General features: G+C 44.1%; 79 protein-coding genes, 5 tRNA genes and 1 pseudogene. 66 read left to right on the top strand and 19 right to left on the bottom strand.

Going from position 1 to position 90,741, the window contains the following annotated elements; all coding sequences use genetic code 11:
• Positions 1-610 precede the first annotated feature (610 nt).
• The 7 genes from EJL04_RS16445 to EJL04_RS14500 form a co-directional block, all read right to left on the bottom strand.
• A complete protein-coding gene (locus EJL04_RS16445) occupies positions 611-784 on the bottom strand; it encodes a hypothetical protein (RefSeq protein WP_156316891.1) in 174 nt (57 codons plus the stop codon).
• 40 nt (positions 785-824) lie between these two features.
• Positions 825-2,954 (bottom strand): autotransporter outer membrane beta-barrel domain-containing protein, encoded by a 2,130-nt coding sequence (locus EJL04_RS14525; RefSeq protein ID WP_125105488.1) that lies wholly within the window; start codon positions 2,952-2,954, stop codon positions 825-827.
• Positions 2,955-3,490: 536 nt separating this feature from the next.
• Positions 3,491-4,420 carry a metallophosphoesterase family protein gene (locus EJL04_RS14520; protein ID WP_125105487.1) on the bottom strand — a complete coding sequence of 310 codons (930 nt, stop codon included), beginning with the start codon at positions 4,418-4,420 and terminating at the stop codon, positions 3,491-3,493.
• Between the two features lie 23 nt (positions 4,421-4,443).
• Positions 4,444-5,610, bottom strand: a complete 1,167-nt coding sequence (locus tag EJL04_RS14515) for an Lcl C-terminal domain-containing protein (protein WP_125105486.1) — start codon at positions 5,608-5,610, stop codon at positions 4,444-4,446.
• Between the two features lie 4 nt (positions 5,611-5,614).
• The gene (locus tag EJL04_RS14510) at positions 5,615-6,040 is read right to left on the bottom strand and encodes a DUF6515 family protein (RefSeq protein WP_125105485.1); all 426 of its coding nucleotides are present in this window, start codon (positions 6,038-6,040) and stop codon (positions 5,615-5,617) included.
• A gap of 40 nt (positions 6,041-6,080) precedes the next feature.
• Complete coding sequence (locus EJL04_RS14505; RefSeq protein ID WP_164511792.1) at positions 6,081-6,791, bottom strand: LytR/AlgR family response regulator transcription factor; 711 nt, start codon at positions 6,789-6,791, stop codon at positions 6,081-6,083.
• Positions 6,791-7,849, bottom strand: coding sequence for a sensor histidine kinase (locus EJL04_RS14500; protein ID WP_125105483.1), 1,059 nt, complete (start codon positions 7,847-7,849; stop codon positions 6,791-6,793). Before EJL04_RS14500 ends, EJL04_RS14505 begins: the two co-directional genes overlap by 1 nt.
• Positions 7,850-8,267: 418 nt before the next feature.
• Between EJL04_RS14500 and EJL04_RS14495 the strand changes: the two genes are divergently transcribed.
• Positions 8,268-11,168 carry a M16 family metallopeptidase gene (locus EJL04_RS14495; RefSeq protein WP_164511791.1) on the top strand — a complete coding sequence of 967 codons (2,901 nt, stop codon included), beginning with the start codon at positions 8,268-8,270 and terminating at the stop codon, positions 11,166-11,168.
• A 164-nt stretch (positions 11,169-11,332) separates the two neighbouring features.
• Here the strand turns inward: EJL04_RS14495 and EJL04_RS14490 are convergent, their stop codons facing one another.
• Positions 11,333-12,325, bottom strand: coding sequence for a malate dehydrogenase (locus EJL04_RS14490; RefSeq protein ID WP_021853564.1), 993 nt, complete (start codon positions 12,323-12,325; stop codon positions 11,333-11,335).
• Positions 12,326-12,802: 477 nt separating this feature from the next.
• On the opposite strand from EJL04_RS14490, the gene EJL04_RS14485 reads away from it, so the two are divergent.
• The 23 genes from EJL04_RS14485 (at position 12,803) to EJL04_RS14375 (ending at position 42,600) form a co-directional block, all read left to right on the top strand.
• Positions 12,803-14,425: a transcriptional regulator gene (locus EJL04_RS14485; protein WP_125105481.1), complete on the top strand. Its 1,623-nt coding sequence runs from the start codon at positions 12,803-12,805 to the stop codon at positions 14,423-14,425.
• A gap of 133 nt (positions 14,426-14,558) precedes the next feature.
• Entirely contained in the window at positions 14,559-18,224 is a 3,666-nt protein-coding gene (locus tag EJL04_RS14480) for a hypothetical protein (protein ID WP_125105480.1), read from the top strand.
• Positions 18,225-18,449: 225 nt separating this feature from the next.
• On the top strand, positions 18,450-20,237 hold the full coding sequence (locus tag EJL04_RS14475; RefSeq protein ID WP_125105479.1) for an aminopeptidase P family protein: 1,788 nt from the start codon (positions 18,450-18,452) through the stop codon (positions 20,235-20,237).
• A gap of 944 nt (positions 20,238-21,181) precedes the next feature.
• Positions 21,182-21,955 (top strand): porin family protein, encoded by a 774-nt coding sequence (locus EJL04_RS14470; protein WP_164511790.1) that lies wholly within the window; start codon positions 21,182-21,184, stop codon positions 21,953-21,955.
• 261 nt (positions 21,956-22,216) lie between these two features.
• Positions 22,217-22,408, top strand: coding sequence for a 30S ribosomal protein S21 (rpsU, locus tag EJL04_RS14465; RefSeq protein WP_021853559.1), 192 nt, complete (start codon positions 22,217-22,219; stop codon positions 22,406-22,408).
• Positions 22,409-23,353: 945 nt separating this feature from the next.
• Positions 23,354-25,675 carry a TonB-dependent receptor gene (locus EJL04_RS14460; RefSeq protein WP_125105477.1) on the top strand — a complete coding sequence of 774 codons (2,322 nt, stop codon included), beginning with the start codon at positions 23,354-23,356 and terminating at the stop codon, positions 25,673-25,675.
• A gap of 201 nt (positions 25,676-25,876) precedes the next feature.
• Positions 25,877-26,761 carry a tyrosine-type recombinase/integrase gene (locus EJL04_RS14455; protein ID WP_125105476.1) on the top strand — a complete coding sequence of 295 codons (885 nt, stop codon included), beginning with the start codon at positions 25,877-25,879 and terminating at the stop codon, positions 26,759-26,761.
• A gap of 25 nt (positions 26,762-26,786) precedes the next feature.
• Positions 26,787-27,086, top strand: coding sequence for a ribosome hibernation-promoting factor, HPF/YfiA family (hpf, locus tag EJL04_RS14450; RefSeq protein ID WP_021853555.1), 300 nt, complete (start codon positions 26,787-26,789; stop codon positions 27,084-27,086).
• A 101-nt stretch (positions 27,087-27,187) separates the two neighbouring features.
• Positions 27,188-27,261: transfer RNA gene (locus EJL04_RS14445), tRNA-Thr, on the top strand.
• 28 nt (positions 27,262-27,289) lie between these two features.
• A tRNA-Tyr gene (locus EJL04_RS14440) sits at positions 27,290-27,372 on the top strand.
• Positions 27,373-27,387: 15 nt separating this feature from the next.
• Positions 27,388-27,460 (top strand) — tRNA-Gly (locus tag EJL04_RS14435).
• Positions 27,461-27,466: 6 nt separating this feature from the next.
• Positions 27,467-27,538 (top strand) — tRNA-Thr (locus tag EJL04_RS14430).
• A 74-nt stretch (positions 27,539-27,612) separates the two neighbouring features.
• The gene (tuf, locus tag EJL04_RS14425) at positions 27,613-28,797 is read left to right on the top strand and encodes an elongation factor Tu (protein ID WP_053398703.1); all 1,185 of its coding nucleotides are present in this window, start codon (positions 27,613-27,615) and stop codon (positions 28,795-28,797) included.
• Between the two features lie 54 nt (positions 28,798-28,851).
• Positions 28,852-28,927: transfer RNA gene (locus tag EJL04_RS14420), tRNA-Trp, on the top strand.
• 13 nt (positions 28,928-28,940) lie between these two features.
• Positions 28,941-29,132 carry a preprotein translocase subunit SecE gene (secE, locus tag EJL04_RS16840; protein WP_082335246.1) on the top strand — a complete coding sequence of 64 codons (192 nt, stop codon included), beginning with the start codon at positions 28,941-28,943 and terminating at the stop codon, positions 29,130-29,132.
• Between the two features lie 14 nt (positions 29,133-29,146).
• On the top strand, positions 29,147-29,689 hold the full coding sequence (nusG, locus tag EJL04_RS14410; RefSeq protein ID WP_021855148.1) for a transcription termination/antitermination protein NusG: 543 nt from the start codon (positions 29,147-29,149) through the stop codon (positions 29,687-29,689).
• Positions 29,690-29,752: 63 nt separating this feature from the next.
• Complete coding sequence (gene rplK / locus EJL04_RS14405) at positions 29,753-30,193, top strand: 50S ribosomal protein L11 (protein ID WP_021855149.1); 441 nt, start codon at positions 29,753-29,755, stop codon at positions 30,191-30,193.
• 17 nt (positions 30,194-30,210) lie between these two features.
• Entirely contained in the window at positions 30,211-30,903 is a 693-nt protein-coding gene (rplA, locus tag EJL04_RS14400) for a 50S ribosomal protein L1 (protein ID WP_021855150.1), read from the top strand.
• Between the two features lie 18 nt (positions 30,904-30,921).
• Positions 30,922-31,440 (top strand): 50S ribosomal protein L10, encoded by a 519-nt coding sequence (rplJ, locus tag EJL04_RS14395; protein ID WP_021855151.1) that lies wholly within the window; start codon positions 30,922-30,924, stop codon positions 31,438-31,440.
• 49 nt (positions 31,441-31,489) lie between these two features.
• Positions 31,490-31,870, top strand: coding sequence for a 50S ribosomal protein L7/L12 (rplL, locus tag EJL04_RS14390; RefSeq protein ID WP_021855152.1), 381 nt, complete (start codon positions 31,490-31,492; stop codon positions 31,868-31,870).
• Positions 31,871-32,053: 183 nt separating this feature from the next.
• Positions 32,054-35,866: a DNA-directed RNA polymerase subunit beta gene (gene rpoB / locus EJL04_RS14385; protein ID WP_125105475.1), complete on the top strand. Its 3,813-nt coding sequence runs from the start codon at positions 32,054-32,056 to the stop codon at positions 35,864-35,866.
• A gap of 38 nt (positions 35,867-35,904) precedes the next feature.
• Positions 35,905-40,239, top strand: a complete 4,335-nt coding sequence (gene rpoC, locus EJL04_RS14380; protein ID WP_021855154.1) for a DNA-directed RNA polymerase subunit beta' — start codon at positions 35,905-35,907, stop codon at positions 40,237-40,239.
• 414 nt (positions 40,240-40,653) lie between these two features.
• Positions 40,654-42,600 carry a hypothetical protein gene (locus tag EJL04_RS14375; RefSeq protein WP_125105474.1) on the top strand — a complete coding sequence of 649 codons (1,947 nt, stop codon included), beginning with the start codon at positions 40,654-40,656 and terminating at the stop codon, positions 42,598-42,600.
• A gap of 607 nt (positions 42,601-43,207) precedes the next feature.
• Here EJL04_RS14375 and EJL04_RS14370 read toward each other — a convergent pair.
• Positions 43,208-44,176, bottom strand: a complete 969-nt coding sequence (locus EJL04_RS14370) for a transporter (protein ID WP_053398850.1) — start codon at positions 44,174-44,176, stop codon at positions 43,208-43,210.
• A gap of 196 nt (positions 44,177-44,372) precedes the next feature.
• On the opposite strand from EJL04_RS14370, the gene EJL04_RS14365 reads away from it, so the two are divergent.
• Positions 44,373-45,572, top strand: coding sequence for a mechanosensitive ion channel family protein (locus EJL04_RS14365; RefSeq protein ID WP_021855159.1), 1,200 nt, complete (start codon positions 44,373-44,375; stop codon positions 45,570-45,572).
• A 655-nt stretch (positions 45,573-46,227) separates the two neighbouring features.
• Positions 46,228-47,319 carry a tryptophan--tRNA ligase gene (gene trpS / locus EJL04_RS14360; RefSeq protein ID WP_053398848.1) on the top strand — a complete coding sequence of 364 codons (1,092 nt, stop codon included), beginning with the start codon at positions 46,228-46,230 and terminating at the stop codon, positions 47,317-47,319.
• 109 nt (positions 47,320-47,428) lie between these two features.
• On the opposite strand, the gene EJL04_RS14355 is transcribed toward trpS, so the two are convergent.
• Both EJL04_RS14355 and EJL04_RS14350 read right to left on the bottom strand, forming a co-directional pair.
• The gene (locus tag EJL04_RS14355) at positions 47,429-49,129 is read right to left on the bottom strand and encodes a leucine-rich repeat domain-containing protein (protein WP_125105473.1); all 1,701 of its coding nucleotides are present in this window, start codon (positions 49,127-49,129) and stop codon (positions 47,429-47,431) included.
• A 45-nt stretch (positions 49,130-49,174) separates the two neighbouring features.
• On the bottom strand, positions 49,175-50,740 hold the full coding sequence (locus EJL04_RS14350; RefSeq protein ID WP_125105472.1) for a hypothetical protein: 1,566 nt from the start codon (positions 50,738-50,740) through the stop codon (positions 49,175-49,177).
• A 246-nt stretch (positions 50,741-50,986) separates the two neighbouring features.
• Here EJL04_RS14350 and EJL04_RS14345 point away from each other — a divergent pair, with 246 nt between their 5' ends.
• The 36 genes from EJL04_RS14345 to EJL04_RS14170 all read left to right on the top strand — a co-directional run bounded on the left by EJL04_RS14345 (position 50,987) and on the right by EJL04_RS14170 (position 73,705).
• Positions 50,987-52,486: a helix-turn-helix domain-containing protein gene (locus EJL04_RS14345; protein WP_125105471.1), complete on the top strand. Its 1,500-nt coding sequence runs from the start codon at positions 50,987-50,989 to the stop codon at positions 52,484-52,486.
• Between the two features lie 623 nt (positions 52,487-53,109).
• Entirely contained in the window at positions 53,110-53,427 is a 318-nt protein-coding gene (locus EJL04_RS14340) for a DUF3467 domain-containing protein (RefSeq protein ID WP_021855164.1), read from the top strand.
• Between the two features lie 245 nt (positions 53,428-53,672).
• Entirely contained in the window at positions 53,673-54,053 is a 381-nt protein-coding gene (gene rpsL / locus EJL04_RS14335) for a 30S ribosomal protein S12 (protein ID WP_021851960.1), read from the top strand.
• A gap of 146 nt (positions 54,054-54,199) precedes the next feature.
• Positions 54,200-54,676, top strand: coding sequence for a 30S ribosomal protein S7 (gene rpsG, locus EJL04_RS14330; RefSeq protein ID WP_021855165.1), 477 nt, complete (start codon positions 54,200-54,202; stop codon positions 54,674-54,676).
• Positions 54,677-54,700: 24 nt separating this feature from the next.
• Positions 54,701-56,818 carry an elongation factor G gene (gene fusA, locus EJL04_RS14325; protein ID WP_021855166.1) on the top strand — a complete coding sequence of 706 codons (2,118 nt, stop codon included), beginning with the start codon at positions 54,701-54,703 and terminating at the stop codon, positions 56,816-56,818.
• A 116-nt stretch (positions 56,819-56,934) separates the two neighbouring features.
• Entirely contained in the window at positions 56,935-57,240 is a 306-nt protein-coding gene (gene rpsJ / locus EJL04_RS14320; protein WP_009228666.1) for a 30S ribosomal protein S10, read from the top strand.
• 23 nt (positions 57,241-57,263) lie between these two features.
• Complete coding sequence (gene rplC, locus EJL04_RS14315) at positions 57,264-57,878, top strand: 50S ribosomal protein L3 (RefSeq protein ID WP_053398844.1); 615 nt, start codon at positions 57,264-57,266, stop codon at positions 57,876-57,878.
• Positions 57,878-58,507: a 50S ribosomal protein L4 gene (rplD, locus tag EJL04_RS14310; RefSeq protein WP_021855168.1), complete on the top strand. Its 630-nt coding sequence runs from the start codon at positions 57,878-57,880 to the stop codon at positions 58,505-58,507. Before rplC ends, rplD begins: the two co-directional genes overlap by 1 nt.
• A 14-nt stretch (positions 58,508-58,521) precedes the next feature.
• Complete coding sequence (rplW, locus tag EJL04_RS14305; RefSeq protein ID WP_021855169.1) at positions 58,522-58,815, top strand: 50S ribosomal protein L23; 294 nt, start codon at positions 58,522-58,524, stop codon at positions 58,813-58,815.
• Positions 58,816-58,822: 7 nt separating this feature from the next.
• On the top strand, positions 58,823-59,647 hold the full coding sequence (gene rplB / locus EJL04_RS14300) for a 50S ribosomal protein L2 (RefSeq protein WP_021855170.1): 825 nt from the start codon (positions 58,823-58,825) through the stop codon (positions 59,645-59,647).
• 21 nt (positions 59,648-59,668) lie between these two features.
• On the top strand, positions 59,669-59,935 hold the full coding sequence (rpsS, locus tag EJL04_RS14295; RefSeq protein ID WP_021855171.1) for a 30S ribosomal protein S19: 267 nt from the start codon (positions 59,669-59,671) through the stop codon (positions 59,933-59,935).
• Between the two features lie 34 nt (positions 59,936-59,969).
• Positions 59,970-60,374: a 50S ribosomal protein L22 gene (gene rplV, locus EJL04_RS14290; RefSeq protein ID WP_021855172.1), complete on the top strand. Its 405-nt coding sequence runs from the start codon at positions 59,970-59,972 to the stop codon at positions 60,372-60,374.
• A gap of 8 nt (positions 60,375-60,382) precedes the next feature.
• Positions 60,383-61,102, top strand: a complete 720-nt coding sequence (gene rpsC / locus EJL04_RS14285; RefSeq protein ID WP_021855173.1) for a 30S ribosomal protein S3 — start codon at positions 60,383-60,385, stop codon at positions 61,100-61,102.
• Between the two features lie 14 nt (positions 61,103-61,116).
• A complete protein-coding gene (gene rplP / locus EJL04_RS14280; protein WP_021855174.1) occupies positions 61,117-61,545 on the top strand; it encodes a 50S ribosomal protein L16 in 429 nt (142 codons plus the stop codon).
• A gap of 2 nt (positions 61,546-61,547) precedes the next feature.
• Positions 61,548-61,742: a 50S ribosomal protein L29 gene (rpmC, locus tag EJL04_RS14275; protein WP_021855175.1), complete on the top strand. Its 195-nt coding sequence runs from the start codon at positions 61,548-61,550 to the stop codon at positions 61,740-61,742.
• A gap of 2 nt (positions 61,743-61,744) precedes the next feature.
• Positions 61,745-62,011, top strand: a complete 267-nt coding sequence (gene rpsQ, locus EJL04_RS14270; RefSeq protein WP_082335262.1) for a 30S ribosomal protein S17 — start codon at positions 61,745-61,747, stop codon at positions 62,009-62,011.
• 2 nt (positions 62,012-62,013) lie between these two features.
• Positions 62,014-62,379, top strand: a complete 366-nt coding sequence (gene rplN / locus EJL04_RS14265; RefSeq protein ID WP_021855177.1) for a 50S ribosomal protein L14 — start codon at positions 62,014-62,016, stop codon at positions 62,377-62,379.
• Between the two features lie 18 nt (positions 62,380-62,397).
• Positions 62,398-62,718 carry a 50S ribosomal protein L24 gene (gene rplX / locus EJL04_RS14260; RefSeq protein WP_021855178.1) on the top strand — a complete coding sequence of 107 codons (321 nt, stop codon included), beginning with the start codon at positions 62,398-62,400 and terminating at the stop codon, positions 62,716-62,718.
• The gene (gene rplE, locus EJL04_RS14255; RefSeq protein ID WP_021855179.1) at positions 62,718-63,272 is read left to right on the top strand and encodes a 50S ribosomal protein L5; all 555 of its coding nucleotides are present in this window, start codon (positions 62,718-62,720) and stop codon (positions 63,270-63,272) included. The genes rplX and rplE overlap by 1 nt, the downstream gene beginning before the upstream one ends.
• A 5-nt stretch (positions 63,273-63,277) precedes the next feature.
• Positions 63,278-63,580: a 30S ribosomal protein S14 gene (rpsN, locus tag EJL04_RS14250; RefSeq protein ID WP_125105470.1), complete on the top strand. Its 303-nt coding sequence runs from the start codon at positions 63,278-63,280 to the stop codon at positions 63,578-63,580.
• A 66-nt stretch (positions 63,581-63,646) separates the two neighbouring features.
• A complete protein-coding gene (gene rpsH / locus EJL04_RS14245) occupies positions 63,647-64,042 on the top strand; it encodes a 30S ribosomal protein S8 (RefSeq protein WP_021855181.1) in 396 nt (131 codons plus the stop codon).
• Between the two features lie 16 nt (positions 64,043-64,058).
• A complete protein-coding gene (gene rplF / locus EJL04_RS14240; RefSeq protein ID WP_021855182.1) occupies positions 64,059-64,625 on the top strand; it encodes a 50S ribosomal protein L6 in 567 nt (188 codons plus the stop codon).
• 18 nt (positions 64,626-64,643) lie between these two features.
• Positions 64,644-64,988 carry a 50S ribosomal protein L18 gene (gene rplR / locus EJL04_RS14235; RefSeq protein ID WP_021855183.1) on the top strand — a complete coding sequence of 115 codons (345 nt, stop codon included), beginning with the start codon at positions 64,644-64,646 and terminating at the stop codon, positions 64,986-64,988.
• A 6-nt stretch (positions 64,989-64,994) separates the two neighbouring features.
• Entirely contained in the window at positions 64,995-65,507 is a 513-nt protein-coding gene (gene rpsE / locus EJL04_RS14230) for a 30S ribosomal protein S5 (RefSeq protein WP_053398841.1), read from the top strand.
• An 11-nt stretch (positions 65,508-65,518) separates the two neighbouring features.
• Positions 65,519-65,695, top strand: a complete 177-nt coding sequence (gene rpmD, locus EJL04_RS14225) for a 50S ribosomal protein L30 (protein WP_021855185.1) — start codon at positions 65,519-65,521, stop codon at positions 65,693-65,695.
• Between the two features lie 26 nt (positions 65,696-65,721).
• Positions 65,722-66,168 (top strand): 50S ribosomal protein L15, encoded by a 447-nt coding sequence (gene rplO, locus EJL04_RS14220; protein ID WP_021855186.1) that lies wholly within the window; start codon positions 65,722-65,724, stop codon positions 66,166-66,168.
• 4 nt (positions 66,169-66,172) lie between these two features.
• A complete protein-coding gene (gene secY / locus EJL04_RS14215) occupies positions 66,173-67,516 on the top strand; it encodes a preprotein translocase subunit SecY (RefSeq protein WP_021855187.1) in 1,344 nt (447 codons plus the stop codon).
• A 15-nt stretch (positions 67,517-67,531) separates the two neighbouring features.
• The gene (map, locus tag EJL04_RS14210; protein WP_125105469.1) at positions 67,532-68,326 is read left to right on the top strand and encodes a type I methionyl aminopeptidase; all 795 of its coding nucleotides are present in this window, start codon (positions 67,532-67,534) and stop codon (positions 68,324-68,326) included.
• 8 nt (positions 68,327-68,334) lie between these two features.
• On the top strand, positions 68,335-68,553 hold the full coding sequence (gene infA / locus EJL04_RS14205) for a translation initiation factor IF-1 (RefSeq protein WP_021855189.1): 219 nt from the start codon (positions 68,335-68,337) through the stop codon (positions 68,551-68,553).
• A 14-nt stretch (positions 68,554-68,567) separates the two neighbouring features.
• Positions 68,568-68,684: a type B 50S ribosomal protein L36 gene (gene ykgO / locus EJL04_RS14200; protein WP_021855190.1), complete on the top strand. Its 117-nt coding sequence runs from the start codon at positions 68,568-68,570 to the stop codon at positions 68,682-68,684.
• Positions 68,685-68,714: 30 nt separating this feature from the next.
• Positions 68,715-69,095, top strand: coding sequence for a 30S ribosomal protein S13 (rpsM, locus tag EJL04_RS14195; protein WP_021855191.1), 381 nt, complete (start codon positions 68,715-68,717; stop codon positions 69,093-69,095).
• A gap of 9 nt (positions 69,096-69,104) precedes the next feature.
• Positions 69,105-69,494, top strand: a complete 390-nt coding sequence (gene rpsK / locus EJL04_RS14190; RefSeq protein WP_021855192.1) for a 30S ribosomal protein S11 — start codon at positions 69,105-69,107, stop codon at positions 69,492-69,494.
• Positions 69,495-69,563: 69 nt separating this feature from the next.
• The gene (rpsD, locus tag EJL04_RS14185; protein ID WP_021855193.1) at positions 69,564-70,169 is read left to right on the top strand and encodes a 30S ribosomal protein S4; all 606 of its coding nucleotides are present in this window, start codon (positions 69,564-69,566) and stop codon (positions 70,167-70,169) included.
• Between the two features lie 12 nt (positions 70,170-70,181).
• Entirely contained in the window at positions 70,182-71,174 is a 993-nt protein-coding gene (locus EJL04_RS14180) for a DNA-directed RNA polymerase subunit alpha (RefSeq protein WP_021855194.1), read from the top strand.
• Between the two features lie 70 nt (positions 71,175-71,244).
• Complete coding sequence (gene rplQ, locus EJL04_RS14175; RefSeq protein WP_053398839.1) at positions 71,245-71,739, top strand: 50S ribosomal protein L17; 495 nt, start codon at positions 71,245-71,247, stop codon at positions 71,737-71,739.
• A 1,342-nt stretch (positions 71,740-73,081) separates the two neighbouring features.
• Positions 73,082-73,705 (top strand): porin family protein, encoded by a 624-nt coding sequence (locus EJL04_RS14170; RefSeq protein WP_053398838.1) that lies wholly within the window; start codon positions 73,082-73,084, stop codon positions 73,703-73,705.
• Positions 73,706-73,882: 177 nt separating this feature from the next.
• Here EJL04_RS14170 and EJL04_RS14165 read toward each other — a convergent pair whose 3' ends face one another.
• Entirely contained in the window at positions 73,883-74,764 is an 882-nt protein-coding gene (locus EJL04_RS14165) for a helix-turn-helix domain-containing protein (protein ID WP_125105468.1), read from the bottom strand.
• 268 nt (positions 74,765-75,032) lie between these two features.
• Between EJL04_RS14165 and EJL04_RS14160 the strand changes: the two genes are divergently transcribed.
• From EJL04_RS14160 to EJL04_RS14145, 4 genes are all read left to right on the top strand, one after another.
• A complete protein-coding gene (locus EJL04_RS14160) occupies positions 75,033-76,145 on the top strand; it encodes an efflux RND transporter periplasmic adaptor subunit (RefSeq protein ID WP_021855200.1) in 1,113 nt (370 codons plus the stop codon).
• 3 nt (positions 76,146-76,148) lie between these two features.
• Positions 76,149-79,289 carry an efflux RND transporter permease subunit gene (locus EJL04_RS14155; RefSeq protein ID WP_053398835.1) on the top strand — a complete coding sequence of 1,047 codons (3,141 nt, stop codon included), beginning with the start codon at positions 76,149-76,151 and terminating at the stop codon, positions 79,287-79,289.
• A complete protein-coding gene (locus EJL04_RS14150; RefSeq protein WP_125105467.1) occupies positions 79,286-80,668 on the top strand; it encodes an efflux transporter outer membrane subunit in 1,383 nt (460 codons plus the stop codon). The genes EJL04_RS14155 and EJL04_RS14150 overlap by 4 nt, the downstream gene beginning before the upstream one ends.
• Positions 80,669-81,333: 665 nt before the next feature.
• Positions 81,334-83,073 carry a hypothetical protein gene (locus tag EJL04_RS14145; protein ID WP_125105466.1) on the top strand — a complete coding sequence of 580 codons (1,740 nt, stop codon included), beginning with the start codon at positions 81,334-81,336 and terminating at the stop codon, positions 83,071-83,073.
• 105 nt (positions 83,074-83,178) lie between these two features.
• Here the strand turns inward: EJL04_RS14145 and EJL04_RS14140 are convergent, their stop codons facing one another.
• The 7 genes and pseudogenes from EJL04_RS14140 to EJL04_RS14110 form a co-directional block, all read right to left on the bottom strand.
• Positions 83,179-83,922, bottom strand: a complete 744-nt coding sequence (locus tag EJL04_RS14140; protein ID WP_125105465.1) for a LytR/AlgR family response regulator transcription factor — start codon at positions 83,920-83,922, stop codon at positions 83,179-83,181.
• A gap of 6 nt (positions 83,923-83,928) precedes the next feature.
• Positions 83,929-84,951 (bottom strand): sensor histidine kinase, encoded by a 1,023-nt coding sequence (locus EJL04_RS14135; protein WP_162207771.1) that lies wholly within the window; start codon positions 84,949-84,951, stop codon positions 83,929-83,931.
• A 109-nt stretch (positions 84,952-85,060) separates the two neighbouring features.
• The gene (locus tag EJL04_RS14130; RefSeq protein ID WP_125105464.1) at positions 85,061-86,416 is read right to left on the bottom strand and encodes a dipeptidase; all 1,356 of its coding nucleotides are present in this window, start codon (positions 86,414-86,416) and stop codon (positions 85,061-85,063) included.
• 182 nt (positions 86,417-86,598) lie between these two features.
• Positions 86,599-89,184 (bottom strand): SEL1-like repeat protein, encoded by a 2,586-nt coding sequence (locus tag EJL04_RS14125; protein ID WP_125105463.1) that lies wholly within the window; start codon positions 89,182-89,184, stop codon positions 86,599-86,601.
• 27 nt (positions 89,185-89,211) lie between these two features.
• A complete protein-coding gene (locus EJL04_RS14120) occupies positions 89,212-89,862 on the bottom strand; it encodes a hypothetical protein (RefSeq protein WP_164511789.1) in 651 nt (216 codons plus the stop codon).
• A gap of 151 nt (positions 89,863-90,013) precedes the next feature.
• A complete protein-coding gene (locus tag EJL04_RS14115; RefSeq protein WP_125105461.1) occupies positions 90,014-90,559 on the bottom strand; it encodes a hypothetical protein in 546 nt (181 codons plus the stop codon).
• 82 nt (positions 90,560-90,641) lie between these two features.
• Positions 90,642-90,741: pseudogene (locus EJL04_RS14110) on the bottom strand (IS1595 family transposase); the annotation flags it as partial.

Below are 90,741 nucleotides of genomic sequence, written 5' to 3'. Positions count from 1 at the left end.
ATTCCCAAAAAACTTACACCTGAAGAGCGAAGATCTATCACTTTTTGAAGATATTGACCCTTTTGTGATTTATTTTTCCTCATAATTATTTTATTTATGAGTCAACTTTTTTCAGGGTAAGACAATGCGTGATGAGTTGAAACGGCAACTCGTCACGCTGCAATACGTTGATTATCAGAAGGTTAAACCATTATGTGACGAGTGATGAGTCTTTAGAAAAAATATTTTTTCGTACAGATTTGTTATATTTACTGATTTAGGTTGACCGGCTCTCCGCCTGCTCCTGACAGAGGTTGACTCAGCCCATGCAGGCAAAAGCTATCCTTTTGTGTCGTAAAAGACCACATTCTGCAGTCTGAAAGCATACCTTTCGCAAGACAAAAGACCGCATATTGCCAGGCAAGGTTTTCGTCAGATTTTTCTTGACATAGCCCGTTATGCCTGCGAAAAATCTGACTAAAATCCGCTAAGCAAAAATACAGAGCAAACCCTTATGGCTGATTTGGGATAAAAACACCGGAGGGACATGCGTCATGGCGCATGCCCCTCCGTCAAACTGAATCATAAAAAACATGTATTAAGCCGTATGCGGCCGATGCCGCATTGGGGGTTAATCTTCACCCCAGATGCTCTTGTGCTCAGGCGCGAGCATAGGGTTGTCGCTGACTTCGTCGTTCCATCCGAGATCTGTATCCGATGTCGGGGGAATATTAGAGGCCTGCATCAGGTTGCCTTCAAACTTTACTTCTACTATTTTACATTCCGGTTTTATATACTTTTCCATAATATGTTTCTCCTTTATCTGTCTTATTTAATGTTGTTGTTTATTTCACTGCTACTTTCTTACCGCCTACGATGTATATGCCTTTGGGCAGCTTGTCGAGGCTCTTGCCTGCGTAGACGCCGGTTACGGTGTAAATCTTCTGGCTGTCGTCGTTGCCGTTCATAACGCCGTTTATGCCAGTTGTGCCGCCGTCGCCGTCGAGCGAGAAGCCTTCAGGAGCCTGCGATGCGTCTGTTATGTCGATGGCAAGGAATGCGCGGTTGGCTGTGTATTCGAATGCTGCGCCGTCGGCTGCGCCCCAGTAGAATCCGCATTTGCCGTCGTTGCCAAGTGCAAGCTTGTAGTATTTAACGTTGGTTCCCTCAACAAATGTCATTCCGTCTGCGTCAACGTTGTCTGCGCCATAGAGCATGTTGCCTGCAGGAGCCGTTTCTTCAGATGTAGTGTAGTTCACAGTGTAGTCGCCTTTCTCGCCTTTAAGCACGATAGGAGTCTTAGCAGGAACAACAGTGCCCGGCTGATAGTTGTAGCTTACGGTGAGCTGGCTTGTCTCATTGTTGGCTTTAGTTACAATTCCGCCCTGCACATTCTCCGGCATTACAAACGCCTTGTTGGTGTAGTATGTGGCGAATCCGGCGTCGGTGATTGAGAATGAACCGGTGGTAGGCTCTGACACTTTTTCCCATACAAAGGTTATGTCTTTGATGTATAATGCTCCGTCGTTGCTTCTTATTCCAACATAAGGATAGTTGCCTTCGATGGTCAGTGTTGTTTCACCTTTTGCTAAGCTGCCGATAAGTTCACCTTGGTTTGTATTACCACTTGTTTCATAAAGTTCTGCTGCGCTTGTATATGGATTTGTATTTCCGTAGACATCAATTTGTCTGGCGTTTGCAGTTGAATTATCCCATATTATAATTATCTGAGATATTCTTCCACCTGATGTTGTAGCAACAATTCCAGAATTGCTGTTGCTTGATCTTAGTTGGATTGAGCCAGTGTTATTCTTTGCAGAATTACCTGCATAAACGGCATCTGAAGTCTTTGTTACGCCAGAGAAATCTATATATTGTGTAGTTGTCGCAGCCAAATCTTCAGCTGTGATAACGTCGCTATAAACCTGCTGGTTCGGGTCAACGATATTCACTGTGCATGTTGCAGTTGCGCCGGTGTATTTGTCGCTTTCTGCCAGTGTTGCAGTAATGGTTACGCTTCCGGCTGTAGTGCCAGCCAAGAATTCGCCCGATGTTTCATCTATATACCAGTCGCCTTCAGTTGCAGAATAGGTTATCTGTGCATCCGGATTGTTTGATACGGCTTTCAGAGTAATTATCTCATCAAAGTTCACTGTATATGATGGCTGTTCAAATTCGAGTGTTGCGGCTGTCTTGTTTACCGTAAGCTCATACGAAGCAGTAGCATTTTCACTCTTAAGTTCTGCTGTAATTGTAGTTGTTCCACAACTTTTTATAGTTATTTCTCCTGTTGTGTTATTTATTTCTGCAACATTCTGTTCTGAGCTTGAATATGTAACGTTCTTGTCTGTAAAATTATTTGTCAATGTAGGTAACTTTTCTGCAAAGTTTTCATCTGTGATTTCTATTACTGCATAGTCTTTTGAAAAATGAAAGTTTTCTGAAATTGAACTCCTTGCAAAAATCTTAACATTGTCAATAAAAGCACGTTTTGAAGTAGTTGCAATCGTGATTGTTGAATTTGATGTTCCACCTGACATTTCAACTGTTTTAGTCTCAAAAGCATCGTTTATGGTTGCAGAATATTCAACTGTTTCATTTTTCGTTCCGTCAAGTGAAATTGTAATTTTACCTTCAACGTTTGTCCAACCTTTAACATCAAAAGTAACGTAGAAAATGCCATTGTTAGAAGATAAATCTAACGTCTTGGTTGTTATGGATCCAGTTTTGCTACTCGTTCCCAATTTTACAGTTCCACCAGCTTGATAGGTATTTGTCGTTATAGGAAATTTATCATTTTTCCATGATTTATTTGAAGGACCACTAGTATTATTGTTTGTTCCTTCATTTGCACTTGAAAAGTCTTCTTCAAGATAAACCGTCTCTTGTCCCCATACATTTACCGAGGCCAAGCACATAAGGGTCAGCAGCCAGAGCGCCAATCCTCTTCTTTGTGTGTGTAAAAGTTTTTTCATAAAATTAGTGTTATAAATTAGTCGATTTTTTAATAGTTAATATCTTGTATTATATCTTATGCAGGTGAGATTTTGTGTGCCTCAAGAGATAATTCAGAATCGTAATATATCCAAGGTGCAAATATATGGATATAATTCCAATAAATATAAAAAATGTAAATAAATTATTGCTTTGAAACTAATTTATAATGAAAACGTAAAACTATATATACTTTTTACGATTTTGTCGATTTTTTTGTTGGTTATATGTATTGTATAAAATTATCTGTATAGTCTGCTTTATTGTATTTATGTTGGGTAAACAATATGATATGTGAATTCATTTTATATTGCCTATGAGAGTTTTGTTTATGATGAAATATCTATTGCTTTGCCTTGTTGGGATTAAAATTCTCTTTCCTTATTTAAATCTGAGAATTATCATATTTTTGTATTATGCATTATTCTTAATTAGGATTGCAATCAGAGTAAAAAAATGCGTAAAGACAAAAGTTAATTATAAACAAAGTCAATACGCATTAATATCTGAATCTTTATCAATAAGTAGGCCTATGTAATGGCGGTTGTTGTTTTCTCCTCAGTTTTTTTCTTTGATGATTTTGAGAATGTTTCTTTACATTTTGATCATATATTTTTATCCATTGGGTTTTTATTTCATTATTGGTAACTTGTACTAATACATATCCGGTTTCGATTTTCAGATCAATAGGCTTTACTTCATAATTGTCTGTGTTTTTTATACCTCCACGTTTTATTTGAAGGGAACCGCCTCCACCCCCACTTATTACCTGTTGTATAGTATGTCCATTATGACTAATCTGGCTTAAATTATATTGATGAGTATGCCCGCAGAAATAATATTTTACATCGTATTCTTCAAGCAGATTCCAAAATTTATTTCTGTTTTCCGTGTTTTCATCAAGGCAGACAGGATGAAAGGTGTTACAACTGAATGCAGGTTCATGTCCAAATGGAATTATAATATTGCCTTTATCAATTCTATTAAGGGCTTTTTTCAACCATTCTATATCTACAGTCCTTTCTCCGTTTAAGTAGTTGTCCAAGCCTACGAATGTAATATTCTTATAGGTGTATACAACATTCAGTTCAGGAGATATTATTCTTTTCCATGCCTCAATATTATTTCCTTTCACATCGGCTTCATGATTTCCACGTACTGCAAGTATTTTAATGCCAGCATCAGTAAGTGGTTTTGTCAGTTTTTTCCATTCTGTAAGCTCTTTAGTCATGCCTTCGGCACTTTGTCCTTTGCCTCCCTGTATCAGGTCGCCAACAAACAACACAACTTCAACTTTATCTTCAAGAAGTTTTGGAACAATCTTTTTTATCGTATAAGCATTGGGAACATGCGTATCTCCAACAACGGCAAATTTCCATGGATTATTTCCAAATGCCATAACCAATGACATGCAAAAGAATATGGCTGTAAACATTAACTTTTTCATTGTTTATAAATTTAATAATTTCATCATTTAATCTTACGGACACATCTTACAGCATTGTAAACACATTGCATATCTTTTTGAGGACCAAAAAAATATGGTACATTAGATGGATTGTCTGATTTAGGATCGCTACGCTGTGCTCCTGCTCCGTGCACATCGCATAATTCATCTGTGTGAGGCTCTCTTCCCCAGGCATGCCCGAAGCAGACATACACCGCTCTTTCGTATGGATTACGACCGTCAAGATGAGTGGTAGAACTCCAATAATACGCATAATCTTTCACTCCGTCATATAGATTATGCAATGTACATTCCAACAATGGAGATATGGCAGGTGAGTTTGTGTACGATGGTGAACGGTCATAATCAACGATAGATACCAGTTCTTTAGCATTAGGTAGATACCAGTCTGTATATCCGGCAAGACTGAGAGTGTCTGCATAAGCTAGAGCACCTTTCCAATCATATATCTTTCCGTTGTCAGCTTTTTGCCACATAAGCCCAGTTGCATAATCGGTTACTGTTCCATCTCCATTGTCTACAAGTTGGTTCTTGCCATATTCGGTGTTTCCTCTTACCATGCGAAAATACATTTTATTTTCTTTACCTCTCATTCTCAATGGATACCCTTTTATCCTACCGTCTACAAAATTAACACCAAAAATTGTAGTCTGCCCATTCATGGTCGTTCCCTTATATATGGTTGAAGTCCAAGTCTGTACATCAATTTCGCGTTCTCCTTTATTAAGATCGCCTATAGGCTGGTCAAAATATTTTGTGTCAATAAATGGCCGGATGGTCCGTTCACCCATAGCTTGTCCTGTAAACAGAATCAATGAATACAGTTCTTTTACAGTAGGAATGCGCCAGTCATTATACCCTCCTGTGCGTAATGATTCTGCTTTTTTCTTGGCTTCTTCGAATGTGAGCTTCTCTCCCATATTCTTTTCCCACATGAGTCCAGTGATAAGATCTGTGACGGTACCGTCACCATTGTCTTTATACTTTGGCTGGTAGCCATGAATGCATGCGTCTTGTCCGTAAAAATCCTCTCCCGGCATTGGCATTTCAATCTTACTATTATTGCTATAATAATCCTTCTGCCCGGTGTCAACTATCGGATACTTTATTTGTGAGTATACCATCTGTAGGCTAACTAAAGTAGCGGACAATAAAAACAATCTTTTCATACTTTTATTGGTTTACAAATCCTTGAACTTTAAATCTTACTCCTTTTGAGGTGATAATTTTCTTGTACAACACATTATTGTAGGAATATAGCATTTCGTCCTTCATTCTTATTTTCTTTAAACCAACTTTAGGTAAAGTAGGAACTGTCATGCCGATTTGTGGCTTTATTACTTCATATTCATGATTGACAAATTTATAGTATACACCATTAGCGTACAAATAGGGTACACTGTTGTAGTAAATAACGATACTCCTTACCGGCCTTTTCTTTATTCTTGAACCCACAAGTATAATAGCTCTTTTCGGGACTTTATGATGGCGATGTTCAATTACAACAATTTTATCCTTTTTTGTAGTAATAGCCTTTACTGTTGTACTGCATCCAGTCATCAGAAATTGGGCACACATAAAATAAACAAATACTTTCATAATATTTTATTTCTAAAAAGTGAAACAATCAATGGAATATTTATATAAAACCTTTTTCCATGTATTTCAGAAACTTTTCACCATAATTCTCGCTGATAGGAATGTATACCTTGTTGTCGAAAACAATTCTGTTGCGTTCTACTATAGTTATCTTGTCAAGGTTGACGATAAAAGAACGGTGGACGCGCATGAATATATTTTCAGGTAGAGTCTCTTCCATTTTTTTCATACTCATCAGGGACTTTATCGGCTCGTTTCCTTCAAGATATATCTTTACATACTCACGTTTGCTTTCTATGTATTTTATATCCTTGAAATTTATGCGTATAATACGGTATTCTGATTTTATGAAAAGATAATCTCTGCTCTGATGGATTTCAGGCAAACTGCTGTTCTGTCGGAAATATCTTTCGTTCACTTTATTTACAGATCTAAAAAAATCTGTAAAGCTAATTGGTTTGAGCAGATAGTCAGCAGCATCTATCTGAAAGCCTTCGTATGCAAATTCACTATGAGCGGTAATGAATATTATTTTTATTTGTTTTGATAATGATTTGGCAAAATCTATTCCATTAAGATCCGGCATGCTTATATCGACAAATACCAGGTCTACAGTGTTCTCTTTTAAAAAGATACAAGCTTCGATTGCACTTTCAAACGCTTTTTCAAGAGATAAAAAAGGAACAACTTCTATATATTCTGATAATTGTCTTAGGGCATGAGGCTCATCGTCTATAGCTATACATTTAATCATATCGGTATATTTAAAATTACTATGAATTCTTTTTCTGTTTTATTTATATTTAGTCGGTAAGCAGACGGAAACTCTATATCAAGCCGCTTTTTTGTATTCTCTAATCCTATACCTTTATGGCCTTCTTTATATGTGGTATGGTGATTGCTGTTTATGATGCGACACTCCATTTGATTCTTATCAGGGAATGATAAATCAATTTTAATATAGCTTCTTTCTTTGAGACTAACTCCGTGCTTGAAAGCATTCTCTATCAATGATGTGAATATAAGCGGAGGTATCGTTTTTTCTGGAATATATTCTGGTATAGAGAATGATATGGGAACCTTTTCTGATATTTTGAGTCTCATCAGTTCAATATAATTTTTTATGAAATCTATTTCTTTTTTTATTGAAATTCTTTTTGATTGTGATTCATATAGAATGTGTCTCATTAACCGTGAGAGTGATATGACAGTTTCTTTTGCTATATTCGGATCATAGTCTATCAATGCATGAATATTATTTAATGTGTTCATGAAGAAATGAGGGCTTATCTGATTTTTCAAAAAGTTCAGTTCGGTCTGAAGCATTTCTTTATTCTTTGTTTCCTCTTCCCTTATTTTTCTTTGTTGAATGAAAAAGTATTTTAATAGTAGGTTAAGTGCCAAGAGTAAAACCATAAAGATTATATTGTCAGATAACTTTTTTATTTTAAATAAGCCGGATGTATTATTGGCTATGTTTATCTGCATATGATACGGAGGTTCTGCGGGAAGTATTAGCATCTGTATTTCCCTGCATACGGGAAACAGCATTACAGAGAAGATGATGCATATTATTGTTATCAATCCGTAAGTTATATATTTCTTTTTAAGGAATAAGGTGGGTAGTAGAAATTTATTGTGTACGACAAATAATAGAAGAAATGGTAAAAATCTGATCCATTCAAGTATTATTCTTTCCAATCTAACGTCTCTTGAACTGCCTAAGATTATTATTGGAAAAAGAAACAATACAATCCATAATATTATATAAATCGTATTTTCAAAAGTATTTTCTTTTATCTTGAACATTAATAATATTTAATTTTAGTTGTTATTATAAATTAATATTACTCTAAATTTCGAATGACTTTCATAGAATGTCTTTTAGCTTTATTTTGTTTATTATTCATTCATGATGCAAATTTATTTATATACCAAACAGCAACAAAATATTTTCAATATAAAGCCATAATATTTCAATAAAGTGTTATTTCTTATCAATATTATTTTTTTTGAGCTTCTGTAATGTTTTATAACTGTTTTGATGTATATGTAGAGGTTTAGGCTCAAACTGCATGATATATTTTCTTAATGTAATTTAAGTATGTATTAATCTTTTGATGTTATTAATAAAATTGATAATGCTTTTATTATTTTTGTGGAAACATTAAACACTGGTGCTGTACGGGCTGTATTCGCTGCGACACGCCAAATTCAATATGAGGATATGATGAAACATACTGTTTTACTGACATTCTTTATGGCGCTGACCGGTCTTTCGGCACACGCCGCCGGCTATGACGACAAGGCCATGCAGGTGAAGGAGATAAGGCTGAGTAACGGACTGACCGTGTGGATAAACGAAGACCACTCGCTGCCTAAGGTGTTCGGCGCAGTGGTGGTGAAGGCAGGAGCTGCCGACTGCCCAAATACGGGCATTGCACACTATTTTGAGCATATGATGTTCAAGGGCACAGACAAGATTGGTACGGTGGACTATGAGAAGGAACGGCCATGGCTCGACTCGATATCAGCCAAATACGACCTGCTGGCGCAGACCGCTGATGAGGCAACGCGCCGGCAGATACAGGCCGACATAAACCGGCTTGGGGCAAAGGCTGCCGAGTATGCCATACCCAACGAGTTCAGCAATCTTGTGTCGCGCTACGGAGGTTCGGGGCTTAACGCCGCAACGAGCCTCGACTATACCGTATATTACAACACGTTTCTGCCGCAGTATGTAGACCAGTGGGCGTCGCTCAACAGCGAACGCCTTGTCAGTCCCGTGTTCCGCCTGTTTCAGAGCGAACTAGAAACAGTGTACGAAGAGAAAAACATGTATTCCGACAATGTGCTGATGAGCGCATACGAACGCGTGATGGAAAACTTCTTCGGCGGCACGCCTTATGCCTATCCGATAATAGGCAGCACCGAAAGCCTGAAAAATCCGCGGCTGAGCGAGATGCAAAGCTTCTACGACCGTTATTATGTGGCAGGAAACATGGCGCTGATACTTGCCGGCGATGTGTGTGCCGACTCCATAATGCCGCTGCTTGAGCGCACTTTCGGGCGTATAAGGGTAGGCGAGGCTCCGGCGCGCAGCGAGTTTATGCCCGTGTCGCTCGCGTCGCAGCCCGAAGTAAGGCTGCGCATACCTTATCCTATAGTTAAGGGCGAGCTTATGGCATTCCGCACACCGCCGCACGGACATGCCGACGAGGCCGCGCTCGACATAGCCGTAAGACTGCTGACAAACAACTTTGGTTCGGGCAAGCTCGACTCTATAAGCAACAACGGCGACGCGCTTATGGCCACGGCCATGACTGCCGCGCTGAAGGATGCCGGCATAACGTTTGTGGCAGGAGTGCCGAGTCTGCCGTTCGGCTCGCGCAAGAAACTTATGCGCAGGTGCATGGAGCAGGTGGACAAGGTGAAGAACGGCGACTTCGGCGACAGCGACCTGCAGGCGCTGAAGATGGAAGCCGGACGAGAGCTGAAGCGCAAGCTGGAAGATGCCGACAAACGTGGATGGATGATGGTTGAGGCTTACGGCAACGGCGAAGACTCATGGGCGGAGTATCTTGCACGTGAGCAGGCAGTAGAGAATGTGAGCCGTGACGACGTGATGCGCGTGGCGCGCAAATATTTCAACAACGAATATATGGACTTCGTGAAGAAATACGGCAGCTATCCTTCCGACAAGGTGTCGCAGCCGGGATATAAGCCCATGTCTGCAAAGAACATAACGGCGCAGTCGGCTTATGCCGCCATGCTCGACTCTATGGGGCACAAGGATGTTGAGCCGCGCATAATCGACTTCGACCGTGATGCCTCTCGCATAAGTCTCGGCCGCATGGCGGAGCTTTATGCCGTAAAGAATAACATTAATGACGTGTTCACCTTGCAACTTATCTATCACAAGGGAAAGGAGGCCGACCCGCGTCTTGGTGTGCTCGAATCGTATATCGACGCTCTCGGCACCGACTCGCTTACAAGTCAGCAGCTGCGCCGTGCCCTGCAGAACGTCGGTTCTACGCTCAGTTTCAGTGCCGGCAACAATTCGTTCACCATATCCATGCAGGGCTTTGAGCGCAACCTTGAGCCCTCGTTGAGGCTGTTGGCCCATTTCCTCTCGTCGGTTAAGCCTGACAAGAAGCAGATGTCTGAACTGAAACGTGCGTGGCGTCTTAACGACATGGCGTTTGTGAAAGACAATTCGAGCATTGCAAAAGCTGCGCTGTCGAAGATAGTCTACGGTGACAAGTCGGCTTATCTCAACCGTGTGTCTGTCGGTGATGTCAAAAAGATGAAGCCCGAAGAACTTGTCAGCCTGTTTGACAGTCTGCAGAACGTGCAGTTGTCTGTCGTTTATTGCGGCAGCCGCGACGCGGCATCGGTGGGGCAGGAGGTCAGCAGACTGTTGCCTGTAAGTAAAGCCTGTGAACCATATACCGACACTTACAAGCCACTGATGCAGTATGACGCCCCGACAGTATATATATTAGACAACCCAAAGGCACGCCAGACCGTAGTGGCCACATACACGCCGCTTGCCCCACTGCCAGACCAGGACGGGCGCACTTGTCTGCAGCTGTGGAGCCGCTATTTCGGAGGTGACATGTCGTCTGTGATGTTTCAGGATTTGCGCGAGCTGCGCTCGTTTGCCTATTACGCTTACGGCACGGCAGAGTTGCCGTCGCCAGTGCTTCATGCTGACGCTCCCGTAGGCTTCACTACAATGATGGGCACTCAAGCCGACAAGACAATGGATGCAGTGGCAACGCTCGACAGTCTGTTTGCCTGCATGCCCGTGCGCGACAAGAACATGAGCGACGCCCGCCGCTCGATGCTCAACGGCATAAACAACAGTTATCCTTCGTTCCGCAACATAGGTCAGACCATAGCCCTGTATCGTGCGCAAGGCTATAAGGCCGATCCTGACGCCGCCCTGGCGGAGTCGTTGAAGACCGTTACAGACGAGGATGTCTACGACTATTATAATAAAAATGTGAAAGGCCGTCCCTACATCCTGATTATTGTAGGCGACAAGTCGAAACTTGACATGCAGAAACTTTCAAAATACGGAAAGATAACAGAATTGAAGTTGGAGGAAATATACAGAATGTAATTTTTTAATTCATAATTCACAATTCACAATTCATAATTGGAACTGATGATTTAAACTCATTCCTAATTATAAAGTGTAATCATAATTATCCATTCTCAATTCTCCATTCTCAATTATACAAAAAAAGTCCCGGCTTTTGGCCGGGACTTTTTTGTATAAATTAATTACAGGTTCGGGTTAATCTTGTTCCACTCAGAGATTTCAGGAACGATGTTCAGAGTAACCAGCTCGTCGCGCATCTTGCAGAGGTGCTCGTAGCTAGCATCGAGTTTAGCGTTCTCCTCAGCAGTTCCCTGCGGCATCTCATAGTGAGCGCCGGTTGTGTCGAGAGTAGTCTTCATAGCCATCATGATGTGGTTGTATTTCTCGTTAGAAACATAAGTTCCAACAGGGAAACGGAAAGGCTCGCCACCCATCACGGCACGGATCATCTCAACAGAGAGATAAGCCGGGCTCTGGAATGAAGAACGTCCGCGGAGCTCGATAATCTTGGCACCACCCTTAGTAACGTCAACCTTCATCTGCTCCCACTCCTCGTTTGTGAACTCAGGTGTGCCGATGATTTCTGTCAGAGGTTTGCCGTCGATAGTTACGTGTGAGCCGAATACTGCCATCTGCTCTCCGTGACCACCATATGTAGCGCAACCTTCGATCTCGCTCTGCATAACGTTGAACTTCTTAGCCAGTGCGCTCTGCAGACGTGTAGAGTCAAGAGCAGCAAGAGTTGTAACCTGTGAAGGTTTCAGGCCAGAGTACAGCAGAGTTACAAGACCTGTAAGGTCAGCCGGGTTGAAGATGATAACAACGTGCTTAACGTCAGGGCAATATTCCTTGATGTTCTTGCCAAGTCCTTCAGCAATCTCGCAGTTGCCTTTCAGCAGGTCCTCGCGTGTCATGCCGGCCTTACGTGGAGCACCACCAGAAGAGATGATATACTTAGCGTTTGTGAAAGCTTCTTTTACATCAGTTGTAGCTGTTATCTTCACATCGCCGAAACCGCTCTGGCGCATTTCCTCAGCAACGCCTTCCGGTGAGAAAACGTCATAAAGGCAGATGTCGTTAGTCAGACCCATTGTGAGGGCTGTTTGAACCATGTTTGAACCAATCATTCCGGCTGCGCCGACGATTGTAAGTTTTTCGTTAGTTAAGAATTTCATAATAACTTGTGTTTTATTATTGTTAAGACATTCAATTGTCCTTGTTTTTTACCGTAATCGCAGGCATGGTGTGTCATACCTCTTTTAAAATAGTCCGATATGCGGCTTTACTTTTGCAAATTTAGTAAAAAGAATGGATATAAAATATTTATTAGTATTTTAGTTTGTTATTAAATTTAAAAAGACATATCTTTGTAATGTCTATTTTGCAAAATCATATAAAATATTATGTGATTTCGTCTAAAATGGGCAAGCCTGCCCTTATATAGGGTACATACTGTGTCTCCTGGCGTCCTTAATCGTCAGGAGATGTCCGGCTGTGCCGGCTTGCAGACCATAAATCGTGCCGGGAGTTTCGGCTCATCCTATTTTAATATATATGGTGGTTCCGGATGTCATGGCTTGCAGCTGCACAGAAGTCAGTATGGCGTGTGTTGTATTCATATTGTATGTTTTGCTTTTCTTGTCAGTAATATTATGAAAAGATTTTGCTTTTTGCTGGTGTTGTTGCTTCATGTTGTCTGCATGCATGCCTTGTATAGGGAGTTTGAAGGCAGGACTCACTATGAGGACTCTCTGCTGGAAACTGCCAAGAGACTGTCGGACAAGCGTAATTATAAAGAGTCTTTTGAGGTGCTGACAAAGCTGCGTGAGATGGCAGAACGCAAGAACGATTACGAGATGGTGTTCCATTGTCATATCAACTGGGCGTTCAATCTTGCCGAGATGCTCAATTATGACGACGCTTTAGACTATCTGTCGAAGGCATATAAGATTTCGGTGGAGAAACTCAGCAAGCGCGAGGAAATGTCAACCCTGAACAACATGGCATATCTTTACCTGAAAAGCAACAAGTATTTGCAGGCAAACGAATATTTCAAGCGCAACTATAATTATGCAAAAGAGATAAAGGATACAACCTTTCTGCGGGGATCTGCGCTCAACGTGGCCATTTCGGCGATAGATATGGGCAATCTTGAGGAGTGTAGGGTATATATGAATATAACCGAGCAGCTGGTTAAGCCCAATACAGAGGAATGGATGTCCCTGCAAGCCCTGAAGACCGACTATTTGTTTGAGACGCATCAGTATAAGGCTCTCATATCTTTTGCAAAACGTGTCATAAAGATGAACCTGTATCCGGATATAAGGCAGGACATAAGAATAAATATGTGTAAGGCCTATATCGAGATGAGAGACTATGACAGTGCAGTGGCAATGGCTAATGAAGGCATCGCTAACGAGACAGACCTTGTCAGAAAGCAGCCTTTCTATGAAATTCTCAGTGAGGCATATCTCTGCATGAAACAGTATAATCTTGCGTTTGCATACAAAGACTCGTTCATAGTAGCCAAAGACTCCATGCAGGTGCGTATCGACAGGGTGGCTTTCGAAAACAGCAGTATTCAGTTTGAACTGCTTAGGAAGGAGAAAGAGATAAGTGAATATCATGCCCGGGAAACCCGCACGCAGATTCTGATTGTCTTTATCGTGGTGCTGGTTGTCGTGCTGATATGGGCCTTGTCTAACCACATGGTTAAGGTGAAGCAGCGTCAGAAGATTGTGGAGCTTCAGCTCGAACAGGAGAAGAAAAATCAGGAACTGCTGGCGAAGAAACTTGAAGAGCAGGAGGCACAGAGCATGCTTGACCAGAAAGATTTTCAGCTTCAGCTTGAGAAGAAGAACCGCGAACTGATGTCTAAGGCTCTGTTCATGGCAAACAGAAACGAGGCCGTGCTGAATATTATAGACTCTTTGTCGAAGGATGTGAACATCGAAAAGAATTCACAGCTCGACTTGAATATCCGTGAACTCAAGTCGCATCTTTCTGAAAATAAAGAATGGAGCTATTTTACAACTTATTTTGAAGAATCTAACAAAGAATTTGTCCTTCGACTTAAAGAAAAGCATCCTAATCTTACCGCAAATGAGATAAGATTTATTTCTTTGGTATATATCGGCCTGAATAATAAGGAAATATCCTCCCTTTTGAACATAACATCAGAATATTGCAAAAAGAAAAAACAGAAAATTGCAAGAAAAATGGGACTTGAAGATACACATTCTATGTATCAATATCTTTTTTCTTTTAATGTGTAACCTCCTGTTTTAGGGCAAAAAAACGATATATCCCCATAAAAACACTACCAGGGTCCCCTTTTTATCCCCCTAATAAGCTTGAAGTTTAATCAGAATGTGCCTATCTTTGGAGCGAATTAAATTTTTAATGCTTATGAAGAATTTGTTTACAAGCAGGGGAACTGATAACAGGTTGTTGTCTACCCTTTTGATGTTGTTGGTGGCGTTGTGGACTGTTCCACATTATAGTAATGCCATGAACGTTCAGGCTCCTGACGGAGAGGACGAGTGCGTGTTGGAATTGAAAACTGCAGGGTCTGCAATTTCATTCTATGTGGGTACATCTGATGCAGAGAGTGGTTCTATCAAGGTTGATTTCGGTGGTGGAACAGTGGAGGATTATGAGATAGGCAAGAAGGATACCATACAAATAGAGGGAAACGCAAGTGAAGGTAGCGTTAAGGTTTATGGCAGCAGGACGCTTATAAGATTCCTTTACTGTCCTATGATTAGCCTGACAGGAATAAATGTGTCAAACTGCGAAAATCTTGAGGTACTTAATTGTAATGGTAATGGTTTGTCTGTATTGGATTTGACAAAGAACAGCAAACTTTATTATCTTGATTGTGGTCATAATGTATTGACTGAATTAGATGTAACACATAATCCTGCACTTTATTATATTGACTGCCAGGATAACCAATTAAAGACTTTGGATATAACGAAAAATGAAGGCCTTATTTGGCTTTATGCTCAGACTAATTTTGAACTTGGCAATATAGATTTCTCTAAAAACAAAGAAATTCGCGAAATAGTTGTATATGGAGCAAGCAATATGACAACTATAGATGTTACAAATAATCCGTATCTGCTTCGTCTTTCAGCAGAGCAGACAGGATTGTCTACTATTGATGTGAGCAAGAACCCAGAATTGTCAATTCTAAGTATTGGATATACGAAAATAACAACGCTTGATTTAAGCAAAAATACAAAATTAAGAGAACTTTATTTTACTCAAAAAGATACTAGTCCATATAAATTTAAGTCAATAGACTTAAGCAACAACCCTGAACTTATATATCTTTTTGGACAGGGTAATAATCTGACAGAACTTGATATTTCAAAGAACAATAAACTCTTCTCAATATATCTGTCTGATAACTATATTAAGAATTTGGATGTGTCTAACTGCAAGAATCTTGCTGAGTTGATTATTCGTGGTAACTGCTTTACATTCAATACGTTGCCACTCCCTCATGATGGCGTAGGCTTTTATGAATATTCAATGCAAAAAAATATAGCTGTTGAGAGAGAGCACTCTGTAGCTGAACCGTTAGATCTATCTAAGGACATTTATAGTCCTGATTACAAAACAACGGTTGATGTGTATCTTTACGATCCAAGTAGATATAACGGAGAAGGAGCACGTCTTGTCGCTGGTGAAGACTATACGTTTGACAAGGGTGTTGTTACTTTCCTGAAGGCACAGGAGGATAGTGTATGCTGTAAATTCAATTGTGACGCCTATCCTTATTTGACCTTATCTACTTCACGTTTTATGGTTCTTAATCCCGAGGATATGGGTAAGTCAACGCTTGCAGCAGAGATGACAACCGGTATGGCTGTTGGTGAGAAGTTTGCAATGAATGTGGCTACATTCGGTAAGGATGAAAAAGTAGAAGTTGACTTTGGTGATGGTGAACTTAAAGAGTTTATTCTGTCTGACACACCGCAAGAGATCAGTGGTGAGGTTAAGGGCTCAAATATAAAGATTTACACTGCTTCGCAAGTACAGCTTAAAGACTTCGATGCTTCAGGAATGAAACTGAGTAGTGTGAATATTAATAAATCAAGAGCTCTTGATAATCTTAATCTTAACAATAATGAACTTACAGAAATTGATTTGTCAAACAATTTTAGTTTCAACTCTATTCAGCTTGACAACAATAAACTTACAACATTGAGCATAAAAGGACTTACGAATATGAAGATGCTTAGTTGTGACAATAATCAACTTGAGAGCATTGTATTTGAGGCTTCAGCTCCAATACTGTCTGATATCAGCTGTTCAGGCAACAAACTTAAGGATTTGTCTTTCTTAAGCAGAGCATCGTCAGTAGAGGTTCTGGACTTCTCACACAACGAGGTTTCAGACTATATGTTTACAACTATGTACAACATTCGTGACCTGAATATGTCATACAATAAGTTTAAGTCAGTAAATTTGGCATATAACACCAAACTTGAGAAACTGAATGTTGAAGGAAACTACTTTACATACAGCACATTGCCTCAGACTACGGCACAGGAGTTTGTTTACGGTAACCAGAATCCTGTAACTATTGCAGAAAAATCATTCATGGTAGATTTGTCTTCTGAAGTGACATTTAAGGGCAAGAATACCAAGTTTACATGGAAGACTGAAAGCGGAAATGTAATGGAAGAAGGTGTAGACTACAGCATTGAAAATGGTATTACTACATTCTTGAAAGTACAGGAAGAGAAAGTATATGCTGAGCTGACAAACGAGGCTTATCCTGATCTGACTCTTACAACAACTCTCGTTGAAACTTCTGAAAAACCGGAATTTGTGTTGGCTAATTTGGTTAGTACCGCAGAAGTGGGCTCTGAAGTAAGGATGATATTGGCTGCCAAGACTCCTAAGACTGTTTATGTAGATTTCGGTGACGGTAAACTGGCTGAATGTATGTTGGGTAGTGGAAATACAACATTGACATCACAGCTTGGTGCCAACAAGAATATAACAATTTACGGCTATGATGAGTCTTATTGTGACCTTACAATTCTGAGTATGTCCAACGTAGCATTGGAAAAGGCTGACATTTCTAAGTTGAAAGATTTGACTACGCTTACATTAGCTAATGCAGGCTTGACAGAGATTGATTTGAGTAACAACACTCTCCTTGGATTCCTGACATTGTCAGATTGTAACCTGGAGCAGATTGACTTGTCTAAACTTACCAATCTTACAAACGTGTCGCTGAATAATAACAAGCTTTCGGCAATAGACCTTAGCAACAATACAAAGTTGGCAACACTGCAACTTAGTGACAATAATTTTGAAACTTTGGTTCTTCCTGAGCTTCCCGCCTTGTATCAGCTGAGCGTTTCACGTAATAAGCTGAAGACTCTTGATGTTACTAATTGCCCGATATTACGCGAACTTTATTGTGACGGCAATAACCTTTCATCGCTCGATATGTCAGGCCAGGCAGATAAATATAGCATGGTATACGCTTACGACAATAACTTTAAGTTCAGCACTCTGCCTGTATTCGACATCTATAACCCGATGAACTATAAGTATACTCCTCAGAAGGACGTTGAGATTACTGTTGACGGTGGTAAGGTTGACCTGAGCAGCGAGTATATGGTGGCTGAGAATCCTACAGTTTACACATGGACAACAGAATCAGGCGCAACTCTCGTTGAGGGCACTGACTATACTATTGACAACGGCGTTACAACATTCATGAAGAACTTCGACGAGAATGTTTACTGCTCTATGACCAATGCGGCTTATCCTGAACTGACGCTGAAGACTATAGGCGTTAAGCCTGAGACAACAGGTATCGGCGGAATAACTTCAGGCGAAGGCATTAAGGTTGAAAACGGAAACATCGTGATCACTGTTGACGGCGAGGCTAAGGTGCTCGTATACAACACAGCCGGCATGATGGTGCGTTCATTCGACGTTGAGGGCGGAACCGTTGTAGTAGATGGCCTGGCAGGCGGCGTTTACATGATAGACGTAAGATGCGGCAGCCAGCGCATAGTTAAGAAAGTTATGCTTAAATAAATTTTTTAGGTTCTTAATGTAGTAAATTTTTCTGTGATGTCAGCGGGCAGGGGTTATCCCTTGTCCGCTGATTCTTTTTGTCTTAATCCTAAAAATGCTAAGTGTAGATGCAAACGGCTTCTAAGGTATCTGCTAAAAAATAATCAGGTTATTTCTGTTTTAGTTTGCTGTTAAGTCTAAAAAGAATTATCTTTGTTCAGACTATTCTGAAAAATCTTATTCATTATGACGAACACTATTATAGAACAAAGACTGGCAGCCCTGCGCGACGTGATGCGCCGCGAGAGCATCGATGCGTTTATATTCCCTTCTACCGACCCTCACAACGGCGAGTATGTGCCCGAACACTGGGAGGGGCGCAAGTGGATATCCGGCTTCAACGGTTCGGCGGGAACTGCCGTGGTTACGATGGACGCTGCCGCGCTGTGGACCGATTCGCGCTATTTCCTTGCCGCTGCCGAGCAGCTCGAAGGCACGGAGTTTAAGCTGATGAAAGAGCGTGTTGAGGGCACGCCGTCGATAATAAAGTGGCTCGGCCAGAAGCTTTCTTTCGTTTCGAGTCCCGTTGTGGGCATCGACGGCATGGTCAACTCCGAGGCTTCGGTGGCAGAGCTCATTGCCGGACTTCGGAATGAGGGCGGCATAACCGTAAGAACCAACTTTGATCCGCTCGGGCAGATATGGACCGACCGTCCGCCGGTGCCGCAGAACAAGATAACCGTTCATCCGCTGGAGTATGCCGGAGAGTCGTGCGCCTCGAAACTGGAGCGCATACGCGCAATGCTGAAGGACATAAACGCCTGCGGAATGCTTGCCGCCGCGCTCGACGACATAGCCTGGACGCTCAATCTGCGAGGCTCTGATGTCCACTGCAATCCTGTGTTTGTGTCTTATCTGCTCATAACGTCACGTCATGCCACGCTGTTCGTTGACGGCGCCAAGCTCGACGACGGCGTGCGTGAGTATCTGAAGGGCGAGGGCGTAGACACCGCAGATTATAATAAGGTGAGAGATGCCCTGGCTGCATATTCTGAATATAACATACTGCTCGATCCGTGCGAGATAAACCATACGCTGTTCAGTGCCGTTAGATGCGAGAAGGTGGCGCAGCCGTCGCCCATACCATATATGAAGGCCGTCAAGAACAGTGCCGAGATAGAAGGCTTCCGCAGCGCTATGCTGCGCGACGGCGTTGCTCTGGTGAAGTTTTTGCGCTGGCTTAAGCCTGCCGTTGAGGCCGGCGGTGAGACCGAGATGAGCGTCGACCGCAAGCTGACATCGCTGCGCGCGGAGCAGAAGCTGTTTAAGGACATATCGTTCGACACCATTGCTGCCTATCAGGAGCACGGAGCCATTGTTCACTATGAGGCAACGCCCGAAACCGACGTGCCGCTGCGTCCCGAAGGGCTTATTCTGATAGATTCGGGCGCGCAGTATCTCGACGGAACCACCGACATAACGCGCACCATAGCCCTGGGCGATGTAACCGAGGAGCAGAAACTCGTCTATACGCTTGTGCTGAAAGGCCACATACAGCTGGAGCTTTGCAAGTTTCCGCGCGGCGCCAGCGGCACACAGCTCGATGCGCTCGCCCGCAAAGACATGTGGCGCTACGGCTTCAACTACATGCACGGCACGGGCCACGGCGTAGGCTCATATCTCAATGTCCACGAAGGTCCTCACCAGATACGCATGGAATACAGGCCTGCACCGCTCGTTGAAGGCATGACCGTTACCGACGAGCCGGGCATATATCTTGCCGGACGCTTTGGCGTGAGGATAGAGAACACGCTGCTCACCGTGCCATATCGCGACACCGAGTTTGGCTCGTTCCTCGGCTTCGAGTCGCTTACGCTCTGTCCGATAGACCTCGCTCCGGTTAAGAAAGAGATGCTGTTGCCTGAAGAAAAAGAGTGGCTCAACGCATACCACCGCACCGTCTACGACCGCCTTTCGCCGCATCTCGAAGGCGAAGACCGCGAGTGGCTGGCATCGGCTTGTGCAGAAATCTGATGCCGTGAATCTTGCTCTTTATTGATTTACAGGCTAAAATATGTAACATAACACCTCATCGGCAGTTGTTTTCCTGTAACTTTATAAGCGGAAGTCGTCCTTTAAGGAATACCTTGGGCTACTTCCGCTTATTTTATTTTTACAAGATGTATGGCATAAGACAGACGTTCATGATTTGAAACATTGTCATCTTATCAGGTATTTTGCCGCTCAAAGTGTCATCACAAAAATGTCATGATTTTCTGCCGAAATAGAAAACGGAAAGCGCTTTTATGGCTTGCATCGGTAAAGTATATTTACATTATCATGCAAAAGGTATGCTTTTGAAAAATTACTCGGCCACTTTTTAGTGGAAAAAGCACCGCTTTTAAGGCGAAAACAGGCCTGTTTTTTTATTGAAATAATAGCTTTTTTGTCCGAAATGGGACAAAAATGTTGCACATATTGCCAGATTCTGCCGTAACGCATTATAACACACAGGATTACGTTTGCACGCGAAAACTGCCCGAATTTTCGTCCAACAGATTTTAAATTTCAAATATCTCAGTATGAGAGCGTCAAAGAAAATCAAAAAGGAAGCTAAGTCCGTTTTTATTCAGCAATGTGATTTGCTTAGGTTTTCTTCCTTCATGAAATATTATCTTCAGGTTGCTGCATGCTGATGCCGGCAAATTAAAAAATAAAGTGTTTAAAGTTTTGATGAGACAAAAAATATTCTTATTTTTGTAAAATATTGCTAAATCTGCAGTCGGAACCTGTCTTAAAAGAATATTTGAACCCGTGAACGATACCAGAATATCGCCCCATAAGAATGTCGAATGAGCAATGCTGAAGGGGAAAGAGTGTGAAGAATGGTCTTTTTAATACATTTATATAAATGTCTGATTCTGTCAGACCATGTGTTCAGACTGCTGGTGTGGAATTTTAATCATTATAAAAATAGTATGAAAAAACTTTTTGCTTTAATTGCTGTTTTTCTTATGCCTCTGACGATGTTTGCGCAGCGTCAGGCAGGCGAATTTTCTTTGCAGCCAAAGATAGGACTAACTTTTTCAGATGTAAGCGGCATTGACAATACTGCGTATAAAGCCGGAATAAAGGTAGGAGTGGAGGCCGAATATATGGCTACAAAATGGCTCGGAGTAACTTTGGGGCTTGATTATTCGGAGCGCGGATGCGGTTTCGACAAGTTTATCTGGGGGTATGCTTATCTTAAAGGGCCTTTGGAGGATCCCGGAACCGGACAAATAGACGATGACATGTATGATAAAGAACTTAAATTCTGGCAAGAAGATGGAGACGGGCATAAAGTGAAGCTTTCTTACCTCAGTGTGCCTGTAATGGCTAACTTTTATATATATAAAGGTCTCGCCGTTAAAGCCGGAGTGCAGGTAGACTTCATGCTGAGCGCAAAATATCCAAGGGGATACAAAGAGATATTTGACGGACAACCGTGGGACGGCAAATATACAGACATAAAAGAACGTTGCCGTAAGGTTGATGTTACCATACCTCTGGGACTCTCGTATGAATACAAACGTTTCGTACTTGATGCAAGATATGAATTTGGACTGCTCGACATAAAAGATGACGAGATTGTTGCGAAGAATCTTTCGACCGACGGAACCAGCTATTTTCTGGAGTATTACCTCCTTAACGGCAAATTGAAGCGTTCTTCGGCTTTCACGCTGACGCTCGGCTACAGACTGGGACTTTAACCCGGAGCTGTAGTCACAATTCATAATTCACAATTCATAATTTATAATTGGCTACGCCGAACTACGTTTCATATGCTCAATAAAACGTTTTGCATGGGCAATTTAACCGCTGAAAGTCAGGCAGATGTGAAAAATAAATACTTTTTGCTTAAAAAGCCTCTGAATATTTGGAAGATAAAAAAATAAGATGTAATTTTGCAGCCGCTAATAATAGCATGAAATTAAAAAATAAGTTTAACATATAAAATTTTAAGACAAAAAATGATCATTGTACCAGTTAAAGATGGCGAGAACATCGAAAGAGCATTGAAGAAATTCAAGAGAAAATTTGAGAAGACAGGTGTCGTAAAGGAACTTCGTGCACGTCAGCAGTTCGATAAGCCGTCTGTCTTGAAAAGGCTCAAGATGGAACGCGCTATTTACGTACAGAAACTGAGAGCTACAGAGGAATAACCAATATTGAATGGGTATACCGCTTAGGCGTTAAAAGTAATGATAAGGTCCTGCGAATATTTGCAGCCGATATGATGGTGCGTTCGCAGGACGATGTAATTTTGCCGATAGGCTATTGGGGGGATGTACACGGAGTGACTGTGCCACATCCTTTTTTTATATATAAAAATGTGTAGCGTCTGTGTGCCGTTGAGGCATTGCTATTTTCTTATGGCGCTTTCGTCGTATTTTTTTGAAAGCGGAAATCAATCACGTTTTTTTTGTTATTATTGTTGTTGTGTGTGTAACAGCTTCGGCTGTCTGCGTCGTGCTTGTAAGCATCAGCATTGGCTTTTCTCCTGTGCATGCATCCGGAGGGTAGGGTTGTTGGCGTATATGGCTGTTGGGCTTGTTTCGGTATTGCCCTTTGACATCCGGCCCTTTATATGGCGTTTAAAAAATGTGTCGGCGATGTCAGATTTTGTTCAGGCAGTCTTGTAGAACGATTTAAAAAATGTGATTTTTGTAAGATTAAGGTTAAAAAAATAAAAGGATGAAGTTTTGAAATATAATTATTATCTTTGCATATATATGCATTTATGTTAAAGAGTGTAGTCAGGCTGGCATGGCTTGCCTTTCTTGGCTATAATCTTTCTTTGCAGAGGCTTAAGCCCGAACCTCTTGCGGCAAACAAATTCTATATACCTTAATATAGTCGGTTTGTAGGGATTGTAAAAACACATTAAACTTTACGCTATGAAAATTAACGGAATTATCAGAGAAATAGGTGATCTGAAAGGAAAACAGCTGGCAAGAACTGACAAGGTTTACACATAACGGATTTGCCGACAAATTGAAAACATTCATAATACATGACCAACTTATAAGTCGAAGTGGCGCAAAGCATGCTGATGCCGCTTGCTTGTGTTTTCCGCGAATATCTGATACAAATAAAAAAATTAAACTATGAAACACTTTTTAGCCTTTATAATAGCACTGTTTGCATACACTGCGAATGCCCAGACTGGCAGCACTGTTACCGGACGCGTGACAGACGATGCCGGCAACGCCATAGAACGCGCCACTGTGACGATGACGCGGCTTGACGACGGAACAAAGCTGGCGCCTGTCATTACCGGCAACGACGGCACGTTCATGATAGACAGCATATCCGAAGGACGCTACACTCTCGGCATAACGTGCGTGGGCTATGACAAATACAATAAAAAACTGCGCGTAAGCGGCCCTCTCGATTTGGGCGCGGTCGTTATGGGCGGTTCTGCAAAAATGCTAGACGAAGTGACGGTCATGGCGGATTACTCGAGCGTGAAGTCAAACGGCACCATAACGGTCAGGGTGAAAGGCAATCCGTTGGCTAAAGGCCTGACTCTGCTGGATTTTATGAAATTTATGCGCGGCGTCAGCGTGAGGGGTGAGGACGTCAGCGTCTACGGACGGCAAAACACTTTGATATATCTTGAGGAGCAAGAAATAACACAGGAACAGATGAAGACCATCGACCCCTCGATGATTTCACACATAGATGTGATAACCAACCCTGATGCCTCTTATGGTTTGGGTATTGGCGGCGTGATAAAAATTTATCTGCGTGACGACGGCGGCGTGCTCGGCACGCTGACATTCAATGGCAGAGCCAGTCAGGATGGTCTTCTGCGTGCCTTGCCGGGGCTGAATCTTCTATATGCGCGAGGCAAGGTGAGAGTAAGCAACCTGCTGACAGGCTGCCTGCACGACAAGTCGGTGCGGTCGCAGGTGCAGAACGACGTGGCGGACAATGTGGAAACACAAACCGAAACAAACAGCGTAACCAGGGGCAATGGCTATCTTATGGATAATCTCGCGCTGAGATATTCGCCTATTGATCTTGACAGAATCTATGTGTACGGAGGCGTGAGAATGAGTAACGGCGAAACGTCGACCAACAGCCATGACGGCACGGATCTCTTGAATATTAACAGTCTGTCGAAACCCCGGTATTATAGTGCCGGACTGCAATACAAACACTTTTTCCGTAAAGACAGTGTCAGCTATTTCTTTTTCAGAGGAAGTTATTCAGGGCAGGATTACAGCGAAGGCTTAAGCTATGTCTTGAACTCCACTGCCGACAATGCCAGACTTGGCTATAATACGAATAACGTATGGATAGACCCGGTGTTGCATGTGGTGCTAAACAAAAAATCGAATTTAAATGCCGGCTTGGTTTACTGTTATATGTACGACAAGCACGACGACACGGGGACAACGCAGCTTGGATACATTCGTGACGGGCGCTATGTAAGCTCCGGCACCGACTATGGCGCATGGGTGGATTATAGCACGAAGATAGGCAAGTTCCTGTATGTGCAGGGAACGCTTAACTATCACGGGACGAAAACCGTATTTCGTGACCGTATTGACAGTAAAAACAATGTAGATTTATGGGAAGACGGAATATATCCGAGTATCTTTGCGCAATGGAATCTCAGCAAGGAGGAAAATCCGTCGCCGGCAAAAGAATTTTATGTTAACTTCAACTACCAGTATTATTACTCTTTGCCGAATTATAATTATACGCTGCCTACCGTTACATGGCAGGGACAAAATCAATACAGCATAGGTAACCCTGATTTGACAAAAGAAAATCGTCACGACTTTTATGTGTGGCTGGCATATCACAGAAAGTGGACCGTGTACTACGACTTCAACTATGGCGACAATTTGGTGAAGGTGATTATGCATGCTGACCCTGACCGTAAGGATACTTATTTTACAAGGCCGGAAAACGCCGGATGGCAGATACAGCACAAACTGTCGGTGGCATATCAGACTAAAGTATTTGACTTCTGGTACACCAACACCGAGATGATAGTCAGAAACAGGCGCGAGAGCATGCCGGGAAAGTCTGTCAGTCAGACTTCTTTATATTTTTCAACCAGTAACAATTTTAAAATAGCCAAAAACTATGGCATAACACTCGACTTTGCAGCTTCGACCAAGACAAAGACGCTGTCGTATGAATATGACGGCTGGTTCAACCTCAATGCCCAGGCATATATGTCGCTGCTGAAAAACAAGCTGAACGTAAACCTCAGCTACAATGGCGTGTTCTATAACAGGCCGAAAATGACTGTATATGGCGACGGATGGATGCTGACGCGCAAGTATCTCAGCCACAACACATCTGTAAGTCTGAACGTGTCGTGGAATTTCAGTATTGGCAAGAAGATAAAAGATAACCGTGATATGCCGTCGATAGGCTCCGCTGGAAGAGCAATTCCTACTTTCTGATTTTAAGCACGAGGGATTTATTCTGGTCCGGCTCTGATGAAATGTTGACATATAAGGTTTCCTCAGTGCCGGATTTTTCTTTTTCCTGCTCATGATAGTTATTCCCTGTAAAGCGGAAAAGAATTTGGCGGAAAAATTTGGCGGTTCGGTTTTATTTTTGTAAATTCGTTGCCGAATAACATGGTTTGAGCAACTGTATTTATGATGATAAGAGAATTTTTGAACTACCTCCAGTTTGAGCGGAACTACTCCGCGAGAACCGTGAAGGAATACGGAGCAGACTTGAAAGAGTTTGAACTGTACTTCAAAAATTTGGATGCTCATCTTTCATGGGAGTCGGTCGACTCTGATGTCATCCGCGACTGGATGGAGAGTATGATGGATAAGGGAAACAGTGCGTCGTCGGTCAACAGGCGATTGAGCGCATTGCGTTCCTTTTTTCGTTTTGCCCTTTCCCGAAATCTTGTTAGCTCAGATCCGGCCCACGGTCTGACAGGCCCGAAGAAAAACAAACCATTGCCACAATTCGTCAAGGAAAGCGAGATGGACGAGCTGCTCAACGGCAGCATGTGGAATCTCTCTGACTATAAAGATGTGTGCGCGCGTACTATTATAATGGCTTTTTATGAGACAGGAATGCGCGCTGCCGAACTTATAGGACTTGACGATGCCATGGTTGACCTCGAAGCCTGCCAGCTGAAGGTTACTGGCAAAAGAAACAAACAGCGCGTCATTCCGTTTGGCCAAGGGCTGCGCGACGCGCTGTCGGCATATATGGAACTAAGAGACAAAGTCGTGACGAGGCTTGAGCCGGCGCTGTTTGTGTCGGCAAAGGGCCGCAGACTCACTTATCCGCAAGTGAGAGTCTGCGTGTCGGACAATCTTGCGCGGGTGAGCTCGCTTAAAAAACGCAGCCCGCACGTGCTGCGCCATACGTTTGCTACAGCCATGCTTAATCATGGCGCCGGACTTGAGAGCGTTAAGAAGCTGTTGGGGCATCAGGAGCTGACAACTACTGAGATATATACTCATACCACGTTTGAACAGCTTAAGAAAGTTTACAAATCCGCCCATCCAAGGGCTTAACCCTTAAAATTACAAGGAGGTAACTATGGAAGTTAAAATTCAGTCAATCCATTTTGACGCTACTGAACAATTGAAGGCATTTATCGAAAAGAAAACTGCCAAGTTGGAAAAATCTTATGAGGATATTCAAACTGTAGAGGTTCAACTTAAAGTTGTTAAGCCTGCCACTGCCATGAATAAGGAAACAAGTATCACTGTAATGGTTCCCGGCTCACGTCTTTTTGTTGAAAAAGTGTGCGATACTTTTGAAGAGGGAATTGACCTCTGTGTGGACTCTTTGAAGGTTCAATTGGCGAAATTTAAAGAAAAATTGCGCAATAGATAAAAAAAATCGCGAAAAGTTTTGGAGATTAAAAAATAATGCCTATCTTTGCAGCCGTTTTAGGACACGTCCTTACAACAAGCGCCTAACGGCTGCTTAACGTTGCCTCTTTAGCTCAGTTGGCCAGAGCACGTGATTTGTAATCTCGGGGTCGTTGGTTCGAATCCGACAAGAGGCTCAAAAGAAAAGACGAGTTCTTAAACAAAGGGTGGTTACCAGAGTGGCCAAATGGGGCAGACTGTAAATCTGCTGTCTTTCGACTTCGGTGGTTCGAATCCATCACCACCCACTCAGTAGAAGTCTTGCGGAAATAGCTCAGTTGATAGAGCACTAGCCTTCCAAGCTGGGGGTCGCGGGTTTGAGTCCCGTTTTCCGCTCTCGCTGCTGTAATAGCTCAGTGGTAGAGCACTTCCTTGGTAAGGAAGAGGTCCCGAGTTCAAATCTCGGTTACAGCTCTACGACTTTCTAATTTTTTAAAAACAGAAAAAAATACACGATTATTCATTAACAATAAATAAAAAGTAAAGCTATGGCTAAAGAGACATTCGTCCGTACCAAACCCCATGTAAACATTGGTACAATTGGTCACGTAGACCACGGTAAGACTACTCTGACTGCTGCTATCACAACAGTATTGGCAAAGAAAGGTCTTTCTGAAGTTAAGTCTTTTGACTCTATCGATAACGCTCCTGAGGAAAAAGAGCGTGGTATTACTATCAATACAGCACACGTAGAGTATGAAACAGAAAACCGTCACTATGCACACGTTGACTGCCCGGGACACGCTGACTATGTAAAGAACATGGTAACAGGTGCTGCTCAGATGGATGGTGCTATCATCGTTGTTGCTGCAACTGATGGTCCTATGCCTCAGACACGTGAGCACGTGCTTCTCGCTCGTCAGGTAAACGTTCCTCGTCTGGTTGTATTCCTGAACAAGTGCGATATGGTTGAGGATGAGGAAATGCTTGAGCTCGTTGAGATGGAAATGCGTGAGCTTCTCGATCAGTACGAGTATGATGGCGACAATACTCCTATTATCCGCGGTTCTGCTCTTGGTGCACTTAACGGTGTTGAGAAGTGGGAAGAGAAGGTAATGGAGCTGATGGCTGCTGTTGACGAGTGGATTCCGCTGCCTCCGCGTGACCTCGACAAACCGTTCCTGATGCCTGTTGAGGACGTATTCTCAATCACAGGTCGTGGTACTGTTGCTACAGGTCGTATCGAGACTGGCCGTGTTAAGGTTGGTGACGAAGTTGAACTCCTCGGTCTTGGTGAAGACAAGAAGTCAGTTGTAACTGGTGTTGAGATGTTCCGTAAGATTCTTGACGAAGGTGAAGCTGGTGATAACGTAGGTCTGCTTCTCCGTGGTATCGACAAGAACGAAATCAAGCGTGGTATGGTACTCTGCCACCCGGGTCAGATCAAACCTTACAAGAAGTTCAAGGCTCAGATTTATGTACTGAAGAAAGAAGAAGGTGGACGTCACACTCCGTTCGGAAACAAGTATCGTCCTCAGTTCTACCTCCGTACAATGGACTGTACAGGTGAAATCTCTCTGCCGGAAGGCGTAGAAATGGTAATGCCTGGTGATAACGTAACAATCACTGTTGAGCTTATCTACGCTGTTGCATTGAACGTAGGTCTGCGCTTCGCTATCCGTGAAGGTGGTCGTACAGTAGGTGCTGGTCAGATTACTGAAATCATCGATTAATCATTATCAATGATATAAGTTTTAGGTTCTCGTCTTCCGGCGAGAACCTATTTTACGGGAATAGCTCAGTTGGTAGAGCACTGGTCTCCAAAACCAGGTGTCGGGAGTTCGAGCCTCTCTTCCCGTGCCAAAATAAAGATAATATGTTTAAAAAATTCGCAAATTACTGCAAAGTTTGTTACGAAGAACTTGTGCATAAAACAACATGGCCGACACGTGCCGAACTTACTCATAGTGCAATGGTTGTATTATCTGCTTCCTTGATCATTGCAGTTGTAGTGTTCATTATGGATTCCGTGTTCCGGTTTGTTATGAGTACGATCTATCCTAATTAATCGTAAAAAGGAAAATGGCTGAATCAGGAAAAAAGTGGTATGTATTGCGTGCTGTCAGTGGTAAGGAGGCTAAGGTAAAAGAATATATCGATGCCGAACTTAAGCACAACACGCTTCTTTCAACTTATGTTTCTCAGGTACTTATACCTATGGAGAAGCATGCTTCTTTGCGTAATGGCAAGCGTGTGGTCAAAGAGAAGATTTCTCTCCCGGGCTATGTCCTCGTAGAGGCAGAACTGAAAGGAGACGTGGCACATACACTGCGCTTCATACCTAACGTACTTGGCTTCTTGGGCGGATTGGATAATCCTACCCCTGTTAAGCAGTCTGATATCAACCGTATCCTTGGAACGGCTGAAGAGTCAGTGCTGACGGAAGAAGTAAATATTCCGTTCTGTGTTGACGAGACAGTGAAGGTTACTGATGGACCGTTCAGCGGCTTTAGCGGTGTCATTGAAGAAGTGAATACCGAGAAGCACAAACTTAAGGTTATGGTTAAGATCTTTGGACGTAAAACTCCATTGGAATTAGGTTTTATGCAAGTTGCAAAAGAATAACGTGTTGTTACGGACACGTGTGTTCTTTTATAAAATCTCAAATTTTTTTAATTAACAAAAGAAATGGCTAAAGAAGTTGCTGGATTAATCAAATTACAGATTAAAGGTGGCGCTGCGAATCCTTCACCACCAGTTGGACCGGCTCTCGGTTCAAAGGGTATTAACATCATGGGATTCTGCAAGGAATTCAACGCCAGAACTCAGGATAAGGCTGGAAAAGTGCTTCCGGTTGTTATCACTTACTACACCGATAAGTCATACAGCTTCGAAATTAAGACTTCTCCTGCTGCTGTTCAGCTGCTGGAGGCAGCCAAGGTTAAGAGTGGTTCTGCCGAGCCTAACCGTAGAAAAGTGGCTTCTGTGACATGGGATCAGATCCGTGCCATTGCAGAAGACAAAATGGCTGATCTTAACTGCTTTACCGTAGAGTCTGCGATGAAGCTTGTTGCTGGTACGGCTAGAAGTATGGGCATCTCAGTTAAAGGGGACTTCCCTGGTAAATAATTTATAACTTCAAGAAAATGAGTAAACTGACAAAAAATCAAAAATCAGTAGCTGATAAGGTTGAAGCAGGGAAAGCATACTCTTTGAAAGAGGCTGCAGAGTTGGTTAAGGATATTACTACTACCAAGTTTGACGCTTCTCTTGATATTGATGTACGCTTGGGCGTTGACCCGCGTAAGGCTAACCAGATGGTAAGAGGCGTTGTGTCTCTGCCTAACGGAACTGGTAAGGTTACACGCGTGCTCTGCCTTTGTACTCCTGATGCTGAAGCTGCTGCAAAAGAAGCAGGTGCTGACTATGTAGGTCTTGACGAGTATATCGAAAAGATCAAAGGTGGATGGACAGATGTTGATGTTATCATCACAATGCCGTCATGCATGGGCAAGATTGGTCCTTTAGGACGTGTTCTTGGTCCGCGTGGCTTGATGCCTAACCCTAAGAGCGGTACTGTAACTATGGACGTTGCAAAGGCTGTCAAGGAGGTTAAGCAGGGTAAGATCGACTTCAAGGTTGACAAGGCTGGTATCATCCATGCATCAATTGGTAAGGTTTCTTTCACTCCGGAACAGATCTATCAGAATGCGAAAGAATTTATCGCTACTGTTATTAAACTGAAACCTTCTGCTGCTAAAGGTACATACATCAAGAGTATCTTTATTTCTAGCACTATGAGTAAGGGTATCAAGATTGATCCTAAATCAGTTGAATAACTCTAAAAGTTTTGTAAGATGAAGAAAGAAGTAAAAGATACTATAGTTGTTGAACTCGGTCAGAAGCTGAAAGAGTATTCTCATTTCTACCTCGTTGATGTAACAGGTATGAATGCTGGTGCTACAAGCAAGCTCCGTCGCGAGTGCTTCAAGAACGAAATCAAGATGGTCGTTGTAAAGAACACTCTTCTTCACAAGGCTTTCGAGGCTTCGGATGTTGATTATGAGCCTTTGTATGGCTGTCTGAAGGGTAACACTGCTGTTCTCTTCTGCAACACAGCTAACGTTCCAGCTAAGATGCTGAAAGGTTATGTAAAAGAGAGTATTCCTGCATTGAAGGCTGCTTATGCAGAGGAAAGCATCTATGTTGGTGCTGACAAGCTGGAAGAACTCGCAGCTCTCAAGAGCAAGGACGAAGTTATTGCAGACATTGTTGCATTGCTGCAGTCTCCTGCAAAGAACGTTGTTTCTGCTCTTCAGTCAGGCGCTCACACCATCCATGGTGTACTCAAAACTTTAGGCGAGCGTCCTGAGTAATTTTAACACCCAAACATTAATATTTAAAAACATTAAAATTTAAAATAAAATGGCAGATATTAAAGCTATTGCTGAAGAATTAGTAAATTTGACAGTTAAGGAAGTAAACGAGTTGGCAACAGTCCTGAAGGACGAGTATGGAATTGAGCCCGCTGCTGCAGCTGTTGCTGTTGCTGCTGGTCCTGCTGCAGGTGGTGCTGCAGCCGCAGCTGAGGAGAAGACATCTTTCGATGTTGTACTCGCTGAGGTTGGTGGTGCAAAACTGCAGGTAGTTAAGGCCGTTAAAGAGGCTTGTGGTCTTGGTCTGAAAGAGGCTAAGGATCTCGTAGACGGTGCTCCTTCTACATTGAAGGAAGGTCTGTCTAAGGACGAGGCTGAGAACCTGAAGAAGGCTATCGAAGAGGCTGGCGCTAAGGTTGAGCTCAAATAATTGAGACAATAAAAAATATTTCGGGTTAAGATTCTCCCAGTCGGAGAGTCTTAACCTTTTTGTGTCTTTTATTAATACCATGCAGTCAACCACCGCTGCAAGGTGTAGGTCAAGATTCATGACTTTGAAATCTGCGGCCATTTATTTTCAAGGTGGCATTTTTAACGGTAATAAAAATCTGTAATGGCTTCAAAAATTGTTGATAACAGAGTGAATTTTGCCAGCGTGAAGAATCCGATGCCGTATCCGGATTTCCTCGATGTGCAGTTAAAGTCTTTCAGAGACTTCTTACAGTTGGATACTCCGCCTGAGGAACGCAAGAATGACGGTTTGTATAAGGTCTTTGCTGAAAATTTCCCTATCACCGACACACGTAATAATTTCGTTCTTGAGTTCTTGGATTACTATATCGACCCGCCCCGTTACACTATCGACGAGTGTCTTGAGCGTGGACTTACATATAGCGTGCCCCTGAAGGCTAAGATGAAACTGTATTGTACAGACCCTGACCATGAGGACTTCGGTACTTTCATTCAGGATGTTTTCCTCGGCACTATTCCTTATATGACTGATAACGGCACATTTATCATAAATGGAGCCGAGCGTGTTGTTGTATCACAGTTGCACAGATCTCCCGGTGTGTTCTTCGGACAGGGCGTTCACGCCAACGGTACGGTGCTTTATTCGGCACGTATCATCCCGTTCAAGGGCTCATGGATTGAGTTTGCAACCGACATCAACAATGTGATGTATGCATACATCGACCGTAAGAAGAAGTTGCCTGTTACAACACTTTTGCGTGCTATCGGTTTCGAGACCGATAAGGATATTCTTCAGATATTCGACCTGGCTGAGGAAGTTAAGGTCAACAAGAAGAATATGAAGGATGCCATTGGCCGTAAGCTTGCTGCGAGGGTTTTGAAGAGCTGGAACGAGGACTTCGTAGATGAGGATACCGGTGAAGTTGTTTCTATCGAGCGTAACGAGGTTATCATGGAGCGTGAGACAGAAATCACAAAGGATAACATCGACGACATTATCGACAGTGGCGCTTCGACAGTTCTTCTCCACAAGGATATTGATTCTGCAAGCAAGTATTCAATAATCTTCAACACATTACAGAAAGACCCGAGTAACTCTGAGAAGGAAGCCGTGCTCTACATCTACCGTCAGCTGCGTAATGCAGATCCTGCCGATGATGCAAGTGCACGTGAGGTTATCCAGAACCTGTTCTTCTCTGACAAACGTTATGACTTGGGTGATGTAGGCCGTTACCGTATCAACAAGAAGTTAGGTCTTGATACAGACATGGATGTCCGTATCCTGACTAAAGAAGATATAATCGAAATTATCAAATATCTTATACAGCTGGTTAACTCTAACGCCACTGTAGACGATATCGACCACCTCAGCAACCGCCGTGTACGTACAGTAGGCGAGCAGCTGAGCAACCAGTTTTCTATCGGTCTGGCACGTATGAGCCGTACCATCAGAGAGCGTATGAACGTTCGCGATAATGAGGTGTTCACTCCTACAGACCTTATCAACGCCAAGACAATATCGAGTGTTATCAACTCGTTCTTCGGTACCAACCCGTTGTCACAGTTCATGGACCAGACCAACCCGCTTGCCGAAGTAACTCACAAGCGCCGTCTGTCTGCCCTTGGTCCTGGTGGTCTGTCAAGAGAGCGTGCCGGTTTCGAGGTGCGTGACGTTCACTATACACACTACGGACGCCTTTGTCCTATTGAGAGCCCTGAAGGTCCTAACATCGGACTTATCTCGTCTCTTTGTGTTTACGCTAAAATCAATGAGTTGGGATTCATCGAGACTCCTTACCGCAAGGTTAAGGACGGAATTGTTGATCTCGACAATGACCATATACTTTATCTTACTGCTGAAGAGGAGGAAGACCATATCATCGGTCAGGGTAATGCTCCGCTGAACGACGACGGTACGTTTATCCGCGAAGTGGTTAAGTGCCGCCAGGACGCCGACTTCCCCGTAGTGCCTCCTTCGGAGGTTGACCTTATGGACGTATCTCCTCAGCAGATTGCATCTATTGCTGCCGGACTCATTCCTTTCTTGGAGCACGACGATGCTCACCGTGCGTTGATGGGTAGTAACATGATGCGCCAGGCAGTTCCTCTGCTTCACAATGAGGCTCCTATCGTAGGTACCGGTATAGAGAAGCAGGTATGCGTTGACTCACGTACTATGATCACAGCCGAAGGCGATGGCGTAATCGAGTATGTTGATGCAACTACAATACGTATCCTTTATGAAAGAACTGAGGAAGAAGAATTCGTAAGCTTTGAGCCTGCTCTCAAGGAGTACAGAATACCTAAGTTCCGCCGTACTAACCAGAACATGACCGTTGACCTCCGTCCTATTTGCGACAAGGGACAGCGTGTAAAGAAGGGCGACATCCTTACAGAAGGATATGCTACAGAGGACGGCGAGCTGGCACTCGGACGCAACTTGCTTGTTGCTTACATGCCTTGGAAGGGATACAACTATGAGGACGCTATCGTGCTCAACGAGCGTGTAGTGCGTGAGGATATTCTTACTTCAGTACATGTGGATGAATATTCGCTCGACGTTCGTGAGACAAAGCGCGGTATGGAAGAGTTCACAAGCGACATTCCTAATGTCAGCGAAGAGGCTACCAAAGACCTCGATGACAATGGTATAATCAGAGTTGGTGCTCGTGTAGAGCCGGGCGATATCCTTATCGGTAAGATTTCACCTAAGGGTGAGAGAGATCCTTCACCTGAGGAGAAACTGCTCCGCGCTATCTTCGGCGACAAGGCTGGCGACGTGAAGGATTCTTCACTTAAGGCCAATCCTTCTCTTACCGGTGTCGTTATCGACAAGAAACTGTTCTCACGTGCCGTTAAGACACGTTCTTCTAAGCAGCAGGACAAGATCGTTCTGGCTAAGATCGACGAAGAGTATGCTGCCAAGATAGACGACCTGAAGGATATTCTTGTTGACAAGCTCCTCACTCTTACAGACGACAAGACGTCTATGGGTATCAAGGATTATACCGGAGCTGAGATTATTACAAGGGGAAGCAAGTTCACAATGGCTCAGCTGAAGAACCTTGAATATGACGGAATACAGTCTAACAACTGGACTAACGACGAACATACTAATGAGCTGATACAGAAGCTGATTATGAACTTCATCAAGAAGTACAAGCTCCTGGACGCTGAACTCAAGCGCCGTAAGTTCGCAATTACAATCGGTGACGAGCTGCCCTCAGGCATCCTGCAGATGGCTAAGGTTTACGTTGCCAAGAAACGTAAGATCGGCGTAGGTGATAAGCTTGCCGGTCGCCACGGTAACAAGGGTATCGTTTCTAAGATTGTACGTCAGGAAGATATGCCGTTCCTCGAGGACGGACGTCCTGTAGACTTGGTTCTTAACCCGCTGGGTGTGCCTTCACGTATGAACCTCGGACAGATATTTGAGGCTATTCTCGGTGCAGCCGGTAAGCGTCTTGGCGTTAAGTTCGCAACACCTATCTTCGACGGTGCCAAACTTGACGACCTTCAGGAATGGACCGACAAGGCAGGTCTGCCGCGTCTCTGCTCAACACACCTCTATGACGGTGAGACAGGTGAGATGTTCGACCAGCCGGCAACGGTAGGTATCACATACTTCCTTAAACTCGGCCACATGGTTGAAGATAAGATGCACGCCCGCAGCATCGGTCCGTACTCTCTTATCACACAGCAGCCTCTTGGAGGTAAGGCACAGTTTGGTGGTCAGCGTTTTGGTGAGATGGAGGTTTGGGCTCTCGAGGCATTCGGTGCCAGCCATGTGCTTCAGGAAATCCTTACCATCAAGTCTGATGACGTAGTAGGCCGTTCAAAGGCTTACGAGGCTATCGTCAAGGGCGAGCCTATGCCTACACCGGGCATACCGGAGTCTCTCAACGTGCTGCTGCACGAGCTCCGTGGTCTTGGCTTAAGTGTTACCCTTGATTAATAACGAAACTCTTTACATAACAAATATAAACAAGAATTATGGCTTTCAAGAAAGATTCAAAGATAAAGAGTAATTTCACGAAGATTACTATCGGACTTGCATCACCGGAAGAAATCCTCGAAAGTTCTTTTGGCGAGGTTACCAAACCTGAGACCATAAACTATCGTACATATAAACCTGAGCGCGACGGACTTTTCTGCGAGCGCATCTTTGGTCCGACAAAGGACTATGAGTGTGCCTGCGGTAAATATAAGCGCATCAGATATAAAGGCATTGTCTGCGACCGCTGCGGTGTAGAGGTTACAGAGAAGAAAGTGCGCCGTGAGCGCACCGGACATATCGAGCTCGTTGTGCCTGTTGCACACATCTGGTATTTCCGTTCATTGCCTAACAAAATAGGTTACCTGCTCGGTATACCGACAAAGAAACTCGATTCTGTAATTTATTACGAGAAGTATATCGTAATACAGCCGGGTGTAATGGAAGGCCGTACAGACTCTGAGGGCGTTGAAATCAACGGTTCTCACAAGATGGACTTCCTTACTGAAGACGAATATGTAAACATCATGGACAACCTGCCCGACGGCAACGAATATCTTGACGATACAGACCCGAATAAGTTCATCGCCAAGATGGGTGCAGAGGCAATCTATGATCTGTTGGTAAATATCGATCTCGACTCTCTTTCTTATGAGCTTCGCGACCGTGCCAACAGCGACTCTTCTCAGCAGAGAAAGACCGAAGCCCTCAAGCGTCTGCAGGTTGTAGAGGCATTCCGCGGAAGCCGCAACATAAACAAGCCCGAGTGGATGATCATGAAGATTATTCCTGTTACTCCTCCTGAGCTTCGTCCGTTGGTTCCGCTGGATGGTGGCCGTTTTGCAACATCTGACCTCAACGACCTTTACCGTCGTGTCATCATACGTAACAACCGTCTGAAGAGACTTATGGAGATTAAGGCTCCTGAGGTTATTCTCCGTAACGAGAAACGTATGTTGCAGGAGGCTGTCGACAGCTTGTTTGACAACTCACGCAAGAGCAGCGCCGTTAAGAGCGATTCTAACCGTCCGCTGAAGTCTCTGTCTGACTCACTGAAAGGTAAGCAGGGACGTTTCCGTCAGAACCTTCTCGGTAAGCGTGTCGACTATTCAGCACGTTCAGTTATCGTTGTAGGTCCTGAGTTGAAGATGGGCGAGTGCGGTCTGCCTAAGCTTATGGCTGCAGAGCTCTATAAGCCGTTTATCATCCGTAAGCTCATTGAGCGCGGTATCGTTAAGACTGTAAAGAGCGCCAAGAAGATAGTAGACCGTCGTGAGCCGGTTATCTGGGATATCCTCGAGAATGTAATGAAGGGACACCCCGTATTGCTCAACCGTGCGCCTACACTTCACCGTCTTGGTATTCAGGCATTCCAGCCTAAACTTATCGAAGGTAAGGCTATTCAGCTCCATCCGTTGGCATGTACTGCATTCAACGCCGACTTCGACGGTGACCAGATGGCTGTTCACCTTCCGTTGAGCAATGAGGCAGTGCTCGAGGCACAGATTCTGATGCTTCAGAGCCACAACATCCTTAATCCTGCCAACGGTGCGCCTATCACAGTGCCTTCACAGGATATGGTGCTCGGACTTTACTATATTACAAAGATTCGTCCGGGTGCAAAGGGTGAGGGACTTACGTTCTATGGTCCGGAAGAGGCTATCATTGCGCACAATGAAGGCAAGTGTGACCTCCATGCTCAGGTAAAGGTTGTTGTGAAAGACCTTGATGCAGACGGAAAACTTGTTGACAAGATGGTTGAGACTTCTGTCGGCCGTGTGATTGTCAACGGCATCATACCTGAAGAAGTTGGTTACGTAAATAAGATTATCTCTAAGAAGAGTCTTCGCGATATTATTGCCGACGTAATTAAGGCTGTGGGCTTTGCCCGTGCCTGCGAGTTCCTCGACGGTATCAAGAACCTTGGTTATCGTATGGCATATCTGGCTGGTCTGTCGTTCAACCTTGACGATATCATCATTCCGAAGGAGAAGGCCGACCTCGTTGCAAAAGGTAATGAGGAAGTGCGTCAGATTACCGACAACTATAACATGGGATTCATCACAGACAACGAGCGTTACAACCAGGTAATTGACGCCTGGACACACGTAAATAACGAGTTGGGTGACGTCCTGATGAAGGAGATGACTGAGGCTGACCAGGGATTCAACGCCGTCTACATGATGCTTGACTCTGGAGCCCGTGGTTCTAAAGACCAGATCCGTCAGTTGGCCGGTATGCGTGGACTTATGGCAAAACCGCAGAAGGCAGGAGCTGAAGGTGCTCAGATTATTGAGAACCCGATTCTTTCTAACTTCAAGGAAGGTATGAGCGTGCTCGAGTACTTCATCTCTACCCACGGTGCCCGTAAGGGTCTTGCGGATACCGCTATGAAGACTGCCGATGCCGGATATCTTACACGTCGTCTTGTAGACGTTTCTCACGACGTTATCATCACAGAGGAAGACTGTGGAACTCTGCGCGGACTTGTATGTACAGCATTGAAGAATGGCGATGAGGTTATTTCTTCTCTGTATGAGCGTATCCTCGGCCGTGTGTCAGTTCACGATATTATACATCCTAACACAGGCGAGCTTATCGTTGCTGCCGGTGAGGAAATAACAGAGCCTATAGCTCAGATTATAGAAGACAGCCCGATCGAGAGCGTTGAAATCCGTTCTGTGCTTACTTGTGAGAGCAAGAAGGGTGTCTGCATGAAGTGTTACGGCCGTAACCTTGCCACAAGCCGCATGGTGCAGAAGGGCGAGGCTGTCGGAGTCATCGCAGCTCAGGCTATCGGTGAGCCGGGTACACAGCTTACACTTCGTACGTTCCACGCCGGTGGTGTGGCTGCCAATGCTGCAGCCAATGCATCTATCGTTGCCAAGAACGACAGCCGTATCGAGTTCGACGAGCTTCGTACCGTGCCGTTTGTTGAAGAAGGTGACAATGGCGAGGTTCAGTGTGAGATGGTCGTAAGCCGTCTGGCCGAAATCCGTTTCGTCGATCCTAACACAAACATCGTGCTTTCTACTCTGAACGTTCCTTACGGAAGCTCACTCTACTTCAAGGGCGGCTCTATCGTTAAGAAGGGTGATATGATTGCACGTTGGGACCCGTTCAACGCTGTTATCGTAACCGAGTATGCCGGTACGCTGAAGTTCCGCGACGTTATCGACGGTGTTACGTTCCACTCTGAGACCGACGATACAACAGGTCTTACCGAAAAGATTATCACTGAGTCTAAGGATAAGAGCAAGGTGCCTACCTGTGATATCGTAGATAAGAACGGCGATGTTGTCGGTACATACAACTTCCCTGTGGGTGGTCACGTTGTTGTTGAAGACGGTCAGACCGTCAAGACCGGTGCAACCCTCGTTAAGATTCCTCGTACAGTTGGTAAGGCTGGTGACATCACCGGAGGTCTTCCTCGTGTAACAGAGCTCTTCGAGGCCCGCAACCCGTCTAACCCTGCCGTAGTGAGTGAAATCGACGGTGAGGTTACAATGGGTAAGGTTAAGCGTGGTAACCGTGAGATTATCGTAACCTCAAAGACAGGCGAGCAGCGCAAGTATCTCGTTTCTCTGTCAAAGCAGATCCTGGTTCAGGAGCACGATGCCGTTCGTGCCGGTACTCCTCTGTCAGACGGTGTTATTACGCCTAACGACATCCTTTCAATCAAGGGTCCTACCGCCGTTCAGGAGTATATCGTAAACGAAGTACAGGACGTATACCGTCTGCAGGGTGTGAAGATCAACGACAAGCACTTTGAGATCATCGTTCGTCAGATGATGCGCAAGGTACAGATCAATGATCCGGGTGACACAACATTCCTTGAGCAGGAGATTGTCGACAAACTCGACTTCGCTGAGGAGAACGACCGTATATGGGGTAAGAAAGTTGTTACCGACGCCGGCGACAGCGAGACTCTTAAGAAGGGTCAGATTATCTCAGCCCGCAAGCTGCGTGATGAGAACTCAACCCTGAAGCGCCGCGACCTTAAGACTGTTCAGGTGCGTGATGCCGTTCCTGCAACATCAACTCAGATTCTGCAGGGTATCACACGTGCTGCTCTCCAGACTAAGAGCTTCATGTCTGCCGCATCATTCCAGGAGACAACCAAGGTGCTCAACGAGGCTGCTATCCGCGGAAAGGTAGACTATCTGGAAGGAATGAAAGAGAACGTTATCTGCGGACACCTTATCCCGGCCGGTACAGGTCTGCGTGAATTCGAAAAGATTATTGTAGGTTCACGTGAGGATTATGACCGTATACAGGCAAACCGCAAGAATGTGATTGACTATAGCGAAAAGCAGACAGCTGAGAAAGAATAATTTTAAGGCTAAAACTATATAAGCAAAACGGCGATGCAATGTTAACATGCATCGCCGTTTTGCTTATATGTTATATCCAAATTAAAGAAATTTATTTATTTTCTTTTAAAAAATTTGTTTGCATTATAAAATTTCATATATTTGTGGAATTAAAAATATTATTGAAATCCTTGTTAATCTCTGAAAGAGACGGTCTTGCGTTTATTGCAAACCAAAATCTTTGGATGTTTAAATTAAGGGCTTATGAAAAATAACACAGCAGATATATACTTTATTCTAGATGGATAGCAGTATGGCTATTCCCAATATTATAATTGTAAAGCTGTTGGATGTTTTTGAGTAATGTCAGCCTTATATCAATTTTGATTTATATAATTATTGAATTATTGATGTTTAATTTAAAATAATTGCGTTATGATTAAAAGATTACTTTCTTTGGTAACCGCTTTTGTTGCGTTTTGCTGTATAGCAAATGCACAGGCATTTCAGCGGAATGAGGCCGGTTTAGGACTCAAGTATAATAAGATTGAGAAAATGGCACCGACTCGTGCTGCTGCCGAGGGAGTGGTTTTCACTTATGCTCAGGGAGATACCTATGTTGGTGTAGGAGCAGGTACAGATCATTATGATTGTGCGATTTTTGTTCCAGGAAAGTTCGCGGGTAATAAAATTGATCAGGTGGGCTTTTACCTTATTGACCATAAAGTTGTAGATAATGTAAAGTGCTGGATCGCAAAAGAACTGCCAAGTAGCATCACTTCTTCAGAATGTGAGTTTTTTAAAGATATCACTCCAACGACTTCAATTAGTGTTGACGGAAAACCTGAAATCGTAACAGTTGAAAACTATACAATTCCTGCAGAGGGCTGTTATGTCGGTTATTCGTTTGATGTTACATCACTCACTTCACAGGCCGGTCAATATCCTATTGCCTTTGATGGCTCTAGCTATTGTGATGAATACGGAGGATACGTTTGTCTGCAGGGCAAATGGGACAACATGGCAAGCTATGGTTTTGGAAACTTGTTGACATTGGTTTCAATGTCAGGTGACAATTTCCTCGGTAATGCCGCTTCATTTGTTTCAGACAATATAGGTCGAGTAATAACAATGAAAAACGGTAATGTTAATATTTCTGCAATGATCAAAAATGATGGTGTAACACCAATGACTTCTGTGGCTTATACAGTTAAGGATGTTGCAACAGGAGAGACATCTGCAGAAAACACTGTAAACTTGGATAATGTTGAATTTAACAATAATGGTGTGATTAACATCCCATTGACAGCCGGCAATGAGGCAAAAGAGGAAGAAAAAGAGATTGTAATTACTAAGGTAAACGGACAGCCCAACGAAACAGCCAATGCAACATGCAAAGGTTCTTTAATTGTTCTCACAAATGCTATCAAGCGCAGATCTGTTGTAGAGGAATTTACAGCTACAGGTTGTGGATATTGTACTCGCGGATATGCAGGTATGGCTGCATTGGCAGACAAATATCCTGAGTCGTTCATCGGTATTGCCGTACACGGAAAGATGAACTATGACGACCCGATGAGAATTACTGACTATAATTCTGTCATGGCAATGGTTCAGGGTTACCCATCTGCATTTATCAATAGAGGTCCTTCTATTGACCCATATTTCGGCACATCACAAAGTCAACTGCTTGGCGTACTTGACGATTTCGAGGCAAGTCTTACTATGACAGAAGCTGAAATGTCTGTATGGCCGGAGTGGAACGAAAGCCAGACTGAAATAAATGTAATCACCGACGTGCAGTTCTTCTACAGCAGCAATAATGCTCCTTATGCTTTGGCTTATGTTCTGCTTGCTGACGGTTTGCAGGGCAGCGAGAGCAACTGGTGGCAGACTAACTATTATTCTGGAGCAACTGGTGCTGAGAATGAACCTTATATTTATGAGTATACACAAAAAGGTGAGCAGATAAAGGATATGGTTTACGATCATGTTGCCATTATGGCCAAGGATGTAGCTGAAGGTATCAAGGGTTCAATAGCTGCTCCCCTTGTAGCAGATGCAGTTCAGCGTCATGAAACAACTTTCGATCTTTCTAATGGCGTTACTTCTGCCAGCAAGTTCAACCTCTTGCAGGATAAGTCAAAGCTGAAGGTTGTTGCAATGCTTATCAACACAGAGACTGGTGAGATTGTAAATGCTGCAGAGAGAGCCGTTGGTACATTTGGTACAGGTATCAACGTTGTTGATCCTTCAGAGAAGGAAGTTAAGGAAGTTGCCCGCTATACTATTGACGGCGTGCAGCTCAGCGCTCCTGCAAAGGGCATCAATATCGTTAAGATGTCTGACGGAACAACAAGAAAGGTTGTTGTAAAGCAGTAATTGAATAATTCTGAATTTTAAGAATTCAGAGTAGAATAAGATCTTGGCCATTAGAAAATATTAGGGCTGTGTATGAAGCTTCTGATAATTTTCTGATGGCCATTATTGTTTTATTATATTTGGTCTGTCCTTGTGCGCATTGCCGTATGTTTGATGGTTTAACCCCAATCTGCCATTATACAGCACTTGGCTTTATCTATTTCATGCATTCAGGCCTTTGGCCCCTCTTTTTGTTCCTATTGAGCGAATCTTAATAACCGATTTTGGCTTAACTCGAATTTGCCATTATGTTCCTGCCTTTTTGCCTTTTGTTATTTGCTGCCATGGCCGGATTGTCTAAGGAATATGTTGACTGCACGGTAGCAACAGAAAAAAGAAAGACGGATAAGACTGAAATGAACCAGGCGGAATAAGCTTTATATGCTTAATGATTTGGGGTTGATCGTAACGTATCTGCGATGTGCCTTAATATGCATTTTGCCGGTTTGGGATAGCTAATATAAGATAATCCCTAACCGGCAAAATGTTGATGAAAGAATAGGCTGGTTAAAGTCTATAAAGGTGTGTTACTGATCTTTCTTAGATTTTATCCGGATGCAGCCGGCCGTCACTTGTTTTCATTCTTGCTCTCTTCCAGCTTTCTGTGCTGATAGAGCTGATAAGAGTTTATCACGTTGTGCCATATGCTGTAGAAGCCGCCTGCTACTGCCGTTATCGGTGTGAAGAAGGTGTATCCCATCCATATTGCCAGCACGGTGTTCTTTTGTCCAAGCGACTGTCCTGCCGTAATCTTGTCGTTGTATAACGCACCTACCTTGCGTCCGAGCCAGAACTGGAGCAGACAGCTGATAAGCGATGCTGCCACTAGGCCGAGTTCGGTTGCAATGGCCACGTCGGCATGAACAATGGTGCGTGTCGTGACGGTCATGGCCAGCGTAAGCGCAACTGCCCAAAGATAGAAGCTCAGGTCGCTGTAGTGTGATATCGTGAAGTGGAGTCTTGGCGAAAGATATCTCAGCAGGATGGCAGCCAGCAGGGGCAGAAGCAGCAACGGGAACACCTTGCCGAGTATCAGCATTGCCGAGTTAAGTATGCCGAGCTCCGGATTGGGATGTACATACGGTACAAGTGCCGGTATGAATGCCGCCGTAATGATGTTTATCAGTATGGTGTATGTGGTTATGTGGTTAACATTTCCGCCAAGCTTTTTTGTTATCACCGCACCGGCCGTGGCCGTAGGACATATCAGGCATATCATGGCACCCTCGAGCACAATGCGCAGTCCGCTGTGCGGCATGAGCATAAGCGCCACGGCTATGGCTGTGAACGTGCCGGCCTGGAAGAGCAGCAGCCACGGATGCCACTTGCACAGGCGGAGCTTCTTGGGGTTCACCTTGCAGAAAGTGATAAACAGCATGGCAAATATCAGCATGGGCTGCAGCAGCTCGATGGCTTTGAGGGCAAAGTGGTGAGTAGGTTGCAGCGCGGGTATTGCCGTGTAGACAAAATAGGCAGCAATGCCGGTAATGATGGCGATGATAAGCGTCCAGTCTTTTAAGAATTTGATGATTTTCATTTTGTATTTTCTTTCAGTCAGGCAAACTTACTACTTTTTCCGCAATCTTGTCAATATTTTTTGCTTTTTGTTTATATCTTAGGTGCCATATTCTTATATATATGTTCCGGCAGTATAATCTAGGCATACTTTTGTTCGTTTATTTCAGCGTTATTTCTTAAATTTGTGCCAAATTGAAGATATACTGAAAAGTCAGATGGATAGATTAGATGATTATATATTAAGTTTTCTCCGCCACACAGCCGGTGTGTCCGAGAGCGTTTTGTCGTGGGTATATCCGCTCACGGCCCTGTTTGCCATAGGTCTTGTTTCGTATCTCTGCACGGCGCTGTTCCGCTATGTTGTAATGCCGGCTGTGCAGAAGCTTACCGAGCGCACCAAGGCCACATGGGACGACTATCTGTTCAACGACCGTGTGATGAAAGCCTTCCGCCGCATCATACCTCCCGTGTTGTGGTATGTCCTGCTGCCGTTTGCCTTTGCTGCCGACAGCAGTGTGCTGCCCGTGCTGCTCAAGGCCTGCAACATCTACCTCGTGGTGGTGTCGCTGTTCTTTATAAGCGAGTTTCTCCATTCGCTCTACGAGATATCCAGCGAGCACCAGAAGCTGCGCAACCGGCCGCTGAAGGGCATCTATCAGATGTTCAACCTCATGGCCGTTGTGGTGGGCTTTATCCTCGTGGTGAGCATCATCGTCAACAAGAGTGCCGGCACCGTGCTTGCCGGTCTTGGTGCTTCTGCCGCCATCATCATGCTGATTTTCAAGGACACCATCCTCGGTCTTGTGGCCGGCGTGCAGCTTACGGCCAACGACATGCTGCGTCCGGGCGACTGGATAACCATGAACAAGTATGGCGCCAACGGATATGTAAGGGAAGTGTCGCTCACCACTGTCAAGGTGCAGAACTTCGACAAGACCATCACCACCATACCGCCTTATCTGCTCGTGAGCGACTCGTTTCAGAACTGGCGCGGCATGCGCGAGGCGGGCGGACGCCGACTAAAGCTGTCGGTCAACATCGACGCCAACACCGTACACTTCTGTTCGCCTGACGAACTGCGCAGCTACGAAGAGAAAGGATATATAGCCAAAGGCCAGTATGACTCTGCTGACAGGCCCGTTGCCAACACGCAGGTGTACCGCAACTTTATGATGGACTTCATGTCGCGCCACCCCAACGTCAACAAAGACCTTATGATAATGGCACGCATGCTTCAGCCCACGCCCGAGGGCCTGCCTCTTGAGCTTTACTGCTTCTCGGTGTTCCCCGACTGGAAACCCTTCGAGCTGTTTCAGGGTGAGGTGCTCGACTATGCCATCGTTATGGCGTCAGAGTTCGGCCTGCGCATCTTCCAGCGTCCTGCCGGCAGCGATCTTGGCTCGCCCGTAGCCTGATGCCGGCCTGATGTGCCGTGGCTTGTGCCTGATGCAGGTGCCGGTGTCGTGTTGTTATGTCATCTCATTGCGCCGCAACCCTTTCATAGTGTCATCTGCATTATGTTCAGAAAAATAGCTGAAACAGCCGCAATGCATCTCCTGATTATAGCTGATGCCGTGCCGAATGGGGCGTGTAGTGCGGCGCTTATAGCGTATTCGCACTAAAGCCCTGCCTTTCTCCGTGTGTAAAAGGCAGGGTTTTGTATGCTCAAAGGCCGTCTTCTGTTTGCTAAAAGACTACGTTTTGCATTGCCGTTTGCCGTGTTTTACATTGTAGCCTGCCGCCCAGCATTGCACACATTTGCCACTTTGCCCCGTAAAACGCTGTAACAATGTGCTTTCTCTTTGCACACATTTTCAGGCAATATTTGCGCATAAAGTATTTTATTTTCTGAAAACCGCAGAATGAGAGCATCATGCCAAATCAATGTGTAAGCCTTGTCCTTGTTTTATGTTGCATTTGTCAAGACTGCAGCTCAATCGCTCCGGCCGTGCATCCCAATCGCACATATTGCAGCCGTGCTTGCCAAGTTTTTCGTGTTAAATAGCTGATTTTCAGAAAAAATGTGTAAGTTTGCACTTTATAAATAGCAATAAAAAAGAAAAATAGACAATGGGAAAGATAATACTTACCGGCGACCGCCCTACCGGAAAGCTTCATTTGGGCCACTATGTTGGCTCGTTGCGCCGCAGGGTGGAGCTGCAGAATGAAGGCGACTTCGACCGCATGTTTGTGTTCATTGCCGATGTTCAGGCGCTTACCGACAATGCCGACAACCCCGAAAAGGTCAGACAGAACATCATCGAGGTGGCTCTCGACTATCTTTCGGCAGGACTCGACCCCGAAAAGGTTACGCTCTTTGTGCAGTCGATGATACCCGAGCTGGCCGAGCTGACGGTGTATTACATGAACCTTGTCACCGTGTCGCGCCTTCAGCGCAACCCTACGGTGAAGACCGAGATACAGATGCGCAACTTCGAGACGAGCATCCCCGTGGGCTTCTTCACATATCCCATAAGCCAGGCTGCCGACATAACGGCCTTCAAGGCTACTACGGTGCCTGCCGGCGAAGACCAGGAGCCTATGCTCGAGCAGACGCGCGAGATAGTGAAGCGCTTCAACAATATATACGGCGACGTGCTTGTTGAGCCTAAGATAATGCTGCCCACCAACTCGGTGTGCTGCCGCCTGCCGGGAACCGACGGCAAGGCCAAGATGAGCAAGAGCCTCGGCAACTGCATCTATCTGTCTGACACGCCCAAAGACATGCAGCAGAAGGTGAAGAGCATGTATACCGACCCGGGACACCTGCGCGTGGAAGACCCCGGAAAGGTGGAGGGCAACACGGTGTTTACATACCTCGAGGCGTTCAGCACGCCCGACGACTTTGCCGAATTCTGGCCTGAGTATAAGAGCCTCGACGAGCTGAAAGACCACTACCGCCGCGGCGGACTGGGCGACATGAAGTGCAAGAAGTTCCTCATAAAGGTGCTCGACCGCCAGCTTGAGCCTATCCGTCAGCGCCGCCATGAGTTTGAACAGGACATCCCGGAGGTTTACAATATTCTGAAGAAAGGCTCAGAGGCTGCCCGCGAGGTGGCAGCGCAGACTCTGCACGACGTGCGCGAGGCCATGCGCATCAACTATTTTGACGACCTCGACCTTATCAAGGAGCAGGCTGCCAAGTATAAGGCAGGCGAGTAGGAGGCCGGTGTAGCATATAATACATACGTTAGTATAAATGACGGGCCGCATATCCTGACAATGGGGATATGCGGCCCTGCGTGATATATAAGGACTTTTATTGTAGGTGTCAGCGGTTGATTACCTTCTTGGCTGTTCCGTCGCTCATGCGTATTATGTTTATTCCGCGTGCTGGTTTTGCCAGTTTCCTTCCGTCAATGCCGTAGCGTGCCGTCTCTGTTGCGCCGGCTGCTGTCTCGCTTTCTATGCCCGACGTCTCGCTCTCCTTTATCATAAACTCCTTCCATACGTCGGCCTTTTCATATTCGGCCTTGGCTCCTTGCGGCACATACAGCAGGCAGTCCTGCGGCACGTCGCTGTCCCATCCGGCAAATGACGTGTTGTCGCATGCCGGCGGTGTGACGGCCTTGCAGTCTACTTCTGTCAGCATGTTGTAGGCAAATGCCGCATAGCCTATCGACTCGAGCGTAGACGGCAGCGTCAGCTTCGTCAGGCTTTCGCAGTTGATGAATGCCATCTGGTCGATAGTCTTCGTTCCTTCGCCTATTGTAAGCTCCTCAAGATACACCATGTAAGAGAACGCGTTGCGCGGTATTGTGGTGATAGAGCCGGGCAGAGACATCACTACCACGCCCTCGCATCCGTCGAATGCCCCTTCGCCTATGGTCTTTACGGTTTCGGGCAGGTTGATGTTCTCCATTGTGTAGCAGCTCGAAAAGGCATTTTCGCCTATGCTCTCAAGACCTTCCGGGAACACTACGTCGAGCAGTCTCATGTTGTTCTGGAATGCGTTGTCGCCTATTGTCTTCACTCCTTCAGGTATGTTCACGCTTTCAAGGTTGGAGCATCTGTCGAACATATAGTCGGGTATGGCTGTCAGACCTTCGGGCAGAACTGCAGATTTTAGTGCCGTGCAGTTGGAGAAGCATCCCTCCAGCTCGGTAACAGAGTTAGGTATCTCTATGGTTTCGAGCTTGTCGCAGTAAGAGAATGCCGAACCCTCTATGCTCTGCAGGCCGTCGTTCAGACTGACTGATGCAAGACTGCTGCACATAAAGAACGTCGACTCGTCTATCTCTTCCAGCGTTGCCGGACATTCGAGGCTGGTCAGCATGCAGCTGCTGAATGCCTCTTTGCCTATTTTTACGAGATTTTTCGGCAGCGTTATTTCTGTTATTGCCGTGCCCGAGAAGGCGTTTGCCGGTATCTCCTCGCATTCTTCAGGAAGAGTTACCGAAGTCAGCTTGCCGCAGTTTCTGAACATTCCTTTGGCCGGCATGATGCCGTTGACAAAGCTGAACGATGCAATCTGCGTCTCTGAAAAGGCGTAGCTGCGTATCTCTTTCAGACCGTCGGGCAGTGTTATCTCGCTCAGGGCGGTGCATCTCATGAATGCGCTGTCGCCCACAACCGTTGTTCCTGCCGGAAGGCTAAGGCTTTCCAGCTTGTCGCAGCTGTAGAATATGCAGTTGCCCATCTCGTTGTCGCTGGTATAAAATTCCTTGTTGTTCACATAGTCGGTGTAGTAGGCTTCGCCTCCTGCCACAACCTTAGCCTCGCTCAGGTCGAGCGTTGCCAACTTGCCTTCAGTGGGCACGTTGTCGAGGTCGATGCCTGCCATGTCGCGCAGCAGTATGAAGTCAGTGCCGTTCAGGTTTCCGGTTATCTTGAGCGATGTGATGGTGTATTTGTCGTTGCCTATCTGTTCCGACAGAGTGCCTGCCGTCTCAACATTCACTGTGGTCTGTTGCGCCTGTGATATGGCCGCGATTGCTGCCATGCAGACTGTAAGTAGTAAAGCTCTTTTCATGGTTAAATCGTTTTTAGGGTCATACAATTTTATTCTTGTTCTCGTTTATCTCACGACAACCTTTCTGGCGGTTGTCTTTCCGTTGCTTAGTGTGGTGCGTATTATGTTTACGCCTCTGCCGGCCTTGCTCACCTTGCTTCCCGTTATGCTGAATATCTCTTCGCTGACAGGGCTGCCGTCTTCGTCGGTCGTGGCTGCGTCTATGCCGGTGCCAGTTTCGGGTGTAACCTTCTGCATGAATATTGAGGTGGTGCCGTTGCGCTCCTCGTCCCAGCTTGTCAGGAAGTATTCTCCGTTTATCATGGCCGATGATTTCAGGTTGACTTTCTTTGTCGGAGTCTCTGTAAACTGAATTGTTCCGCAGGTCTTCTTGCCGCCGGCATCATATATGTCGAGCAGTGAGTTCACCGCCTTTGTTGCGCCGTCGAGTTTCTGATAGAACAGGGCAGCGTTGCCGTTGCCGTCGTCCTGCACGCTGTAGAACGAGTACATGTCGCCGTTCTGCATGGCGGCCACCTCTATGTTGCCTTCCGGCAGTGCCTGTCCGTCGGTGGTGTATCTTTTCATGTAGAGTCCCTGAGTGTTTGAGTTGTTTTTGTCAAACTGCTGGTATGCGCAAGCGAAGGTGTTGTCGCTGCTGATGTATGCCACGGCTGGCTGTGCTCCGCCATAGTTGCCGTCGTTGAGGATTATGCCTCCGGGCTTGCCGTCGAAAGCCGTTTTTCCGTTACTCCTGACATAGACAAACGCACTGTTGAAATTTGCGTCCATGCATGTTATCAGTGCTCCGTTGTCGGGTCCGGGCACAATCTTTAGCACTTCCCATGGCTTAGGCGATGCCAGTCCGCCGTTGAACACCGTCTCGTCCTCTTCCGTAAGGCTTTCCCCGTTGCCGTCAATGAGCTTGGTCTTCAGCGAACTGCTCTCATATATATAGGTAAGAAGGGCGTTGTCGCCGTCGCTTTTTGTCACAAAGGGGTAGGGGGGGCTCTTGTAGGTAGTCTCCACGGCTGTTTTCTGCCATATAGAGTTGCCGTCCTTGTCGAGTCTTTCAATGGCTATGCAGTCTTTTTGTGCGTTGTCGTCGCGATACATGTAGGCGCATATGCATCCGCCGTCGTCGAGCGCACACATGCTTAGTCCGACCTGTGTGGCAAAACCCTTGCCGCTGTTGAGCACGGTTCCGTCCCATAGCTGCCGGCCGTCTGGCGCATATTTATATATGGTGTATGTATTTAGCTTGCTGTCAGGAGCAGTTCTGAAGTCCTGCACGCCGACAAACGCCTGTCCGTCTTTGTCGAGAGCCAGATGCTGGTTGTAGGCCGACCACACTTTGTTGGCTTCCTGTGAGATTATTTTTCCGCCCCTCTCCATAACCTTGTTGCCGTCTTTATCTATTATTTGCAGGCGCATGCCCAGGGTTCCGTTCATGTTTGTGATGAAGAAGACATAGGTTACTCCGTCCTTGTTCGTGGCCACTTCGTTTTCGTCAAAGGCCAGTCCTGTCGGCGTAATCTGAGTGTTCTTGCCTAAGTCGGTTGTCCATTGGGCGCGTGTCATGCCCGCTATGAATATTATTACTGCAGTAAGGAGTATTATTCTTTTTTTCATGACAGATGGTTTTAAGGGTTATACATAATAAAGTTATCTAAAAACAAAAGTAATACTTGTTTCATATATAGTGGCTGACGTAGAGGTCTTTCGCAAATATACGCCTAATAATGTTTTTGTGCAATAGCCGGATGCTCCAAATGTTTGCTATTTCATGAAATAACAAAAGAAATGCTTTAAATTTGCCTGCGTATGCCCGGATTTTGATTATAATTCTTATATTTGCCGATACAAAAAGTCTCAGTTATGAATATTATCGCCGTCATTGCAGCTGCCTTGCTGCTGATTATTCCTTGTTCCGGTAGCCTTGCTGCCGGAAACAGCCGTGCTGCAGAGATTACAGAGGCGGCGCAGAAGGATTATTATTCAGGCGAATATTTTGATGCTCTCGAAGGATTCATAACTGGCCTGAAGGTTGCACGCGACGAGAAGGACAGTCTGTCGCTCATGATATGCACTGGATATATAAGCAACATATACAATTGCTTCAACGACTACAGCAGCAGTCTGGCTTATCTGCTTGAGGGATACGAGGTTGCCCGGATGTGCAACAATGAGAATATGAATGCCCGCTTCCTTTCAAACATTGTAAGTACGTGCTGCCGGTTGGGCGATGTTAAGAGTGCGGAGAAATATTATGCCCTTGAAGAGAAGGTCGCTATGAATGACCGGGACGAGAACGACTATTATCTTCTTTATAATAAGGCACGCATCATGCAGGCCGGAGGGAGATTCAATGAGGCCTTGCAGATGCATCACAGACTGTTGGACATGGCTAAGAGACGCGGCATGGCTGAGTTGTATTCACTTATTCAGTATAGCGAGATTGGCAATGTGCTTGTCAGGCTTGGCCGGTATTCTGAGGCACGCAAATATGGCGAGATGTGCATGAGCCTGTCGGGAAGACTTGGCGACGACGACCTAAAGATTAATGCGTATAATATTATGGCAGGAGCCTGCAAGGGACTTGGACAGGCTGACCAATATGCCTTGTATCATTCTAAGGCGCTGGCTCTTACTGATTCTGTATTTAATCCTAAACGTTTCTATATGGTGCGCAACCGTCTGGACGTTTATCGCGACAGTGTGGCCGGCGAGCGTATAACGATGCTGAACGGTATAGTTACACGGCAGTCGGATGCGATGCTCCTGCTTATTCTTCTTGTTGTTGTTATGTTTGCTGTGTCTGGTGCGGTGTGGTATGCTTACCGCAGACAGGCAAAAACTAAGGGCGCTTTGCCTGAAAAGGCTACTGCTTCCGACTGTTACATGCTTCCTGGTGATTGTATGCCCGTAGAGTCGGTGTTGTTGACTGTAGAGGCTGCTGCACATGTACAACTATCAGAAACAGATTCTGCTGTTGAAGAGCAGTGCCTTATGAGTCGTGAGCAGGCCGAAGCTTTATATGAGAAAATAGAACAGGCATTTAATGATGTTGCAGTTATATCAGAACCCGAATTCAGTTTGGGCACCTTATCGCAGTTGGTAGGCTCTAATATGAAATATGTATCGTGGGTGATAAACAGTTTTTATGGTAAAAACTTTAAGACTATCCTTAATGAGTGCCGTGTGCGTGAGGCATGTATCAGACTGGGCGACACGGAGCGTTATGGCAACATCACTATTCAGGGAATATATGAAAGTCTGGGATACCGCAGTGCATCAAGTTTCAACCGGGCTTTCAGACTAGTTACCGGCATGTCGCCATCAGCCTTTCTTAAGCAGGCCCAGGTAGAAAAGGTGTAGCGGGGCAGAGGCAAATGCTGTTTTGTGCGACGTCATATTGCTGATGTTGTCTTTCTGTTGTGGGCGCGATGACTGGCAGTTGTGTTTTATTATATGTAGACGGACGTCGGGCGTTAGGTTAAAATGGCGCTGTCTAGTCGTGATTTATTTAACGCTTAATGCACATTCTTGATCTTTAGCTAATGTCTTTTTCGTGTTGTGTTTGCAGTCTCCTTCCTTAATCGTTTATACCGTTCATGAATGTGATTTTGGGCCGGTGCTGGCTTTATGTATGCCATGTGGTATGTTGAAAATTTATGACTTTGTTGCGCAGAATATTTATTTTAATGTTTTTGTTACCAAAAATATATCTGTTATTGCTTGTTTTTCTGCCAAAAAGGTTTATCTTTGCATTACTTTCTATCAGGCTCCGTGCTGAGCATAAGTAAGGCTGCATGCTTGTGGCTGCAATGCTTTGAATAACGTATGCCGGTATTCTAAAAATTTAATCCGGTTAAATAGGCGGCTGTAGATGCTGTCTTAAAATTCAGGCGGAAGATGCTGACTGATGGCTACTGGTGATGAGCTGTATGCCGAGAAACAGAGATATGAAACTTTATACATTAATATAATAATACAAAGAAATGGAAAACAAAAATAACAATCAGGGTCAGTTTCAAGTAGATCTGCCCGCAGATGTATCACAGGGACAATACGCAAACTTTGCTATTATAACACACTCTAGTTCTGATTTCGTGCTCGACTTTGCCCGCATCCTTCCCGGTGTACCCAAGGCAACAGTTAAGTCACGTGTGATTCTTGCTCCTGAGCATGCAAAGCGTCTGCTTATGGCTCTTCAGGACAATATCGTAAGATATGAGAATGCTTTCGGTCAGATAAAGATTCCGCAGCAGGAAAAAGGCACTATTGCACCTTTCCACATTAATAAGGGTGAAGCCTAATTTTTCATCTTAGAAGAATTGATAAGTGTCTACAAGTGCATTTAAATAAGCATATTGTAGTTAATTTATTTTAATAAAGTCTATATTGTGCAAATTTTATGCCGATATAGGCTTTTTGGATTCTTTATAATTATGTAATTTAAAGAATTATTCTTACCTTTGCAGCCCAAATCGGTCTATGTTCTATTGGCCGTATTACATAAGAAAATAACAAAACAAAATATATAACTAAAAATTTAACAACAATGCCTACAATTCAACAATTGGTAAGAAAAGGTAGAAAGGCGCTTGTTGACAAGAGCAAATCACCGGCTTTGGATTCATGTCCTCAGCGTCGTGGTGTTTGTGTTCGTGTTTACACAACAACCCCTAAGAAACCTAATTCGGCAATGCGTAAAGTTGCCCGTGTTCGTTTGACAAACCAGAAGGAAGTTAACTCTTACATACCGGGAGAGGGACACAACCTTCAGGAGCACTCTATCGTACTCGTACGTGGCGGTCGTGTAAAGGACCTTCCTGGTGTACGTTATCACATCGTTCGTGGTACTCTTGATACAGCTGGTGTAGCAAACCGTACACAGCGTCGTTCTAAGTATGGCGCAAAGCGTCCTAAGGCTAAGAAATAATCGTTAAAAGCCAGTTTTTAGGACATAATTGACATTTTATTAACGTTTTGCTGGAGAATTGTTATAAAGGTTGAGTAAGCAGTTCTGGTGAGAACGCTGAAGAACAAGAGAACAGCCCCATGCAGAATTAATTTCAAAACAAAGAAATGAGAAAAGCAAAACCAAAGAAGCGCGTGGTCCTTCCGGATCCCGTTTACAATGACCAGAAAGTCTCAAAATTCGTTAACCATCTGATGTATGATGGAAAGAAAAATACTTCTTATGAGATTTTCTACAAAGCATTAGACACAGTAAAAGAGAAAATGGCTAGCGAGGAAAAGTCTGCTCTTGAAATATGGAAGGCAGCCCTCGACAATATTACTCCTCAGGTTGAGGTTAAGAGCCGCCGTATCGGTGGTGCTACATTCCAGGTTCCTACAGAAATCCGTCCTGACCGTAAGGAGAGCATCTCTATGAAGAATATGATTAACTATGCACGCAAGCGCGGCGGTAAGACAATGGCCGACAAGCTCGCTGCTGAAATCATGGATGCTTATAACAATCAGGGTGGCGCATTCAAGCGTAAGGAAGATATGCACCGCATGGCTGAGGCTAACCGTGCATTCGCTCACTTCAGATTTTAATAATACAGACAGGTAAAAAGAATCATGGCAAAGCAAGATTTACATTTGACCCGTAATATCGGTATTATGGCTCACATCGATGCCGGTAAGACAACAACTTCTGAGCGTATCCTTTTCTATACAGGTAAAACTCATAAGATTGGTGAGGTTCACGATGGTGCTGCTACAATGGACTGGATGGCTCAGGAGCAGGAGCGTGGTATTACTATCACATCTGCTGCCACCACTTGCTACTGGCACTATGACAACAAGCAGTTCAAGATTAACCTGATTGACACTCCGGGACACGTTGACTTCACTGCTGAGGTTGAGCGTTCTCTGCGTGTTCTCGACGGAGCTGTTGCTACATATTGCGCTGTAGGCGGTGTACAGCCTCAGTCTGAAACTGTATGGCGCCAGGCTGACAAATATAATGTTCCCCGTCTCGGCTATGTAAACAAGATGGACCGTTCAGGTGCTGACTATTTTGACGTCCTGCGTCAGATGAAGGAAGTGCTTGGTGCTAATCCTGTTTCTCTCGTTGTTCCTATCGGAAGTGAGGAGACTTTCAAAGGTATCGTAGATCTTATCAAGATGAAGGCTATCCTTTGGCACGATGAGACTATGGGTGCTGAATTTGAAGTTGCTGAGATTCCTGCTGACCTTAAGGACGAAGCTGAAGAGTGGAGAGGAAAACTCCTTGAAAGCGCAGCTGAGTTCGATGAGTCTTTGATGGAAAAATATTTTGAGGATCCTAACTCAATAACAGAAGAGGAAATCATTGCTGCTATCCGTAAGGGTACTCTGGCTATGGAATGTACTCCTGTTATCTGTGGTTCTTCATTCAAGAATAAGGGTGTTCAGACCCTGCTCGACTATGTATGTGCATTCCTGCCTTCTCCTGTTGATACTCCTAACATCGTTGGTACAAACCCGACAACAGGTGAGGAAGAAGACCGTAAACCGTCTGAGGATGCGCCTACTTCAGCTCTTGCGTTCAAGATTGCTACTGACCCGTATGTTGGCCGTCTCGTATTCTTCCGTGTTTACTCTGGTAAGGTTGAGGCTGGTTCTTATGTTTACAACACACGTTCAGGCAAGAAGGAGCGCGTAAGCCGTCTGTTCCAGATGAACTCAAACAAGCAGGTTCCTATGGACGCTATCGATGCCGGTGATATCGGTGCTGGTGTTGGTTTCAAGGATATCCGTACAGGTGATACTCTTTGCGATGAGGCACATCCTATCGTACTCGAGTCTATGACATTCCCTGATCCTGTTATTGGTATCGCTGTTGAGCCGAAGAGCCAGGCTGACGTTGATAAGCTCGGTATCGGTCTCGCTAAGCTTGCTGAGGAAGACCCGACCTTCACTGTTCATACAGACGAGCAGAGCGGTCAGACAGTTATCTCTGGTATGGGTGAGCTTCACCTCGACATCATCCTTGACCGTCTGAAGAGAGAGTTCAAGGTTGAATGTAATCAGGGTAAGCCTCAGGTTAACTACAAAGAGGCTATCACCAAGACTGTTAACCTGCGTGAGGTTTACAAGAAGCAGAGTGGTGGTCGCGGTAAGTTCGCTGATATCATCGTTAATGTTGGTCCGGTAGACGAGGATTACAAGCAGGGCGGTCTGCAGTTCATCAATGAAGTTAAGGGTGGTAACATTCCTAAGGAATTCATTCCTTCAGTACAGAAAGGTTTCGAGTCTGCAATGAAGAATGGTGTACTTGGCGGTTATCCTATGGACAGCCTGAAGGTTACTCTTATCGATGGTTCTTTCCACCCGGTAGACTCTGACCAGTTGTCATTCGAGGTTGCAGCTATCAACGCTTACAAGAACGCTTGCGTTAAGGCAGGTCCGGTTCTGATGGAGCCTATCATGAAGCTCGAGGTTGTAACACCTGAAGAGAATATGGGTGACGTTATCGGTGACTTGAACAAGCGTCGTGGTCAGGTTGAAGGTATGGATGAGACTCGTAGCGGTGCACGTATCATCAGAGCTATGGTTCCGCTGGCAGAGATGTTCGGTTATGTAACAGCTCTTCGTACAATTACTTCTGGTCGTGCTACAAGCTCAATGGAGTATGATCACCATGCTCCTCTGTCAAGCACAATTGCTAAGGCTGTGCTTGAGGAAATAAAGGGACGTACAGATCTCGTATAATCACTAAGCTGATTAAAAATACAAAAGAGAATGAGGCGTCTTGTTAGCGAATGACTCTTAACAGGCGTACCTCTTCTCTTCTTTGAAATTAATATCAATATTAATAAGATAAAATAATGAGTCAGAAAATTAGAATTAAGCTGAAGTCTTATGACCACAAATTGGTAGACAAGTCAGCAGAGAAAATTGTAAAGGCTGTGAAGGCTACAGGCGCTATCGTAAGCGGTCCTATTCCATTGCCTACTCACAAGCGTATTTTCACAGTTAACCGAAGCACATTCGTAAACAAGAAATCACGTGAGCAGTTCCAGCTCAGCGATTACAAGCGTCTTATTGACATCTACAGCTCAACAGCTAAGACCGTTGACGCTCTGATGAAGCTCGAATTGCCCAGCGGTGTTGAAGTAGAAATCAAAGTATAGTTTAATTTTTAATATCAATTGAAATGCCAGGATTAATAGGAAGAAAAATCGGAATGACATCCGTTTTCAGTGCCGACGGTAAGAATGTACCGTGCACTGTTATCGAAGCTGGTCCTTGTGTTGTTACTCAGGTAAAGACTGTTGAAAAAGATGGTTACAAAGCTGTTCAGTTAGGCTTTGGTGAGGCTAAGGAAAAGAACACCTCTAAACCTCTTATGGGAACTTTCAAAAAGGCTGGTACAACACCTAAGAGACACTTGGCCGAGTTCAAGTTTGATGAGGAATATAACCTCGGAGACGTTATCACGGTTGAAATTTTCAACGACGCAAACTTTGTTGACGTTGTTGGTACATCAAAAGGTAAAGGTTTCCAGGGTGTAATGAAGCGTCACGGATTCGGTGGTGTAGGACAGAGCACACACGGTCAGGACGACCGCGCACGCAAGCCGGGATCAATCGGTGCTTGTTCTTATCCTGCTAAAGTGTTCAAAGGAATGCGCATGGCCGGACAGATGGGTGGTGACAGAGTTACAACTCAAAACCTCAAAGTGTTAAAAGTAATACCGGAGCATAACCTCATCTTGGTGAAGGGTAGTGTTGCTGGTTGCAAAGGTTCAACCGTTTTAATTCAGAAATAATGGAAATTAACGTATTAAATATCAAAGGTGAAAACACTGGAAGAAAGGTTACGTTAAACGAATCTATCTTCGGAATTGAACCCAACGACCACGTTCTTTATCTCGACGTTAAGCGCTATATGGCTGCACAGCGTCAGGGAACAGCTAAGGCTAAAGAAAGAAGTGAGCATGCAGGTTCAACCCGCAAGCTTGGCCGTCAGAAGGGTGGCGGTGGCGCTCGTCGCGGTGACATCAATTCTCCGGTGCTCGTAGGTGGTGGTCGCGTATTTGGTCCTAAGCCACGTGACTACAGCTTCAAACTGAACCTCAAAGTTAAGGCTTTGGCTCGTAAGAGCGCTCTGTCTTACAAGGCTCAGGAGAATGCAATAGTAGTAGTAGAAGATTTCAATTTTGACGCCCCGAAGACTAAAGATTTTGTAAATATTACTAAAAATCTTAAAGTTGACGGCAAGAAGTTGCTTTTGGTTTTGCCGGAAGTAAATAAAAACGTATATTTGTCAGCTCGTAATTTGCAGGGCACAGAAGTTATGCTCGCATCAACAATCAATTCTTACAAAGTTTTGAATGCTGATGTTCTTGTCATGACAGAAAATTCGTTGAAGACTATCGATGAAATCTTAAATAAATAAAGGAGAAAGATAATATGGCATTTATAATAAAACCATTGGTCACTGAGAAGATGACCAAGATTACAGACAAGCAGCCTAACCGCTACGGCTTCGTTGTTCGTCCAGAGGCTGACAAACTCCAAATTAAGAAAGAAGTCGAGAGTCTGTATAATGTTACAGTAGTTGACGTGAACACTGCCCGCTATGCCGGAAAGCGCTTGAGCCGCTATACAAAGGCCGGTTTGATTAAGGGACAGAAGAACGCGTTCAAAAAAGCAATCGTTACTCTTAAAGAAGGCGAAACAATTGATTTTTACAGCAATATTTAAATAAAAAATGGCAGTACGTAAATTTAAACCGGTAACTCCGGGTCAAAGACACAAGATTATTGGTACGTTCGAGGAGATTACTGCATCCGTACCAGAGAAGTCTCTCGTTTACGGTAAACGTTCTACCGGTGGTCGAAACAATACAGGTAAGATGACTGTACGCTATATGGGCGGCGGTCATAAGAGAAAATACCGTTTGATCGACTTCAAGCGTGAGAAAGATGGTGTTCCAGCTGTAGTTAAGACAATTGAATACGATCCGAACCGTTCGGCTCGTATTGCATTGTTGTATTATGCTGATGGTGAAAAACGTTACATTATTGCTCCTAACGGACTGCAGGTAGGTGCAACTCTGATGTCAGGAAAGGACGCAGCGCCTGAGATTGGTAATACGCTTCCTTTGGCTAACATCCCCGTAGGTACTGTAATTCACAACATTGAGTTACGTCCGGGTCAGGGTGCACTGCTCGTTCGCTCGGCTGGTAATTTTGCTCAGTTGACTTCTCGTGAAGGCAGTTATTGTGTTATTAAGCTCCCTTCAGGTGAGACTCGTAAAATTCTTAGCGCATGTAAGGCTACTATTGGTAGCGTAGGTAACTCAGACCACGCTCTTGAACAGTCTGGTAAGGCTGGACGTTCACGCTGGTTGGGTCGTCGTCCTCACAACCGTGGTGTTGTTATGAACCCGCATGATCACCCGATGGGTGGTGGTGAAGGACGTCAGTCTGGAGGTCATCCACGTTCACGTAAGGGCTTGTATGCTAAGGGTCTCAAGACAAGAGCTCCGAAGAAGCTTTCTAACAAGTATATTATTGAAAGAGCTAATAAATAATCAAGTTAACTAGAGTAAATTATGAGTCGTTCATTAAAAAAAGGTCCATACATTAACGTATCGCTCGAGAAGAAAATTCTTGCCATGAACGAAAGCGGCAAGAAGAGTGTCGTTAAGACTTGGGCTAGAGCTTCAGTGATTTCTCCTGATTTCGTGGGTCACACTGTTGCAGTTCATAACGGAAACAAATTTATCCCTGTTTATATTACCGAGAATATGGTAGGTCACAAGCTTGGTGAATTCTCACCTACACGTAGATTTGGTGGCCATGCCGGTAACAAGAAGTAAACAGGCTAACCATTGAAAATAAAATAATAAGATAATGGGAGCAAGAAAAAAAATAGCGGCTGAAAAAAGAAAAGAAGCCCTTAAAACAATGTATTTCGCAAAGCTCAGAGGCGTACCTTCTTCTCCGCGTAAAATGCGTTATGTCGTTGACATGATCCGCGGAATGGAAGTTAACCGTGCGCTCGGCGTTCTGAGGTTCTCTAAGAAAGCTGCTGCTGCAGATGTAGAGAAGTTACTTCGTTCTGCTATCGCTAACTGGGAAACAAAAAATGACCGCAAGGCTGAAGACGGTGAGCTTTATGTATCAAAAGTATTCGTTGACGAAGGCGTTACAATGAAGCGTATGAGACCGGCACCCCAGGGTCGTGGCTATAGAATCCGTAAGCGTAGCAACCATGTTACTCTGTTTGTTGATGCTAAAACTAATGACGAAAAATAATTAATAGAATGGGACAGAAAGTTAATCCAATAAGCAACCGTCTCGGTATTATCAGGGGTTGGGATTCAAATTGGTTCGGTGGAAAGAAATTTGGTGACAACCTCGTTGAGGATATGAAAATCCGTAAATACCTTAACGAGCGTCTTGCAAAAGCAAGTGTATCTCGCATTGTTATCGAGCGTACATTGAAACTTGTTACCATAACTATTTGCACTGCCCGTCCGGGTATCGTCATTGGTAAAGGCGGACAAGATGTTGACAAGTTGAAGGAAGAGTTGAAGAAACTCTACGATAAGGAGATTCAGATCAATATTTTCGAGGTAAAGAAGCCGGAGCTCGATGCGTCTATTGTAGCTAATAACATTGCACGCCAGGTTGAGGGTAAGATTGCTTATCGTCGTGCAATTAAGATGGCTGTAGCTAACACGATGCGTGCTGGAGCTGAGGGAATCAAAGTGCAGATTACTGGTCGTCTGAACGGTGCTGAAATGGCACGTAAGGAAATGTATAAAGAAGGTCGTACTCCTTTGCATACATTCCGTGCAGATATCGACTATTGTCAGGCAGAGGCCCTCACAAAGGTTGGTCTGTTAGGTATTAAGGTTTGGATTTGCCGTGGTGAGGTTTATGGTAAGCGTGACCTCTCTCCTAACTTTGCTCAGGAAAAGCAGAGCGGACGTTCAAACGGCAAGACAAGAGTTAATCGTAAGAGAAACAATAACCGTTAAAGAAACAAGCTATCATGTTACAGCCAAAAAGAGTAAAATATAGAAGACCTCAAGACGGCCGCGGCAGAAAAGGCAACGCCCACAGAGGTACACAACTGGCTTTCGGATCATTCGGCATCAAGACTCTTGAAGCAAAATGGTTGGATAGCCGCCAGATAGAGGCAGCGCGTGTTGCTGTCAATCGTTATATGCAGCGTGAGGGTCAGGTCTGGATCCGCATATTCCCGGATAAACCTATTACACGTAAGCCTGCTGACGTACGTATGGGTAAAGGTAAGGGAGATCCCGCAGGATGGGTTGCTCCTGTTACTCCGGGACGTATCCTCTTTGAAGTTGAAGGTGTTTCTTTTGATGTTGCTAAGGAAGCATTGCGCCTTGCAGCACAGAAATTGCCTGTAAAGACAAAATTTGTTGTTAGACGTGATTACGATAAAAATGCTTAATTATGAAGATTAAAGAAGTCAGAGAACTCGAAACCAAAGACTTGGCAGAGAGATTAGAGGCCGAGATTGCTAAATATAACCAAATGAAGTTGAATCATGCAATCACACCGCTGGAGAATCCATCTCAAATTAAGGCTACTCGTCGTGATATAGCACGTATGAAAACAGAACTTCATCAGAGAGAACTTAATAAATAACAATGGTCCAGATGGAAACAAGAAATTTAAGAAAAACAAGAACGGGTGTCGTTATCAGCAACAAGATGGATAAAACCATTGTTATTGCGTCTAAGTTCAAGGAGATGCACCCGATATATGGTAAGTTTGTTCAGAAGACAAAGAAATACCATGCACATGATGAGAATAATGAGGCAAATGTAGGTGATACAGTGCTCATTATGGAGACACGTCCTTTGAGTAAGACAAAGAGATGGAGATTAGTTCAAATAATTGAAAAAGCTAAGTAATTATGATACAAGCAGAATCAAGACTTACTGTATGTGATAACAGCGGAGCTCGTGAGGCCCTTTGCATCCGTGTTTTGGGTGGAACACGCCGCCGTTATGCAAGTGTTGGTGACGTTATTGTCGTTGCTGTCAAGAACGTTATCCCGTCAAGTGATATGAAAAAGGGTGCAGTATCAAAGGCTTTGGTTGTTCGCACAAAGAAAGAAATACGTCGTGCTGACGGCTCATATATCCGTTTCGACGACAATGCTTGTGTTTTGCTGAACAATGCTGGTGAACTTCGTGGCAGCCGTATCTTCGGCCCTGTAGCTCGCGAACTCCGTGCAGTTAATATGAAAGTCGTTTCTTTGGCACCTGAGGTTCTTTAACATAAAAAGGAAAAAGTAATGAATAAGTTACATATAAAGAAAAACGATACAGTTATTGTCTTGGCCGGTGAGGACAAAGGCAAGACTGGCAAGGTGCTTAAAGTTTTAGTTGAAAAACAGCGTGCCATTGTTGAGGGTATCAACATCGTGTCTAAGAGCACAAAACCGAGTGCTAAGAATCCTCAGGGAGGAATCGTTAAGCAGGAGGCTCCGATACATATCTCAAATCTGAGTCTGATTGACCCCAAGAGCGGCAAGGCTACACGTATTTCAATTAAGAAGACAGAAGACGGTAAGAAGATCCGTATTGCTAAAAAATCAGGGGAGGAAATCAAATAATGAATACAGCTGAATTAAAGAAGGTATATGCAGAGAGCATCGCTCCTGCACTGCAGAAACAGTTTAACTATTCTTCTAAGATGCAGATTCCTGTCCTGAAGAAGATTGTAGTTAACCAGGGTCTTGGAGATGCAACTCAGGATAGAAAGATCATCGAGGTTGCTATCAACGAGATTTCTACAATTACGGGTCAGAAAGCAGTTGCTACATATTCAAAGAAGGATATCGCAAACTTCAAACTCCGTAAGAAGATGCCTATCGGCGTTATGGTAACTCTTCGTCGCGAGCGTATGTATGAATTCCTCGAGAGACTCATACGTATTGCATTGCCACGTATCCGTGACTTCAAGGGTATTGAGAGCAAATTCGACGGTCGCGGAAACTATACACTTGGTATTCAGGAGCAGATTATCTTCCCTGAAATCAACATCGATTCAATCGATCGTATTCAGGGTATGAACATCACCTTCGTAACAACTGCCAAGACAGACGAGGAAGGTTATGCTCTTCTCAAAGCATTTGGTCTACCTTTCAAAAACGCTAAAAACGATTAATAGATATGGCAAAAGAATCAATGAAAGCCCGCGAGGTTAAACGTGCTAAACTCGTTGCCCGTTATGCTGAAAAACGTGCGGCTTTGAAAAAAAATATAGCTACAACAGACGATCCTGCAGAGGCTTATGAGGCTGCAAGAAAGTTGCAGAGCATTCCCCGCAATGCTAATCCTATCCGTCTGCACAACCGTTGCAAGATTACAGGTCGTCCAAAGGGTTACATCCGTCAGTTTGGCCTTTCTCGTATTCAGTTCCGTGAGATGGCTTCTGCCGGTCTTATCCCCGGAGTAAAGAAGGCAAGCTGGTAATTTAGGAGATTTAGTTTTTTTATTTAATATTGTCGGGGCAGTCCCGATTAATTAAACAATTATTTTATGACAGATCCAATAGCAGATTATCTGACGAGGTTGAGAAACGCAATCATGGCTCATCACCGTGTTGTTGAAGTACCAGCTTCAAACTTGAAGAAAGAGATTACAAAGATCCTCTTCGAGAAAGGTTACATCCTTAACTACAAGTTCATTGAGGATGGACCTCAGGGTACAATTAAGGTTGCATTGAAGTATGACCCTGCAACCAAGACAAACGCAATCAAGTGTTTGAAGAGAGTGTCTACTCCAGGTTTGCGTAAGTATACTGGATACAAGGACATGCCGAGAGTTATTAACGGATTAGGTATTGCTATTTTATCTACATCCAAAGGTGTAATGACAAACAAAGAGGCTGCTGACCTTAAGATCGGTGGTGAGGTTCTTTGCTACGTTTATTAATGGAGGAAATTAGATTATGTCAAGAATTGGAAAATTGCCTATCAGCATTCCTTCAGGCGTTACAGTAACTCTCAACAATGGCGTAGTTAATGTAAAAGGTCCCAAGGGAGAACTTTCTCAGAAGGTAGACTCTTCTATCAAAGTTAAGATTGAAGATAATCATGTAATATTTGAAATTGATGAGAATAGTCCTGTAAACTACAAGCAGAAGCAGGCATTCCATGGCCTTTATCGTGCTTTGGTCAACAACATGGTTGTTGGCGTAAGCGAAGGCTATAAGAAGGAGCTTGAGCTTGTCGGTGTGGGCTATCGTGTTTCTAATCAGGGAAACATCATCGAATTCGCTTTAGGATATACACACCCGATTTTCATCCAGTTGCCTAAGGAAGTTAAGGTTGAGACAAAGTCTGAAAGAAATCAGAACCCTGTTATTATTTTGGAATCTTGCGATAAGGAATTGCTCGGACTTATTTGCGCCAAGATACGTTCGTTCCGTATGCCTGAGCCTTATAAAGGAAAAGGTATATTGTTCAAAGGCGAAGTCATCCGCAGAAAGTCTGGTAAGACTGCTGCTGCTAAGTAACTTTAATATTTTACGATCATGACAACAAAGAAAATAGAAAGACGAATAAAGATAAAGTTCAGAATTCGCAAAAGTGTAAACGGAACAGCTGAACGTCCTCGTATGAGTGTATTCCGCAGCAACAAGCAGATATATGTTCAGATTATCAATGATGTAACAGGTACAACTCTTGTTTCTGCTTCTTCACTTGGCCTTGAGACAATGCCAAAGTGTGAGCAGGCAGCCAAAGTTGGTGAACTGATAGCAAAGAAGGCTGTAGAGGCTGGAATCTCTAAGGTTGTTTTCGACCGTAACGGATACCTCTACCATGGACGTGTTAAGGAACTTGCTGATGCAGCTCGTAAAGGTGGACTTAATTTTTAATCGATTATGGCAATGAACAAAGTTAAAATAAATAGTGACGTTGAATTAAAAGACAGATTGGTTGCTATTAACCGTGTTACTAAGGTAACAAAAGGTGGTCGTACCTTCACATTTGCTGCTATTGTTGTAGTTGGTGACGGCAACGGAGTAATCGGTTGGGGTCTTGGAAAGGCAGGAGAAGTTACCGCTGCAATTTCTAAAGGTGTTGAGTCTGCAAAGAAGAATCTTGTTAAGGTTCCTGTACTTAAGGGTACAATACCTCATGAGATTGAGGCAACATTCGGTGGAGCTCAGGTTTTCTTGAAGCCTGCAGCAGCCGGTACTGGTCTTGTAGCCGGTGGTGCTATGCGTGCTGTGCTTGAGAGTGTTGGTGTTAAGGATGTCCTTGCTAAGTCAAAGGGCTCTTCTAACCCTCACAACCTTGTTAAGGCTACTATCGTGGCTCTGACACAGTTGCGCGATGCTTATACCATTGCCAAGACACGTGGAATCAGTTTGGAAAAAGTATTTAGAGGATAGGAGATAATAATATGGCAACAATAAAGATCAAGCAGATTAAAAGTAAAATTGGTGCTCCGCTAGACCAGAAACGTACACTTGCGGCTCTTGGTTTACGTAAAATATCTCAGGTCGTAGAGCGTGAAGATAGTCCTACCCTTCGCGGTATGATAAGGAAGGTTCACCATCTGGTAACCGTTATTGAATAATAACTCACATTAAAAAAGAAACGATTATGAAACTAAATAATTTGAAACCAGCTGCAGGTTCTACTCATTCACGCCGCCGTATCGGCCGTGGACCAGGTTCTGGCCTTGGTGGAACGTCTACACGTGGTCACAAGGGTGCTAAGGCACGTTCTGGTTATAAGAGAAAGATTGGATTCGAAGGTGGTCAGATGCCTTTGCAGCGTCGTATACCGAAGGCTGGATTCAAGAATATTAACCATAAGGAGTATTTTGCTGTAAACCTTTCTACGCTTCAGGAGATTGCTGAGGCAAAGAATCTTACAAAGATCGGCATTCAGGAACTGAAGGCTGCTGGTCTTACCAATGGTAAAGAGTTGGTTAAGATTCTCGGAAATGGTGAATTGAAAGCAAAATTGGAAGTGGAAGCTCATGCTTTCTCTAAGACTGCTGAAGAGGCTATCAAGGCAGTTGGTGGTAACACAACAATAATCTAAGTAAATGAAAAAGTTTATTGAGACACTGAAGAACTGTTGGAAGATTGAGGATTTGCGTCAGCGAATCCTCATCACCATAGCATTTGTTGCAATTTATCGTTTTGGATCATTTGTTGTTTTGCCAGGAATTGATCCATCAATGTTGCAGAAATTGCAGTCGCAGACAAGTGGCGGTCTTATGTCGCTGCTTGACATGTTCTCCGGTGGTGCTTTCTCCAATGCTTCTATCTTTGCATTGGGAATAATGCCTTACATCTCAGCTTCTATCGTAATGCAGCTGCTTGCAGTTGTAGTGCCGTATTTCCAGAAGATGCAGCGTGAGGGTGAGAGTGGACGTAAGAAGATCAATTGGTATACACGTGTGCTTACCGTTGCAATTCTTTTGTTCCAGGCTCCTTCTTACTTGATGAACCTGAAGATTCAGGCCTATGGTGCTTTGTCATCAGGCATTGACTGGTCAGTGTTCATGATACCCGCAACAATTATTCTTGCTGCAGGTAGTATGTTCGTTTTATGGCTCGGTGAGCGTATTACGGATAAAGGCATTGGAAATGGTATCTCATTGATTATTATGATAGGAATCATCGCCCGTCTGCCGCAGGCATTTATACAGGAGGTCAGCTCTCGCTTTACGGCAATCACTGGCGGTGGTCTCGTTATGTTTATTGTTGAGATACTTATACTTTATGCTGTCGTTTGTGCATCTTTGCTCTTGGTTCAGGGCACTCGCAAAATACCTGTACAGTATGCTAAGCGTATTGTCGGTAACAAGCAGTACGGTGGTGCACGCCAGTATGTTCCGTTGAAGCTCTTCGCTGCTAACGTTATGCCTATTATCTTTGCTCAGGCATTGATGTTCATTCCGTTGGCAATCGTTCAGTATTCAACAGACCAGAGCGGTTACATTATCCGTTCTTTGATGGATCACAGAAGCTTGTTGTATAATATTGTGTTTGCAGCACTTATAATTGCTTTCACATATTTTTATACAGCATTGACTCTGAACGCGACACAGATGGCTGAAGACATGAAGCGTAATAATGGCTTTATACCCGGCATCAAGCCAGGTAAAGACACCGCTGATTATATCGATACAGTTATGTCTCGTATAACATTCCCCGGTTCACTCTTTATTGCGTTTATCGCTGTAATGCCTGCTCTTGCTGGATTGCTGAATGTTCAGGATGCTTTCTCTCAGTTCTTTGGTGGAACATCTCTCCTCATTCTCGTAGGTGTTGTTATAGACACACTCCAGCAGATCGAAAGTCATTTGATGATGAGACATTACGATGGCTTGCTCAATTCAGGTCGAATTAGAGGCCGTAATGGCGGCGTTTCTGCATATTAGAGTATTTCTTACTGAATGAAGATATTTCTCAAGACAGAAGATGAAATAGAACTGATGCGAAAAGCCAACCAGTTAGTTGGAAACACTTTGGGCGAGATAGCAAAGCATATCAAGCCCGGTGTTACAACTTTACAGTTGGATAAAATAGCAGAAAGTTACATCAGGGACAATGGGGCAATACCAACCTTCAAAAATTACCCTAACCCTTTTGGTCAACCTTTTCCGGCAAGCATCTGTACTTCTGTAAATGATGTAGTTGTTCACGGAATACCAGACAACAAGACTGTGCTTCGTGACGGCGATATAATATCTGTTGACTGTGGTGCTCTTTTAAACGGTTTTAATGGTGATTCTTGTTATACTTTTTGTGTAGGTGAAGTTTCGGCTGAAGTGAAGCAGTTGCTTCTGACTACCAAGGAGGCTCTTTATTTGGGTATCGAGAATGCCGTTGCCGGAAAACATATTGGTGATATCGGTCATGCCGTGCAGGCTCATTGCGAATCGCGAGGATATGGAGTTGTCAGAGAACTGACAGGACATGGTATAGGACGCGAGATGCACGAAGATCCATCTGTACCAAACTATGGCACTAGTGGTTCGGGAGTATTGCTTAAAGCAGGCATGTGTATTGCGATAGAACCGATGATAACGATGGGCGACAGATCCCTTTGCATGATGCCCGACCGTTGGACGATAAAGACATGTGACGGGAAACCTGCTGCACATTTTGAACATACAGTAGCGATATATCGGGGTAAGGCAGAAATTTTATCTTCTTTTGAGGAAGTTGAACGATTAGAAAGAAATTAATTTTAAATATGGCAAAACAAGACGCAATAGAGCAGGACGGAACAATCGTAGAGGCATTGTCAAATGCAATGTTCCGTGTAGAGTTGGAGAATGGCTGTCCTATAACGGCTCACATTTCGGGTAAGATGAGAATGCATTATATTAAGATTCTTCCCGGAGATAAAGTAAAAGTTGAGATGAGTCCTTATGATTTGACAAAGGGCAGAATCGTATTCAGATACAAATAATTTTATAGAGATATATGAAGACAAGAGCATCATTAAAGAAACGTACTCCCGATTGCAAAATCGTTCGTCGTAAGGGTCGTCTGTACGTTATTAACAAGAAAAACCCTAAGTACAAATTACGTCAGGGCTAAAACATTAAATTTTTTAATTAATTAACAAAAATGGCAATAAGAATTGTTGGAGTAGATTTGCCCCAGAATAAGCGTGGCGAAATCGCATTGACTTATATTTATGGTATAGGTCGAAGTAGTTCAGCAAAGATATTGGATAAAGCAGGCGTAAGCCGTGACCTGAAGGTCTGCGATTGGACAGACGATCAGGCAGCTAAGATCCGTGAAATAATCGGCGCTGAATTCAAAGTAGAAGGTGATCTCCGTTCAGAGATCCAAATGAATATCAAGCGACTGATGGATATTGGTTGCTATCGTGGAATTCGTCATCGTAACGGTCTTCCGGTTCGCGGTCAGAGTACAAAGAATAATGCTCGTACCCGTAAAGGTAAGAAGAAGACTGTTGCTAATAAGAAAAAGGCTACTAAATAATAATTAGTTATGGCAAAGAAAACAGCAACATCTAGAAAAAGAAATGTAAAGGTTGACGCTATGGGCCAGCTTCACGTTCATAGCTCTTTCAACAATATCATTGTATCTTTGGCTAACAGCGAGGGCCAGATTATTTCATGGTCTTCAGCCGGAAAGATGGGTTTCCGCGGCTCAAAGAAGAATACTCCTTATGCAGCTCAGATGGCTGCCGAGGATTGTGCAAAAGTAGCTTATGACCTTGGTCTCCGTAAGGTGAAGGCATATGTTAAGGGTCCGGGTAACGGCCGTGAGTCAGCTATCCGTGCCGTACACGGTGCCGGAATCGAAGTTACAGAGATTATCGACGTAACACCGTTACCCCACAACGGTTGCCGTCCTCCAAAGAGAAGAAGAGTTTAATCAAGTACACAAATCCGCCATCCTGCGTTGTGCAGGATGGCACAATAAAACAAAGTATTTTAAATTATTATGGCTAGATATACAGGTCCGAAATCAAAAATTGCGCGTCGTTTTGGTGAACCCATTTTCGGCGCTGACAAAGTTTTGTCTAGGAGAAACTTCCCTCCTGGACAGCATGGCAATAATCGTCGCAGAAAGATGTCTGAGTATGGTGTCATGTTGGCAGAGAAGCAGAAAGCTAAATACACTTATGGTGTGCTTGAGCGTCAGTTCCGTAATCTGTTCGAGAAGGCAGCAAAGGCAGACGGTATTACCGGTGAGGTATTGCTCCAGAGCCTTGAGTGCCGTCTTGACAACGTAGTGTTCCGCCTTGGAATTGCTCCTACACGTGCTGCAGCTCGTCAGCTGGTTAGTCATAAGCATATTGTTGTTGACGGTAAGGTAGTTAACATTCCTTCATATTCAGTTGCTCCCGGTCAGGTAGTAGGTGTTCGTGAGAAGGCTAAGTCTCTTGAGGTTATTGAAGCAGCTTTGGCTGGTTTCAATCACAGCAAGTATCCTTGGTTGGAGTGGGATGAAAACACAAAGAGCGGCAAGCTTCTGCACAAGCCGGAGCGTGCTGACATACCGGAGAACATTAAGGAACAGTTAATCGTTGAGTTGTACTCTAAATAAATCATTAAATTAATGGCGATATTAGCATTTCAAAAACCTGATAAAGTTGTAATGTTGGAGGCGACAGACAAATTCGGCAAGTTCGAATTTCGTCCTTTGGAGCCAGGCTTTGGCGTTACCATCGGTAACTCATTGCGCCGCATTCTTCTTTCATCGCTTGAGGGTTATGCTATCAACACAATCCGTATTTCGGGTGTTGAGCATGAGTTTTCCTCTGTACCTGGCGTAAAGGAGGATGTTACCAACATTATCTTGAATTTGAAACAAGTAAGATTCAAGCAAGTAGTAGAAGAATTCGAGAACGAAAAAGTTAGTGTCACCGTAGAGAATTCAACAGAGTTCAAAGCAGGTGATATAGGTAAGTATCTGACTGGATTTGAAGTGTTAAACCCTGATTTGGTGATTTGTCATTTAGATGCCAAAGCTTCAATGCAGATTGATCTCACTATAAACAAAGGACGCGGATACGTTCCTGCTGACGAGAACCGTGAGTTCTGCACTGACGTCAACGTTATTCCAATCGATTCTATTTACACTCCGATCCGTAACGTGAAATATTCAGTTGAGCCGTATCGTGTTGAACAGAAGACCGACTACGACAAGCTGGTTATTGAAGTTACGACGGACGGTTCCATTCACCCGAAGGACGCTCTTAAGGAGGCTGCCAAGATTCTTATTTACCACTTCATGCTGTTCTCTGACGAGAAGATCACTCTTGAGAACAATGATGTTGACGGTAATCAGGAATTCGACGAAGAGATACTCCACATGCGCCAGCTGCTCAAGACAAAGCTCATAGACATGAATCTTTCTGTTCGTGCGCTTAATTGTCTTAAGGCTGCTGATGTTGAGACTCTTGGCGATTTGGTTCAGTACAACAAGACCGACCTCCTCAAGTTCCGCAACTTCGGTAAGAAATCGCTTTCAGAGCTTGATGATTTGCTCGAGAGTCTGAATCTGTCGTTTGGTACCGATATTTCTAAGTACAAATTAGATAAAGAGTAACCGTGCATAATCCGGCGCATGGCTGATACCTGCGCCGGGCATGCCGATTTATCGCAAAAGAAAAACAAAAATGAGACATAATAAGAAATTCAACCATCTGAGTCGTACTGCATCTCACCGTAAGGCTATGCTTGCTAACATGGCTGTATCGCTGATAATGCACAAAAGAATCACTACGACTCTCGCTAAGGCTAAGGCCTTGAAAAAATATGTAGAACCTCTGATAACACGTTCTAAGAATGACACAACAACATCTCGCCGTGTAGTTTTCCGCTATCTGCAGAACAAGTATGCCGTTACAGAGCTGTTCAAAGAGATTTCTACTAAGGTGGCTGACCGTCCGGGTGGATACACCAGAATCATAAAGCTGGGCTTCCGTCAAGGTGACGCTGCTGAAATGTGCTTCATAGAGCTCGTTGATTATGATGAGAACATGGCTAAGGCTCCCAAGGCTGCCAAGAAGACTCGTCGTAGCCGCCGCTCTAAGGCTGCTGAAGCTGCTGAAACTCCTGCAACTGAGACTGCAGCAGAGGAAACAGCTACAGAAGAAGCTAAGGCAGAATAATAACGTCGAATATATCTCTACAATAGCGCTTTTTCCCGTGAGGGAAAAGGCGCTTTTTTTATATCATTATTTTCTCAATAATGAAGAGGCTATGCCGGACCAATGGCGCGTGTGCAATATTATATCAGTTAGCGCGCTTTCTTATATTTCCAGATGAATCAGAAAAGCAGGGGGCAGGTCCGTAATTTTATTTTGACCAACATGCCAATAATTTAATTTTCGCCCCGTGCAGTTATTGCTGGATTTGCAAAAGCTGTTATGTTTATTTTCCAATTATTGAGCCAACAACAATAACAGTTATAGGTTTAGCCAGAGTCAACTTTAATCAGGTAAAAGACTGTTAGAAGTCAACCAAAATTAGAAAAGGTAACTAATATAATGAAATAAAAAGTTTTTATTAAAAACTTGTCACTCGTCACATTCTTGTCTAAAGCCTTGTGCAACAATATTTTATGGCGTGATGAGTTGCAGGGTGAACTCATCACGCCGGTATGCCGCTGTGCCGTTGTGATGTTTCCTTAATACAACTCGTCACACCATAATGTGTTGATATTCTTTGAGTTAGGTGCAGATGTGATGAGTGACGAGTTTTTTATAAAACAATTTTTACTTTCCACACGCTGTCCTTCTGTATAACTTGTGCCCTTTCAGCTTGTGAAAAGCCATGTTTTATAGGGTAAAAGCATACCTTTTGTGTTGCCGTTCAGCACCTTTTGCATCGTGGATGTTCGCAGGTGATTATGCTTTTAGCGCTTCCATGGCAGACAGCAGATTGTCTTATATTGCATGGTTAAATCTTTATCGCGTACAAGACAGACTGTGACTCTATTCAACAGGTATACCGATGTCTTCATCCGCTTATTTGTTCTTGTAGTATTCTTGTCGTCATTCTTTTTCTGATATAGTCTGCTATGACTTTAAACGGCAAACTATAGTCTGCTCAATATAAAATGATAATCCGGCAGAATCATGGTGAGCGATTATGATAAAATCGCGCAAAGTGTAAAAACGGAAACTCAGATTAATCGGAGTTGGAATATTTTTCGTATCTTTATAGCCGTAAACTTATGGTGATGGCAGTATGCCAATGAGTGAATGAAGAGAAACCTTTTATGACCTTAAACGTTTTTTACAGAGATTAAATACAGGCGAATATGAACTACGATGAAATACCCGCAAAGGTTATCCGTATATTCAGCAACTTGCTGACCTGTTGCATTTGCATAATATCATGTAGCTGTTATGTGACAGCGATGCACCTTAGCCGTCTATATGTCTGCCTGGCGGGTACGCCTTGAAATGGATTTGCATCAATTTAGGTAAAACATAAATCTATACGAAAATGAAGAAGACGATATTTATTCTTGTTATTGCGTTCTTTGCACATCTGTCAGTGATGTCGCAGAATGATGGAAGCCCTCCGCAATTATCAACAAATAAAGCCGATCATGGCGTGCGGTTCAGCATAGAGTTAGGCTTAAACATGTCGAAGCTTACGGGTGATATCACAAACGAGAAATATTCTTTGCAATATAATGCCGGAGCCTATGCACACATCCCGATAATAAGGAGCCTTTATGTAAAGACCGGACTGCAATATACAGCCAAGGGCGTAAAAGGAAAGGGTAGGGAGAACAACAGAATAGACGCAAACTATATAGAGCTGCCTTTGTTGCTCTCTTACAGATATGACTTTAACCGCAATACCCAGTTGCAGGTAAACGTAGGTCCATACTTTGCATATGGCATATCTGGCGAAATAATGGATGATCTTGATACATTCGGAGACAACGGAGTGCTTGAGCGTTATGACACCGGCCTGCATATGGGAGTAGGTCTTATTGCCGCCAAGAACGCTTATGTAGGTTTCGGCTATGAAATTGGCCTGAAAAACATCAACAAGACAGAAGATGATATCAGCCTGAAGAACAGTAACTTTTTTGTGAATCTAGGATATGTCTTTTAGAGTGTCTGTGTCGGGCATGAGCATCATTGCTTGAGATGCCTTGGCATTCGGACAGAAACATTATATCTCAGACGGGCTGATAAATTATTCTGATGAAGCAAGGAACGTGTTGTATTGAGCGCTGAGTCTAATGGGCAGAATTGGGCTTGTGTACAAATACGCACCTTGCTTTATCAATTAGTCAGACTTCTTGTTTTTCAATCTGTATTCAGTAGGCGATATGCTCACCTGCCTTTTGAAGAATTTGCAGAATGCCGCCTGATCCGAGAAACCTAGTTTTTCGGATATAAGTCCTATGGTCATTCTGTCGTCGTCGAGCAGCGCCATTGCCTCGTGTGTTATCTCGTCGCAGATAACCGTATGAGGCGTCCTGCCCATTGTGTTCTTTATTATTCTTGTAAGATGCTTTGCCGACATGTTCAGGGCCTGGGCATAAAAGTCTATGTTATGTTGCCTGGTGAAATATTTTGTCACGAGCTTGGTGAAGTCGAGCGCCACGGCCTCGCTGCGCCTGCAACCCTGCTGCATGTCGTCAATGGTTGTTTCGTTCGACATTATTGCGTTGCCCAGTTCCAGACACATGCTTTTGTAGAACACGGCAGCCAGTTCGTTATGATAATAGTGATTCTTTGCGGCAATGGCATCAGCCAGAAAACTTAGCTGTGTGTCCACTCGCGATATTGCTTCTTTTGTGAAAGAGTGTATGGGTATGTCCTGTGTCTGCAGCAGTTTCTCAATAGGCACGGGCTTGAAGTTTTTCAGCGAGTTTCGTGCAAAGGTGTATGTAACCAGCATGCACCATGCCCTTGCATCTTTTTCACATTTCTCTATTCGTATGGTCACAGTGTCAAGGCTGTCTATGCACGAGCAACTTTCTATGTGGCATCTTTTTCCGTTTAGATTTATGTCAATACAGCCTTCGCTCACAACAATGAATACCCTGCTGCTGTCAATGTCGATACCTTCAAGTCGGTGAAACTCGTTCGGATTGACCAGCAATATCTGCTCCTTGATATAGCACGAAGGCGGAAATTTAGGCATTAGTTCGTGAATGTTCATACGGTAGTTTTTTATGTATTTGAGGCAGACTGCCGTGGCGCTTTTGTCATATTGCCTGTATTTGCCGGGTCTGCCGATGGAGATGTGCTTGCAAATATACTTATTAAGTGTCCTTTTTAGACAATTTTTAGCGCAAAATAGACATAGCGTTTGCAAATTAGTCTTAACGATGTCTGTAATGAACAAATTCTTACTCCAAATTTACAAAAGAGCAAGCGTTTTGTCAGGATAATTTTGTGCCCGAAACATCAAAGAATAAAAAATGAGTATGAGATTAAGACATGTTTTTATTTTATGTTGCCTGTCTATTTTGTTCGGTTGTAACAACAAGTCCGGACAGCAGGCAGCCGGCGGCGACTATCCGATGATGACTCTGAAGGCCGAGGACAGAACCCTGTCGCTTAAATATTCAGCAGTAACCGAAGGCCGCCAGGATGTGGAGGTGCGTCCGCAGATTTCAGGAAAGATAACCCAGGTATGCGTAAAGGAAGGTGCCTATGTGCGCAAGGGCCAGGTGCTGTTCGTCATCGACCAGGTGCCATACCGTGCGGCTGTAGCCAAGGCACGCGCGTCTGTGGCCACGGCAGAAGCCAATGAGGCTACCGCAAAGCAGACGCTTGCCGGCAAGCAGTCGTTGTATGCCGACAAGGTGATATCCGATTTTGAGTTGCGCACGGCTCAGAACAGCTATAAGAGTGCGGTGGCAGCCCTCAGTCAGGCCCGTGCCGAACTTACCGATGCGCTCAACAACCTGTCTTACACAGAGGTAAAAAGTCCCGTTGACGGCTATGCCGGCATGACATCGTTTCGTGTAGGCGCGCTGGTTGACGCCTCTATGACAGAGCCGCTGATACATGTGTCCGACAATTCGGTGATATATGCCTACTTCTCTCTGTCCGACAAGCAGGTGCTCTCGTTAACCTCACAGTATGGTTCACTTGACGAGGCCGTCAAGTCGTTTCCCGAGGTGTCGCTTGAGCTGAGCGACGGTTCGGTGTATGAGAAAAAAGGTAAGGTAGACGTGCTCAGCGGCATTGTCGACAAGACAACAGGAACTGTCAGCGTGCGTGCCGTGTTCGACAACAGCTCGCGCAGGATAATGAGCGGAAGCCAGGCCAATGTGGTGGTTCCTTACGAGTGTAAAGACTGTGTGGTGATACCGCAGGGAGCAACCTACGAGCTTCAGGACAAGGTGTTTGCCTATCGTGTAATCAACGGTCGTGCCGTGTCTACGCCCATTGAGGTGTTCGAGATAAACGACGGCAAGGAATATATCGTAAAGTCGGGCCTTCGCAAGGGCGACGTGATAGTGTCAGAGGGAGCCGGCCTGCTTAAAGATGGTACGGTGGTGGCGTCATCCGGAACTAAAAAGGAGAAATAGCCTATGAAACTGCAGAAGTTTATCGACCGTCCCATCCTGTCGATGGTGATATCCGTTGTGATACTTGTTGCCGGACTTATAGGTCTGTATGCCCTTTCCGTAGAGCAGTATCCCGACATAGCCCCGCCTACCATCCGCGTGTCGACCACTTACAGCGGAGCCAATGCCGAGGCTGTGCAGAAGAGCGTCATCGTGCCCTTGGAGGAAGCCATCAACGGCGTGGAGAACATGACCTATATGACCTCAACGGCCAGCAACACCGGCAGCGCCGAGATTACAGTGTATTTCAAGCAGGGCACCGACCCCGACATGGCTGCCGTCAACGTGCAGAACAAGGTGTCTACGGCCACATCGCTGCTTCCGGCCGAAGTGACAAAGGTGGGTGTTACCACGATGAAGAGGCAGAGCAGCATGCTTATGATATTCGGCCTTTACAGTCCTAAGGGCACCTACGACGAGACCTTTCTTACCAATTATCTAAACATTAACGTAAAGCCGCAGCTGCAGCGTATTTCAGGCGTGGGCGAGGTGAACGTCATGGGAGGCGACTATGCCATGCGCATATGGCTCAAGCCCGACGTCATGGCGCAGTATGAGCTTGAACCGGCAGATGTAGAGGCTGCATTGTCGAGCCAGAACATAGAGGCGTCAATCGGATCAATAGGCGAAGACTCAAAGAATGTCTACCAGTATACGCTGAAGTATCGCGGACGCCTTGAAAAGGAAAAAGAATTTGAGAATATCGTAATCAAGGCGTTCGACGACGGCCGCGTGGTCAGGCTCAGCGACATAGCCAAGGTTGAGCTCGGCTCTCAGAGCTATACATACACCGGCTCTGTGAACGGTTCGCCCGGTACGACCTGCATGATAAACCAGACAGCAGGCACCAACGCCAACGAGATAATTACCAGCATAAACAAATATCTTGAAGAACTCAAGGAGACACTGCCCGAGGATGTAGAGGTGGTAGAGCTTATGAGCACCAAGAACTTCCTTGATGCCTCTATCAATGAGGTTATTAAGACGCTCATCGAGGCCATCATCCTTGTGGTGCTCGTAGTGTACGTGTTCTTGCAGAACCCGCGCTCAACGCTTATTCCAACCATAAGCATCTTCGTGTCGCTCATCGGAACGTTTGCGGCCCTTTATGTGGCAGGCTTCAGCATCAACCTGCTGACGCTCTTTGCCCTTGTGCTTGCCATCGGTACGATTGTCGACGATGCCATAATCGTGGTCGAGGCCGTGCAGACCCGCTTTGACGAAGGCTACCGCTCGCCATACAAGGCAGCCGTTGACGCCATGAACGGTATTTCATCAGCCATCGTAACTTCAACACTCGTGTTCATGGCGGTGTTTGTTCCGGTGTCGTTCATGGGCGGCACGTCGGGCATATTCTACACACAGTTCGGCGTAACAATGGCCGTTGCCGTTGGTATATCTGCCATCAACGCCCTTACGCTGTCGCCGGCCCTGTGTGCTCTTATACTGCGTCCGAACGAAGAAATCATAGAAGGCCGCAAGCCGGGCTTCTCCACGCGCTTCCGCATGGCGTTCGACTCGTCGTTCCGCCGCATCGTGCAGAAGTATAAGTCGGGTGTCAAGTTCTTTGTCAAGCGCAAGTGGGTGGCATGGGCGTCGCTTGGTTTTGTAGTCGTGCTCCTGTTCTATCTTATGTCTACCACAAAGACCGGTCTTGTGCCGTCTGAGGACACCGGGTCAATCTTCGTGAGTCTCGATGCGCCGGCAGGAAGCACCCTCGCCGAAACAGCCGAGATTATGGGACAGGTGGAGAAAGAGCTGAAAGACATACCTCAGATAGAGAACTTCAACAAAATAGCCGGCTTCGGCATGGGTTCGGGCAGCGGCTCGTCTCACGGTATGTTCATCGTCAAGCTGAAGCACTGGGACGAACGCAAGGGCGACGAAAGCAGTGTTGATGCCATAAGCAACGAAATCTACCGCCGCACTGCACACATCAAGAACGCAACCATATTCGTGTTCTCGCCGCCTATGATATCGGGCTACGGTACAGGTAACAGTTTTGAGCTTTACATACAAGACCGCAGCGGCAAGGGCATTGATGCCCTGAGTAAGGTAACCGACGATTTCCTGGCAGAGCTTAACAAGCGGCCGGAGATAAAGATGGCATACACGTCGTTCAGTTCCAAATTCCCGCAGTACAGGGTCGACATAGACGAGGCTCAGTGTCAGCGTGCCGGCATAACCACGCAGGATGTCATCAACACGCTGTCGGGATACTTCGGAAGCATATATGCCTCTAACTTCAACCGTTTCACCAAGCTCTACCGCGTCATCATCCAGGCTCCTTCCGACAGCCGCAACAGCATGCAGTCGCTCGACAACATATATGTAAAAACCACGGGAGGCATGGCTCCTGTCAGCCAGTTTGTCAAGCTCAGCAAGACCTACGGTTCCGAGTCGCTCACCAGGTTCAACCTCTTCTCGGCCATCAACGTGCAGGGCATGCCGGCCGACGGCTACAGTTCGGGCGACGTCATCAATGCCGTAACCGAGGTGGCAGCACGCACACTGCCCACGGGCTATGGCTACGAATATTCCGGCATGACGCGCGAGGAGGCACAGATGGCCGGTTCGCACGACACCGTTATCATCTATTGCATCTGCGTGCTCTTCATCTATCTTATATTGTGCGCACTTTACGAGAGTCTGTTTGTGCCTATGGCCGTCATCATGTCTGTGCCGTTCGGTCTGGCAGGAAGTTTCCTCTTTGCCCGCATGTGGGGACTCGAAAACAACATATATCTCCAGACTGGTCTCATCATGCTCATCGGACTGCTGTCCAAGACGGCCATCCTCGTTACCGAGTATGCCACAGAGCGCCGCAAGTCGGGCATGACGCTCACTCAGGCTGCCATGAGCGCTGCTGCCGTTCGTCTGCGCCCAATCCTTATGACAGCCCTCACGATGGTGTTCGGCATGCTTCCGCTTATGTTCGCCTCAGGCGTAGGTGCCAACGGCAACCGCTCGCTCGGTGTAGGCGTGGTCGGAGGAATGGTTATCGGCACGGTGGCGCTGCTGTTCGTAACGCCGGCCTTCTTCATCGTGTTCCAGTATGTTGAAGAGCGGGTGATGAGTAAACGTAAAAATGAAAGAAGTTTATGAAAAATATAAGTCTTGTTTTGTTTATTTTGAGCGGCGTGCTGATGAGCGGCTGCCGCATCTACAGCACCTATGAGCGTCCCGGCAACCTGCCGGTTGACAGCCTTTACCGCGACGTGTCGGCCGATTCTGTTGCCTCGGCCGACACCACCTCGCTGGGCGACATGCCGTGGCAGCAGTTCTTTCAGGATGAGCATCTGCGCGAGCTTATCAGCTATGGACTGAGCAACAACACCGACATGCTTACCGCCCTGTTGCGTGTCGACCAGGCTGAGGCACAGCTCAAGGCCGCCAAGCTGGCCTTCCTGCCGTCACTCACGTTGTCGCCTCAGGGCTCGCTGAGCTCTGTCGACGGCGGCAAGCCCGCAAAGACCTACGAACTGCCCATAGAGGCCAGTTGGGAAGTCGACCTGTTCGGCAGTCTCCGTAATGCTAAGAAGAGCAGTCAGGCCACTCTCCTTCAGCAGAAAGCATATCAGCAGGCTGTACGCTCTAAGCTCATTGCCATGATAGCAATAGATTATTATGCCCTGCTTTCCATTGACAGCCAGATAGAGATAAGCCTGTCTACCCTTAATGTGTGGCGCGAGCAGGTGCGTACTATTGAGGCCCTGCTGAAGGTCGGCGAAGAAAACGAAAACGCGCTGACACAGGCACGTGCAGGACTTTATGAACTCGAGGCGTCATACAACGACCTGCTAAGACAGCAGCGTGAGGCCGAAAATGCGTTGTGCACCCTGATTGGCACTACGTCGCGCCGCATAGAGAGGGGCACGCTCGACGGGCAGCGCATGCCCGACAGCCTGTCTGCTGGCTTGCCCCTGCGTCTGCTGTCAAGGCGTCCTGACGTTGTGCAGGCCGAAATGACGCTTGCTGCTGCATATTATTCCACCAATCAGGCCCGTTCGGCTTTCTATCCCAGCCTCACTCTTTCTGGCAGCGCAGGCTGGACCAATTCGGCCGGACAGATAGTGTCCGACCCGGGCAGCTGGATTCTCTCGGCTCTGGCTTCGCTCACGCAGCCTATATTCAACCGCGGCAAGCTGGTGTCAAACCTGCGTGTTGCCAAGGACGAGGAGCAGATAGCCTTGCTCAGCTATAAGCAGGCACTGCTTGATGCCGGTCAGGAGGTGAACAATTATCTCTATGCGGCAGAGTCGGCCCAGCGCAGTCTCGACAGCCATAGCAAGCAGTGTGCCGAGCTTGAGCGTACCGTAAAGACATCTGACGCCCTTTATCGCACGGGCAACGCCACATATATCGAACTTCTGTCGGCTCGTCAGGAGCTGCTCAATGCGCGCCTTAGCGTGGTATCAGACATATATAGCCGCTGCGAAGCCATCGTAAATCTTTACAGCGCCCTTGGAGGAGGATGCGAATAAGTTTATTTATATCAATTTGTTTTCTTCATACCTAGGCCCAACCTTCATTTGACGAATAATACATAAACTCTATTGACTTAATGGTCTGGCTACCGGGTTTGGGCCAAGTCGGCATGGCGTTCTGGTGTATCAACCATGTGCCGTGCCGACGTTTTTATGTGTTAGAATGTTATGTTTCTTACAAAGTTTTTGTTTTAAAATAATAATCTATTGTTTTTTGTTTTTATGTTCTGTTAGTTCAATCATTTAAATCTGAAGTTCAGACATTTATATTTGAAGTTCATACCTACTGTTGTTTTTTTATTCTGTACGTATAACATTAATTTGTATCTTTACGCCATGAAAAGTTAGTTTATATGTGAAAGAAACTTCAGAGTTAATAACATTATATTTTAATCTTAAATTTTAGGAGTATGAAAAGAAATACTGCTTTTATAGGAATTCTATTCCTATTTTTGTTGATGTGTTCTTCTGCTGTAGCATCCATACAGTTGGTTAATCCTGTTGTGAATGACTCGGAAAACATGTTGAGAATAACTTTAGTATTGACTGATCAAAAAGGAGTTGCCCTTGATGAATCTAAACTCTATTTTTCTGTTTATAAGGATAATGCAGAATCTCCAGTAACTTTAGAAAAAACAACTTTTCCATATATAGAATCAGACATGACGGAGATTCCATATGGGTATTCAGATTCACAGTTTTATGATATATGGAGTAGCGATGGTACCACTACAATATTTCATCCTTCATCGTGGAGCGGATTTAAGAAACTTGGAGCCCAGGCTATATATCATGATGGCGATAAAACTTATAAGTCAGAAATAGTATGGAGCGACGGAACAATAGGAACTGAAGGTGATGATAGCGGACAGACTGGAGGTGAACCCGGTGGCGAAGAGCCTTCGTTTGACGAGAGTATGCTTATAAGCAATCCTTCTGGAGAAAAGTTTGAGACGGTGCGTAATTCGCTTACATTCTATAAACTTGGCGGTACGTCAATATATACAGGCGAGGATACTGGAGTTATTTCAAATTATGTGAAGGGCGATGATGGTAATCTGTATTTGTTGTGCGTTACAGGAGGAAATTCTACGAATAATTATCTTAAGCTTGAGCCTATAGGTGATAGCAAGTATGTGGCAAAATTGCCTCAGCTTGTGATGATAGAAGAGTATGACGGTGTGAAATATGGATATTATGCAAGCCGTATGGTGAGAGAGAATATCGAGGAAAAGCCAGATAGTATTTTCTATCTTATTTCTGAAACGGAACCTAATGAGCTGAGTTTTACTCTTGAATCAGACGGTACTTTGTCTATGGATACAAAAGACGAGGACGTTATAATGGGACTTACATATTCAGACGGATATTGGACCGGTTATGGCGATGCTATGCTTTCAGATTCTTTAGTATCTTCAAGAAAGAATGTTCTTCCTGAGGGCGTAGAGCTTACTAAATGGATGTTTGAGTATCGGTGGGCTAATTGGAGTGAGTATGGAACTATGAAGAAATTTCTTGATGTAGCTGTTACAGACAAAGAAATATATATAAACAATCCATATAACCAGGATTCAGATCAATGGATTAAGGGCGAAATCGACGGCAACAAGGTTACGTTTAACACACGTCAGCTTCTTGGCCCTGACAATGAAACTAACCGTTATCTTTATTTCCGTGTTGGTAATCTGACTTTAGACACCCAAAGCGAGTATTACTATTATGCTGATGCGGACAAACTTGTTATGAATTTCGATGCAGAGAACAGGACGCTCACCACTGATGATCTTGTGTCTCTTTACATCAGTAGGGGATATGGGCAGCGTGGATATAACGTAAATTATGATTTCCCGAAGTTTACTGCCTATACAGAGAAAGTTTCTAAATTACAGAATCCTTCGTTTACGTTCTTTGCTCCTGATGACAATTACGACAATTATGGCTATTCATATATTCAGGTCAAGATACCGGCTACCGATGTCGGTGGAAATGAACTGAATACTCAGAATTTATATTACAGTCTATATGTCGGCGATGATGCTGTTCCTTTTGTTTTCGATGCAGATACTTATGCTAAAGACTTTACGACGGATGTTACTGAAATTCCTTATAATCATGAAGGTTATGATGTATATCCTGCTTCGGTGGGAAGCGAGCTTCATACAGTGTTCTTCTATTTTTCTACAGCAGACGTGAAACTTGGAGTGCAGAGTATATATTATGCTTCAGACGGAACCGTGTATAAGTCGGATATCGTTTATAACACAAGCACCGGCATTGACGATGTAAGAGCTGGATTTGATAAAAATGCCCCTGTATTTAATATTCAGGGCCAGAGGGTAAATCCTGAAAATATGGGAAAAGGTATTTATATCCAAAATGGTAAAAAGTTTATAAAAAAATAATCATGTGATAAATATATTTAGCCCAAATCGTCTCGAATGTTAAATTCTTGATTTGGGCTAAATTATGAAAAGAATAATTCATTTCATATTATCTATTTTCTTGAATCAGTGTCCAAGCCAGTTTAAAAAGTCTTTACGCCTTAGGGCACTTATGATTACTTCCTTCTTTTTATCGCCAGCACATACTGTTACATAAAGGCGTTGGTTGTCAATCTTAGTTACATTGTTAATGGCTTTTATAGATGATATCATACTGCGCGAAAGTTGGAAAAAGTCATGATCAGTTACTAAGTCCATGACTTTTTCCATATTTGCTATTTCGGTTATTTCGCAGTTTCCCTCATTAGTATATGCAACAACGTAGCGGTCTTCTATACAGAAAAAAGCGATGTCTGATATATTTATAAATGAAAAGCTCTTATTCTTGGCTATTAGTATTCTGTCAATTTTTTCTTTCTTTGTCAATATAGTCCTGTATCCATCAGACCTGAAAATGTCAGCCATGTCGTCGAGTTTTCTTAGTGAGTGTTCAACGTCTTCCTCTGTTATCGGTTTTAACAGATAGTCTATACTGTTGGTCTTGAATGCTTCAATTGCATATTCGTTGTATGCCGTAGTAAATATTATTGGTATCTTTATGTCTGTATTTCTTATTATGTCGAAGCATGTCCCGTCACCTAAGTCAATGTCCATAAAGGCCATGTCGACATTCTCAGATTCAAGAAACTTTATACTTTCGTCTACAGAACTGAGCATTGCTGTAAGTTCATAGTCTGGTCTTACTTTTTCAACTATGTCTTTCAAGTTTTCCCTGGCAAATTCTTCGTCTTCAATTATAATATATTTCATACGGTTTTAATTTAAGTAAGGAACTTTTACAATGAATATATTATTATCATCTTTAATTTCAATCTTTTTTCCATAAGCCTCATACAGCATTTTTAGATATGTGAGGCCTTTGTGTGGTGATGTTGCCGATGTAGTTGGCTTTCGGTTAATTTCGTTGCTCACAGTGAGATAATTGTCTGTAAACTCTATTTTTGCTTTTACTTGTGTGGTACTGCTTACTTTATTGTGTTTTACAATGTTTTCGATAAGTAGTTGCAGCGTAAAAGGAACAATATAGTGTTGCTTTTCTGGGGGCTCGTTATTTTCAGCAGTGAAATTGTTACTATACCTTAACATTAGAATTTTTGCATATTCTTTGGCGAATTTTAATTCGTAATCTAACGTTACCCTTTCATGTCCTTGCTGGTCGAGTACATATCTGTATATGCGTGAGAGCGACAAGATAAACTGTTTTGACTTTTCTGTGTCTTTTCCAACAAGGGCATACAGCATATTAAGGGTGTTGAAAAGAAAGTGTGGATTTACCTGTGCTCGTAAGGCTTCATATTGATATTGTAGGGCTTTCTGCTTGTTCTCGCTAATTTGTTGAATATGGCGTATATGATTCTTTACAAAATATGCAACTTCTAAACCGAGAAGAAGAAAAATGTTGTTAAATACAGTACCTGCCCAGTTTACATGCATGTGCTCTTCAGATACAAAAGAAAGTATTAAAGAAAACAGTAGGTTTATTACCGACATACTTACAAATGAAGATACAATGTCTATGGTCAGTCTTTTTAGTGGCGTTTTGAAGGAATCTAGCTTGAATATTATGAAAAGGTTTGTTGTGTAAACTATTGTTATTGGAATAAAATTCAGTAAAAAGTATATTAGAAATTGTTTGAAATTCTCATATGGCCACAGGTTCCGGCTATCAATCAGATTGTAAAATGACTGAAATAGTAAATAGTATGCAGTAATGATACCTATATGCATACATATTCTGTTTTTTAACTTTATTTTTGCTGGCGTATATAATTTAGCCATATTGTTCATGTCGTTTTTCGGTATGTTCAGTTTTCTTGATTTATTAAAAATAGAAGAAGGGGTCGTGACATAAAGTCAAGCGCCCCTTTCTTCAATGCAGTGTCATTTCCTATTCATATCTTTTGTGGAATTCGATGACGGCCTCTATACCCTTGCGGAATATGTCGAGCGGCATGTTCTCGTTGGGCGAGTGGATGGCGTTGCTCTCAAGTCCGAAGCCCATCAGCACCGTCTTTATGCCCAGTATGCGCTCAAAGTCGCTTATGATAGGTATGCTTCCGCCGCGGCGCACTGCCAGGGGCTTCTTGCCGAAGGCCTTCTCAAAGCCCTTTTCGGCTGCCTTATATGCCGGCATGTCTATCGGGCACACGTAGCCCTCGCCGCCGTGCATGGGCGTAACCTTCACCTTTACGTAGTCGGGCGCAATGCTGTTGATGTAGTCTACAAACAGCTTTGATATCTTTTCGTGCTGCTGATGAGGCACAAGTCGGCACGACACCTTGGCGTAAGCCTTCGACGGCAGCACTGTCTTGGCGCCTTCGCCGGTGTATCCTCCCCAGATGCCGCAGATGTCGAATGACGGGCGGCAGCTGTTGCGCTCCAGCGTAGAGTAGCCTTCTTCGCCTTTCAGCGCGTTTACACCTATTGCCTCCATATATTTCTTCTCGTCAAACGGTATCTGATGTATCATGTCGCGCTCAGCCTGCGGCACTTCCTCCACGTCATCGTAGAAGTGAGGGATGGTTATGCGGCCGTCTTTGCCCACAACGGTGGCGAGCATTTCGCATAGAGTGTTTATCGGGTTGGCCACGGCTCCGCCGAAGTGTCCTGAGTGAAGGTCGCGGTTGGGTCCTGTAACCTCAATCTCCCAGTAAGCCAGACCGCGCAGTCCTGTTGTCAGCGACGGCAGGTCGGCACCAAGCATGCTCGTGTCTGACACCAGTATAACGTCGGCCTTGAGCAGCTCTTTGTGCTTGCTGATAAATGCATTGAGGCTCGGCGAGCCTATTTCTTCTTCGCCCTCAAATATAAACTTTACGTTGTGAGTAAGCAGTTTTTCCTTAACCATATATTCAAACGCCTTAGCCTGAATCATGGCTTGCCCCTTGTCGTCGTCGGCACCGCGCGCCCATATATGTCCGTCTCTGATCACCGGCTCAAACGGTTCGCTCTTCCACAGTTCCAGCGGTTCAGCCGGCATCACGTCGTAGTGGGCATATATCAGCACCGTCTTTGCATCGTCGCTCACGTGCTTTTCTGCAAACACCAGCGGATTGCCGTCGCTAGGCATCACCTCGGCCCTGTCGGCACCGGCCTCTATCAGCAGTTGGCGCCAGCGTTCGGCGCATGCCAGCATGTCTTGTTTATGACTTTTCTGCGAGCTTATGCTCGGTATGCGTATAAGGCTGAACAGCTCGTCGAGAAATCTCGACTCGTTCTCTTCGATAAATTTCTTTATTTCCATATTCTGAATTTAAGATTAATCCGCCGTAAAGTTACATCTTTTTGCGCAAAGTCAGCGCGTTTGTGCTGAATAAATGTGTCGGCTATCTGTCTTTAATGTCTTGCGGAGTTTATAATTCCGCAAGACATATAGTTATAATATATTATATCCATTTTGATATAATCAAAACAGAATACATTATCTTATTTCACTTCTTTTACCGTAAGGTCAACAAATTGACCTTTGTTATTAACATGGGATTTTATCCGAACGATACGAATTTTTGATGGTGATGTACAGAGTCGCATAATAAAGTCACTGGCTGTTTCGGTTGCTATTATTGTCGTGCCGTTGCTTCCTACAGTCTTGACTACAGCTGATGATGACTCAAATAGTTCAGAGAGCAACTTCTCTGCCTCTGAAATACGAGATTCAGGTGTAATTGCAGGATCTGACAATGCGTCAAACTCAGGTATATGTTCTTCTATAGAATCATGAAAGTTTGATACTGAAGGGTTATAAGATGAGTTCCCGCCTATTTCCTGCTTTGCATGCGCAACGTATTTTTCATAGTCAGGATAAAATTTTTCAACAGGCAGCATTCCTAGTTCATTACAGAAAATTTGTGTCTGCTCTAAATAATATAATGCTTTAGCCGGATCCTTCTCAAAGCTATGCTCACCGCTTAAATGATATTCAGCCAATGAAACTGCTGCATCTGGATAACGTAATTTAAAAGCACGCAGATAATATTCTTTCTCTTTCTCATAGTTATTGTTGAATTGTCCTTCACAATATGCAAGTCCAGACCAACCCGCAGGATAATTCATATCAGCCATCTTCTTATACCAAAACATAGCAGATTCAGGATCCTTTTTCAAGATATTCCCGTTACAATAATTTGCGGCAGCATCTACCATAGCGAGATAAAAGCCGCTGTCAGCGCTCTTAAGCAAATATTCTGCAGCTTTTACCGTGTCGCGGGGAGGGTAGTATGAATAAAGAAGATTTAATATATAATTGCAGGCAGGATCATTATTGTCGGCCAGCTGTTTTACTGACAATAACATGCTTTCATCTTTGTTTTGAGCTATTTGGTACGCAAAATAATTTGTATATTGAGCTAGAAACCCAGCCTTTTCAAAACTGGCTCTATTAGCGTAAACACATGTCCACTTCAGTCCTTCGTGTAAGTCTTGCTCACCGCCAAGTTCTGCTCCGGCAATGCAGTAATATACCATTTGAGAACTTCCATCTATATTATTGTTTTCTGCCGCTATACGTGCATAATATTTTGCTTTATTAAAATCGCGTTCAGGCCTCGGACTATAAAGAAATTTCTCAAAAGCATCCGCATCGGCAGATAACTTTATTGTGTTAATTACTTTTTGCGGTGCGTAGTAAAAACTCATTATGTTTGCTGCTTGTCCGTCGCCGGCATCAGCTGCCAGCCTATAATATTTTATAGCCTCTGTAACGTTGTTGTCATTTCTATACAAAATGGCCAAACAACCATTGGCCTTAGCTGTGCCTACAGCTTTAAGCTTGTTTATGTATTCTTCCTTTTTAGATTTATCGCCTTCCTCTTGATAAATAAGCGCAAGAGAAACATATGCACCAAGAGAGAGAACTGGCTGTAATTGTCTGTTGACAAATACTGAATTTGACATGTTTTCAACGAACATCAAATCGATTTTTGCTAGGGTGTAATTGCCTTGTTCCATGTATATCCAGGCGCTAATATTATGGAACATTAGCAGAAAATTAACATCATAATTTTTATCTAAATAATTAAATGTCTTTTGAAGATAAGTTTGTGCTTTTCCTAAGTCTTTTGGCACAACCTTGCCCATGCCGTATATATATGTAAGATACATATTGGCAAGAGGTGCTGCATAAGGATAATCTTTATCTTCAATTCTTGCATATTTTTCTAGAAGTTGTAGCGCAACATAAGGTCTAAAATATTCTTTCGGTGCTAGTCCTGCTGTGTTCATGTATAAATTCGCAAGAAAAATTCCTGCGACAGGGTCATGCTCGGAAGCATCACGCAGCATATGTTCGCACTCATTATAGTTTTTATCTTGAAGATAAGTTATACCCATAACTGTCATAGCACGATAACGTCCTGCATATGTCTTATAGCTAGAGCTTCGCTTGAGTAACTCAAAGCCTTTTTTAGTCTTTCCTTCATTAATAAGGGAAATACCTTCAAGGTACAAAGAATATGGATCTTCATAATCTTGTGACACGGTTCCACCAATCTTCATATTTGAAATATTCACAGTTACACGAAGACGTACTGTATGGTTTATGCCGTTACCTTTTATGTGTTTGGTAACATTAACCAATGCATAAGAATTGCTTAACAGAGAACTTCCAGACTTTAAATCTTCTTCGTCAAGACCTGTGCTGTTCATTTTAGGTTCAGAAATGACTTTTTCACATGCAAAATCTGAAAATTCGAAATTGAGCGAGTTCTCATACTTTGATGTTATGTTTTGGAGATACTGGAACAGAGGATAAGAGTTGTACTCGATATTTGGGGACTTCTCTTTTGGGGTAAGATCGTCAAAGGTTTGAACTTTATTATTTTCACACATGGAAACAATAGAGTCAAGAAGAGTTATGTTTTCTATATTTTCGGAAAAAAGAGTCATCAGCTGACAATATTCCTTGACACGATTTTCTATTTTCTGACGGGCTTCAGACGAAAGATTCTCTGCATCCAATTGTATTGGGACAGCGAAGGAAATCAGAGTCATTAATACAAATAAAAATTTTCTCATATATTTTATGTCGTATTTATTTAACAATTAAAATTTGGTTAAACGTGTAATAAGCCAACCTGTGTTGTAAGAACCGCGCTTCTCCACACGCTCGATGGTGAACGAATAACCAGATACTGTCTGGAAATGGAAAAGTACATTATCAACCGATTCGATTTTAAGAAGCCCGTTTCCCAAAAGTACGGCAAGCATGGATAGGTTATCTGGAAAATACACATGACTGTCAAAATATCCCGACACGTTACGTGTATTGTTGCAGGAAGATATAAGTCCGACAAAGCCTATTTCATGCTCGACAGGAGAAATAAACGCATTGGAGGACGAATCAGAAACAGCAACATTGAAAATGTCGCTGACCGCGTTGCTTATAACCCATTTGTATTCGCCCTCTCTCACTTTAAAAGTGCGCAAGAAAAGTCTCATTATCTTATGCTGGTAGCCAATTTTTATACTACACTTAACTTCTGCACTCCATAAAGAATCTTCATATTTAAGCTGATAATCTTTGTTCACTACATAATCGACAAATTCTGCTGCTAAAGCATTAAGATTACCATTTGGCAACTTAAACTTTTTGTCGTCAAACAAAGTGGCAAGATACTTTTTTCGGAATGTACTATCCTTGCGGTCGGTTATTTTTGACCCATCCCATGCCTCATACATATTGAATCGTGCCATAAATTCATCTATTTGTTTAACGCGTCCTTTTAGAAGATTTTCGTTGGCTTCAGGCGGTGGAAGCATTGTTATCTGGGCTTCAGAATAACAGCAATAAGCAGTAAGAAGAGCTGCGATAAAAACTCTTTTTAATAAATTCATATGTAATAACTTAGTAACCCTCCGTCTCAAGAACTTCAATGTCTCCTAACCTTACGCTCCAATGTTGCCCTAATACATAGTCGTTTTCCGGCATTATGTACACTTTAATGTTTTTTTGGGTAACATCTCTATATACTTTACGCATTTCTTTTCCCATAAAACCTTCAAAGCGTTGGAATATAGTCGCTGTCGCTTCGTAATGATCGCCAACTTTGTATATGTTGCTAATTCTATATGTGTCAGCTTTTGTCAATCTGACTTCAGAGTAAGGTAACTTTATGAGATTATCCAAGTATGTTGTCAGCAGAGTTTTCCGTTTCACCTCTTTACCTCCTTTAATTGATGAGACTTGCATAGATACACCTTCGTGCTTTTGGCCGTCAGGGCTTGTGTATGGTTTGCCCTCACCGATAAAAAGTTTGAGTGCACTTTTCTTATATACAGATTTAACTTTCAGTGGATATTTTTTTCCACCAAGTATTGACAGATTGTTTTGAAACATGTCTATAATTTCACCAACACGATCTTTAAAAGCTTGGATGTCACTTTCTGTCAAGTCATTGACTTGAGCTTTTGCATGTGGCAAAAAGACAAAACATAATACTAATAATGTAAAATGAATGTCCGCAAGTTGCCAATCAATAAATTCGATGTTTAAAGTTCGCCCTATACGTACATGCGCAAAGTTCGAGCCTGTCAAAGAGTCTGAAGCCCAAATACCTTCTGTTGAACTTATAA

The sequence above is a fragment of the Prevotella marseillensis genome (genome assembly GCF_900625065.1).
Lineage (GTDB): Bacteria > Bacteroidota > Bacteroidia > Bacteroidales > Bacteroidaceae > Prevotella > Prevotella rara.
This window is presented reverse-complemented; position numbering and strand designations above follow the sequence as displayed.

Excerpts from the sequence above, each read along its gene's own strand:
- rpsJ (WP_009228666.1), top strand. The coding sequence starts at position 56,935 with ATGAGTCAGAAAATTAGAATTAAGCTGAAGTCTTATGACCACAAATTG.
- EJL04_RS14120 (WP_164511789.1), bottom strand. The coding sequence starts at position 89,862 with ATGGCACGATTCAATATGTATGAGGCATGGGATGGGTCAAAAATAACC.
- EJL04_RS14365 (WP_021855159.1), top strand. The coding sequence starts at position 44,373 with ATGGATAGATTAGATGATTATATATTAAGTTTTCTCCGCCACACAGCC.
- map (WP_125105469.1), top strand. The coding sequence starts at position 67,532 with ATGAAGATATTTCTCAAGACAGAAGATGAAATAGAACTGATGCGAAAA.
- rplV (WP_021855172.1), top strand. The coding sequence starts at position 59,970 with ATGGGAGCAAGAAAAAAAATAGCGGCTGAAAAAAGAAAAGAAGCCCTT.
- EJL04_RS14165 (WP_125105468.1), bottom strand. The coding sequence starts at position 74,764 with ATGAACATTCACGAACTAATGCCTAAATTTCCGCCTTCGTGCTATATC.
- EJL04_RS14485 (WP_125105481.1), top strand. The coding sequence starts at position 12,803 with ATGAAAAGATTTTGCTTTTTGCTGGTGTTGTTGCTTCATGTTGTCTGC.
- rpmD (WP_021855185.1), top strand. The coding sequence starts at position 65,519 with ATGGCAACAATAAAGATCAAGCAGATTAAAAGTAAAATTGGTGCTCCG.
- rpoC (WP_021855154.1), top strand. The coding sequence starts at position 35,905 with ATGGCTTTCAAGAAAGATTCAAAGATAAAGAGTAATTTCACGAAGATT.
- EJL04_RS14140 (WP_125105465.1), bottom strand. The coding sequence starts at position 83,922 with ATGAAATATATTATAATTGAAGACGAAGAATTTGCCAGGGAAAACTTG.
- EJL04_RS14470 (WP_164511790.1), top strand. The coding sequence starts at position 21,182 with ATGAAAAAACTTTTTGCTTTAATTGCTGTTTTTCTTATGCCTCTGACG.
- EJL04_RS14355 (WP_125105473.1), bottom strand. The coding sequence starts at position 49,129 with ATGAAAAGAGCTTTACTACTTACAGTCTGCATGGCAGCAATCGCGGCC.
- rplF (WP_021855182.1), top strand. The coding sequence starts at position 64,059 with ATGTCAAGAATTGGAAAATTGCCTATCAGCATTCCTTCAGGCGTTACA.
- EJL04_RS14520 (WP_125105487.1), bottom strand. The coding sequence starts at position 4,420 with ATGAAAAAGTTAATGTTTACAGCCATATTCTTTTGCATGTCATTGGTT.
- rpsD (WP_021855193.1), top strand. The coding sequence starts at position 69,564 with ATGGCTAGATATACAGGTCCGAAATCAAAAATTGCGCGTCGTTTTGGT.
- infA (WP_021855189.1), top strand. The coding sequence starts at position 68,335 with ATGGCAAAACAAGACGCAATAGAGCAGGACGGAACAATCGTAGAGGCA.
- EJL04_RS14480 (WP_125105480.1), top strand. The coding sequence starts at position 14,559 with ATGAAGAATTTGTTTACAAGCAGGGGAACTGATAACAGGTTGTTGTCT.
- rpsC (WP_021855173.1), top strand. The coding sequence starts at position 60,383 with ATGGGACAGAAAGTTAATCCAATAAGCAACCGTCTCGGTATTATCAGG.
- EJL04_RS14490 (WP_021853564.1), bottom strand. The coding sequence starts at position 12,325 with ATGAAATTCTTAACTAACGAAAAACTTACAATCGTCGGCGCAGCCGGA.
- rpsL (WP_021851960.1), top strand. The coding sequence starts at position 53,673 with ATGCCTACAATTCAACAATTGGTAAGAAAAGGTAGAAAGGCGCTTGTT.
- rplK (WP_021855149.1), top strand. The coding sequence starts at position 29,753 with ATGGCTAAAGAAGTTGCTGGATTAATCAAATTACAGATTAAAGGTGGC.
- EJL04_RS14350 (WP_125105472.1), bottom strand. The coding sequence starts at position 50,740 with ATGAAAAAAAGAATAATACTCCTTACTGCAGTAATAATATTCATAGCG.
- EJL04_RS14155 (WP_053398835.1), top strand. The coding sequence starts at position 76,149 with ATGAAACTGCAGAAGTTTATCGACCGTCCCATCCTGTCGATGGTGATA.
- EJL04_RS14160 (WP_021855200.1), top strand. The coding sequence starts at position 75,033 with ATGAGATTAAGACATGTTTTTATTTTATGTTGCCTGTCTATTTTGTTC.
- rpsM (WP_021855191.1), top strand. The coding sequence starts at position 68,715 with ATGGCAATAAGAATTGTTGGAGTAGATTTGCCCCAGAATAAGCGTGGC.
- rplJ (WP_021855151.1), top strand. The coding sequence starts at position 30,922 with ATGAAGAAAGAAGTAAAAGATACTATAGTTGTTGAACTCGGTCAGAAG.
- rplW (WP_021855169.1), top strand. The coding sequence starts at position 58,522 with ATGGCATTTATAATAAAACCATTGGTCACTGAGAAGATGACCAAGATT.
- rplQ (WP_053398839.1), top strand. The coding sequence starts at position 71,245 with ATGAGACATAATAAGAAATTCAACCATCTGAGTCGTACTGCATCTCAC.
- rpsH (WP_021855181.1), top strand. The coding sequence starts at position 63,647 with ATGACAGATCCAATAGCAGATTATCTGACGAGGTTGAGAAACGCAATC.
- EJL04_RS14340 (WP_021855164.1), top strand. The coding sequence starts at position 53,110 with ATGGAAAACAAAAATAACAATCAGGGTCAGTTTCAAGTAGATCTGCCC.
- EJL04_RS14180 (WP_021855194.1), top strand. The coding sequence starts at position 70,182 with ATGGCGATATTAGCATTTCAAAAACCTGATAAAGTTGTAATGTTGGAG.
- rpsK (WP_021855192.1), top strand. The coding sequence starts at position 69,105 with ATGGCAAAGAAAACAGCAACATCTAGAAAAAGAAATGTAAAGGTTGAC.
- rplE (WP_021855179.1), top strand. The coding sequence starts at position 62,718 with ATGAATACAGCTGAATTAAAGAAGGTATATGCAGAGAGCATCGCTCCT.
- rpsS (WP_021855171.1), top strand. The coding sequence starts at position 59,669 with ATGAGTCGTTCATTAAAAAAAGGTCCATACATTAACGTATCGCTCGAG.
- rplR (WP_021855183.1), top strand. The coding sequence starts at position 64,644 with ATGACAACAAAGAAAATAGAAAGACGAATAAAGATAAAGTTCAGAATT.
- EJL04_RS14135 (WP_162207771.1), bottom strand. The coding sequence starts at position 84,951 with ATGGCTAAATTATATACGCCAGCAAAAATAAAGTTAAAAAACAGAATA.
- EJL04_RS14370 (WP_053398850.1), bottom strand. The coding sequence starts at position 44,176 with ATGAAAATCATCAAATTCTTAAAAGACTGGACGCTTATCATCGCCATC.
- tuf (WP_053398703.1), top strand. The coding sequence starts at position 27,613 with ATGGCTAAAGAGACATTCGTCCGTACCAAACCCCATGTAAACATTGGT.
- EJL04_RS14150 (WP_125105467.1), top strand. The coding sequence starts at position 79,286 with ATGAAAAATATAAGTCTTGTTTTGTTTATTTTGAGCGGCGTGCTGATG.
- rplA (WP_021855150.1), top strand. The coding sequence starts at position 30,211 with ATGAGTAAACTGACAAAAAATCAAAAATCAGTAGCTGATAAGGTTGAA.
- EJL04_RS14130 (WP_125105464.1), bottom strand. The coding sequence starts at position 86,416 with ATGGAAATAAAGAAATTTATCGAAGAGAACGAGTCGAGATTTCTCGAC.
- nusG (WP_021855148.1), top strand. The coding sequence starts at position 29,147 with ATGGCTGAATCAGGAAAAAAGTGGTATGTATTGCGTGCTGTCAGTGGT.
- rpoB (WP_125105475.1), top strand. The coding sequence starts at position 32,054 with ATGGCTTCAAAAATTGTTGATAACAGAGTGAATTTTGCCAGCGTGAAG.
- EJL04_RS14515 (WP_125105486.1), bottom strand. The coding sequence starts at position 5,610 with ATGAAAAGATTGTTTTTATTGTCCGCTACTTTAGTTAGCCTACAGATG.
- EJL04_RS14500 (WP_125105483.1), bottom strand. The coding sequence starts at position 7,849 with ATGTTCAAGATAAAAGAAAATACTTTTGAAAATACGATTTATATAATA.
- EJL04_RS14455 (WP_125105476.1), top strand. The coding sequence starts at position 25,877 with ATGATGATAAGAGAATTTTTGAACTACCTCCAGTTTGAGCGGAACTAC.
- fusA (WP_021855166.1), top strand. The coding sequence starts at position 54,701 with ATGGCAAAGCAAGATTTACATTTGACCCGTAATATCGGTATTATGGCT.
- rplB (WP_021855170.1), top strand. The coding sequence starts at position 58,823 with ATGGCAGTACGTAAATTTAAACCGGTAACTCCGGGTCAAAGACACAAG.
- EJL04_RS14145 (WP_125105466.1), top strand. The coding sequence starts at position 81,334 with ATGACGGAGATTCCATATGGGTATTCAGATTCACAGTTTTATGATATA.
- rpsE (WP_053398841.1), top strand. The coding sequence starts at position 64,995 with ATGGCAATGAACAAAGTTAAAATAAATAGTGACGTTGAATTAAAAGAC.
- EJL04_RS14345 (WP_125105471.1), top strand. The coding sequence starts at position 50,987 with ATGAATATTATCGCCGTCATTGCAGCTGCCTTGCTGCTGATTATTCCT.
- EJL04_RS14475 (WP_125105479.1), top strand. The coding sequence starts at position 18,450 with ATGACGAACACTATTATAGAACAAAGACTGGCAGCCCTGCGCGACGTG.
- rpsQ (WP_082335262.1), top strand. The coding sequence starts at position 61,745 with ATGGTCCAGATGGAAACAAGAAATTTAAGAAAAACAAGAACGGGTGTC.
- EJL04_RS14495 (WP_164511791.1), top strand. The coding sequence starts at position 8,268 with ATGATGAAACATACTGTTTTACTGACATTCTTTATGGCGCTGACCGGT.
- EJL04_RS14460 (WP_125105477.1), top strand. The coding sequence starts at position 23,354 with ATGAAACACTTTTTAGCCTTTATAATAGCACTGTTTGCATACACTGCG.
- EJL04_RS14510 (WP_125105485.1), bottom strand. The coding sequence starts at position 6,040 with ATGAAAGTATTTGTTTATTTTATGTGTGCCCAATTTCTGATGACTGGA.
- rpsN (WP_125105470.1), top strand. The coding sequence starts at position 63,278 with ATGGCAAAAGAATCAATGAAAGCCCGCGAGGTTAAACGTGCTAAACTC.
- secE (WP_082335246.1), top strand. The coding sequence starts at position 28,941 with ATGTTTAAAAAATTCGCAAATTACTGCAAAGTTTGTTACGAAGAACTT.
- rpsG (WP_021855165.1), top strand. The coding sequence starts at position 54,200 with ATGAGAAAAGCAAAACCAAAGAAGCGCGTGGTCCTTCCGGATCCCGTT.
- hpf (WP_021853555.1), top strand. The coding sequence starts at position 26,787 with ATGGAAGTTAAAATTCAGTCAATCCATTTTGACGCTACTGAACAATTG.
- rplN (WP_021855177.1), top strand. The coding sequence starts at position 62,014 with ATGATACAAGCAGAATCAAGACTTACTGTATGTGATAACAGCGGAGCT.
- secY (WP_021855187.1), top strand. The coding sequence starts at position 66,173 with ATGAAAAAGTTTATTGAGACACTGAAGAACTGTTGGAAGATTGAGGAT.
- rplO (WP_021855186.1), top strand. The coding sequence starts at position 65,722 with ATGAAACTAAATAATTTGAAACCAGCTGCAGGTTCTACTCATTCACGC.
- ykgO (WP_021855190.1), top strand. The coding sequence starts at position 68,568 with ATGAAGACAAGAGCATCATTAAAGAAACGTACTCCCGATTGCAAAATC.
- rplX (WP_021855178.1), top strand. The coding sequence starts at position 62,398 with ATGAATAAGTTACATATAAAGAAAAACGATACAGTTATTGTCTTGGCC.
- rplC (WP_053398844.1), top strand. The coding sequence starts at position 57,264 with ATGCCAGGATTAATAGGAAGAAAAATCGGAATGACATCCGTTTTCAGT.
- EJL04_RS14170 (WP_053398838.1), top strand. The coding sequence starts at position 73,082 with ATGAAGAAGACGATATTTATTCTTGTTATTGCGTTCTTTGCACATCTG.
- rpmC (WP_021855175.1), top strand. The coding sequence starts at position 61,548 with ATGAAGATTAAAGAAGTCAGAGAACTCGAAACCAAAGACTTGGCAGAG.
- rplP (WP_021855174.1), top strand. The coding sequence starts at position 61,117 with ATGTTACAGCCAAAAAGAGTAAAATATAGAAGACCTCAAGACGGCCGC.
- rpsU (WP_021853559.1), top strand. The coding sequence starts at position 22,217 with ATGATCATTGTACCAGTTAAAGATGGCGAGAACATCGAAAGAGCATTG.
- trpS (WP_053398848.1), top strand. The coding sequence starts at position 46,228 with ATGGGAAAGATAATACTTACCGGCGACCGCCCTACCGGAAAGCTTCAT.
- EJL04_RS14525 (WP_125105488.1), bottom strand. The coding sequence starts at position 2,954 with ATGAAAAAACTTTTACACACACAAAGAAGAGGATTGGCGCTCTGGCTG.
- rplL (WP_021855152.1), top strand. The coding sequence starts at position 31,490 with ATGGCAGATATTAAAGCTATTGCTGAAGAATTAGTAAATTTGACAGTT.
- EJL04_RS14375 (WP_125105474.1), top strand. The coding sequence starts at position 40,654 with ATGATTAAAAGATTACTTTCTTTGGTAACCGCTTTTGTTGCGTTTTGC.
- rplD (WP_021855168.1), top strand. The coding sequence starts at position 57,878 with ATGGAAATTAACGTATTAAATATCAAAGGTGAAAACACTGGAAGAAAG.
- EJL04_RS14125 (WP_125105463.1), bottom strand. The coding sequence starts at position 89,184 with ATGAGAAAATTTTTATTTGTATTAATGACTCTGATTTCCTTCGCTGTC.
- EJL04_RS16445 (WP_156316891.1), bottom strand. The coding sequence starts at position 784 with ATGGAAAAGTATATAAAACCGGAATGTAAAATAGTAGAAGTAAAGTTT.